The 115,343-nt window shown below is 43.2% G+C and carries 101 protein-coding genes, 20 tRNA genes and 3 rRNA genes (2 of these 124 only partly in view); 16 read left to right on the forward strand and 108 right to left on the reverse strand.

The window, feature by feature from the left end; translation table 11 throughout:
• From R4Z09_RS29360 to R4Z09_RS29495, 28 genes are all read right to left on the reverse strand, one after another.
• Positions 1-33: the start of an MmcQ/YjbR family DNA-binding protein gene (locus R4Z09_RS29360; RefSeq protein WP_338450166.1), read on the reverse strand. 303 nt of this gene lie to the left of the window's left edge; only the first 33 of its 336 coding nucleotides appear in the window; the start codon lies at positions 31-33; its stop codon lies beyond the left edge, outside the window.
• A gap of 236 nt (positions 34-269) precedes the next feature.
• Positions 270-1,679 carry an amino acid permease gene (locus R4Z09_RS29365; protein ID WP_338450167.1) on the reverse strand — a complete coding sequence of 470 codons (1,410 nt, stop codon included), beginning with the start codon at positions 1,677-1,679 and terminating at the stop codon, positions 270-272.
• A gap of 748 nt (positions 1,680-2,427) precedes the next feature.
• Positions 2,428-2,501, reverse strand: a tRNA-Arg gene (locus R4Z09_RS29370).
• Positions 2,502-2,585: 84 nt separating this feature from the next.
• Positions 2,586-2,660: transfer RNA gene (locus R4Z09_RS29375), tRNA-Asn, on the reverse strand.
• 142 nt (positions 2,661-2,802) lie between these two features.
• Positions 2,803-2,876 (reverse strand) — tRNA-Ile (locus R4Z09_RS29380).
• 8 nt (positions 2,877-2,884) lie between these two features.
• A tRNA-Gly gene (locus R4Z09_RS29385) sits at positions 2,885-2,958 on the reverse strand.
• A 7-nt stretch (positions 2,959-2,965) separates the two neighbouring features.
• Positions 2,966-3,037 (reverse strand) — tRNA-Gln (locus R4Z09_RS29390).
• 7 nt (positions 3,038-3,044) lie between these two features.
• Positions 3,045-3,120: transfer RNA gene (locus R4Z09_RS29395), tRNA-His, on the reverse strand.
• Positions 3,121-3,125: 5 nt separating this feature from the next.
• Positions 3,126-3,201: transfer RNA gene (locus R4Z09_RS29400), tRNA-Phe, on the reverse strand.
• Positions 3,202-3,215: 14 nt separating this feature from the next.
• Positions 3,216-3,292 (reverse strand) — tRNA-Asp (locus tag R4Z09_RS29405).
• A gap of 3 nt (positions 3,293-3,295) precedes the next feature.
• Positions 3,296-3,369, reverse strand: a tRNA-Met gene (locus tag R4Z09_RS29410).
• Between the two features lie 37 nt (positions 3,370-3,406).
• Positions 3,407-3,499 (reverse strand) — tRNA-Ser (locus R4Z09_RS29415).
• A 19-nt stretch (positions 3,500-3,518) separates the two neighbouring features.
• Positions 3,519-3,592, reverse strand: a tRNA-Met gene (locus R4Z09_RS29420).
• A 35-nt stretch (positions 3,593-3,627) separates the two neighbouring features.
• Positions 3,628-3,703, reverse strand: a tRNA-Ala gene (locus R4Z09_RS29425).
• 8 nt (positions 3,704-3,711) lie between these two features.
• Positions 3,712-3,788 (reverse strand) — tRNA-Pro (locus R4Z09_RS29430).
• A 27-nt stretch (positions 3,789-3,815) separates the two neighbouring features.
• Positions 3,816-3,892: transfer RNA gene (locus tag R4Z09_RS29435), tRNA-Arg, on the reverse strand.
• Between the two features lie 12 nt (positions 3,893-3,904).
• A tRNA-Gly gene (locus R4Z09_RS29440) sits at positions 3,905-3,979 on the reverse strand.
• Positions 3,980-4,108: 129 nt separating this feature from the next.
• Positions 4,109-4,190, reverse strand: a tRNA-Leu gene (locus R4Z09_RS29445).
• Positions 4,191-4,223: 33 nt separating this feature from the next.
• A tRNA-Lys gene (locus tag R4Z09_RS29450) sits at positions 4,224-4,299 on the reverse strand.
• A gap of 173 nt (positions 4,300-4,472) precedes the next feature.
• Positions 4,473-4,548 (reverse strand) — tRNA-Thr (locus R4Z09_RS29455).
• A gap of 37 nt (positions 4,549-4,585) precedes the next feature.
• Positions 4,586-4,661, reverse strand: a tRNA-Val gene (locus R4Z09_RS29460).
• 47 nt (positions 4,662-4,708) lie between these two features.
• A tRNA-Glu gene (locus tag R4Z09_RS29465) sits at positions 4,709-4,783 on the reverse strand.
• Positions 4,784-4,835: 52 nt separating this feature from the next.
• Positions 4,836-4,951 (reverse strand): 5S ribosomal RNA (rrf, locus tag R4Z09_RS29470).
• Positions 4,952-5,012: 61 nt separating this feature from the next.
• A 23S ribosomal RNA gene (locus R4Z09_RS29475) occupies positions 5,013-7,944 on the reverse strand.
• 281 nt (positions 7,945-8,225) lie between these two features.
• Positions 8,226-9,775: ribosomal RNA gene (locus R4Z09_RS29480) — 16S ribosomal RNA — on the reverse strand.
• Together the 16S, 23S and 5S rRNA genes with 20 tRNA genes alongside form the textbook arrangement of a ribosomal RNA operon.
• A gap of 555 nt (positions 9,776-10,330) precedes the next feature.
• Positions 10,331-11,140, reverse strand: a complete 810-nt coding sequence (locus R4Z09_RS29485) for a DUF4097 family beta strand repeat-containing protein (RefSeq protein WP_338450168.1) — start codon at positions 11,138-11,140, stop codon at positions 10,331-10,333.
• Positions 11,133-11,693, reverse strand: coding sequence for an HAAS signaling domain-containing protein (locus R4Z09_RS29490; protein ID WP_338450169.1), 561 nt, complete (start codon positions 11,691-11,693; stop codon positions 11,133-11,135). Before R4Z09_RS29490 ends, R4Z09_RS29485 begins: the two co-directional genes overlap by 8 nt.
• Positions 11,686-12,009 (reverse strand): PadR family transcriptional regulator, encoded by a 324-nt coding sequence (locus tag R4Z09_RS29495; protein ID WP_338450170.1) that lies wholly within the window; start codon positions 12,007-12,009, stop codon positions 11,686-11,688. Before R4Z09_RS29495 ends, R4Z09_RS29490 begins: the two co-directional genes overlap by 8 nt.
• Positions 12,010-12,456: 447 nt before the next feature.
• Between R4Z09_RS29495 and R4Z09_RS29500 the strand changes: the two genes are divergently transcribed.
• The 5 genes from R4Z09_RS29500 to R4Z09_RS29515 all read left to right on the forward strand — a co-directional run bounded on the left by R4Z09_RS29500 (position 12,457) and on the right by R4Z09_RS29515 (position 20,190).
• A complete protein-coding gene (locus tag R4Z09_RS29500; RefSeq protein ID WP_338450171.1) occupies positions 12,457-12,615 on the forward strand; it encodes a hypothetical protein in 159 nt (52 codons plus the stop codon).
• Positions 12,616-13,160: 545 nt separating this feature from the next.
• Complete coding sequence (locus R4Z09_RS31220; protein ID WP_422392231.1) at positions 13,161-13,667, forward strand: CBO0543 family protein; 507 nt, start codon at positions 13,161-13,163, stop codon at positions 13,665-13,667.
• A gap of 659 nt (positions 13,668-14,326) precedes the next feature.
• Positions 14,327-15,931 (forward strand): SWIM zinc finger family protein, encoded by a 1,605-nt coding sequence (locus tag R4Z09_RS29505; protein ID WP_338450172.1) that lies wholly within the window; start codon positions 14,327-14,329, stop codon positions 15,929-15,931.
• Positions 15,924-18,731 (forward strand): DEAD/DEAH box helicase, encoded by a 2,808-nt coding sequence (locus R4Z09_RS29510; protein ID WP_338450173.1) that lies wholly within the window; start codon positions 15,924-15,926, stop codon positions 18,729-18,731. The genes R4Z09_RS29505 and R4Z09_RS29510 overlap by 8 nt, the downstream gene beginning before the upstream one ends.
• Positions 18,732-19,179: 448 nt before the next feature.
• Positions 19,180-20,190 carry a DUF1646 family protein gene (locus tag R4Z09_RS29515; protein ID WP_338450174.1) on the forward strand — a complete coding sequence of 337 codons (1,011 nt, stop codon included), beginning with the start codon at positions 19,180-19,182 and terminating at the stop codon, positions 20,188-20,190.
• Between the two features lie 109 nt (positions 20,191-20,299).
• On the opposite strand, the gene R4Z09_RS29520 is transcribed toward R4Z09_RS29515, so the two are convergent.
• The 6 genes from R4Z09_RS29520 to R4Z09_RS29545 form a co-directional block, all read right to left on the reverse strand.
• Complete coding sequence (locus R4Z09_RS29520; RefSeq protein ID WP_338450175.1) at positions 20,300-21,862, reverse strand: long-chain-fatty-acid--CoA ligase; 1,563 nt, start codon at positions 21,860-21,862, stop codon at positions 20,300-20,302.
• Between the two features lie 212 nt (positions 21,863-22,074).
• On the reverse strand, positions 22,075-23,673 hold the full coding sequence (locus R4Z09_RS29525; RefSeq protein WP_338450176.1) for an acyl CoA:acetate/3-ketoacid CoA transferase: 1,599 nt from the start codon (positions 23,671-23,673) through the stop codon (positions 22,075-22,077).
• Between the two features lie 144 nt (positions 23,674-23,817).
• Positions 23,818-25,038, reverse strand: a complete 1,221-nt coding sequence (locus R4Z09_RS29530) for a thiolase family protein (protein ID WP_422392232.1) — start codon at positions 25,036-25,038, stop codon at positions 23,818-23,820.
• Positions 25,039-25,154: 116 nt separating this feature from the next.
• Complete coding sequence (locus R4Z09_RS29535) at positions 25,155-25,955, reverse strand: enoyl-CoA hydratase/isomerase family protein (protein WP_338450178.1); 801 nt, start codon at positions 25,953-25,955, stop codon at positions 25,155-25,157.
• 22 nt (positions 25,956-25,977) lie between these two features.
• Positions 25,978-26,832, reverse strand: a complete 855-nt coding sequence (locus tag R4Z09_RS29540) for a 3-hydroxybutyryl-CoA dehydrogenase (RefSeq protein WP_338450179.1) — start codon at positions 26,830-26,832, stop codon at positions 25,978-25,980.
• A gap of 278 nt (positions 26,833-27,110) precedes the next feature.
• The gene (locus R4Z09_RS29545; protein WP_338450180.1) at positions 27,111-29,306 is read right to left on the reverse strand and encodes a helix-turn-helix domain-containing protein; all 2,196 of its coding nucleotides are present in this window, start codon (positions 29,304-29,306) and stop codon (positions 27,111-27,113) included.
• A gap of 285 nt (positions 29,307-29,591) precedes the next feature.
• Between R4Z09_RS29545 and R4Z09_RS29550 the strand changes: the two genes are divergently transcribed.
• Positions 29,592-30,590 carry a LysM peptidoglycan-binding domain-containing protein gene (locus R4Z09_RS29550; RefSeq protein ID WP_338450181.1) on the forward strand — a complete coding sequence of 333 codons (999 nt, stop codon included), beginning with the start codon at positions 29,592-29,594 and terminating at the stop codon, positions 30,588-30,590.
• A 327-nt stretch (positions 30,591-30,917) separates the two neighbouring features.
• Here R4Z09_RS29550 and R4Z09_RS29555 read toward each other — a convergent pair whose 3' ends face one another.
• Entirely contained in the window at positions 30,918-31,112 is a 195-nt protein-coding gene (locus R4Z09_RS29555; protein WP_338450182.1) for a hypothetical protein, read from the reverse strand.
• Between the two features lie 133 nt (positions 31,113-31,245).
• Positions 31,246-31,632 (reverse strand): single-stranded DNA-binding protein, encoded by a 387-nt coding sequence (gene ssb / locus R4Z09_RS29560; protein WP_338450183.1) that lies wholly within the window; start codon positions 31,630-31,632, stop codon positions 31,246-31,248.
• 256 nt (positions 31,633-31,888) lie between these two features.
• Between ssb and R4Z09_RS29565 the strand changes: the two genes are divergently transcribed.
• Positions 31,889-32,317, forward strand: a complete 429-nt coding sequence (locus R4Z09_RS29565; RefSeq protein ID WP_338450184.1) for a YwpF family protein — start codon at positions 31,889-31,891, stop codon at positions 32,315-32,317.
• A gap of 116 nt (positions 32,318-32,433) precedes the next feature.
• Entirely contained in the window at positions 32,434-32,664 is a 231-nt protein-coding gene (locus R4Z09_RS29570; protein ID WP_338450185.1) for a hypothetical protein, read from the forward strand.
• A 182-nt stretch (positions 32,665-32,846) separates the two neighbouring features.
• On the opposite strand, the gene R4Z09_RS29575 is transcribed toward R4Z09_RS29570, so the two are convergent.
• The 8 genes from R4Z09_RS29575 to R4Z09_RS29610 form a co-directional block, all read right to left on the reverse strand.
• A complete protein-coding gene (locus tag R4Z09_RS29575) occupies positions 32,847-33,224 on the reverse strand; it encodes a hypothetical protein (protein ID WP_338450186.1) in 378 nt (125 codons plus the stop codon).
• A 364-nt stretch (positions 33,225-33,588) separates the two neighbouring features.
• Complete coding sequence (gene fabZ, locus R4Z09_RS29580; RefSeq protein WP_338453395.1) at positions 33,589-34,026, reverse strand: 3-hydroxyacyl-ACP dehydratase FabZ; 438 nt, start codon at positions 34,024-34,026, stop codon at positions 33,589-33,591.
• Between the two features lie 214 nt (positions 34,027-34,240).
• Positions 34,241-34,507: a DNA-directed RNA polymerase subunit beta gene (locus tag R4Z09_RS29585; RefSeq protein WP_338450187.1), complete on the reverse strand. Its 267-nt coding sequence runs from the start codon at positions 34,505-34,507 to the stop codon at positions 34,241-34,243.
• A gap of 13 nt (positions 34,508-34,520) precedes the next feature.
• Positions 34,521-35,348, reverse strand: coding sequence for a flagellar hook-basal body protein (locus R4Z09_RS29590; RefSeq protein WP_338450188.1), 828 nt, complete (start codon positions 35,346-35,348; stop codon positions 34,521-34,523).
• 46 nt (positions 35,349-35,394) lie between these two features.
• The gene (locus R4Z09_RS29595; protein ID WP_338453396.1) at positions 35,395-36,228 is read right to left on the reverse strand and encodes a flagellar hook-basal body protein; all 834 of its coding nucleotides are present in this window, start codon (positions 36,226-36,228) and stop codon (positions 35,395-35,397) included.
• A gap of 435 nt (positions 36,229-36,663) precedes the next feature.
• Positions 36,664-37,665, reverse strand: coding sequence for a rod shape-determining protein (locus tag R4Z09_RS29600; protein WP_338450189.1), 1,002 nt, complete (start codon positions 37,663-37,665; stop codon positions 36,664-36,666).
• Between the two features lie 875 nt (positions 37,666-38,540).
• On the reverse strand, positions 38,541-38,813 hold the full coding sequence (gene spoIIID / locus R4Z09_RS29605; RefSeq protein WP_338450190.1) for a sporulation transcriptional regulator SpoIIID: 273 nt from the start codon (positions 38,811-38,813) through the stop codon (positions 38,541-38,543).
• Between the two features lie 437 nt (positions 38,814-39,250).
• On the reverse strand, positions 39,251-40,261 hold the full coding sequence (locus tag R4Z09_RS29610) for a M23 family metallopeptidase (RefSeq protein ID WP_338450191.1): 1,011 nt from the start codon (positions 40,259-40,261) through the stop codon (positions 39,251-39,253).
• 405 nt (positions 40,262-40,666) lie between these two features.
• Here R4Z09_RS29610 and R4Z09_RS29615 point away from each other — a divergent pair, with 405 nt between their 5' ends.
• Positions 40,667-41,092: a VanZ family protein gene (locus R4Z09_RS29615; RefSeq protein WP_338450192.1), complete on the forward strand. Its 426-nt coding sequence runs from the start codon at positions 40,667-40,669 to the stop codon at positions 41,090-41,092.
• A gap of 145 nt (positions 41,093-41,237) precedes the next feature.
• Here R4Z09_RS29615 and spoIID read toward each other — a convergent pair whose 3' ends face one another.
• The 40 genes from spoIID to R4Z09_RS29815 all read right to left on the reverse strand — a co-directional run bounded on the left by spoIID (position 41,238) and on the right by R4Z09_RS29815 (position 80,259).
• Positions 41,238-42,275 carry a stage II sporulation protein D gene (spoIID, locus tag R4Z09_RS29620; protein ID WP_338450193.1) on the reverse strand — a complete coding sequence of 346 codons (1,038 nt, stop codon included), beginning with the start codon at positions 42,273-42,275 and terminating at the stop codon, positions 41,238-41,240.
• A 559-nt stretch (positions 42,276-42,834) separates the two neighbouring features.
• Positions 42,835-44,148, reverse strand: coding sequence for a UDP-N-acetylglucosamine 1-carboxyvinyltransferase (gene murA, locus R4Z09_RS29625; RefSeq protein WP_338450194.1), 1,314 nt, complete (start codon positions 44,146-44,148; stop codon positions 42,835-42,837).
• A gap of 31 nt (positions 44,149-44,179) precedes the next feature.
• On the reverse strand, positions 44,180-44,908 hold the full coding sequence (locus tag R4Z09_RS29630) for a YwmB family TATA-box binding protein (protein ID WP_338450195.1): 729 nt from the start codon (positions 44,906-44,908) through the stop codon (positions 44,180-44,182).
• Positions 44,909-45,119: 211 nt separating this feature from the next.
• Positions 45,120-45,362, reverse strand: a complete 243-nt coding sequence (locus R4Z09_RS29635) for a DUF1146 family protein (RefSeq protein ID WP_422392233.1) — start codon at positions 45,360-45,362, stop codon at positions 45,120-45,122.
• A gap of 639 nt (positions 45,363-46,001) precedes the next feature.
• Entirely contained in the window at positions 46,002-46,301 is a 300-nt protein-coding gene (locus R4Z09_RS29640; protein ID WP_338450196.1) for a hypothetical protein, read from the reverse strand.
• A 178-nt stretch (positions 46,302-46,479) separates the two neighbouring features.
• Positions 46,480-48,006 carry an NADH-quinone oxidoreductase subunit NuoN gene (nuoN, locus tag R4Z09_RS29645; RefSeq protein ID WP_338450197.1) on the reverse strand — a complete coding sequence of 509 codons (1,527 nt, stop codon included), beginning with the start codon at positions 48,004-48,006 and terminating at the stop codon, positions 46,480-46,482.
• Positions 48,007-48,012: 6 nt separating this feature from the next.
• Positions 48,013-49,521, reverse strand: a complete 1,509-nt coding sequence (locus R4Z09_RS29650) for an NADH-quinone oxidoreductase subunit M (RefSeq protein WP_338450198.1) — start codon at positions 49,519-49,521, stop codon at positions 48,013-48,015.
• Positions 49,518-51,389, reverse strand: a complete 1,872-nt coding sequence (gene nuoL / locus R4Z09_RS29655; protein ID WP_338450199.1) for an NADH-quinone oxidoreductase subunit L — start codon at positions 51,387-51,389, stop codon at positions 49,518-49,520. Before nuoL ends, R4Z09_RS29650 begins: the two co-directional genes overlap by 4 nt.
• Before the next feature lie 81 nt (positions 51,390-51,470).
• Positions 51,471-51,788 carry an NADH-quinone oxidoreductase subunit NuoK gene (nuoK, locus tag R4Z09_RS29660; RefSeq protein ID WP_338450200.1) on the reverse strand — a complete coding sequence of 106 codons (318 nt, stop codon included), beginning with the start codon at positions 51,786-51,788 and terminating at the stop codon, positions 51,471-51,473.
• A complete protein-coding gene (locus tag R4Z09_RS29665) occupies positions 51,785-52,297 on the reverse strand; it encodes an NADH-quinone oxidoreductase subunit J (protein WP_338450201.1) in 513 nt (170 codons plus the stop codon). Before R4Z09_RS29665 ends, nuoK begins: the two co-directional genes overlap by 4 nt.
• Positions 52,294-52,713, reverse strand: a complete 420-nt coding sequence (gene nuoI / locus R4Z09_RS29670; RefSeq protein WP_338450202.1) for an NADH-quinone oxidoreductase subunit NuoI — start codon at positions 52,711-52,713, stop codon at positions 52,294-52,296. Before nuoI ends, R4Z09_RS29665 begins: the two co-directional genes overlap by 4 nt.
• A gap of 157 nt (positions 52,714-52,870) precedes the next feature.
• Positions 52,871-53,878, reverse strand: coding sequence for an NADH-quinone oxidoreductase subunit NuoH (gene nuoH, locus R4Z09_RS29675; RefSeq protein ID WP_338453398.1), 1,008 nt, complete (start codon positions 53,876-53,878; stop codon positions 52,871-52,873).
• Positions 53,878-54,978, reverse strand: a complete 1,101-nt coding sequence (locus R4Z09_RS29680; RefSeq protein ID WP_338450203.1) for an NADH-quinone oxidoreductase subunit D — start codon at positions 54,976-54,978, stop codon at positions 53,878-53,880. The genes nuoH and R4Z09_RS29680 overlap by 1 nt, the downstream gene beginning before the upstream one ends.
• 3 nt (positions 54,979-54,981) lie before the next feature.
• Positions 54,982-56,016 (reverse strand): NADH-quinone oxidoreductase subunit C, encoded by a 1,035-nt coding sequence (locus R4Z09_RS29685; RefSeq protein WP_338450204.1) that lies wholly within the window; start codon positions 56,014-56,016, stop codon positions 54,982-54,984.
• Between the two features lie 3 nt (positions 56,017-56,019).
• Positions 56,020-56,496 carry a NuoB/complex I 20 kDa subunit family protein gene (locus tag R4Z09_RS29690; RefSeq protein ID WP_422392325.1) on the reverse strand — a complete coding sequence of 159 codons (477 nt, stop codon included), beginning with the start codon at positions 56,494-56,496 and terminating at the stop codon, positions 56,020-56,022.
• A gap of 26 nt (positions 56,497-56,522) precedes the next feature.
• On the reverse strand, positions 56,523-56,897 hold the full coding sequence (locus R4Z09_RS29695; RefSeq protein WP_338450206.1) for an NADH-quinone oxidoreductase subunit A: 375 nt from the start codon (positions 56,895-56,897) through the stop codon (positions 56,523-56,525).
• Between the two features lie 796 nt (positions 56,898-57,693).
• Positions 57,694-58,077, reverse strand: a complete 384-nt coding sequence (locus R4Z09_RS29700; protein WP_338450207.1) for a nuclease-related domain-containing protein — start codon at positions 58,075-58,077, stop codon at positions 57,694-57,696.
• A gap of 379 nt (positions 58,078-58,456) precedes the next feature.
• Positions 58,457-58,582, reverse strand: a complete 126-nt coding sequence (locus tag R4Z09_RS29705) for a hypothetical protein (RefSeq protein WP_338450208.1) — start codon at positions 58,580-58,582, stop codon at positions 58,457-58,459.
• A 68-nt stretch (positions 58,583-58,650) separates the two neighbouring features.
• Positions 58,651-59,058, reverse strand: a complete 408-nt coding sequence (locus tag R4Z09_RS29710) for a F0F1 ATP synthase subunit epsilon (protein WP_338450209.1) — start codon at positions 59,056-59,058, stop codon at positions 58,651-58,653.
• Between the two features lie 22 nt (positions 59,059-59,080).
• A complete protein-coding gene (gene atpD / locus R4Z09_RS29715; RefSeq protein ID WP_338450210.1) occupies positions 59,081-60,493 on the reverse strand; it encodes a F0F1 ATP synthase subunit beta in 1,413 nt (470 codons plus the stop codon).
• A 79-nt stretch (positions 60,494-60,572) separates the two neighbouring features.
• Positions 60,573-61,433 carry a F0F1 ATP synthase subunit gamma gene (locus R4Z09_RS29720; protein WP_338450211.1) on the reverse strand — a complete coding sequence of 287 codons (861 nt, stop codon included), beginning with the start codon at positions 61,431-61,433 and terminating at the stop codon, positions 60,573-60,575.
• 244 nt (positions 61,434-61,677) lie between these two features.
• On the reverse strand, positions 61,678-63,189 hold the full coding sequence (gene atpA, locus R4Z09_RS29725; protein WP_338450212.1) for a F0F1 ATP synthase subunit alpha: 1,512 nt from the start codon (positions 63,187-63,189) through the stop codon (positions 61,678-61,680).
• A gap of 23 nt (positions 63,190-63,212) precedes the next feature.
• Positions 63,213-63,749, reverse strand: a complete 537-nt coding sequence (locus R4Z09_RS29730; RefSeq protein ID WP_338450213.1) for a F0F1 ATP synthase subunit delta — start codon at positions 63,747-63,749, stop codon at positions 63,213-63,215.
• A complete protein-coding gene (locus R4Z09_RS29735; protein ID WP_338450214.1) occupies positions 63,746-64,270 on the reverse strand; it encodes a F0F1 ATP synthase subunit B in 525 nt (174 codons plus the stop codon). Before R4Z09_RS29735 ends, R4Z09_RS29730 begins: the two co-directional genes overlap by 4 nt.
• 184 nt (positions 64,271-64,454) lie before the next feature.
• Complete coding sequence (atpE, locus tag R4Z09_RS29740) at positions 64,455-64,667, reverse strand: F0F1 ATP synthase subunit C (RefSeq protein ID WP_071393288.1); 213 nt, start codon at positions 64,665-64,667, stop codon at positions 64,455-64,457.
• Positions 64,668-64,738: 71 nt separating this feature from the next.
• The gene (atpB, locus tag R4Z09_RS29745) at positions 64,739-65,449 is read right to left on the reverse strand and encodes a F0F1 ATP synthase subunit A (protein WP_338450215.1); all 711 of its coding nucleotides are present in this window, start codon (positions 65,447-65,449) and stop codon (positions 64,739-64,741) included.
• A gap of 24 nt (positions 65,450-65,473) precedes the next feature.
• Positions 65,474-65,848 (reverse strand): ATP synthase subunit I, encoded by a 375-nt coding sequence (locus tag R4Z09_RS29750; protein ID WP_338450216.1) that lies wholly within the window; start codon positions 65,846-65,848, stop codon positions 65,474-65,476.
• A complete protein-coding gene (locus tag R4Z09_RS29755; RefSeq protein WP_338450217.1) occupies positions 65,848-66,072 on the reverse strand; it encodes an AtpZ/AtpI family protein in 225 nt (74 codons plus the stop codon). Before R4Z09_RS29755 ends, R4Z09_RS29750 begins: the two co-directional genes overlap by 1 nt.
• A 347-nt stretch (positions 66,073-66,419) precedes the next feature.
• A complete protein-coding gene (locus R4Z09_RS29760; protein ID WP_338450218.1) occupies positions 66,420-68,684 on the reverse strand; it encodes a S8 family serine peptidase in 2,265 nt (754 codons plus the stop codon).
• A gap of 256 nt (positions 68,685-68,940) precedes the next feature.
• A complete protein-coding gene (locus R4Z09_RS29765) occupies positions 68,941-69,975 on the reverse strand; it encodes an ABC transporter substrate-binding protein (protein WP_338450219.1) in 1,035 nt (344 codons plus the stop codon).
• A gap of 50 nt (positions 69,976-70,025) precedes the next feature.
• Positions 70,026-70,850 (reverse strand): ABC transporter permease, encoded by an 825-nt coding sequence (locus tag R4Z09_RS29770; RefSeq protein ID WP_338450220.1) that lies wholly within the window; start codon positions 70,848-70,850, stop codon positions 70,026-70,028.
• Entirely contained in the window at positions 70,847-71,641 is a 795-nt protein-coding gene (locus R4Z09_RS29775; RefSeq protein WP_338450221.1) for an ABC transporter ATP-binding protein, read from the reverse strand. Before R4Z09_RS29775 ends, R4Z09_RS29770 begins: the two co-directional genes overlap by 4 nt.
• Positions 71,642-72,416: 775 nt before the next feature.
• Positions 72,417-73,559 carry a non-hydrolyzing UDP-N-acetylglucosamine 2-epimerase gene (wecB, locus tag R4Z09_RS29780; protein WP_338450222.1) on the reverse strand — a complete coding sequence of 381 codons (1,143 nt, stop codon included), beginning with the start codon at positions 73,557-73,559 and terminating at the stop codon, positions 72,417-72,419.
• A 250-nt stretch (positions 73,560-73,809) separates the two neighbouring features.
• Positions 73,810-74,439, reverse strand: a complete 630-nt coding sequence (gene upp, locus R4Z09_RS29785; RefSeq protein ID WP_338450223.1) for a uracil phosphoribosyltransferase — start codon at positions 74,437-74,439, stop codon at positions 73,810-73,812.
• A 300-nt stretch (positions 74,440-74,739) separates the two neighbouring features.
• Complete coding sequence (gene glyA, locus R4Z09_RS29790; RefSeq protein ID WP_338450224.1) at positions 74,740-75,981, reverse strand: serine hydroxymethyltransferase; 1,242 nt, start codon at positions 75,979-75,981, stop codon at positions 74,740-74,742.
• A gap of 299 nt (positions 75,982-76,280) precedes the next feature.
• Entirely contained in the window at positions 76,281-76,841 is a 561-nt protein-coding gene (locus R4Z09_RS29795) for a TIGR01440 family protein (RefSeq protein WP_338450225.1), read from the reverse strand.
• Positions 76,842-77,204: 363 nt separating this feature from the next.
• On the reverse strand, positions 77,205-77,648 hold the full coding sequence (rpiB, locus tag R4Z09_RS29800) for a ribose 5-phosphate isomerase B (RefSeq protein WP_338450226.1): 444 nt from the start codon (positions 77,646-77,648) through the stop codon (positions 77,205-77,207).
• Positions 77,649-77,745: 97 nt separating this feature from the next.
• Entirely contained in the window at positions 77,746-79,041 is a 1,296-nt protein-coding gene (locus R4Z09_RS29805; protein ID WP_338450227.1) for a methyl-accepting chemotaxis protein, read from the reverse strand.
• A gap of 55 nt (positions 79,042-79,096) precedes the next feature.
• Positions 79,097-79,549: a low molecular weight protein arginine phosphatase gene (locus R4Z09_RS29810; RefSeq protein ID WP_338450228.1), complete on the reverse strand. Its 453-nt coding sequence runs from the start codon at positions 79,547-79,549 to the stop codon at positions 79,097-79,099.
• Positions 79,550-79,704: 155 nt separating this feature from the next.
• Complete coding sequence (locus R4Z09_RS29815) at positions 79,705-80,259, reverse strand: manganese efflux pump MntP family protein (RefSeq protein WP_338450229.1); 555 nt, start codon at positions 80,257-80,259, stop codon at positions 79,705-79,707.
• A 622-nt stretch (positions 80,260-80,881) separates the two neighbouring features.
• Between R4Z09_RS29815 and R4Z09_RS29820 the strand changes: the two genes are divergently transcribed.
• The gene (locus R4Z09_RS29820; RefSeq protein ID WP_338450230.1) at positions 80,882-81,580 is read left to right on the forward strand and encodes a polysaccharide deacetylase family protein; all 699 of its coding nucleotides are present in this window, start codon (positions 80,882-80,884) and stop codon (positions 81,578-81,580) included.
• A 101-nt stretch (positions 81,581-81,681) separates the two neighbouring features.
• Here R4Z09_RS29820 and R4Z09_RS29825 read toward each other — a convergent pair whose 3' ends face one another.
• The 4 genes from R4Z09_RS29825 to R4Z09_RS29840 all read right to left on the reverse strand — a co-directional run bounded on the left by R4Z09_RS29825 (position 81,682) and on the right by R4Z09_RS29840 (position 84,206).
• Positions 81,682-81,894 (reverse strand): helix-turn-helix transcriptional regulator, encoded by a 213-nt coding sequence (locus tag R4Z09_RS29825; RefSeq protein WP_338450231.1) that lies wholly within the window; start codon positions 81,892-81,894, stop codon positions 81,682-81,684.
• A 10-nt stretch (positions 81,895-81,904) separates the two neighbouring features.
• Entirely contained in the window at positions 81,905-82,381 is a 477-nt protein-coding gene (locus R4Z09_RS29830; RefSeq protein WP_338450232.1) for a DUF2975 domain-containing protein, read from the reverse strand.
• A gap of 194 nt (positions 82,382-82,575) precedes the next feature.
• Positions 82,576-83,619 (reverse strand): L-threonylcarbamoyladenylate synthase, encoded by a 1,044-nt coding sequence (locus tag R4Z09_RS29835; RefSeq protein ID WP_338450233.1) that lies wholly within the window; start codon positions 83,617-83,619, stop codon positions 82,576-82,578.
• A 143-nt stretch (positions 83,620-83,762) separates the two neighbouring features.
• A complete protein-coding gene (locus tag R4Z09_RS29840; protein ID WP_338450234.1) occupies positions 83,763-84,206 on the reverse strand; it encodes a hypothetical protein in 444 nt (147 codons plus the stop codon).
• 485 nt (positions 84,207-84,691) lie between these two features.
• Here R4Z09_RS29840 and R4Z09_RS29845 point away from each other — a divergent pair, with 485 nt between their 5' ends.
• Positions 84,692-84,904: a hypothetical protein gene (locus tag R4Z09_RS29845; protein WP_338450235.1), complete on the forward strand. Its 213-nt coding sequence runs from the start codon at positions 84,692-84,694 to the stop codon at positions 84,902-84,904.
• A gap of 15 nt (positions 84,905-84,919) precedes the next feature.
• The gene (locus R4Z09_RS29850; RefSeq protein ID WP_338450236.1) at positions 84,920-85,885 is read left to right on the forward strand and encodes an MFS transporter; all 966 of its coding nucleotides are present in this window, start codon (positions 84,920-84,922) and stop codon (positions 85,883-85,885) included.
• Positions 85,886-86,025: 140 nt separating this feature from the next.
• Here R4Z09_RS29850 and spoIIR read toward each other — a convergent pair whose 3' ends face one another.
• The 10 genes from spoIIR to R4Z09_RS29900 form a co-directional block, all read right to left on the reverse strand.
• Positions 86,026-86,970 (reverse strand): stage II sporulation protein R, encoded by a 945-nt coding sequence (gene spoIIR / locus R4Z09_RS29855; protein ID WP_338450237.1) that lies wholly within the window; start codon positions 86,968-86,970, stop codon positions 86,026-86,028.
• 168 nt (positions 86,971-87,138) lie between these two features.
• Positions 87,139-88,002, reverse strand: coding sequence for a peptide chain release factor N(5)-glutamine methyltransferase (prmC, locus tag R4Z09_RS29860; RefSeq protein ID WP_338450238.1), 864 nt, complete (start codon positions 88,000-88,002; stop codon positions 87,139-87,141).
• A 3-nt stretch (positions 88,003-88,005) separates the two neighbouring features.
• Positions 88,006-89,076: a peptide chain release factor 1 gene (gene prfA / locus R4Z09_RS29865; protein WP_338450239.1), complete on the reverse strand. Its 1,071-nt coding sequence runs from the start codon at positions 89,074-89,076 to the stop codon at positions 88,006-88,008.
• Between the two features lie 275 nt (positions 89,077-89,351).
• Positions 89,352-89,552: a 50S ribosomal protein L31 gene (gene rpmE, locus R4Z09_RS29870; RefSeq protein WP_071393270.1), complete on the reverse strand. Its 201-nt coding sequence runs from the start codon at positions 89,550-89,552 to the stop codon at positions 89,352-89,354.
• A gap of 310 nt (positions 89,553-89,862) precedes the next feature.
• Positions 89,863-91,128 (reverse strand): transcription termination factor Rho, encoded by a 1,266-nt coding sequence (gene rho, locus R4Z09_RS29875; RefSeq protein ID WP_338453399.1) that lies wholly within the window; start codon positions 91,126-91,128, stop codon positions 89,863-89,865.
• A gap of 383 nt (positions 91,129-91,511) precedes the next feature.
• On the reverse strand, positions 91,512-92,474 hold the full coding sequence (gene glpX, locus R4Z09_RS29880; RefSeq protein WP_338450240.1) for a class II fructose-bisphosphatase: 963 nt from the start codon (positions 92,472-92,474) through the stop codon (positions 91,512-91,514).
• A 152-nt stretch (positions 92,475-92,626) separates the two neighbouring features.
• Positions 92,627-93,913, reverse strand: coding sequence for a UDP-N-acetylglucosamine 1-carboxyvinyltransferase (locus tag R4Z09_RS29885; protein WP_338450241.1), 1,287 nt, complete (start codon positions 93,911-93,913; stop codon positions 92,627-92,629).
• Positions 93,914-94,441: 528 nt separating this feature from the next.
• The gene (gene fsa / locus R4Z09_RS29890) at positions 94,442-95,086 is read right to left on the reverse strand and encodes a fructose-6-phosphate aldolase (RefSeq protein ID WP_338450242.1); all 645 of its coding nucleotides are present in this window, start codon (positions 95,084-95,086) and stop codon (positions 94,442-94,444) included.
• A gap of 154 nt (positions 95,087-95,240) precedes the next feature.
• On the reverse strand, positions 95,241-96,098 hold the full coding sequence (locus R4Z09_RS29895) for a class II fructose-bisphosphate aldolase (protein WP_338450243.1): 858 nt from the start codon (positions 96,096-96,098) through the stop codon (positions 95,241-95,243).
• Positions 96,099-96,377: 279 nt separating this feature from the next.
• On the reverse strand, positions 96,378-96,740 hold the full coding sequence (locus R4Z09_RS29900; RefSeq protein WP_338450244.1) for a response regulator: 363 nt from the start codon (positions 96,738-96,740) through the stop codon (positions 96,378-96,380).
• A gap of 395 nt (positions 96,741-97,135) precedes the next feature.
• On the opposite strand from R4Z09_RS29900, the gene R4Z09_RS29905 reads away from it, so the two are divergent.
• Together R4Z09_RS29905 and R4Z09_RS29910 are read left to right on the forward strand one after the other, a co-directional pair.
• Positions 97,136-97,660: a DUF2529 domain-containing protein gene (locus R4Z09_RS29905; protein ID WP_338450245.1), complete on the forward strand. Its 525-nt coding sequence runs from the start codon at positions 97,136-97,138 to the stop codon at positions 97,658-97,660.
• Positions 97,661-97,690: 30 nt separating this feature from the next.
• Positions 97,691-97,873 carry a hypothetical protein gene (locus tag R4Z09_RS29910; protein ID WP_338450246.1) on the forward strand — a complete coding sequence of 61 codons (183 nt, stop codon included), beginning with the start codon at positions 97,691-97,693 and terminating at the stop codon, positions 97,871-97,873.
• Between the two features lie 172 nt (positions 97,874-98,045).
• Here R4Z09_RS29910 and R4Z09_RS29915 read toward each other — a convergent pair whose 3' ends face one another.
• The 10 genes from R4Z09_RS29915 to R4Z09_RS29960 all read right to left on the reverse strand — a co-directional run bounded on the left by R4Z09_RS29915 (position 98,046) and on the right by R4Z09_RS29960 (position 113,012).
• Positions 98,046-99,653 carry a CTP synthase gene (locus R4Z09_RS29915; protein WP_338450247.1) on the reverse strand — a complete coding sequence of 536 codons (1,608 nt, stop codon included), beginning with the start codon at positions 99,651-99,653 and terminating at the stop codon, positions 98,046-98,048.
• Positions 99,654-100,001: 348 nt separating this feature from the next.
• On the reverse strand, positions 100,002-100,595 hold the full coding sequence (gene rpoE, locus R4Z09_RS29920; protein WP_338450248.1) for a DNA-directed RNA polymerase subunit delta: 594 nt from the start codon (positions 100,593-100,595) through the stop codon (positions 100,002-100,004).
• 220 nt (positions 100,596-100,815) lie between these two features.
• Complete coding sequence (locus tag R4Z09_RS29925; protein ID WP_338450249.1) at positions 100,816-101,028, reverse strand: hypothetical protein; 213 nt, start codon at positions 101,026-101,028, stop codon at positions 100,816-100,818.
• A gap of 472 nt (positions 101,029-101,500) precedes the next feature.
• Positions 101,501-104,752, reverse strand: a complete 3,252-nt coding sequence (gene icmF / locus R4Z09_RS29930) for a fused isobutyryl-CoA mutase/GTPase IcmF (protein WP_338453400.1) — start codon at positions 104,750-104,752, stop codon at positions 101,501-101,503.
• Positions 104,736-105,416: a TetR/AcrR family transcriptional regulator gene (locus tag R4Z09_RS29935; RefSeq protein WP_338450250.1), complete on the reverse strand. Its 681-nt coding sequence runs from the start codon at positions 105,414-105,416 to the stop codon at positions 104,736-104,738. The genes icmF and R4Z09_RS29935 overlap by 17 nt, the downstream gene beginning before the upstream one ends.
• Before the next feature lie 260 nt (positions 105,417-105,676).
• On the reverse strand, positions 105,677-106,810 hold the full coding sequence (locus R4Z09_RS29940; RefSeq protein ID WP_338450251.1) for an acyl-CoA dehydrogenase: 1,134 nt from the start codon (positions 106,808-106,810) through the stop codon (positions 105,677-105,679).
• A gap of 62 nt (positions 106,811-106,872) precedes the next feature.
• Complete coding sequence (locus tag R4Z09_RS29945) at positions 106,873-107,988, reverse strand: acyl-CoA dehydrogenase (protein ID WP_338450252.1); 1,116 nt, start codon at positions 107,986-107,988, stop codon at positions 106,873-106,875.
• 334 nt (positions 107,989-108,322) lie between these two features.
• A complete protein-coding gene (locus R4Z09_RS29950; protein WP_338450253.1) occupies positions 108,323-109,174 on the reverse strand; it encodes a 3-hydroxybutyryl-CoA dehydrogenase in 852 nt (283 codons plus the stop codon).
• Positions 109,175-109,364: 190 nt separating this feature from the next.
• Positions 109,365-110,555 carry an acetyl-CoA C-acetyltransferase gene (locus tag R4Z09_RS29955; protein ID WP_338450254.1) on the reverse strand — a complete coding sequence of 397 codons (1,191 nt, stop codon included), beginning with the start codon at positions 110,553-110,555 and terminating at the stop codon, positions 109,365-109,367.
• A gap of 351 nt (positions 110,556-110,906) precedes the next feature.
• Positions 110,907-113,012 (reverse strand): (Fe-S)-binding protein, encoded by a 2,106-nt coding sequence (locus R4Z09_RS29960; protein WP_338450255.1) that lies wholly within the window; start codon positions 113,010-113,012, stop codon positions 110,907-110,909.
• 138 nt (positions 113,013-113,150) lie between these two features.
• On the opposite strand from R4Z09_RS29960, the gene cls reads away from it, so the two are divergent.
• Complete coding sequence (gene cls, locus R4Z09_RS29965) at positions 113,151-114,353, forward strand: cardiolipin synthase (RefSeq protein ID WP_338450256.1); 1,203 nt, start codon at positions 113,151-113,153, stop codon at positions 114,351-114,353.
• 59 nt (positions 114,354-114,412) lie between these two features.
• Positions 114,413-115,343: the 5' portion of a UV DNA damage repair endonuclease UvsE gene (uvsE, locus tag R4Z09_RS29970; RefSeq protein ID WP_338450257.1), read on the forward strand. The gene runs 26 nt beyond the window's last position; only the first 931 of its 957 coding nucleotides appear in the window; it begins with the start codon at positions 114,413-114,415; the stop codon falls past the right edge of the window.

The following is a 115,343-nucleotide window of genomic DNA, read 5'->3' on the forward strand; positions in this document are numbered from 1 at the left end:
ACAGTAATTAATCGCTTCTTTTCTGCTTTTCACTGGTGCTTCTCCTCGAATTGATTATATGCTCAACATTTTTAACTGTATTTTGAAATATATTGTAAAGGATTGCCCTTTACGATTTAAAAACCATAATTTTTAATCTTACCATTAAAATAGACTGAAATATGAATAGAACACTATGAATCAGGCAAGAATGATATTGTATTCCCCAATTTGTTGAAAGAGCATCTACTTCTTAGCAGATGCTCTCTTTTTTTTGATAATAAGGTAAATCATTTTCCATTAGTTTCTCCCATCTCTGAAAGCTTACTCTTCCTTCTTCCATAGAAATAATAAAGAACCATTCCTATCAACATCCAAATGATAAATCGAATCCAGGTAATCGAAGGCAAACTGATGATGAGATAGATTGAAAAGCAAATCCCTATAATCGGGACAACAGGAACAAATGGAGTTCTAAATCTCCGCTCTAAATCGGGCCGTTTTTTCCGTAATACGATTATGGAGGAACAAATTAAGATAAAGGCAGAAAGGGTGCCGATATTCACTAGTTCTGCTACCTCATTAATCGGAGTTAATCCTGCGACAATAGCAGCAATCACACCGATTAATATGGTGGGGCGATATGGAGTTTTATAGGTTGAATGAACTTTTGCAAACCACTTTGGCAACAAACCATCGCGGCTCATGGAGAACCAGATGCGCGAACAGGCTAGCATAAAGGAAAATAGAACAGATAGGATTCCGGTAATGGCTGCTACTGAAATGATAACGGTGATCCAATTTAATCCGACATTGGCAAACGCCTTGGCTATCGGGGCGGCATTATTCAAGGTATCGTAATGAGCCATGCCCGTAATAACAAGGGACATGCCGACATACAGACAGAGGGCAATGGTTAACGACAATATAACTGCTTTCGGTAAATCACGCTGTGGATTTTTCGATTCCTCCGCTGCTGTTGTCAAAGTATCGTATCCAAAGACAGCAAAGAACACTAAAGCAGCACCACCCATCACACCATGAAAGCCAAACGGCATAAACGGGTTCCAGTTAGCTGGCTCAACAAAGAAACTTCCAATTGCAATGACAACTAGTACGATGGCTAATTTTATCAGAACCATTACATTATTAAATCTTGCTCCCCATTTAATGCCTGTTGTAAGGAGACCCGCGATCCCTAAACTGATGAACATCGAAATTAGGTCCATTTTATGGCCTTCCCCTGTTCCGGGAGCACCCTGTGCCCATACAGGGAGATGGATACCTATCTGTGCCAGAATCTCCTGCATATATCCTGACCAGCCAATCGCAACTACCGCAATAACTAAGGTGTACTCCATCAGTAGATCCCATCCAATCAGCCATGCCGCCCCTTCCCCTAAGACAGCATAACTGTAGGTATAGGCACTGCCTGCCACAGGGATTAACCCGGCAAACTCCGCATAGCATAAAGCGGCTGCTGCACTCGCAAGGCCTGCAATAATGAACGATAGAATCACAGCTGGTCCCGCATGCTCAGCTGCTGCCACCCCTGTTAGAACAAATATTCCTACACCAATAATACCACCTAAACCGATAGCGGTTAGCTGCCATAATCCCAGAACCCGTTGAAACTCCGATTTTCCAGTACCTTCTTCCTGCAATCGATCAATGGACTTTTTTCTAAAAAAACTATTCATTTGTTTTCCTCCTTTATCTCCCCAGTGGAAATTCAAAGAGGGGTTTTGGGTTTTTTAACAATTATGTTTTTTTAGACGAGGATATACAAAAATCCATCAACGATAACAGTACTGTAAAATTCATGTAAATTTTAAATTATATTTTTCTATTATGTAACACTTTTATCATAATGATTTTCATAATCATTGGATATTATCGCTTTCTAACAGGGAAGGACTTACATATGTTTATATATTCAGGAATGTTACAAACTGTCTTTTTATGTTTTTCCTAACATTCTTTATCTTTCGTATACATGATGAAGGACATTTTTATGTTCTGATTTGAACTTTGTCTTTTAAAACTTCCATAAGCCTTTGCCCCAACACCGTTCAGGAATTTTGTCCTTTAGAATTCTTTTATAAGACATTTTTTTGGAAAGACCTTTTTATTTGGGATTTTAGAACTCTTCTATGGGACTTTTTCTATGCTTGGCCTCTTCAGTTTGGCCTTGAAGAACTTTCTATGAGCCATTTCTACACCAAATCCAAACTCTCCATCGACAAGAATTCATCATGGAGACAAAATAAATCGGACGGACTTCATGGACGTTGTCCCTCATGGTAATCAAGTAATGACGATGGAATTTTGTCATGGATAAACACCTCTTTGATGGTTGATCCCCAGCTGTATTTATCGTAAAAACTAAACTTTATTGCATAAATATAAAAAAACTAACCCTATAGTAAGAGTTAGTTTTTCGTTTTACGCGCCTTAGAGGATTCGAACCTCTGACACACGGCTTAGAAGGCCGTTGCTCTATCCAGCTGAGCTAAAGGCGCATATATATTTTTATGTATATGAGTTTCGAAGATAAAATTTACTTATAACCAAGTGTTGATAGCTTATTTTTCACAAAAAAAAAATGGCTCCGCAGGTAGGATTCGAACCTACGACCGATCGGTTAACAGCCGATAGCTCTACCACTGAGCTACTGCGGAATCATGCTAATTCTGTCTAGCTTCGGCTCCTTGCTTTTCGACCGCTTCGATCCGCTCCCGCAAATCCAAAACCGGGATTTGCATGATCGGCTCTCCACCGTCTCTCAAAGCAGGGAAGTCACCTACGCATTTCATATAAAAGTGGGCCTAAATGGACTCGAACCATCGACCTCACGCTTATCAGGCGTGCGCTCTAACCAGCTGAGCTATAGGCCCATATTTTATGGAGCGGGTGATGGGAATCGAACCCACGACAACAGCTTGGAAGGCTGTAGTTTTACCACTAAACTACACCCGCAAAGGAACTGGGCTAGCTGGATTCGAACCAACGAATGACGGAGTCAAAGTCCGTTGCCTTACCGCTTGGCTATAGCCCAAAACAAATGGGGCGGCTGATGGGAATCGAACCCACGAATGTCGGAACCACAATCCGATGCGTTAACCACTTCGCCACAGCCGCCATTATGGTGGCTCAGGACGGAATCGAACCGCCGACACATGGATTTTCAGTCCATTGCTCTACCGACTGAGCTACTGAGCCTTATTAAAAATAACTGGCGGTCCGGACGGGACTCGAACCCGCGACCTCCTGCGTGACAGGCAGGCATTCTAACCAGCTGAACTACCGGACCAGATTGCGGGGACAGGATTTGAACCTGCGACCTTCGGGTTATGAGCCCGACGAGCTACCGGACTGCTCCACCCCGCGATAATAGAAAATATTGATTTGTACCATTTTTTTAAAATGGCGGAGGAAGAGGGATTCGAACCCCCGCGCGGTTTAACCCGCCTGTCGGTTTTCAAGACCGATCCCTTCAGCCGGACTTGGGTATTCCTCCATTGATCGCTTTATATTAGTAGCGGCAGAGGGGATCGAACCCCCGACCTTACGGGTATGAACCGTACGCTCTAGCCAGCTGAGCTACGCCGCCATCATATTAAGCGTTTACTTTTTTATTTAAAAAAATGGTGGAGCCTAGCGGGATCGAACCGCTGACCTCCTGCGTGCAAAGCAGGCGCTCTCCCAGCTGAGCTAAGGCCCCATTTTGAATGGTCGGGAAGACAGGATTCGAACCTGCGACCCCTTGGTCCCAAACCAAGTGCTCTACCAAGCTGAGCTACTTCCCGGTTTAGATTGATTAGCATTTGTAAAAATGGCGCGCCCGAAAGGAGTCGAACCCATAACCTTCTGATCCGTAGTCAGACGCTCTATCCAATTGAGCTACGGGCGCTTTTTATAAAATTGGAGCGGAAGACGGGATTCGAACCCGCGACCCCCACCTTGGCAAGGTGGTGTTCTACCACTGAACTACTTCCGCATTAGTATAATGCAAAGTGTTTTCATTATAGCTAGTGGTCTTGTGCTCCAAAAGCCTTTGACTTTTGTTGCAGATTGAGCCTCTTCGAGGCGGTCAATCTTCTACCACTGAACTACTTCCGCAAATTAATGCGGGTGAAGGGAGTCGAACCCCCACGCCTTGCGGCGCTAGATCCTAAGTCTAGTGCGTCTGCCAATTCCGCCACACCCGCATATGGAAAGTTATTTTGCTAAACAAAAAACTTTGGTGAGCCATGAAGGACTCGAACCTTCGACCCTCTGATTAAAAGTCAGATGCTCTACCGACTGAGCTAATGGCTCAAACATAATGTACTTTGCTATACTAGCTAGTGATCTTGTGCGCCAAAAGCCTTTGGCTTTTGTTGCAGTCGCAGTCTCTTCGAGACGGTGCGACGCTCTACCGACTGAGCTAATGGCTCGAATAAAACTCTAAATTTTGCTAGTAGATTGAGCCTCTTCGAAGCAGTCAATCGTGGTGCCGGCCAGAGGACTTGAACCCCCAACCTACTGATTACAAGTCAGTTGCTCTACCAATTGAGCTAGGCCGGCAAATATTGAAGATTATTTTCATTTCGTGAAAAAATCATGGTGGAGGATGACGGGCTCGAACCGCCGACCCTCTGCTTGTAAGGCAGATGCTCTCCCAGCTGAGCTAATCCTCCACATTTCTTCTATTATTATGGACTAAATCATCGCATAATATTAAAAATGGTGACCCCTACGGGATTCGAACCCGTGTTACCGCCGTGAAAGGGCGGTGTCTTAACCGCTTGACCAAGGGGCCAAAATTAGATTAGAGAATAATAATACCCCTAATAGATTCTAAAAGGGGTCTAGCCTGGCAACGTCCTACTCTCACAGGGGCAAGGCCCCAACTACCATCGGCGCTGAGAAGCTTAACTTCCGTGTTCGGGATGGGAACGGGTGTGACCTTCTCGCCATTGTTACCAGACTATTTTGTTGAAGGATTGTTCCCTCAAAACTAGATAATTGACAAGTTCATTCATTGAATTGTGGTTAAGTCCTCGACCGATTAGTATTTGTCAGCTCCACGTGTCACCACGCTTCCACCCCAAACCTATCAACCTGATCATCTTTCAGGGGTCTTACTAGCTTGACGCTATGGGAAATCTCATCTCGAGGGGGCTTCATGCTTAGATGCTTTCAGCACTTATCCCTTCCGCACATAGCTACCCAGCGATGCTCTTGGCAGAACAACTGGTACACCAGCGGTGCGTCCATCCCGGTCCTCTCGTACTAAGGACAGCTCCTCTCAAATTTCCTACGCCCACGACGGATAGGGACCGAACTGTCTCACGACGTTCTGAACCCAGCTCGCGTACCGCTTTAATGGGCGAACAGCCCAACCCTTGGGACCGACTACAGCCCCAGGATGCGATGAGCCGACATCGAGGTGCCAAACCTCCCCGTCGATGTGGACTCTTGGGGGAGATAAGCCTGTTATCCCCGGGGTAGCTTTTATCCGTTGAGCGATGGCCCTTCCATGCGGAACCACCGGATCACTAAGCCCGACTTTCGTCCCTGCTCGACTTGTAGGTCTCGCAGTCAAGCTCCCTTGTGCCTTTACACTCTACGAATGATTTCCAACCATTCTGAGGGAACCTTTGGGCGCCTCCGTTACTTTTTAGGAGGCGACCGCCCCAGTCAAACTGCCCACCTGACACTGTCTCCCACCCCGATCAGGGGTGCGGGTTAGAATGTCAATACAGCCAGGGTAGTATCCCACCGACGCCTCCACCGAAGCTGGCGCTCCGGCTTCTTAGGCTCCTACCTATCCTGTACAAGCTGTACCAAAATTCAATATCAGGCTACAGTAAAGCTCCACGGGGTCTTTCCGTCCTGTCGCGGGTAACCTGCATCTTCACAGGTACTATAATTTCACCGAGTCTCTCGTTGAGACAGTGCCCAGATCGTTACGCCTTTCGTGCGGGTCGGAACTTACCCGACAAGGAATTTCGCTACCTTAGGACCGTTATAGTTACGGCCGCCGTTTACTGGGGCTTCAATTCAAAGCTTCGCTTACGCTAACCTCTCCTCTTAACCTTCCAGCACCGGGCAGGCGTCAGCCCCTATACTTCGCCTTGCGGCTTCGCAGAGACCTGTGTTTTTGCTAAACAGTCGCCTGGGCCTATTCACTGCGGCTTTTCAGGGCTATTCACCCTAAAAAGCACCCCTTCTCCCGAAGTTACGGGGTCATTTTGCCGAGTTCCTTAACGAGAGTTCTCTCGCTCACCTTAGGATTCTCTCCTCGCCTACCTGTGTCGGTTTGCGGTACGGGCACCTAATCCTCACTAGAGGCTTTTCTTGGCAGTGTGGAATCAGGAACTTCGGTACTATATTTCCCTCGCCATCACAGCTCAGCCTTCACGCCAACGGGATTTTCCTCGCTGGCAGCCTAACTGCTTGGACGCGCTAATCCAGCAGCGCGCTTACCCTATCCTCCTGCGTCCCCCCATCGTTCAAACGGATTTTGGTGGTACAGGAATATCAACCTGTTGTCCATCGCCTACGCTTTTCAGCCTCGGCTTAGGTCCCGACTAACCCTGAGCGGACGAGCCTTCCTCAGGAAACCTTAGGCATTCGGTGGATGGGATTCTCACCCATCTTTCGCTACTCATACCGGCATTCTCACTTCTAAGCGCTCCACCAGTCCTTCCGATCTGGCTTCAACGCCCTTAGAACGCTCTCCTACCGCGGACATCGTAAGATGTCCACCCACAGCTTCGGTGATACGTTTAGCCCCGGTACATTTTCGGCGCGGAGTCACTCGACCAGTGAGCTATTACGCACTCTTTAAATGGTGGCTGCTTCTAAGCCAACATCCTGGTTGTCTAAGCAACTCCACATCCTTTTCCACTTAACGTATACTTTGGGACCTTAGCTGGTGGTCTGGGCTGTTTCCCTTTTGACTACGGATCTTATCACTCGCAGTCTGACTCCCATGGATAAATCTTTGGCATTCGGAGTTTGTCTGAATTCGGTAACCCGATGGGGGCCCCTAGTCCAAACAGTGCTCTACCTCCAAGATTCTTACAACATGAGGCTAGCCCTAAAGCTATTTCGGAGAGAACCAGCTATCTCCAAGTTCGATTGGAATTTCTCCGCTACCCACACCTCATCCCCGCACTTTTCAACGTGCGTGGGTTCGGTCCTCCATCCAGTGTTACCTGGACTTCAACCTGGACATGGGTAGATCACCTGGTTTCGGGTCTACGACCACATACTAAACGCCCTATTCAGACTCGCTTTCGCTGCGGCTCCGTCTATTCAACTTAACCTTGCATGTAATCGTAACTCGCCGGTTCATTCTACAAAAGGCACGCCATTACCCGTAAAAGGGCTTTGACTACTTGTAGGCACACGGTTTCAGGATCTCTTTCACTCCCCTTCCGGGGTGCTTTTCACCTTTCCCTCACGGTACTGGTTCACTATCGGTCACTAGGGAGTATTTAGCCTTGGGAGATGGTCCTCCCTGCTTCCGACGGGATTTCACGTGTCCCGCCGTACTCAGGATCCACTCAGGAGGGAACGAAGTTTCAACTACAGGGTTTTTACCTTCTATGACCGGCCTTTCCAGACCTGTTCGTCTACCCCGTTCCTTTGTAACTCCATGTAGAGTGTCCTACAACCCCAAGAGGCAAGCCTCTTGGTTTGGGCTGTTCCCGTTTCGCTCGCCGCTACTCAGGGAATCGCGTTTGCTTTCTCTTCCTCCGGGTACTTAGATGTTTCAGTTCCCCGGGTCTGCCTTCAATATCCTATGTATTCAGATAAAGATAACATCCCATTACGGATGCTGGGTTTCCCCATTCGGAAATCTCCGGATCAAAGCTTACTTACAGCTCCCCGAAGCATATCGGTGTTAGTCCCGTCCTTCATCGGCTCCTAGTGCCAAGGCATTCACCGTGCGCCCTTTCTAACTTAACCTAAGTTAAAAATTAAATTTAAAAAGAACTTTATTTCAATGATGTCTTGTCATTATATTATCTAGTTTTCAAGGAACAAGGCTACTTACTTCATTCACATCATGAATGACTTTGTAGCGTTACTTCATGCTGCCTTGCGACGAGCTGAGGAGTTACTTCTCCGAAATACTGCGGCGCAGGAGCAATGCTTTTTTTGAGAGATTATTCTCTCAAAACTAAACAAAGTCAGAATACGTCAACTTATTTTAGAATCCCATACGGGATTTTCCGTTATATCCTTAGAAAGGAGGTGATCCAGCCGCACCTTCCGATACGGCTACCTTGTTACGACTTCACCCCAATCATCTGTCCCACCTTAGGCGGCTGGCTCCTTACGGTTACCCCACCGACTTCGGGTGTTACAAACTCTCGTGGTGTGACGGGCGGTGTGTACAAGACCCGGGAACGTATTCACCGCGGCATGCTGATCCGCGATTACTAGCGATTCCAGCTTCATGCAGGCGAGTTGCAGCCTGCAATCCGAACTGAGAATGGTTTTATGGGATTCGCTCGACTTCACAGTTTTGCAGCCCTTTGTACCATCCATTGTAGCACGTGTGTAGCCCAGGTCATAAGGGGCATGATGATTTGACGTCATCCCCACCTTCCTCCGGTTTGTCACCGGCAGTCACCTTAGAGTGCCCAACTGAATGCTGGCAACTAAGATCAAGGGTTGCGCTCGTTGCGGGACTTAACCCAACATCTCACGACACGAGCTGACGACAACCATGCACCACCTGTCACTCTGTCCCCCGAAGGGGAACGTCCTATCTCTAGGATTGTCAGAGGATGTCAAGACCTGGTAAGGTTCTTCGCGTTGCTTCGAATTAAACCACATGCTCCACCGCTTGTGCGGGTCCCCGTCAATTCCTTTGAGTTTCAGCCTTGCGGCCGTACTCCCCAGGCGGAGTGCTTAATGCGTTTGCTGCAGCACTAAAGGGCGGAAACCCTCTAACACTTAGCACTCATCGTTTACGGCGTGGACTACCAGGGTATCTAATCCTGTTTGCTCCCCACGCTTTCGCGCCTCAGCGTCAGTTACAGACCAAAGAGTCGCCTTCGCCACTGGTGTTCCTCCACATCTCTACGCATTTCACCGCTACACGTGGAATTCCACTCTTCTCTTCTGCACTCAAGTTCCCCAGTTTCCAATGACCCTCCACGGTTGAGCCGTGGGCTTTCACATCAGACTTAAGGAACCGCCTGCGCGCGCTTTACGCCCAATAATTCCGGACAACGCTTGCCACCTACGTATTACCGCGGCTGCTGGCACGTAGTTAGCCGTGGCTTTCTGGTTAGGTACCGTCAAGGTACGAGCAGTTACTCTCGTACTTGTTCTTCCCTAACAACAGAGTTTTACGATCCGAAAACCTTCATCACTCACGCGGCGTTGCTCCGTCAGACTTTCGTCCATTGCGGAAGATTCCCTACTGCTGCCTCCCGTAGGAGTCTGGGCCGTGTCTCAGTCCCAGTGTGGCCGATCACCCTCTCAGGTCGGCTACGCATCGTCGCCTTGGTGAGCCGTTACCTCACCAACTAGCTAATGCGCCGCGGGCCCATCTGTTAGTGACAGCCGAAGCCGCCTTTCAGCTTTCCTACATGAGTAGGAAAGAATTATCCGGTATTAGCTCCGGTTTCCCGAAGTTATCCCAGTCTTACAGGCAGGTTGCCCACGTGTTACTCACCCGTCCGCCGCTAACTTTTGGGAGCAAGCTCCCAAAAGTTCGCTCGACTTGCATGTATTAGGCACGCCGCCAGCGTTCGTCCTGAGCCAGGATCAAACTCTCCAATAAAGTGTTTGAATAGCTCATAAGTTTTGTTGCCATAAGGCAACTAGAATTAACGTTGACGTTTCTGCTTTGTTTAGTTTTCAAAGAACAATCAGTTATCATCGCCTCATTAGCGACAAAAAATAATATAACATTTCACTATGTCAAAGTCAACAACTTTTTCGTTTTTTGTGAAAGTCGTTGTTTCAGCGACGTTTATTAATATAACAACTCCAACGAAGGAAGTCAACTTCCTTTTAAAAGTTTTTTATTTCCTACACATTCTCATTAATTCGAGAATGTTGTTCTTCACACTCTTTTTAATAGAACTAATAGAAGTGACGAAAACACATAGTATCATGATATGTTTTTTGAATCAACTTCCTTTTTCTTTTTATAAAAAAGCACTAATGTATAACTTTGATAACTCAAGGCAAAAAAACACCCTATTAATACAGAAGGGTGTTTGATGAATTACTAAACTTAACTTATATTTAATTTAAGATACTCCGAATAAACGAAGATTAAAGGATAAGACTCGAAAATACAATTGTTTTTTATCAGTTTCCCCCATGATATTTAATCGACTTTCGATACAGTAATTTTCCCATTAAGCGTAGTTAGCGTTATCTGGTTTTCGCCTTTTCCAAACACCGATGCACTTTTTAAATCATCAAAAATATCAACAGCTCCATGAGTAGCATCCGCATTAATGATGGCATTTGTCGGCTCTTTTTCGGTTACAATATCAATCGCGCCATTCTTACTTTCCAAATCAATGTTACGATCTAAATGATTGGTCTTAAGAGTGATTAATCCATTCATAACCTCCCCTGAAATATCACCCTCTATATCTTCAAGGAATATTTCCCCGTTATCTGATTCAACTATAACCTTAGATGTTTCTAAACGATTTAAATCAACGGTTCCATTGATTGTATTTACCGCTGCCTCTTTAATCTCTAATCCTTCTGCATATACATTTCCATTGGCAAGTTCAACCTGCAAATTGTCGTATAATTTTTCAGGAACATATACTTTTATACTAAGTGCAGAATTAGAGAAATCAAAGTTATAATATTTAAGCTGTTTTTCATTTAAACTCACATATAGTGTCTTCCCCTGTACATCTGCCTCAAAGTCATATTCTTTATTTTTTTGAGATCCCCCTGTCAGTGTCACTCTTGTTTGCGAATGGTTAACAGGGATCATTTCTACTTCTGCATTGTCCGCCTTTATATTAAATCCTGTAATACTTTCATTGTTAAAAACTCTTTCTTCTTTAATAGATGCATTTTGATTTTTTGTATGAAAGGTTAAAAGACTCCCGGTAATGCCAACCAATAAAAGAAATAAGGCAACAATCGATATTTTTTTCATATTAGGCATGTTTTAAGCCACCTTTCACAAGTCTTACATTATACTTTAAATAACGGACAAATCCATTTGTAAGAGAGCGGGTAGCGAAGAACATCCCGATTGCAATAAATAAACCAAGACCAGCAAGGGCGATAGAAAAGAACAAATCAAAAAATTCAAAAATCTGCGGATATACAGCCACATTGATTAATACCAATAACGGAGCGGCGACAAATGTAATTCCAATAATCCAACCAGCAATGATGATTCCTGCTAAAGCAACAAAAGGTCCCAGCACGATGATCAGGTTAAAAAAGCCTAAGCCAATGACAGCCCATACCGCTCGAAATATATTTCCCGTTGTTACCTTGTCCTCGACCATTTCGACACGATAGTTGGCCACTAGCTCTTTTGCAATTTGCTGAGGAGAACCAAGAGAAGCAGAGATTTCTTCTTCGGTCTTCCCTTCCTCTAATCCAATATCAAAGTGCTCTTGAAAATCTTGTAAAATATCCTGTCTTTCATCTGATGGAATTTTCTTCAAAGATGCCTTTAATTCTGCTAAAAATTCATTTTTAGTCATTATTTACACCTTCTTTTATTAATTGATTGACTCCGTTTGTGAACTCTCTCCATTCCTGAAGCAAGTCGTTAAGATAAGTCCTTCCGCTGTCCGTCAACCGATAATACTTCCTTGGCGGTCCTTCGGTCGATTCCTTTAAATAGGTTGCAAAGTATCCTTCTTTTGTCAGTCGTCTTAGCAGCGGATAAACTGATCCTTCAGATATATCAATCTGTTCGGATATCTTTTGAACCAGTTCATACCCATAACGTTCCTGCTTATCCAATAGAACGAGAACACATAATTCCAATACACCCTTTTTAAATTGTACGTTCACTCGAGCTACACCCCATTTCTGAACAACTACTACTGTTTAATATACAGTACTGGATTTTATAAGTATCTGTGATGAATATATCAAACGGTACTGTTTAATGCAAGGTACTAAACGATATTCTTTACAATTATTTTACATTCAGGAACTTTCACTAAAAGTAATAATCTTGCTTGTTTAAAGGATTGTATCCGGGGTTTGAATTAAACGCATATATATTTTAAAGAGTACAAGGGATGTAAAAGAACAGGTCCCCTGCCTTTACCATGTATTTTGGGGCTATTGAAGGATTATGTTCATAGCTATATAGTTCTATGTCTCGATATCCATTACTATTTGAATATAGTACTTAAGATTCGTTATTCTTCATCTGTGATGTATGTTACTGTTAATTTCACGAATACCCTTAAAATTTAAATTAGGACAAATATTTCGAAGGGTGTGGATATAATGCAAAAAAGAGTTGTCTTTAATGATGAAATTTATACTATTATTTATGATTATGGAAATGGATGTATAGAGATCAGAAAGGAAAGTTCAAAGTACTCTTATCGCTATGTTGAGTTAGTAAAAAAAGAACAGGTGCGTTTATTAACACAAGATATTTAACGTTATCCAGGCATTACAACACCATAAATACATTTCATCTTATCTTAGATGCGCTGTTCCTTGTACTACAAGTCTTTTCCCACAATGTTTACAAGACAGAAGAGCAGTTATCTCAATAGTTATCTATATCTCTAAGTCCAAGGAACAGACTTATTATTCATCTTTTTGCTTTACTTTACGAATGACACTTTAACTAGAAACGATTCATGTACATTAGATACTTTTATTTGTTCACTTCGCTTAATTCCCCGTTAACATGTACAGTAATAACTTCGTTAGACGAGCCCCCTTTCAGACATAGACCACCTAAAACACGACATTTCTTTTTACCGCTACAACATACATTTCTTCTATAAAACCCGATATTAAGGAATCTCCATTACAAGTCGGAAGCACAAGAACCGTCCCCTTGCTTCCTTTTACAAAAGCTCCTGAGTAATTATAGCTGGTATTTATCTAAAAGTTGGATAAAAAACATCCTTAATAAGGAATATAATTATTTACTTGTTGCAAAATATTGGTTAATACCTTAGAGGAATGGTGTTATGTATATTTTAATAAATACTCTATATTTGATAGTAGGTTATATATGGGGAGATTGGCGGAACTGGAAAAGGTATTATTCAACCATTCTTTTCTTTACCATTGGAGATTTTTTATATAACTTTTTGCTTTATAAAAAGTCAATGTGGGTATTTCATGACTTAATCCTCCCTAACCACACAATGATTACAATTTTAGCAATGGTTGTTTCATACTCGGCAACAGCATTAATATACTTAGGGAGGTTTCCTCAAGGTTGGATTAAACGTACCTTTTGGTTTTTGCTATGGACAGTAATCTATCTATCGTTCGAGTACATAAACAGCCGATTTGGTTTTATCACCTATCACAACGGTTGGAATTTCGGGTGGTCAGTTTTATTTACGTGCATGATTTTCTTCATTCTACCTGTTCACCAAAAATGGCCTCTATTCGCTTGGTTAATATCTATTGCTTTTATTATCACTTTATTAAATATTTTTGATGTGAAAATTAGTGATATGAAATAGAGGATTGTTTCGAAGTGCTCATTTATTTTTTAAAAGAACTGCTACGAATAAGAATAATTACTTCTATAAGTGATTTACTATTTATAAATTGATTAGGATGGATCCTTTTTAGGCAGCAGATTAGGAAGCACGAGAACCGTCCCTCCTCTTTCTTTTTCCAGAAAAAGTAAAAATACGGATTAGAAGCGCGGATATGTGTTTTAAAACCGCGGATTTATGCTTGAAAAACACGGATATGATGCAAAAAACCGCGGAAATAATTTTACACCAGTATTGAAGAGGCTTGAGACCTTACTTCTATGAAACGAAATCCCGCTTGATCCGTCGCTTTTGATTAATTACTCTTTCTGGTGGCAACTGCCTGGTTAGATTTTTCGATTCCCACTAGAAAATCCCTTTATCTACCTACAACCTCAACTTATTTACCACTTAACCTCCACTGATGTTGAGCTTTTCCAAAAAGTAAGCACGAGAACGTCCCTCTGCTTCTGCATGAGAACCACCCAGCTGCTTCCGCAAGAGTACGGGCCATTTGCTTCCACATAAGAAACCAACCTCTCTGCTACCGGAAAAGAACGAGCCCCTTGTTTCTTCGGGAATTTACTATGGCTGTGAAAGAAAGGTATAATAGAAGATATGTTTTGATTCGGGGGGATTTTGTGAGTCAGATTCCAGAGAGTTTTATTGAGCCGTTGCAGTGGTTTTCGGATGAATTGAAGGGCTCGCTGAATACGGAGTCGTCTGTTGATGAGGCGGTTGTGCATAAGGGCTTTATTTTGTTCCGCCAGAATAGTGTGTCGCAGTTGAAGCTGGAGCAGGATGCGGTGCTTGGGACAGTGCAGGATGTGATACCGGCGAAGGTGCGGCTGGATTTGAACCTCCCCACATTGAGTGAGTGTTCGTGTCCCACTGAAGGGTTTTGCCGTCATCAGATGGCGGTGTTTTTTAAGATATTATCACATGGCGGCGGGAGTGTATCGACTTGGGTCGATGAATGGCGGAAGCCGCTGCGCGAGAAGAAGGAAGCGAAGACGTTTGGACTTGACCGGGCCAAGGATTTGCTTAAGACAGCCGGTTATATGAAGCCGGATTACAATACTTGGACGAATGCGTTTCGTGAAAGCTTTGATCAGATCGTTGGGAGCGGGAATCCGAAGCCGTACCTCGTGAATGAGCTGTTCGGTGTCTATACCCGCCGCTTGAAAGCGGGAGCTCCGTTTAAGCAGGAGTGGAAAAATCTCTATATGCTGATTGGCTCGGTGATTTCGTTTGAAAAATTGCTCGAGCTCAGCATTAACCTTGAACATGATGAGGCTGCGGTGGACCGGTATTACCGTCATCTTTTTCAAAATATCCTTGATGATATTGAGGATTTATCCAATCGACTTTCCGTACAGTCGATGCCGTTTGCGTTTGATGAGTTTATTGAACAGCTGAAGGATGATACGCTGCCCCTCCTCTTGACCGATTTTCCGATTGAATTTGACCGTGTTCATTTGTTCCGCCTGCTGTGGAGTGATCTTTTTAAGAAGAAGGAATGGCGCGAGGATGTGAAGGCACAGCTTGCGGCCGTAAAGGATAAGAGTCTGCCGGTGAGGGCCGGGCTCGCCCATTTGCATATTCTCCGGCGAGAGGATGATGAGGCGCTTGCGCTCATCCATCCATTAGACGAGGAAATTACGCCATATCTCTTTTACTGGCTGGAGCAGTTGGAGACAAAGCGGATGGAGCCGTTTGTTGTCGAATTTGTCGGCCGTATAAAGGATTATTTGAGCTGGCAGAATGATTATTATGCCTGCCGCCAATTTATGAGGATGGCGTCCCAGACAATAACGCCGTATTGTGTCGAGGCCAATCGTCTCGATCTCTACGAGAAGGCGTTAGTGCAGATGCTGCCGTACAGCTTCCACGACTATGAGCATTATCTTTTTGAAAAAAAAGAGTACGAAAAATGGATGGAGCTGCAGACATATGTCGGGTTTAATTTCGAGAATGTGTCAAAGGAGCGGATTAAGACACTGACAGCTGAGAGTGCGCCGATTCTGCTCCCGCTCTATCATCAGGCGATTCAGGCGGATATTGATGGGAAAAATCGGGATGCGTACAAGGCTGCGGTGCGAAAGCTGAAAAAGCTGCGCACGATTTATAAAAAAATGAAGCGCATTGACGACTGGAACTTGTATTTAGAACTGCTGCTTGTCCGCACAAAACGGCTGCGTGCGTTCCAGGAAGAATGTAAAAGGGGAAAGTTGATCGATGCTTAAATCTAGATATATCAAGATCTTTGTAGAGGATTTGGATGAGGACCGTTATTTTATTTATGCGACGGACGGGAATGAGCAGTTTTACTCCCCTTCTGTGTGGCAGTATCTGCTGTTTAACTACCATCAGGAGTCGTTTTTCGGGACGATGCTCGAAACGGAAACGTTTGATGGGATTGAAGGATTTGTGTTGAACGGCTGGCAGCTGGCGACCCTGTTTGCGAGCGAGCAGTTTAACCGCATGATTGAGTGGGATTGGGATGAGACTGCCGAGTTGTGCCTTTCCACTGCCCATACGGTGAAGGAAGCGATTTTGGAAAAGGAATGGCTTCCGGACTTTGCTGCCTGGGAGCGCGATGAGTTCTCATGGGTCCTGCCCGACCGGGTGTGGGATGAGTTTTTGCCTGCTTTTTGGGAGCGGGAGAATGTGCGAGCTTTTATGCGAAAATGGTTTAACCATTCCTTGAACGATTATATGAATCAAAATAAGGAGCTAAAACATGCGTTTGGCGATAAGCTGAAGGCGCTTCGCGAAGGATCGATTGCACCACGCCAGCTGGCAGCCTTTTTTGACGAACAAAGCTTCCGAGAGTGGATGGGCATTATCGAAAGTCCTGTTCCGTTTACGCTCGGATTGAAGCTCGAGGAGCCGGCGGATGTGGACAGCTTCTGGACGTTAGAGCTTTTTTTACGTGATAAAAGAAATCCCGATTTGGCGGTCGACTTTGGGAATGAGTCGGAATACCCGAAGCGGTGGCAGCCGTTTTTGGATCGGATTGAGACGGAGCAAGAGCGCTGGGTCCGGCTATTTCCATGGTTGAATGGAGATAAGGGTCTGACGGATAAGCTGACCGAAGAGGAAGCGTGGTTATTTTTAACAGATGCGAGCGAAACGCTGCTCGTACTCGGCGTGGATATCCTGCTGCCGTCATGGTGGCAGGCAATGAAAAATGCGAGCTTGAAGGTGAAGGCCAAGGTAAAAGGCAATTCGAGCCACCGTCCGTCGTTTGTCGGCCTCCAGGCGATGCTGGATTATGACTGGCGCTTTTCGATGAACGGCGTGGATTTGTCTGAGGAGGAATTCAGCCAGCTTGTGGAAGAAAAGCGGCGTTTGGTGTATATCCGCGGGCGCTGGATTAAGCTCGATCCGGCGTTTATCCATCAGATTCAGGAGCTGATGAAAAAGGCGGAAAAGGAAGGCCTGCATGTCCGCGATATCATTGAGCAGGAGTTATTTGCCGAGGATGGCTTGGAGGAAGACGAGCTGGAGAATCCGAAGGCGTTTGCGAAAATCCAGATTGAGCTGAACCGAAATTGGAAGCAGATGGTCAAGGGTCTGCGTGATTTGAAGTCGCTGCCGCTTGAGACAGTGCCTGATGGGTTTCACGGTGAGCTTCGGCCCTATCAGCAGCTTGGGATGAGCTGGATGCTGTTCTTACGAAAATATGGCTTTGGCGGGTGTCTGGCCGATGATATGGGTCTGGGTAAGACGGTGCAGTTGATTTCATATCTGCTGCGTGTGCGTGAGCGGGAGCCTGAGGCCGGGCCGGCGTTGATTATTTGTCCGACGTCTGTTTTGGGGAACTGGCAAAAGGAGCTTGAGCGGTTTGCCCCTGATTTGAATGTGCATTTGCATTATGGATCTGGCAGGTTGAAGGCGGAAGAGTTTACTGCTGCTGCCGGTGAGGCGGATGTGGTGTTGACGTCTTATGGATTGACGCCGCTGGATGCTGAGGAGCTGGAGTCGGTGACATGGAGTTCAATTGCGATTGATGAGGCGCAGAATATTAAAAATGCCGGTACGAAACAGTCGCGTGCGGTCCGGAAGCTAAAGGGTCGTCATCATATTGCGTTGACGGGAACACCGATGGAAAATCGTTTGACCGAGTTATGGTCGATTTTTGATTTTATTAATCATGGATATTTAGGTTCGAGCGGCCAGTTCCAGAAGCGGTACGTGCTGCCGATTGAGCGTGATGATGAGAAAGCGAAGATTCAACAGCTGCAGGCGTTGATTCGGCCGTTTTTATTACGGAGAACGAAGAAGGACGAGGATGTGGCATTGAATCTGCCGGATAAGCTGGAGCAGAAGGAATACTGTCCGTTGACGGCTGAGCAGGCTTCCTTGTATGAGCAGCTTGTGAAGGATACGCTGGCGGAGATTGATAAGTTATCTAGCTTTGAGCGCAAGGGATTGATTTTGCAGTTGCTGAGCCGGTTGAAGCAGCTGTGTAACCATCCGGCGTTGTATTTGAAGGAAGAGCGGCCTAAGGGGCTGTTGGAGCGATCGGCAAAGCTTGAGAAGCTGCAGGAGTTAGTCGGATCGGTGGTCGAGCAGGAGGAAAGCTGCTTGATCTTTACGCAGTATATTGAGATGGGTCATATGATTCAGAGAATGATTAAGGAAGAGTTTGGCTATGATGTACCGTTCTTGAACGGCAGCGTGCCAAAGCATCAGCGTGACGTCATGATTGCCCGCTTCCAGGAGCGCGAGTTTCCAATCTTCCTCCTGTCGCTGAAAGCCGGAGGAACGGGGCTGAATTTAACCGCTGCTAACCATGTCATCCACTACGACCGCTGGTGGAACCCAGCCGTGGAAAACCAAGCAACCGACCGTGCCTACCGAATTGGACAAAAACGGTTTGTCCACGTGCATAAGATGATCTGCACTGGGACGCTGGAAGAGAAAATCGACTTAATGCTTGATAAGAAACAAGCGTTGAACGATGAAGTCATCCAAAGCGACAGTTGGATCACTGAGCTCTCAACAGACGAATTAAAGGACTTAGTGAATCTGCGGTAACGCGGTATTGCGGTGAAGGCTTGGGGGACAGTCCCCCGGCGGTTTAACGCATTAAAGATAATAAGTGCAGAACACATGGTTTTACTGCATTAACGTGCCGGGGGACTGTCCCCCATCTCGTTAATGCGGTAAACTACTTTAGTATAGCTCGTTTTGTTATTTTGCTATAGTACATAGTCTAGGGTATTATTTTGTATCTTTGACTTTTCCCGTGTCTAGTGATGTATATCACTTAATTAATTTTTCAAATAATGTTATTATTCTTTTATATCTTTTTTTGCTCTTTTTTGTTATTATTTGCACTAAGGTTATTCTTTTGTTATCCCTTGGTCGTACCAAAGCCTATTTGACAGAATATTTAAACATTATTATTTTTATTATTATTGTAATAATGTTATAATTTCTTATACTATCTCAAAATATAAAACATAGAAAAGGATCTGGGAATATGATTGGATTATTTATTATACTAATCTTGGTATTATTTTTACCTTTTTCAGTTAAAAAGGTTGAGCACAATCTAGAGGCTTTCCTCTTTGTGATGGGGATTGCGGCGGCTACGGTCAGCGGCATGATGAATCTCCACTTGATTGAAAAGGCACTTGTTGACCCGATTAATATTACATTAGCGGTCTTAATTGCCGGTTTGATTACAAAATGGGCGCAAAGGCCATTAGAAACGGCCATTTTAGCGACTAGCAAGGCGATGACACCACGGATTTTCCTTGCTTTAATGGTTATCGTTTTAGGACTAGCCTCCTCAATCATAACGGCCATTATTGCTGCTATCATTCTCGTTATTATTGTTAATGTACTGCCGCTTGAACGTCAGTCAGAGGTCCGTTTTACCGTATTAGCTTGTTTTTCAATTGGTCTAGGTGCAACGTTAACACCAATCGGTGAGCCGCTATCAACAATCGTTGTCAGCAAATTAGGTGAGGATTTTGGTTATTTAATGGAACTAGTCGGACCTGAGGTTATTCCTGCCGTTATCGTATTAGGCGTCATCTCTATGTTTTTTGTTAAAACAAAAGAAAGCTCCAATACATTAGGCTCCGAGCAGCCGGCAGAAACATATAAGGAAATTATCATTCGCGCTGCAAAAATCTATTTATTCGTTATGGGCTTAACGTTCCTCGGTCATGGATTCGAGCCGTTAATTGAAAAATATATTCTCGGCCTCAGCCCTGAATTACTGTATTGGATTAACATGATTTCTGCTATCTTGGATAACGCCACCCTTGCTGCCGCTGAAGTCAGCCCGGCCATGGACGAAGAAACAATCCGTGCTATCCTGCTCGGTCTTCTGATTGCAGGCGGAATGCTGATTCCAGGAAACATCCCGAACATCATTGCAGCGGGTAAACTTAACATCACAAGTAAAGAATGGGCCGTGTTCGGCTTACCAGTTGGTCTTGTGATCATGGCCATTTACTTTGTTATTTTGTTTGTATTTTAATAGAAGATGTTTAACGCAAAAAAGCTAGTCTACAATTAAAGGCTAGCTTTTTTCTATTCTCTTATTTTTCCATTACTCTTCCCGCAAAATACACATTTGCCAAAATTGCCTACACGACTTTTTCCACTGATCCTCTACGTTCCATCCCCATGGCAACCAGATCCTTTTTTATCACCTTACCCGTGGCATTTTTCGGCAGCTCATCTAAAAATTCAATTCTATCAGGAACTTTAAATTTCGCTAAACTTTTTTTACAAAAGTCAATTAACGTTTCTTCTGTCACCACACCGTTCACAGCAACAAAGCCCATCGTGACTTCTCCTTTTTCCTCATGAGGGACCCCGACTACAGCTGCTTCTACCACTTGAGGATGCTCATTGAGCACTTCTTCAACTTCCCTCGGAAACACATTATATCCACCGACAATAATGACATCTTTTATCCGGTCCATAATGTAATAATAACCATTCTCATCCATTCGGACCAAATCCCCTGTATGCAGCCAGCCATCCTGTAATGCTTTGGCTGTTTCCTCAGGCAGCTGATAATAGCCCTTCATCACAGCAGGCCCTTTTACAATCAGCTCTCCTACTTCTCCCGTCATCACTTCTTTACCGGCAGGATCCACCACTTTACACTCTATTTGTGGAACACTTTTTCCGATAGAACCGGGTTTTGGAGGACAATCGACTGGATTATAAGCAACTGGAGCGACTTCGGACAATCCGTAGCCTTCTGTTATCGTTACGTGAAATGTGCTCTCAAACTCATTTAATATCGCAAGAGGGATCGCTGCGCCTCCGGAAAGACATAAACGAATTCTGGAAAAGTTATCCTGATAAGCCGGATGTTTTTTTGCCGTTTGCAGCAAATAATTGTACATCGTCGGCACACCAGCAAATATCGTGGCTTGATGCTCTTTTGCGATGTGAAACACTTCTGTTGGCGAGAACTTGTCCATGATTAAAAGCGTCGCACCTTTTAACAATGGTCCACAGAAAGAGGCTCCGATTGAAAACACATGAACCATAGGCAGGACACTTATGACGCGGTCATATCGATTAAAGGCTAAATAGTCCGCTGTACTCCTGGCATTGACATATAAATTTTGATAAGACAGCATCGTGCCTTTTGGTTTGCCTGTTGTTCCAGATGTGTATAAAATGAGGGACGTATCCTCTTCATCCAAGTATGTTGCTTCAAATTCTAAGCTGCCTTCTTCAATTACTTGTGAAAATAATTTCACTTTAGACGAAAGATGGTCATCCACAAGCGGAATATCTGTACCCGAGATAATATAATGATTGACAGCCAGAAGCTGCTCAGCGATTTCCGCAAAACTTCCCAGTATTTCATTCGCGGTAATAACCGCTTTGACGTTTCCGTCCTTCAGGATATACTTGATTTCATTTGCTGTTAAGATCGGTTTCACAGGGATAATCACAGCCCCCATGCGAAGTAAACCATAGAACGCAACCACATATAACGGACTATTCCAAGAAATGAGAGCAATGTGATCCCCTTTTTGATAGCCTAACTTTTTTAATCCTGAGGCAAACCTTTCGACCTGGCTTTCAAATTCACGATAGCTTGTCTCTTCATTGTGATAGATAAATGCCGCCTTATCCGGATATTCTTTGGCTATCCTTGATAATTCTTCATTTAATTTCACCGTCCGTCTCCCCCTTTGATCGAAAGCCTTTTTTCTCCTCATCCCCATGAAGATTTAGTAAAAATAAAGTTAATTCTGAACTTTGTTTCCGCTTTGAATTTTAAAATATAAATATACTTTTATCTATAAAAAGATGAATATGATCGTGCTTAGGCATTTGTGCTAAGCACGATATCATGATTTGTATGGATTTCCCCCAAAATACCACACATTTACATCACAGACTCCAACACTTTATCATTTCTCTTCTCATAAATGATTTCCTTTAGTCCGCCCCATTGTTCTTGGAAAATGCTTGGATCCATTGTTTTTAGATCTTCAGCTATTACTGGTCTAAAGTCCATCCACGCCAGAATATCCTTTTCAAGATCCAATCCTGGAGCCATTTCAATCAATCTCAATCTTCCGTCAACGACATCAAAGACGGCTCTTTCCGTCACGTAGACAACCGGGATACCTGCTTTGGATGCATACTCTCCACTGAATGTAATTTGCTCTACATCGTTGATGATTTTCTTGCCTCTTCCATGATCAAGGATCACCAATTGATTATTCTCAAATATTTCTTTTGATCCAACCGTAAACTGACCCACGAACACAACCTTTTTCGAAGATTGGCTGATGTTAATAAATCCGCCAGGTCCCGTCACTTTAGGTCCAAATTGACTGACATTGACATTTCCATATTGATCAAGCTGTGCTAGTCCAAGGAATGTCACATCAAGGCCGCCCCCATCGTAAAAATCGAACATCGCATCATGATCAATAATGGCCTCCGCATTATATGAGGCACCGAAATCAAATCCGCTTGCCGGTACTCCACCAAAAACGCCGAATTCAACAGTTAATGTCATTTCATCTGCCATTCCCTCTTCAGCCGCCACACTTGAAACTAATGCAGGCATTCCAACCCCTAAGTTGACAACAGAATTTGGAACTAACTCCATTGCTGCACGTCTGGCAATTACCTTTTTCGCATTTAATACAGCCGGTTTAATGGAGGTAAGCGGTACTTTTATTTCATTTGACAAGGCTGGATCATACTGGGTAGCCATGGTTTGAAAATGAAACTGAGGCAGTTCGGATTTAACAATGTAATCGACCATCACACCTGGTACTCGGACTTTTTTCGGATCAAGTGAGCCTGCCTCCGCAATTTTCTCCACCTGTGCAATGACAATCCCGCCATTATTTCGAACAGCAGTCGCAAGTGCTAAAATTTCAAAGTTAGCCACTTCATGTTCCGTTGTGATATTTCCATTTTCATCTGCCGTCGTGCCGCGAATCAGAGCAACATTAGCCGATATGTTTTGATAATGCAGCCACTCCTCACCATTTAATTGAATCACATCAATTAAATCCTCTGTCGTGATAGAATTTGCTTTTGCCCCTTGTATTCTTGGATCGACATACGTGCCTAGTCCAACCTTTGTGATGACCCCTGGCTTTTTACCTGCCAAAGAGCGCCAAAGCTGCACGATGACCCCTTGCGGAAAAAGATAGGCCTCCACTTTTTCTTCTGTAATAAATCTTACCATTTGATGAGAAAAGCCTGGATGACCAGAGATAATGCGTTTGACCAATCCTTCATATGCGAGATGGTCCAACCCTCTTCCCTCTGAATTAAGTCCAATGCCAGATCCATTTACGAACGTAATATTTTTCGGACTGCCTTCTTCTTTATACCTCTCACCAATGCGAAAGATCAGCTCTTCTGGCAGACCCGCCAAGCCCGATGAAGCCGTGGTTGCAACGATATCTTGATCACGTATGAGTTTTGCTGCATCAGCACTTGAGATTATTTTACTCATTGAGTTCACCCTCTCTTTAGGCCCGTGAATGAGAATTCATTCTGAAAGAAGTAAAAGAATACTTTTACTTCTTCCATAACGATCCATATATATTAATGTAACCATTTTCGTTTATGCTTTTATCCACTTAACCATTCGAGTTATTTAAGCATTAGGATTTTTAATTAACAACGCGATTCCCATTCCGCCGCCGATACACGCACTGGCAATACCGTATTTAGCATTTCTTTCGATTAGTTCATACATTAAGGAAATTGTGATTCTTGTACCGCTCATTCCTAGTGGATGTCCAAGAGCAACAGCGCCGCCGTTTACATTGATTCGATCATATAATGGGCTGTCCATATACATGTCTAATTCCTTCAAGCAGCCAAGCATTTGTCCTGCGAACGCTTCGTTGATTTCATATAGGTCGATATCTTCTTTTGCCATGCCTGTCTTTTCAAGAAGCTTGCGTATCGCAAATACTGGTCCAAGTCCCATTACAGATGGATCCAATCCTGCAACAGCGAAATCCACGATTTCTGCCATTGTTGTGAGACCTAATTCGTTTGCTCTCTCTTCTGACATCACGACAACAGCTGCACCGCCGTCATTTAGTCCAGAAGCATTTCCTGCCGTAACCGTACCATCTTTTTCAAAAGCTGGTCTTAGCTTGGAAAGAGCTTCTAATGTTGTATGTGGTTTTGGATGCTCATCCTTATCGATAATCGTAACAGCCCCTTTTCTGCCTTTGATTTCAACTGGAACGATTTCTCTTTCAAATCTGCCGCTTTCGATCGCTGCTTTTGCTCTCATTTGGCTGTTGTAAGCGAAAAGATCTTGGTCTTCTCGTGAAATTTCACATTTTCTTACCACGTTTTCAGCTGTGTTTCCCATATGCATAATTGGATATTGCGGATATGGCTGACAATTGTGATGATACTTTGTATTGGCATCGCGTAATTCCTGGTTCCCCATTTTGAACCCGTCGTAACGAACTTCTAATGGAAGATAGTACGGTGCTCTTGATAAACTTTCCGCTCCGCCTGCTACGACAATTTCAGAGTTCCCTGTTAAAATATCTTGTGCAGCATTGACGATGGATTGAATTCCTGAACCGCAAATTCGGTTTAGTGTATAACCTGGTACATGATCCAAACCGGCAAGCATGGCTGCATTTCGTCCTAAGTTCGGCGCATCGCCTGATGATTCCACATGGCCTAACACCACATCATTGACTAATGTTGGATCCAGATTATTTGAACGCATTAATGCTTCTTTAATCGCTGTTGCCGCTAATTCTTCAACTGGAACGGTTTTTAATCCTCCAAGAAAAGCTCCGACTGCCGTTCTCGCGCCGCTCGTGATTACTACTTTCCCCATGATCATTTCCTCCGCTTCTCTACAATTCTATATATTTCGAAAAATTTATATCTCAGAAAAAAACGGGTGGTTCACACCCGATTTTTTCTGAGCTCCTGTCTATCAAGTGCTACTCTTTACTTACCTTTATAATTCGGCTTTCTTTTTTCAGTAAAAGCGACTAAACCTTCTTTACCGTCTTCTGTTGCAAAAGCTGTATTGAAACTGTTGCTTTCAATGATTAATCCTGATTCAATATCTGTGTTGCTGCCGGTATTCACCGCAAGTTTCACCATTTGCAGGGCAACTGGTGGCTGCTTTGCCAACTTGTCAGCTAATTCCTTTGCAGCAGATAGCGCTTCACCCGCTGGAACTACGTTGTTTACGATATGCCAGTTGTGTGCTTGCTCTGCTGAAAACATCGTGCCAGTGAATAGAAGTTCTTTCGCAATTCCTTGTCCAACAATCTTCTGCAGGCGCTGTGTACCTCCGCCTCCAGGGATGATTCCAAGACCTACTTCAGGGAATGCAAACTTCGCATTTTCAGAAGCAATGCGCAGGTCACAAGCTAGAGCAATTTCAAGGCCGCCGCCTAGTGCAAGGCCGTTAAGAGCCGCGATCACAGGCTTTGTTGAATTCTCTACCTTTTTGAACATATTGCGGGCAACTTTATTATTTTTCACTACAGTGACAAGATCTGCGCCTGCCATTTCATTAATATCTGCGCCGGCAACAAACGCTTTTTCGCCTGCTCCTGTTAAAATAATCACATTTACATCATCATTTGCGTCTATTTCATCAATTACACGTGATAATTCTTGATAGACTTGTGAATTTAACGCATTAACTGGTGCACGGTTAATCGTAACCGTTGCGACTTTATTTTCTATATCAACTAATAAGTATTCGTATTTTACTGCTGTTTGTTCGATGCTCATTTTTTGATATCCCCTTTTTTAATTATTCGTAATCGTAGTATCCTTTGCCAACCTTCTTACCGTAACGGCCAGCTCTCATCATGTTTTTCAATAATAGTGGCGGAGCCCAGCGGTTATCAGCAAATTCTTTTTGGAAGTATTCCATGACATGGTAGCCGATATCAACACCAGCATAGTCTTGAAGTTCGAATGCACCCATTGGATGGTTTAATCCATAACGCATCGCTTTATCGATATCCTCTTTTGATGCGATTCCTTCTTCTAGTACTTTAATTGCTTCAATGAATTGAGGAATCATAATCCGGTTAACGATAAATCCTGGAACGTCTTTTTTCACTTCAACGACTTCTTTTTTCAACACTTCAGAAACCTGTTTCAATGTGTCTACTGTTTCGTCACTCGTGCTATAGCCGCGTACGACTTCGACAAGCTTCATGACTTGAGCTGGGTTAAAGAAGTGCAACCCTGCCACTCGGTCTGGACGCTTTGTTGCAGCAGCAATTTCAGTAATCGATAGGGATGATGTATTGGTTGCTAAAATAACATCTTCTCTTACAATTTCATCTAGTTGTGAAAAAACAGATTGTTTTAATTCCATATCTTCTAATACCGCTTCAACGACTAAATCAACATCCTTCAAATCTTGTAAGTCAGTTGTTAAGGTAATGCGGGAAAGAACTTCTTGTTTTGCCTCTTCTGTCATTTTTCCTTTTTGAACTGATTTGCTCATAAATTTATCGATGCGGTCGTAACCGCCTTTTACAAAACGATCTTCAATATCACGTAGCACGACATTATATCCATTTAATGCAAATACGTTTGCAATTCCCGATCCCATTGAACCTGCGCCAATTACTCCAACTGTTTGAATAGCCATGTGTATCTCCTCTTTCATTTGAATTTATTTGTTGTTGTTTATAGGTTTATTGTAAGTGCTTACAGATAAAATTGTAATCTACACGATGTATGAAAAACGTCAAATTTTTCATACAATTTATAGGAATAAGCGGAGCGGGCTTTTTTGACTTCAGATTCTCTTACATACTGTATTCGTGCTTTCATTGCCTGCGGCTATGGTTTCTCATCCTGTAAAAAGATTCGCCAATCAATGCAATAAGAAAAGACTATCCCTTTAAGAGATAGCCTTCCAACTAGTTATTTATTTGTCCCATTGATACCGCTAGACAAATCATCTAGCTTATAAGCAAGCATCAAATTAAACCTAAGTTCCGCATTATTTAAACTAGTTCCTAAAATTTCTTCTATTTTTTCTAATCGATATAACAAAGTACTTCTATGGATAAAAAGTTCTTCTGCTGTATTTTTCGCATTTCCATTTTGCTCTAAGTACACTCTTAATGTATGAAGTAAATCATTACTCTTGCCCTCTGAATAATGACGCAGCTTTTCTAAATAGTTGTCGATGTACAAAGAGGTTTCCGATATCTCTTTTAAGTGATGGAGCAGTGTATAAGACCCAAGCTCCTCATAAAATGCATACCCAATCTGATCATAACGATTACTGATGACATTCAGTGTTTCTCTTGCTTTTCGATAGCAATGATAATAGTCTTCAATTGAATTGGCCTCTCCGCCTACCCCAATATGAATCTGACAGGATACTCGATCGGATTTCATCCATTTTTTCATCTGTTTATAAAGATCTTCCCAATGCCACTTTCGGCGGTTTTCATCCTTCGCTGGTACAATTAAAATCAGTTCCTCTTTGACAACAGCCGCGACGGAATCTCGAACATACATAGAAATTCTTGTTTTCAAATTATCCAAGATAAATGACTTTCTTTCTTTTTGTACAAGAATATCTTTGCTGTCCTGTTCATCTAACCGCACCGATACGACCGCGACGCGATGCGGCTTAAAGAGATCCCACTGAAATAAACTCGCATATTCAATAATATCATCCTTCTCTTCTACATGAGGAACTAGTAATTTATTAATGAAACTATCTTTAACCTGCTCTTTTGCATTCAAGACTAGCTTTTGTTTAATAAATTGAATGGCCATGATATTACGGACTAAATTAATCGTTAGTTGTCGTAGGTTATCTATCTCTTCAAGCGGAAGTGCGATGGCTAAATAGCCCAGCAAATCCCCTCCGCCATTAACAGGCCATATGGTGATCTCCCGTTCCTTGTCACCTTTCAGCGAAAAAGTAATATTTTTATGCTTTCGTTTATTCACTTCTTCAAGAGCCATTTTTGCCACGCTGTCAGGTTCGAGATCATCTTCTAAAAATAACTTATATGAAAGGGGCCGCATAAAGCGATCAAACATCATGACTGCCTTTGAGAATATATCGCCCACAATCGAAGTGATCCCATCGAAATTTTCTTGCTCAACCGTCGCTGTCACAAGTGCCTGTTGATAATCCAGTAATAAACGAAGCCGTTGATTTTGCTCTTTTTCATGATCATTGTGGAGGACGTTTTTTAACATGGTGCTAACATGGTTTGAAAATAGATTAAGTATTTCCAAATCCTCTTCGTTAAAAAGACCATCTTCTTTGTTTTCCACATGAAGTACACCGATCATTTTTAAATCGATAAATAACGGCACCGTCAGTTGACTGCCCCCTGTTTTTTCGATAAAGGGGAAATAGTGTTTTAATATATAATCTTCTCCGATGATGATTTTCTTTGGCATGGTTGAATGCCCATAAGCAGGCGGCTGCAGGGCAAAATAACCATTCTCTTCATTATAGAGATAAATACTGGCGAATGTAGCATTCGTTTGTTTTCCGGCCATATCTACAATCTTTCCTACAAGGCGTTCAAGGGACTCATCATAGGAAAGGTTTTTCCTGATCCATTCCACGCCCGCCATCTTTTTTCTTTCCATTTCTTTTCTTTTTGTCAGGGACAAGGCAAACGCGACATCTTTTCCAAATTCATTAAAGGTTTCATACATTTCAAATAGCGGGATATGCTCTAAATAACTGATCACACAAAATCCGTAGCTTTCTTTGTCATCTTTGATTGGCATCGTAAACCAGGTAACTGATTCTTTATTAAGCAATTCAAAAAAAGCACAAGCTTCCCCCGCTTCTTCATCCAAACTCGTTATACTTTTTTGAAAGAGCTTCACGGAGCATTGATCGAGTTTCAGCGGCAACGCTTCCCTTATCGATTGCGAATGACCGCTCCACGCTTTTGATACGAGCTCGCTGCCCTTTTTAAAAATAACCCCGACAAAATCACAATTTAATTCAGATTGAAAGGAATCCGTTAAATATTGTAAGACTTCTTCTGTCGTATCGAACTTCAACAGCTGCCTTGCCGTAGACCGCAAATGATTTTCTAATTTTTTCATTAACTTTTCTGATTTATACATAATAACCAGCAGCCTCCTTACTGCCCATTATAACAATATTTTAAGTTAACAAAAGAGAGCAAAAAAACGCAGGGGATTGATGAATTTAACACATTAAAGCGTTGGGGGACAGACCCCCACTGCTTTAAAGCAGCGGGGGTCTGTCCCCCGGCGCTTTAACGTACTAAAACCAAAGATTGGGAATTTCCATAAATTTTTTAGCATAGGTTCATTCTTTTTTCTAAACAATATTAGTGGAATGAATTGGTGTATTGCTCTTTATTTTCTAAGGAAAGGGTTTTTATTATGAGGAAGAATGCTATTATTTTTATCTTTATTTTTAATTTACTTCTTTTGAATAGCCCCGATGTTCCTGTTCATGCTGCAAAAAGGATTTTTAGCAATCATTATGTAGTAAAGGCTGGGGATATTTTGCCTGTGATTGCGAATAAATACGGTACAACCGTTGATGAGCTAAAGTTGACGAATGGATTGACTTCAGATTCGTTAAAGGTCGGACAGCAGTTGTTTGTTCCGATGATGTATGAGGTGGTTGCCGGTGATACTTTGGAAAAGATCGCTTCCGCCTATCATTCTACCGTCGAACTGATTAAAACAACCAACAGCCTTGCCTCGACAGAGCTTGAAATTGGGCAAATTTTAAAGATTCCTCCGAAAAGGCTGACGATGCAGGGTCAGTATATCCTGATGACCCGTGAGGAATTTCGCGACTGGATCTTCCATCAGGTTTTCACAAGAAAAATAAGCCTCATTCAACAGCATCACACATGGCTGCCGTCCTATAAGCATTTTTACGGTAACAACCATTTTACGATGCTAAAGGGGATGGAAACCTTTCATATGAGGCAAATGGGGTGGCAGAATATCGCGCAAAACATTACCACCTTTCCAGACGGAAAAATTGCAGTTTGCCGCCCATTTGATGTGGCTCCCGACGGTACCATCGGCCCGGCCGCAAACGCTGTTGGCATTGCAATCGAAAACATCGGCAATTTTGACATCGGTCAAGACGTCATGACTGCCGAGCAAAAGGAAACGATCGTGTATGTCACGGCCCTTCTTTGCATGAAATTCGGACTGGCTCCTTCTATCGAGAGTATCACCTACCATCATTGGTGGAGCTTGAAAACAAAGCAAAGGGTGCTTGATAACGGACCTGCTTATGATGTAAAAACCTGCCCCGGCACTGGATTTTTCGGCGGAAACACAACGCAAAGTGCGGTGAATTTTTTTTATCCGCTGGTAGCTCAGAAGATGCGAGAGATTCGGGCGAGTATGAGATAGGTTTGGAGGAGGAGCAGGAGATTATTTGGGTTTAGGCGGGTTATGGGGCATTCTTGCTGCTGAGGCTCTTTGGTTAGTTTTTTAAATCCTCTTTAAGGGACATTTCTTTCGTCTGAGCAACAAACTTTTGTCTTTTAGCCAAACATTGTTGGCTAAACAGTCCAGCATAAATAAATAATTGTCCTTCATTTCATCTGAAGCCTATATCCTCACCTAGACAAAAAAACCGCCGGCTTTTGATTCCGGCGGTTTCTATATTCGAGGAAATAAATCGGGGTGGTCATTGTTTTTCTCTAAGCGTGGGTTCCTTGAAAGGACTTCCAATGTTTATGAATCAATTGACATTTCTAAGCCTAAGGCATTTTTACTATAAAAATAAGACTCAGAAAGTCGCTGATCATCTTGTTTGAGAATGTATTCCACTTGATTGATCCGGCAGTTGAGGGTGTCGACCTTTTCAATCAATTTGGCTTGCATGCGTATCATATGCTCTAATAGGAGTTCGAAGTTTTGTTCCGTCATGGGACACCCCTGATACATGGAATATTGGGTTAATCTATCATATTTAGCTAACTTCATTCGTTCGTTGCATTGCTTTGTACATCATTTCATTTTTCTAAAAACTAATTTCTAATTAAAATCTCCCTGGCTCCCCTCACTCCTGACTGATTGAAACAGGTACAGGTATTTCTTTTTCGAGATGGTGGATGGAGTCTTCAGAGCGCTTCGTGCCGATGAATTTTACCGTGTCCGCGACAACTTCTGTGATATAAATTCTGCGTCCTTCTTGATTATCATAGTGACGAGTCTGGATCCGGCCCGTTATGCCGATGAGCGAACCTTTACTGCAATAATTCACGGTGTTTTCAGCCGTCTTCTTCCAAATCGTGCATTGGACGAAATCAGCATCGTATTCACCCTGCTGGTTACGAAATTGCCGATTGAGCGCTAACGTTACGCTCGTAACCGCAATTCCTTCCGGGGTAATCCGCAATTCAGGGTCTTTTGTCAGTCTGCCTACAAGTGTGACTTGATTTATCATAAGTTCCTCTCCTCTCCCTGTTGATGCCCCCATCATACCGTAAGGGCCCCATGCTCGTAAAATCACGAAAATTCATTTTTTAAAAGGAAAATCCAATGAAAATTCATTTATTAAGGTATTTTTTCATCACAAGTGAAATTTTTAACAAAGCTTTATGAATTTTTGCATATTCTGCAATTTTTTTTGAAGCGTGATTTCTACTATGACTGTGTTATAATTTTTAGAAAAGTATGAATTAATAACGGGAGGATGATGAATGAAGACATTTAAGCTCATCACGCTTCAGGTAGTTGAAGAATGCGGTCTCATTGATATTAAGCTGAAAGAGGGCCTCGTTATTAACAAAGAAGATAAAGGGCGTACCTGGTTATTGGAAGCCTATGTTTCTGCCACGTATGAACCCTATTTTCGGGCACTACTTGATGCCGGACAAAACATTTCCTTGCAGGTGGTTATTACAAGAGCGGAAAACGATCCTGCCTATTTCCAAGCAAAGTCCTTACGTATTAAAAAATTAACGGATGGTCATTTAAGCGTGCTCTTCAAGGGTACGATTAATCAGGCGAACACATATCCAGAGCTTTTGTTAACGGCTTTGATTGAAAAAGGCCTATGCGGTCAGGAGCTGTTAGATGAGTTTAAAGAAAAAATGATCACAAAACCAAAAATAACACCGAAAAACTAGGGAAGCCGGATTGGTTTCTTTTTTTTGTCTATTAGCCCTTCTATTGAAAAATGCATGGATTTTTTCCTTTATATGGGAAAAGCTAAGCAAAGAATTGATTGATAGGAGGTATGTTGATGAAGAAAAAGTGGCTTTTCATGCTTGCCAGTGTACTGCTGGCTGCCGGAATGGCGGCTGGATGTAATGATGACGAGGATCCGGCACCGCCGCCGGAGGATCCGAAGGAAGAGGAACCATCTGTTGAAGATCCAAATGAGAAGGCGGAGGATCTTGAGGATGAAGATGGAAAGAGGGACAGCTTTAGGCAGGAAATGGAAGAGGAGCTTGAGGGTGAAGATGAGAAATGACTTAGGCTGGCCTATTTGTGTCGGTTGTTTCATGATTGATTGTGGTGACGAATAGGAAAATGAGCATCTGTTCGTAAGTCAATGAATTCAGGCAGGATGTGCCGCTGATTGTTGAGTGAAATAATAAAAAGGATAGATAAAGCCTTCATCATCTATCCTTTTTACTTTTTGCTCAAAGTGAATTATTCGTCTTTGTTATTTTTGTCTTTCATATCAATTTTGTCTTCTACAATATCTTCTTGCGGTGTATTCTCATCAGTCGCCGGATCAAGATCATTGTCAGTATTGATATCATTAGTGTTATCATCACCTAGGTCATTATTGTCGTTATCAAGTACGTCATTGTCATTGTCGTTATCAAGTACGTCATTGCCATTGTCGTTATTATCGTTGTTGTTGTTGTTGTCGTTATTATCGTTATTGTTGTTGTCGTTATTTTCCTCAACGTTTACATCATCTTCTGGAGGCGGATTATTATCATTATCATTGTCACCACAACCCCCTAATAGCATGACAGATAACACAGAGCCGCCAATTAACGTTAAAAGCTTCTTGTTCATTCGTAATACCCCTCTCAACAAAAATTTAAACTAGACCCTCTCTTGGTCTTTTGTTAGGATACCCAAAGAAAACTCAATCTTGCATTGTACGGTTATGTTAGAATTTGTTAGTGCGGGTTTTTATTGGTGAATGCAATTGGTGATGGGGAAGCCGAACGTGACTTAATGCTTGAATTCAGACAGCGCTGCACTCCTTAGTCCTCAATAATAAAAAAGAGCCCGATCCGCTGGAATCGAGGCCCTAAAAAGTTTATTGATGGTATATATAGTTTAGCGCTCTAAAGCGCTGGGGGACAGTCCCCCAATGCTTTAAAGCATTGAGGGACTGTCCCCTCGCTTATTACCGTATTAAAGTATTTTACCCTTAGTTTTCTTTGGCATTGCCAAGAGCAAACATGATTTCCGCTTCACAGGCAAGTTCTCCGTCAACGGTAGCAATGGCTTTTCCTTTGCCAAAGGTACCACGAAGACGTGTCATTTCAACTTCTAGTCTTAATTGATCACCAGGGCGAACTTGACGCTTAAAGCGACAGCCATCAATTCCTGCAAAAAAGGCAAGGCGTCCTCGGTTTTCTTCCTTCATCAGCATTGCAACGGCACCAACCTGAGCCAATGCTTCGATAATTAACACACCCGGCATAACAGGGAATTCCGGAAAATGACCATTGAAAAACTCTTCATTCGCAGTGACATTTTTAATTCCGATTGCCCTTTTCCCTTCTTCCACTTCCAAAATCCGATCCACTAACAAAAACGGATAACGATGCGGGATAATTTCTTTAATTTGGTCTATATCTAACATAGTCATAATATGTATTCCTCCTGTTTTAGGAATAATTTTACATAAATTCATAAACAAATACAATGGATAAGCATGAATCATTGTTTAGTGCCTTACCAAGATGGGGGACTATCCCCCGTTGGTTTAACGCTTTACTATAGCGGGGGACTGTCCCCCACCGGTTTAACGCTTTACCTCAACGGGGGACTGTCCCCCACTGCTTTAATGCACTGCACTATTTCTTCTGAACTAGGTCGATGATGTAGGTCCAGGTGGATGGTTTGAAGACGTCGAGTGCGTTTCCGTTGCCTATGATGCCGTATCCTACCATGGCGCCGATAGAGGTGCTCAAAATGATAAGCAGCAAAACAATGATCACGCGCATCCAAATGGGTATTAGGCGGATGCGGATCCATTTGCTTTTCTTTTCGGATTGCTCTTTTTCTTTATTTTGTTTTTTCTCAGCCATAATGGCTTCACGGCTACCTTCGTTTACAGCCATTCTGTTTTCCCCTTTAACGAATTCCATTTATTAACCCCATCATTTGATCAGCCAGACTGATTGAACGCGTTTGAAATTGATACGAGCGCTGCGCGGTCAACAGGTCTGTCATTTCTTTTGATAAATCTACATTGGATAATTCGAGCGCACCGGATTGAACTGAAATCTGATTCCGTAAGTTTCCATTGAGATCAGTGAATACACCCTCTGCGTCAATCCCAGCCGGAAGCCCAAGCAGGTTGCCGCCTTTTTGCTCCAAAAACTGCAGATTATTCACCAGCGACACACCCAAATTAATGGTTTGCTGACTGCCGTCTTCCTTATTAACCACCAGCGTGCCAGTTTCACTAATCGTGTAGTCCGCCGCTTGCCCCGTAATAATCACCGGTTCATTATTCTCATCCAATACCGGATTACCGCTACTTGTCACCAGTATCGTCTCATTGTCCGACAGCGGCGATAAATAAAACGCTCCATCTCTCGTGTACTGCGTTTCATACCCCGCCTTTGTTTGAACCTGAATGCGGTAAAACAAGCCTTCTTTTGTAAATGCGGTATCAAGCGCACGGTCCGTTGTTTTAATCGTTCCCTGTGTCATAATCATTTGAATCTGTCCCAGCTTGGCACCTGTCCCTTGGCGAATGCCCTCAGGCGTTAACCGCCCGACTTCCTCAGCTGCATCAGGCTGGTTATCCATCTGTTGTACCAGCAAGTCCGTAAACGTTGCTTCCCGACGCTTAAAACCGGTTGTTTCCACATTTGCTATATTGTCACCGATCACATCCATTTGCTTTTGCAGCTGGCCTAATGTGTTCGTTGCAGTAATCATTGTTCTATTCATTGCTGCCCCCCGCTTTGGAATGCCTTTTTTTTAAAAAAAGCTTCCATTAACCGATTCTCCCGACTTCATTGACTGTTTTTTGCAAGCTTGTATCATAAGCCTGCAACACTTTCTGATTGGCCTCAAAAGCGCGGTAAGCGGTCATCATTTCTGTCATCGTCTGAGCGGAATCCACATTGGACTGCTCGAGGAATCCCTGCTGCATTTTGAAACTAACATTTGCGGCCGTATACGCATCTGCCAGCTCCCCATCAGCCCGGAATAAGCCGTCGCCTTCCTTCACCATTGCCATCGGATCGTCGCTATACCCAACTCCAAGCCGCGCCGTCTCGCCGTTTTTACCCGTAATATAGCCATCTTCACTGATCGTGAACTCATCGCTGGAAAGCTGAACACGATTGCCCTGCTGATCTAACACATACAGCCCGCTTCCCGTTGTCAAATATCCCTCACTGTCCAGCGTGAAGTTTCCATTCCTTGTATAGCGCGTTTCCCCGTTCGCGTTCATTACGGTAAAAAAGACCGAGCCTGCCTGCCCTGTATCCGGATTGATCGGAAGGTTGATATCCAAAAGGGCTACATCCGTATTCAATGTCGTTTCCTTTAGATCACCTTGACGAAACAACGGCATCGTCTCCTGCAGATACACGCCTGTATTCAGAGCCCCGATTGAAGTATAGGACGCCGCCGCCTTTCCATTTTGCGAAGGAAACGGCCGCTCCTCCATCTGTTGAAGTAGCATTTCCGGAAAAGCCCTTAGTGATGTTTGATCCGTCTTAAAACCAGGTGTATTCACATTGGCCAAATTATTCGCTAACGTTTCCGTCTTCCGCTGCTGCGCCAACATCCCCGACGCTGCTGTATAAAAACCTCTTAACAAGCCCTGCACCTTCTTTCCACAGTACACTGTTGTAGTCACACTAGATGATTTATCGTGAAACTCGAAAAATGTCGTACATTCATACCTATTCACTATTATAAGAAAAAAACCAGAAATAATCAGCACGTTTTTAGAGAAACTGGTGCAAACTCTGAAAAAACGTTTAAATATCTGAAAAAACAGAGATATTTTCAAATATCTTCCCCTAGTGGGATTAATTACATAAAACAAACCTTTATGAACTAAGGTTTAGATCTCCGCTTTAACACAGTAAACCACTGGGGGTCAGTCCCCCGGCACTTTAACGCAGCACTCCACCGGGGGTCTGTCCCCCAACACTTTAACGCAGCACTCCACCGGGGGTCTGTCCCCCAACACTTTAACGCAAAAAAGCCTGTTGGAGAGTTTACTCTTCCAACTGGCTTTTATATTAGATTATCCGATTTTTCTTCTTGGCAGTTTGTCGATGTTGTCCAGCATGATTCCTGTCCCAATTGCGACGCAGTCCATTGGGTTTTCTGCTACTAGTACCGGAACCTTTAACTCTTCTGCCAGCAGCATGTCGATGCCGTGCAGCAATGCACCTCCGCCGGTTAAGATCACCCCGCGATCGATGATGTCCGCAGAAAGCTCAGGCGGTGTGCGCTCCAGCACTGATTTAGCCGCTTGAACAATCACTGTCACGGACTCACGAAGCGCCTTTTCGATTTCATCTGATCTTACCGAAATCGTACGCGGAAGTCCAGATACCATGTCACGGCCTCTGATTTCCATTTCCTCATTTCTGGAGTCAGGGAAAACTGTCCCAATCGTAATTTTGATATTTTCAGCCGTTCTTTCACCAATTAACAGCTTATATTGTTTCTTAATATAATGCAGGATCTCAGAATCGAACTTATCCCCCGCCATTTTAATCGAAGAAGAGGTTACAATATCCCCCATTGATAAAACTGCGACGTCCGTTGTTCCACCGCCGATGTCAACCACCATGTTTCCGCTTGGCTGGAAAATTTCCATGCCCGCACCAATTGCCGCAACCTTTGGCTCTTCCTCTAAATAAATCTTCTTTCCGCCGCTTTTTTCCGCCGCTTCTTTAATAGCTTTTTGCTCAACGCTTGTAATATTCGTCGGGCAGCAAATGAGAATGCGGGGCTTGGAAAGAAATCCTTTTACGTTAAGTTTGTTAATAAAATGCTTTAGCATTGCCTCTGTGACATCAAAGTCAGCAATAACCCCATCCTTTAATGGGCGGATGGCAACAATATTTCCCGGTGTCCGTCCGACCATGCGGCGAGCTTCTTCCCCAACGGCCAATACACGGTTTGTATTTTTATCTATTGCCACAACTGAAGGTTCATTCAACACGATCCCACGGCCTTTAACATGAATTAATACGTTTGCCGTTCCTAAGTCAATTCCAATATCCCTTGCGAACATTTTCAGCTTTCCTCCTTGTATAATGGCCGGATGCTTCTATTTATTATCGTCACATGCATGACTTTCGATCTGACGTGATATACTCCCTATGCATCTACAACGATCCATGAGCACCGGTGTTCCGATTTTTTTGGACTCCTGATGCTATCTGACGGCTCCGTTAACTCGATTTTGGTCGACTTTTAAAATGAGCAACAGGCCTGACAAATTCTATGCTTTAATCTCAACCATGTCCTTATCCTAATTGCTGATTATACCATATTTTTCTTAGCAAGTAACAGTTTGTTTAAAAACTTGTAGTTTTTTGCAGTTATTTGTCAAAAATAATTCATATTTGGTCTCTATATGTCTCATTATACCTATTTACGTAATATACTATGAATTTTCAATAACAGAAACTTTGGAGATCAAATGGCTTATTTTATAAAAAAAACCGGAAAAAACAAGGATTCCTGAGCACCTTTCCCATTGCTCAAAGATAAATCTGACACTCTAATGCCTTTTTCTAAAAAAGAATACGTGAATAGGCACCAGTTTCACATTCTATTGACCGTATTCCAAATTAGAATACGGCATCGGGCACTAGTTGGCTCTTCTATTGACCTTTTTCCAAAAGGGACTGCGGCTTTGGGCACTAGTTTTCGATTCTGTTGACCTTTTCCACAATAAAATGTGTGGATCGGGCGCCAGTTGGCTCTTCTATTGACCTTTTCCTAAAAAAGTACGCGGGATCGGCCATCAGTTTGCCTTCCTTTTAACTTTTCTCTGAAAAAATGAATTCTCGCGCCTTTCCCAACCTCCAGTTATGTAAAAGACCCCCAAACCATCTGGGGGCCAAGGCCTTTCTTTTATCTATGCTCAATAGAAAAACCGGTTTACTTCACCGGTTCTTCTTCAAACTCTTCTTTCTTGTATTTTAGTTTTGTTGCTTCGCCCCCGCGCAGGTGGCGGATGGATTTATGATAATCTAAGATTTCTTTTACTTCATTTGCTAGATCGGGATTGATTTCAGGAAGTCTTTCCGTCAGGTCTTTATGGACTGTACTTTTGGACACGCCAAACTCCTTCGCAATCACGCGAACTGTTTTTCTCGTCTCCACGATATACTTTCCAATCTTGATAGTTCTCTCTTTGATGTAATCGTGCACACACTCGCCCTCCCCAATTTGGATGTGAGAAGTGTGAAATGAGACTCGCTTCTTTAGTCCGTGAATTATTGGATTCCCGCATGAGCCCCCCATCTCTTTCATACGGCCCGAAAGCAGTGCTTTCTGAACTTACAATGTATAATCAGATCCAGAGCTATATCTAACTTCATCTTAAACGACTCCTCACCTCAAACACTCTCTTTGTAAGGTTTGTAACAGTTTATTAGCATGGTGGCGGGAATATGCACAATTTCAGCAATCTGAACAAAAATTAGAGAATTTTTTTACGATATGGGTTTAATTCAATATTTAAGACAGGATGGACCGTAAATAATTAGATGTACCGCTTTCAATTTTACGTTTCATTGTTTTGAAAAAGTAAAAAAGGTGTCGGGAACATAATATTCGTTACCGACACCTTTTTTATTATGCAAAAATTATGCATCTTGATTAGTTTTGTTCATAGATTCTTTATTTGGCTTTTGGTCAGCGTTTTTTTCATCTGCAGGTTTTTCAGTATCTGTTGATTCCTTTTTATCATCTGCAGGCTTTTCTTCCGTTGACTTGTCTGTATCAGCCGGCTTTTCAGTAGACTCTTCTTGACCTTCAGTCGCATTTGAACTGTCTTGATCGGCTGCAGGATCTTTCTTCATCTCGTCTTGGCCTTCTTCATTCATTAGCTCTTCTTCTTCGCTAACACCGTTGTCACCAGTTGTTTGCTCATCAGTGGCAGGCTCTTCTGTTACAGTGGATTCTTGTAACTCACTAACCGGTTTGTTTAGAAACTTTTCAGGATTGACAGGTACACCATTTTTACGGATTTCAAAATGTACGTGTGTGCCTGCTTCTTCGTTGAACAAGCTTTGTCCAGCTGTCGCAAGAGCTTGTCCTTGCTCGATTTCATCTCCAACTTCAACCTTCATATTTTTTACAGATGAATATTGAACAACGATATCGTCGCTATGTTGGATTTCAATCACGTTTCCTAGAAGCGCATCCTCTTCCACTCTTGTAACCGTTCCGCTTAAAGATGCAATTACATCAAACGCCTCGCCGTCTTTTACCGTAATATCAATTCCTGTGTTTGGATGGTATTGATTTTGGTAAACAACAAGCGCTGCTTCCTGCTCTTCAGCCTTTGCGTTGTCTTCATAGAATTTCTTCTGAATCTTAACGCTGCTGCTGTCCTTTGCAGTAAGCGGAAGTTTCACGTTTTCCATCGCACGCGCAACTTCAACGGCTTGATCCTTTGCATTTTGACCAGGAGCCTCTTGGCCATTTAGACTAAACTTATCTGAATCAATTGCATTGTCCGTGCTGCTGTTTTGATACCATAAAACACCGGTTAGAATAAGGGCTGCACTCGCAATATAAACAGCTGGAAATACCCAACGCTTTTTGAAATAGCGTTTAAAACCTTGAGAAGTATTTTTTTCTTCCTCTCTCATTTATCATCACCTCAGCAATCATTCTGAACAAATTACTAACTTTATATACCTTCCCAGAAAAAAATTTTTACTCCTTATTTTTCGACAAAACGTTTATAATTATTCATGATTGTCACAAAAATCACTTTAGCGCAGTGAGGGTCATTCCCTCGGCGCGGTAAAGCATTAACGCAGCGGGGGTCAGTCCCCCACTTGGATAATGCGTTAAAGCAGCGATATGCTCTTTTTATGCCTCTGGTCGTCTTCTAGTTATTTCCAGATGTTAACAGGGTTATGGTCTGGAGTGGGATACCTATTTGTTGGATTTAGTAGAGGTATTTAGGTGATAGAGATAGAAGAGAAATGGAAATGGCATTGGAAGATTAGGAATCATATATTTTCAGATAGGTGGTTATTGGTATTTTTATGTTAAAAATACTTTTTAGATTATTTCCTTTCATTTATATAGTGGCTGTATGGGTGATGTCGAGTATGCCGGATGATGCAGTGGTCGAGCTTCCAGATTCAAACTGGGACGCCGGGATTAAAGAATCGCTTCATTTAATCGAATTTGGCATACTATATGTTTTGTTCGTATTGGCTCTCTTAACGTTCAAAGGATTGACCAGAAAGTGGAACATTGTCCTCATGATCATAGCTTCTCTATACGGCATCACAGATGAGATTCATCAATCCTTTGTCCCGTCCCGCTCCTCAAGCATGATAGACGTCGTCAAGGACATCACAGGCGTCCTAGTGGCCTCATGGATTATGTATGGAGCCTACCATAAGAAAAGATTCCTAAAGCTTGGGAAACTATTGAGGAAAATAGAGGATGCATCAACGCGGTAGCTTATTGGGGGACAGTCCCCCAGCACGTTAATGCAGTAATACAAAGAGGGACTGTCCCCCGCCGCTTTAAAGCAGCGGGGAGACAGTCCCTCTTTATTTGTGTACTATGCTCTTTTTAATTTTTGCATGGCTCGGCAATATCCCATTATTTTTTCGCTGTAATTGTGGTTATAAACGGTTCAGAATCGGCGATCTGGATTCCTTTATAGTAGTATTGGACGATGTCTGTGTATTTTTTGCCTTCCTTGGCCATTCCGTTAGCGCCGTATTGGCTCATACCGACCCCGTGACCGTATCCTTTTGTATTAATCACAATATCGTCGCCCCTGCGCTCCCACGTAAAGTCTGTGGACATCAGGCCCAGTTTATCGCGAATATCCTTCCCGCTCACTTCTTTTCCATTAATATTTACTTTTGCTACCCGCTTGCCTGCTGTTCGTTCGGTTACCTCGCCGATGGTTTTATTATTCTTTAGCTTAACACCCAACTTTGTTTCAAATTCCTTGACTGGAATAATCCTTTGACCACTGAATTTAGGAGATTGTTTATCCCATGGACTTTCTACACTTTGTAAATACGGTAATGAGTTGGCCCAAATAGCTTCAGAGTTTTCTGTGTAGCCGTTGCTCGTGGAAAAGAATGTAGCATCAATCGGATTGCCGTCATACGTGAGAATCTGCCCTTGAGTCTCCTTGACAGCCTCATTGATTTTCTCCATCTTCCAGCTAAAATCAGAAGGTCCCCAAACCTTCTTCAATTCTTCTGGGCTTTTATACACCTGGAAAAACTCTGTATCAGCGACGTTAGCATCCTTTGGCAGATCCACACTCTGATCACTCATCAGTTGCTTTACAATATACGTACGGGCTGTTAACGCTTGAGCCTTTAGGGCTTCCTTTTCAAAATCTGCCGGCATTTCCGATGCGACAACCCCTGCCACATATTCTTCAAGGGGAATGCTCTCTACATCTTGCTTGGCGGTCCGATAGACGGCCACATCGATCGAAGGAGCTGTTGAAGCAACCTCCGTCTCCGGTTTGGCCGCTGCTTCTTCTTGTACATCCTCTCCAAGCTTACCAATAATCTTTTCTTCACCAAATGGCAGTACAACAATCGTCGGAATCATCAGGGTAACAGTGAATAGTAGTGCTGCTAGTAGAACGACCGGTTTGAATTTCTTCATGATTATCCTCCATAATGAATAAAATGTTCACAAAAAGTGAACAGCGGAGCACCCCCCGTAGTGGGGACAGTCCCCCGCTGCGGTGACGCTTTAACGCCTTGGGGGACTGTCCCCCACCACGGTATTGCTTTAAAGCACCGAGGGTCTGTCCCCCATCTTGGTAACGCACGAAAGCCTTTCACATGATCAAACGTTCAGAAAATATCTTTCACATTTCATTCATATGGAGTAGGACAAGTATTTATGACTAATTTTGATCTATGCATATTTTTCATTTTTTTGGGTAATAATAATATATGGAGAGTAATGGATGGGGATAATCGTAGGATTTGAGAGTCCCACTAAATCAAACCTTGTGAGATATTCTGACGAAAAAATGGATGGGTTCTATTTCTATTGTTAAAATAAAGAATCCATTACCCTAAAAGTTACGAGCTGCTTCCCCCATTCCCTAAAAGGAATTTTGGAAGCAAGAGAACCGTCCCCATGCTTCCAAACAAGCACAGCAAAAAAACCGCACATGTTTTTTATGCGGTTTTTCTAAGAGTTATTGTTGTATTTATGCATTGAGATCTGAGATGTATTTTTTATCATAGTTGATTTCTTCGACGACTTCTTCTTTGACTCTTTCGATGTCTGCGCCAAGAGAAGCTAATTTTTCATGGAAGTTCACGTATCCACGGTCCAGGTGTTTGAGTTCTGTTACGCGTGTTACGCCGTCAGCTACAAGTCCGGACACGATTAACGCAGCTGCTGCGCGCAGATCGGTTGCAGCCACTTCTGCTCCTTGCAGGTTTGCCGGTCCATTGATAACAACTGAACGTCCTTCAATTTTCAAATCCGCATTCATTCTACGGAATTCTTCTACGTGCATGAAGCGATTTTCAAAAACCGTTTCCGTAATCATAGAAGTTCCTTTTGCCTGAAGCAATAACGCCATCATTTGCGACTGCATATCTGTTGGGAAGCCAGGGTGCGGCATTGTTTTAATGTCAACCGCCTTCAGGTTGTCAGTTCCAATGATACGAAGTCCTTCCGGCTCTTCGATAATTTTCACGCCCATCTCTTCCATTTTTGCGATAAGAGACGTTAAATGCTCTGGAACTGCACCTTTCACCAACACATTGCCGCCAGTAATAGCTGCAGCGACCATAAATGTTCCAGCTTCAATACGGTCAGGAATGATATTGTGCTCAGCGCCAAACAGCACGTTTACACCTTCAATCTTGATTGTACCCGTACCTGCGCCTTTTACCTTAGCACCCATTTTATTAAGGAAGTTTGCAAGATCAACGATTTCCGGCTCTTTCGCTACATTATCGATGATCGTTGTTCCTTCAGCAAGAACAGCTGCCATCATAATGTTTTCCGTTGCTCCTACACTTGGGAAATCCAAATAAATTTTTGCGCCGTGCAGGCGGCCTTCTACTTCTGCTTCAATAAAGCCATTTCCAACCTTAACCGTTGCACCCATTGCTTCAAAGCCCTTTAAGTGCTGGTCAATTGGACGAGAGCCAATCGCACAGCCCCCTGGCAACGCTACTCTAGCGCGGCCATTTCTAGCTAAAAGAGACCCCATCACTAAAACGGAAGCTCTCATTTTTCGTACATATTCAAACGGTGCTTCTACCTTTAACTCATTTGATGCATCCACGATCACAGTGTTATCCTTAAATGCCACTTCGGCACCAAGAAAACGCAAAACCTCATTGATGGTATATACATCGGAGAGTGTAGGCACATCCCGAATAACGCTTTTTCCATCACTTGCTAATAGTGTTGCAGCGATAACAGGTAAAACGGCGTTTTTTGCTCCCTCAACTTTGACGGTACCGTTTAACCTTTTTCCGCCACGGACGATGATTTTTTCCAAAGTATTCCCCTCCGCGTCCATTATCTCTATATTAATATTCAACCGTAATGATTGGTGTGCCAACTACGAGGGTAGTCTTGCCGCCCAATCCTTGATTTCTTACCCCAAGTTGTAGATTCATCTCATCTGAATGTCCTTTAATCGATTCTGAAAAAACCTTCGAATAAGCTGTTGTCGATATAAAGGAGTCCTCTTCAAGTGTTTCAATTTCTTTCGCATCAAATGCCTGTAACAGGTCGTTGACATGGCTAGGCAAAGACTTATTCATCTTATCACCGAACTCGCTATATATACAAGAGAAAATAATGGCTTTTTCGTGAAAAATGTCGCTAATTTTTTCGACAACCGCTCCTTTAAGAAAATCCTTTGTTTCCTTTTGCCAGCCTTCACCCGTAACCTCATAAATCAAATAACTTTGCATATGGTCACCTTCGCCGGTAGAAAGAATCCGAAGCGTTTCCTTCAAGCCATTGTCCACTGTCATAACAGCTTTCGCTTCCCATTTTTCATCCTCTTCAGAAATCTCCCATTTCATATCGGGATACTCCTTGCTTAACTCATCCATTTTCTTCTGTGCTTGGACATTTGCCAAATTCTGTCTTGCTTGTAACGACCAATTATTGATGGTAATATTCTCGCCTTCCAAAACACTTGCCATTTTAAAGAGATCCAGTTCTCCGTTTCCCTTTGCATTGGCCATGTTAAAAACAATCATTCCAACCGCTGACAAAGTGACTAAAACATAGATTATTTTTTTCATCGTACCGTACTCCTCTCCTTACTACCATTGTTACCAAGAGAGGAAGTTACATACCCATGAAAAACCGTCACTTTTTGACAACGACTTTGTAAAAAAGTGCACAAAATGATGTCTATGTATTGTGGGCAAAATTTACAACACACCAAAATGAATTGTACTCAAAAATCTTCAAAATGGAAACGTGTATGAAGACCTATCTTTTTTCCAATTTCTATTCCAATAAAAGTGGAAGCTGCTGTGACCACGCTAGATAGTCGAGGAAAAAGTTACTAACGATTGAACCAATCGCAATCGATAATAATATATAGAGCAGTCTCGCTTGAAATACTCGGTTGGCACGCAAAAACTTTTCAAAGTTAATTGCCATCAGCGCCCACCATGTTAACGCGATAAAGACAAGATGCGAGATAATGCTCAAAATCGCCTGAGGTCCATACTCCGTTAACACCATCATCTCCCCCTTTTTTTTACAACCCAATCACTATTTTACCACACTCTTCCATCATCCTCACATAAAAACTCTTATGTAGCTAGTGGAATTTTATACATAGGTGTAAATAACACCTGTACTCAATATTAAACGAATGAACCCCTCAAAAGGTTTCAATTATTTCAAAAATATTTCTGAAATATTTCAAAAACCCCAAAAAAATTCTCCCGACTATAATATTCGTATGTAAATATTGATTTATGGGGGTAGAATGAAAAAAATATAGGAAGCAGGGGGACGGTTCTATTGCTTCCATATGAATCTATAGTAAATACCTATACAGAGCTTTAACAACCGAAAACCTTATTTTTGAAAAATTAGCGTTGAGCTGCACCTTTTTTGAAGATTTAAACGTGGTTCCCGCGGATGTCATACTAGAAAGAGGTATTTTATAAGTAATTGGAGGTCTAACTGGCATTTTTACTTCGTATCAAGTATTTTTCCATTATCCGTACCTTTTACAAATCCGAAGTTTCCTTCGCCTCCTGAAAGAAGCAAGAGAACCATCCCCTTGCTTCTAGAAATGGAAAAGGCGCCGAAATAGGCGCCTTAAGGTATTTCCTATTGTTCTTTAACCTTAGCTGAAAGCCTACTCAGCAGCTGTTACAGTTTCCATTTTGGAAAGTCTTGGTCTTTTTGTTTTTCATATTCTTGCATTCTCGAAAAGGCATTTCCTAAGTTGCTTACAATATATCCTTGAGGACCTTGGGTTTCTATACTCCCTTTTAACTCCTCCATTTTAATATTAGCAAACATTTTTGCAATTGAGGCTAAACTAGCGACCGTATCCATTAACTCAGGATTGTCATTGTTGTACTTCTTAGAAATGGAGTAAATATAATCAAGTCTATTTCTAATATGCATAAGTGTTTCATTCTCAAACGGTTCCTGTCCATTTTTCATAATACTTCACTCCTCATACTTAAGCATATGATTAGAAAATGGATTGTGAACCAAAAATGAAAATAAAGCAGAGGGACGGTTCTTCTGCTTCCGACTCCCACACCTTCCACTGCAGCAGCCTTATCTTTTATAACAAAGAAAGAAGGAGCCCTAACGCTCCTTCTTTCTCTCATCTATCTTATCGTAAAAAGTCTTCAAACTCATAGAACTGGGTTTGCAGGAAGTCGAAGGCCAGGTTCGGCAAGATACCGAATACGACGCTAGCGACGACACAGATGGCGATGACGATTCCCACTCCGACTGGAATCTTAATCTTCGGCAGGTTATCGCTTCTCTCAGGTGCCGGTTTAAAGAAGATCTGCGCTAAGATTCTAAAATAGTACACATAAGACACAACAGTTGTGGCAATCATAATTCCGACTAATACATAGTTCGCCTCCTCGCGAACAAGTGCACCTGTGATGATGTTTAGCTTCCCGATAAAACCGGCCGTACCGGGTATTCCAGCCAACGATAGTACCAGCACGCCCATTGCAACAGCAAGCCACGGTGCCCGCTTATACAGACCGGCAAAGAGATTCAAATCCTCGGAATCCGATTTTTCCGTTATCAATTGGATAATCGCAAAGGCTCCCATGCTCATGAACAGGTAGGCCACTAAATAAAACCATAATGAATCAAACATAAACATCGATAACGCGGCGACGGCCACCAGTAGATAACCGGCATGCGCAACGCTGGAGTACGCAAACAAACGCTTGATGTTCGTCTGACGCAATGCCACCACGTTACCGATAATCATCGTTGCAGCGGCAATAACTGCAATGTAGTATTCCATATCAATCAGAACGGGCGTTGAGCCTGGACCATTTACTGCTACGCTCGCAAAGATCGAAAGAATCAGGCGGACGATCAGCGCGAAGCCGGCAGCCTTTGATACGACGCTTAAAAAGGCAGTTACAGGTGTTGGTGCACCTTGGTATACATCCGGCGCCCACATATGATATGGAGCAGCAGCAATTTTAAACGATAAGCCGACAAAAATCATTAAGAAGGCAATCACTAACAAATACACCTGCTGCGAATCATTAATCGCCATCAGTACATCCCGCATATCAGATAAATTCGTTGTGCCTGTTAACCCGAACACATAACTCATACCAAACAACGTAATCGCGGACGATAAGCTTCCGTTCACGACATATTTCATCGCGGACTCATTGGACTTTAGATTATTTTTACGAATACCTGCTAATATATAGGAGGAAATGGATAATAGTTCAAGTCCTACATATAACGTAATCAAGTCTCCGCTTGATGTCATAATCATTCCGCCCAGCAAAGCAGCTAAGAACAGATAGAAAAATTCTCCTCGATATTCCTTCATGCCTTCCTTTGGTTCATAGCTGATGGCCAGCAGCATCACAAACCCTCCACCGCATAGCAGAATCAGCTTAAACGCTTTTGCAAAAGAATCGAGTCTGAATGTGTCATATAAAATCGTTGTCACATCTTTATCCAGCAGCCCAGCCAAGGAAACAATCGCAGCCAAAATCCCAACAAAGCTAATCCAGCCAAGGATTTTGCGGTTCTGTGTCCGCGGCATAAACAAATCAAGAAGGGTAATGATGGTCAAAACCCCAAGGATGATGAACTCAGGCATCATGATACCCCATTCAAATGATAACAATGTTTCGAGATCCATCCTTCATCACCCTCCGATCCTAAGCATAATAAATTCTAATGTTGACTGCAGCGGCTCGCTCAGTATATTTGGGTACACACCGATTAATAAAATCAAGGCAAGCAACACAATGGCCGGGACAAACTCGACCGTGCGGAGATCTTTTGCTCCGTACCATTGCCAGTTCGCCGTTCCATACGTAATTCCAAGCACTGCGCGAAGCAGATACACAGCGGTCATAATGATACCAAGTGCACCGACTGCTGCAAGCACCGGCATTTCTTTAAACAATCCTAAGAACGCCATGAATTCGCTGACGAAGCCGGACATTCCCGGTAAGCCGAGTGATGCCATCCCGCCGGCCAGTAAAAATCCAGCTGTTAATGGCATAGCCTTTGCCATCCCGCCGAGCTTTTCGAACTCTGTTGTTTGCGTTCTTTCGTAAAAAACACCGACTAAGAAGAAGAGCAATGCGGAAATTAAACCGTGTGATACGACTTGAAAAACCGCTCCCTGTATCCCTGCTTCATTTAAGGCACCTAACCCGATTAATACAATCCCCATATGGGAAATGGATGAATAAGCCAGCACCATTTTGAAATCTTTTTGTACGAAAGCCAGGAATGCACCGTACAGTAGATTAATTACCCCAAGAACCGCAAGTAACACCGCTAACGATGTGAACTGCTCTGGAAAAATCCCCAGTCCAAAGCGGATCAGACCGTAGGCACCAATTTTTAATAAAATACCTGAGTGAATCATAACGATAGATGGCGGTGCTTGAACGTGCACGCGCACCATCCAGCTATGCAATGGAAAAATCGGCAGCTTGATACCGAAAGCCACAAGCAGGGCAATGAACAAGCCAAGCTTCAAATCCTCAGATATACTGCCCAAAAGCTGCGGATCATCTGACGTCATAATTGCCTGCAATGCCTCGATATTCGTTGTACCCGTCCGGGCAAACAGTGCAATGATAACAATCAAGAGAATCGCTGAACCAAGTCCGTTATAAATCAAAAAGCTATACGCTGCTTTTTCTTTTTCCTGATATCCCCATTTTCCGATTAAGAAGAAGGTTGGAATCAAGGTCATTTCGAAGAATAGGAAAAATAAAACCAAGTTCTCAGCGGCAAAAACGCCGAGCATCCCTGTTTCCAGCAAGAGGAACAGCATGAAGTAGCCTTTCCATTCTTCTTTGATATGAACAGAAGCAATCGCAGCAAGCATGGCAACAACTGCCGTTAACACAAGCAGTACAAGCTGAAAGCCGTCGACGCCAAGTTCATATTTAATCGTAAATAATTCCCCGTATTGAATCGCATTTTTAAACGCAATCCAATCGAGCTTTTCACTTAAGGTGGATAAATCCAGCCCTGAGCGGTATTGGAAAAATAAATTTAACGAAACGACAAACGCTGGAATCGTGGCTAAAAAGCCAATCAGCTTCAGCAGATTTTCCTGCTTTTTAGGTATAAATAACAGCACTAACACTCCAATAAGAGGGGAGAAAATCAAGAACGATAATAGACTCATTTAAAATACCCCCCTGTTACGGCAAAGATGACAACCAAGACGGCCAAGCCAACGAAAGCAACAGCCCCATACATCTGAATCTGCCCGTTCTGCACCTTTGAACCAAAGGCCGCCAAGCTGGAAATAATACCTTGTACGAGTTTGACCACCCCTTCAACAATGAACCATTCAATGTATTGAAGGAATAAGCTGAACACCTTTGCAATATTGACAAATGTGTATTGATACAGCTTATCGATAAACCATTTGTTATACGAAATACTGTAAGCAAGCGGGAATCTTCTTGATAACCAGTCACGGTAAATCGATTTTTTCCCGTAAATTAACCATGCCAGGTAAATTCCAAGCAATGAAACGACTGTTGCCACAAGCATAATCCAAATTGGCGCTTCTTCATGACCATGATGGCCAAGTAATTCATTTCCTTCTGTTAACCAATCACCTAAAAATGTACCGAACCATGGCGTGTTGATGTAGCCGGCAATAACTGCTAAGAAACCAAGGATCATCATTGGCATCGTCATCGATGACGGTGACTCGTGGACATTGTCCACCTTTTCCCTTGCTTCGCCGGAGAAGACCATAAAGAATAAACGGAACATATAAAAGGCTGTTAAGAATGCTGTAATAACGGCTAATGTGAACAAGACCGGATGGCCTGCGTTCCAAGTTGCCACGAGAATTTCATCTTTACTAAAGAAACCTGACAATAACGGCACACCGCTGATCGCCATCGTTCCGATTAAAAACAACATGCTTGTTTTCGGAATCTTTTTCCAAAGACCGCCCATTTTTTCAATATCCTGCGTATGCACGGCGTGAATCACGCTACCTGCGGCAAGGAATAATAACGCTTTGAAGAATGCGTGCGTTGTTAAATGGAATACACCTGCAACATAACCGGCAGATCCAAGAGCAAGCATCATGTAGCCTAGCTGGCTGACGGTTGAGTAGGCTAGTACTCTCTTAATATCTTTTTGCGTCAGAGCAATTGTCGCGGCAAAAATCGCCGTAATGCCCCCAATCACTGCAACGGTCATCAACGCGGTTTCGCTCGCCATAAATAACGGGAACAAGGATGCCACTAAGTACACACCGGCAGCAACCATTGTTGCGGCGTGGATGAGTGCGGAAACCGGCGTCGGACCTTCCATTGCGTCCGGAAGCCATGTGTGGAGCGGGAATTGACCAGATTTTCCGACTGCTCCGATAAAAATAAGGATGGCTGTTAACGTGATCACTTCATTTGAAATTTGATTGGACGTAATGGCTTCAAAAATAGCATCATATTCAAAGCTGCCAACCTGCCAGAATAAGAGAATCATCCCGATCAATAGACCAACGTCACCGATACGGGTCATAATGAAGGCTTTTTTTGCAGCTGCCTTCGCTTCTTCTTTGTAAAAATAAAATCCGATTAACAGGAATGAACCTAAACCGACTAATTCCCAGAAAATATAGGTTTGCAGTAAGTTTGGAGAAAGGACAAGTCCGAGCATTGAAAATGTAAACAAACCTAAATAGGAATAGAAGACAGAAAATCGGTCGTCACCTTTCATATACCCTGCTGAATATGTATGTACAAGAAAGCTGACAAGTGAGACGATGACTAACATTAATGCATTTAATTGATTGACTTCAAATCCCACTGTAAGCTCTAATTCCCCGATTTTCAGCCAAACGCCTTCTGATTTAAAGGTTGGGGCCGCAAAGCGATCAAAAAGCACCAACACCGAATAAATAAATGAGGCAAATGCCAGTAGTATGGCAATATAAGAACTTGCCTCTTTCAGCCGCTTGCCGAAAAGGACGAGAAGTAGAAACGATAATAGCGGGAAAAGCGGTATGATCCATGCGCTTTCCATCAAATTCAGATCCCCCTTTTTGAGGCGGAAAAAGTAATCCTTCCTTCCGTTCTCCTCATAAACTCTGAAGCTTTTTGTTTGGTTTTAGTGCTTCATAGTATCCATTTCATCAATATTAACGGTTTTTCTGTTACGATAAAGGGCCATCAAAATTGCTAAGCCAACAGCCGCTTCTGCAGCCGCTACGGCCATGCTGAATAAGGCGAAAATCTGCCCGTTAATTGAAGGAGCGACACCCAGCTTGCTAAAAGCAACTAAATTGATATTGACGGCATTTAACATTAGCTCAATTGAGATGAGGACAATAACGGTATTTCGCTTTGTCAGCGCCCCGTAAAGGCCAATGCAGAAAAGGATTAAGGCCAATGCTAGAAAAGCTGAAATCGGTACGGATGAACTCATGATTCATCGGCCTCCTTTTTATCTCTTTTTGCTAACATAATTGCCCCGATAAGAGCCACTAACAGGACAATCGACGTTAATTCAAATGGAATGATATATTTTGTGTAAAGGGCAACCCCGATTTGTTCTGTATTATTAACATGGAGTTCTTGATCGAAAACTGGGAAATCCAAATTATAGATTCCAAAATAGACAACGGCTGCAAAACCTGCGACGCCAAGGAAGAGGGCAATTTTCTTGCCCCAGTCTCCCTTTGGCTCCTCCTTGTCATTATGACTGGTCAGCATAATACCGAACAGCATGATAATCGTGATTGCTCCCGAGTAAATCAGAACCTGAACGACCGCTAGAAACTCGGCAGACAGGAGGATGTATATACCAGCGATGCTAAGAAAAGTGGCAACTAAGGCCAGCACCATGTGAACAACCTTGGTTAGATTCAACAGCAGGACGCCACCTGAAACGGCAATAAATGCGAGTATGATAAAAGCGAGAAATTCTCCACTCATGGTTTGTTCACCTGCCGAATATTCTCATCGTTTTCATCAAGCCATTCTAAGTTTTTAAACAATTCGTCACGGCTGTATGCTGACAGTTCAAAGTTGTTCGTCATAATGATTGCTTCCGTTGGACAAACCTCTGTACATAAATCACATAGAATACAAATTTCAAAGTTTATATCATATGTGTCGATTACTTTCCCTTTTTTCGTCGGATCTGGATGTTTCTTTCCCGTTAAGTTAATACAGTCGGTCGGACAAATATTGGCGCATTGGTTACAGACAATGCATTTTTCCGGATAAAACTTCTGTATGCCGCGAAAACGGTCAGGCATTGGGATCGACTCATTCGGATAATCATACGTCATCTTCTCACGTGATAAATTCTTCAGCGTATACGCCAAACCTTTCATTAATCCAATCATGTGATCACCTCTTTTGTATCGGGGCCAGCCTTCAACCACAGGCCCCCTTCGCTTTTTCACGTTAAACCATTGGGGGACAGTCCCCCGCTACTTTAACGCGGTACCGTTATGGGGGACTGACCCCCGGTGCTTTAACGTGGTAACGTATAGCTCCTAATTAGAATAGATTGATAATTTCTTTTATAACGGCTGTTAGGAAGATATTGGCCAAGGAAATTGGCAGTAATATTTTCCAAGCAAATTCCATTAGTTGGTCTGGACGGACACGCGGGAACGTTGAGCGCAGCCATAGCAGCACGAACGTAACTACACTGAACTTCAATGCGAACCAGACGGCCCCTGGGATAAAACCAAGGAATGGAAGCGGCAGCCAGCCCCCTAAGAATAAAACAACAATTAAGGCAGACATTGCGAACATATACGTATATTCCGTTAACATGAAGAAGGCAAATCGGAAACCGGAATAATCAACGTGATACCCTGATACAAGCTCAGATTCTGATTCCGGAAGGTCAAACGGGATCCGGTTTAGTTCGGCAACAGCAGCAATGAAGAATAAGATAAACCCAATCGGCTGTACAATGACAAACCATCCGTTTTGCTGTGCCGTCACAATATCGGTTAGATTTAAACTGCCTGATAATAAAATGACACCTAAGACAGACATAACGAGCGGAATCTCATAGGAAATCATTTGCGCTGCGCCACGCATTGCCCCAAGCAAGGCATATTTATTATTGGAAGCCCATCCGGCGGTTACCATTCCAAGCACGGTAATACCGGAAATCGCAATATAGTAAAGCAGCCCAACGCCAATATCGGCAAAATAGAATTTGTCCGTAAACGGAATAACTGCAATAACCATGAACGAAGGTGCAAAGGCAATGACCGGCGCCAATATATACAACGGGCGGTCAGCAAGCTTTGGAATAATATCTTCTTTTAAAAGAAGCTTCAAAACATCCGCTGCTGTCTGCAACAGTCCCCATTTACCCCCGAGCTGGTTGGGTCCAATCCGGAGCTGCATAAAACCCATTACCTTCCGCTCGGCCAAGATGACATAGGTTACATAACCGAGAACAACAAATAAGAATAACGTTGCCATTAAAAAGAAAATCCCAAAATTGACGAGACTTGGACTCGAGTTTAAGAGATTGGCCATCATCATCCATCAACCTCCCCAAGGATAATATCAGTAGCCCCTAGAATGACGATTAAGTTTGATATATTTTCCCCTACAAGCAGTTTTGGGAGAATTTGAAGGTTATAGAATGATGGTCGTCTAAATTTCAGGCGGTAAGGTTCCTTTTTCCCGTCACTGGAAATGTAGCAGCCGATTTCTCCCCGTGGAGACTCGATTCTGACATACGTTTCCCCAACTGGCGCCTTAATGATCTTCGGCACTTTTGCCAAAACCGCGCCATCCTTCGGAAATTGCTCAACGGCTTGTTCAAGGATTTTCAGTGATTCTGCGATTTCTGCTAAACGAACCTGATAGCGTGCCCAGCAATCACCGGTCGTTTGAACGGGAACATCAAAATCAAAGCGGTCATAAATGGAATACGGTTCATCTTTACGTAAATCCCACTTAATCCCTGTGCTTCGGAGATTCGAACCGCTTAATGAATACTGAAGTGCCTCTTCAGGTGTAATAACTCCGACGCCTTTTACACGGTTTAGAAAAATTTCATTTCCTGTCACAAGCTGATGGTAGCCTTCCAATTGTTCCTTCATATAAGGAATAAATTCTCTTACTTTATCAATCCAGCCATCCGGAGCATCCCATTTCACACCGCCGACACGCATATAGTTAAACGTCATTCGGCCGCCGGAAAGCTCATTCAACAGATTCAGGATCATTTCCCGGTCCCGGAAGGCAAAAATAAATGGACTGGTTGCTCCGATATCAAGCAAATAGGTGCCCCACCAGACAAGGTGGCTGGCGACACGATTCAATTCCATCGCAATAACCCTTAGATATTCAGCCCGTTCCGGTATTTCAAGCCCCATCATCGTTTCCACCGCATGACAGAGAACATAATTGTTTGTCATCGCAGCTACGTAGTCCATTCTGTCTGTATAAGGAATGATTTGCGTATACTGCAGGTTTTCGGCCAATTTTTCCGTGCCGCGATGCAGGTATCCGATCACCGGCTTTGCTTCTTTAATGATTTCACCATCTATTTTTAAAACAATTCGGAAAACTCCGTGAGTACTGGGGTGTTGAGGTCCGACATTTAACAACATTTCTTCTGTTCGTAACATTGCTTATACCTCCACATCATATGGCTCATAATCTTTACGGAGAGGGTGTCCCACCCATTCCTCTCCCAGCATAATGCGATGGAGATCAGGGTGTCCCAAGAATTTTATCCCCAATAAATCATATGCTTCACATTCAGGCCAGTTTGCGCCGGCCCACAGAGGTACAAGTGACCCGATTTCAGGCTGATCTCGATCCAGTTTCACCTTAATGGCAATCGGTTGAGAGTTTTTATAAGAATACAAGCTTACGTAAACCTCCATATGTGTTTGAAAATCAGTCCCATGCAGCTCTGATACATAATCAAAGCTAAGCTGTTCGTTATATTTGAGATATTCAGCTACTTTAAAATAGTCCTCTTTGCGAAGAATCAATGTCGGTATATCTTTGGCAAGCTTATTAATATAGCTTTCTTCAATCGCCTCTTTGCCGATATGTTCTTCAATAACCTTGACATATTTGTCCAAATAATGCTGGTTTGGCGATGGCTTTGCCTCTTCAACGGCTTCAGCTGGCTCTGCTTTCCCAGCACCTTTTGCCTTCGCTGCGGCTGCGGCTTTTGCTTTTGCGGCAGCAATAGCTTTGGCTTTTTCATCACCGGCATCTCCACCAGCAGCAGCTTTTGCTTTGGCCTTAGCTGCTGCAGCTGCCTTTGCTTTTGCGACAGCGGCGGCTTTTGCCTTCGCATCGTCATCATCTGCAGCTCCAGACACTCCTGCCTGCTGTTTTGCTTTGGCCTTCGCTAGTGCAGCGGCTTTTTGTTTTGCTAAATCATCAGTTGGTGCAGAGTCTCCTCCTGAGGCTTCTGCCTGCTGTTTTGCTTTGGCTTTCGCTAATGCTGCTGCTTTTGCCTTTGCAGCTGCGGCAGCTTTTTGCTTCGCTAAATCATCAGCAGGTGCGGCGTCTCCTCCTGAGGCTTCTGCCTGCTCCTTCGCCTGCATCTTTGCCTCCGCCGCAGCCTTTGCTTTGGCGGCCGCGGCGGCTTTGGCTTTCGCAGCTGCTTCCTTTTTTAATTGTTCTATGTCTTTTTCTCCACTCATTTGTTACATCACCCTCTTCCCGGTTTTTGCCTCATAGCGGATTTTCTCCTTCAATTTATTAACTCCGTAAATGAGTGCGGCCGGGTTTGGCGGGCAACCTGGTATGTATACATCAACAGGGACAATTTGATCGACCCCTTTGACAACAGAATAAGACTTTACATATGGTCCGCCTGCAATTGCACATGCTCCCATTGCGATTACCCATTTCGGCTCCGGCATTTGATCGTATAGTCGTTTAAGAATCGGTGCCATTTTTTTCGTAACGGTTCCAGCAACAATCATCACATCTGCATGACGAGGGGATGCCCGGAAGATGACCCCAAAACGGTCAAAATCATAATGCGCTCCGCCTGTTCCCATCATTTCGATTGCACAACAAGCAAGACCAAATGATAACGGCCACATGGAGCTGCTGCGTGCCCAACCCTTTACTTGATCAAGCGTTGATAAAAATACATTTCTCTTAATCTCTTCCATTTCATCTGACGTGAAACCATCATATTTTAATTCCACTTTAACACCTTCTTTTTCCATGCGTATATAAGCCCGATGACTAACATGACAACAAAAATGAGCATTTCAATTAAGGCAAAAAAGCCAAGTTTTTCATAGGCAACCGCCCATGGATACAGGAATACTGTCTCAACATCAAAAATCACAAACATGAGAGCGAAAATATAATACGCTATATTGAACTGAACTCGTGAATCACCAAACGGATCAACTCCACTTTCATAGGTGGTATACTTAGCTTCCTCAGGTTTATTCGGTCTTAATAACTTTCCAAAAAATAACGCTACGATCGGCAAGATTATACCTAGAATCAGAAATATGAAAACTATTAAATAATTATTTTGGTAAACATTCAATAAATCCATGCCTCAACTCCCCCTTTTTGTTATCTGAAAAGTTAAAATTGTAACCGATACCATTATAACACTGTTACAATTTGGTGTCGACAGAACAGTTTTGGTGGATATTTTTGTATATTTTTCTTGTAAAAAATGGAATGTAATTCAATTACTATTTATCTACTTAACCTACAAAACCCCTTCTAAACCTAACTTATTCAACAAACAAGCTTTCATTCTTGTTTTAATTCGAAATAGTATTTTTGTCCCTTGTTATTTCCAGTGAAAGGCAAATTCAGTTGTTGGATAAAACGGTAAGCGGTGTTCGGTGAGGATAGATTAATGAAATCTTTACATTGCCTATTTGTCATTGAATAATTCAATAAAAGGTATTCTTAAATTGTTTTAATGTGTGCTGTTTTGGAGATTTCTTTGCAGTTTGGGCAGTGCCATGAATAAGAGATCCACTTCATTCCAAACAGCAGACAGTTGGGCATTGTACTCCACTGATTATTTCTGTATTTGAAATACCATATAGCTCAAGTATATGAGTCAGCACGGGTTGGTTATGTTTAATTAGGAGCTTTTTCAATTTGCGGATTTTCTTTTCATTTAATGGAGGTTTGTTGTTGTGCAGTCTTTCGAAGGATTCAATTTTCCGGAGGATATTATCGGCAAAAACAATTCTTTGGAACAATCTCTTATCCATTAACTCGGTTTTAAAAAAAGAGTTTCCTTCATGAAAAGCGGCAATAAATTCAACGGTCATTGGCTCAAAATATTTCTGCAGCCAATCCTGCAAAAGCTTTCGTTGGCGTTCCAACTACGAAATGGGATTTGAATATCCCTGCTCGTTCTCGCCTATCGTGCATCTGAGTTGTTCCGTATGACGGTCGATGTGAAATGTGCCAGAAACATTATTGGCATCTATGATAAGAGGGTATTTGGGGGAAATAGGCAGCGTATCCATTTGAAAAGTAACTTCCTCTGTCTCTATCATGATATCCCTTATAATTGAATAATTCTTTTCCTTTGGTAAAAATGTAAGGTGATAGTCCACATGCTTTTCACCGCGAAATCCTTTCCTTCGTTTCGGGATTTCCTTTTCTAATTCCGGAACCTTTCGATGATTCCTCAGCAATCTATTTAACAGTGCCTCAGCCTGTCTTAGCCGCAGCGGAACCTTTCTTTCATTTATGAAGTTCAAGCTGATCAACTCCTTTAAATGGATACCATTTCATTCGCGGTTGGAAGTTACATTTCCTTCTTTTTTATTTTTGTAAAGTAGTAAAATTATTATTTCCCAAGAAATTAATAGGTTTTGTAGGTTTACTAACTATTTATCTATAGATTTATGTCTCTTCCATAAGAATAGAAATTTAATAGATGAAAATGGAGGTAGAATAGAGGAAATTTGCTTGGATATTTCTCCGTAGGCTTTGCTTAATTTAAAAAATGCAGGAAATTAGCTCCTGAAATAGGTCTTTTTATTACCCCTATGTATGAATCCACATATATTAATAGATGGAACCCCCAGTAAAAAACCCCCATTTGATGTTCCAGAATTATATCCGCGGTTTTAGCCCTCATATCCGTAATTTTACTTTTCCTTCCAATTTCGGAAGCAAAAGAACCGTCCCCCCGCTTCCACCGTCATTGCACCGGCCACCGCTTACACTGCCGCCCCTTGTACTAGCCCTTTGCCTCTGCACTATCCCCCTCCTCTACCACAAAACAAAAAAACCCCACTCCGCAATGCGAAGTGGGTATCCATCATCTATTATACATCTCTTCTAGAAACGTTAATCCGGTTGATCGCACGCTTCAGCGCGAGTTCGGCACGCTTGAAGTCGACGTTGGATTGTTTTACTTCGTGTAGACGATGCTCTGCACGTTCTTTGGCTTTCAGTGCACGGTCTAAATCGATATGTTCTGCTGTTTCGGCAGCTTGGGCTAGAATCGTTACTTGGTCTGGACGAACTTCTAACAATCCGCCAGTTACTGCTACGAATTCTGTATTACCCCCATTTTTCAGACGAACGGATCCGATTTGTAATGGGGCTACCATTGGGATATGGCCAGGTAAAATTCCCAGCTCTCCACTTTGAGCTTTTGTACTAATCATCTCTACATCTGACTCATACACCGGGCCGTCGGGAGTAACAACACTGACTTTGATCGTCTTCATTTTTTACCCTCCTGGTCCGAAATTATACCTCTACACCCATTTGTTTTGCTTTTTCCACAACTTCTTCAATACGGCCTACTAGACGGAATGCATCCTCTGGAAGGTGATCGTATTTACCTTCAAGGATTTCCTTGAAGCCACTAACTGTTTCCTTTACAGGAACGTAAGAACCTGGTTGTCCTGTAAATTGCTCAGCAACGTGGAAGTTTTGAGATAAGAAGTTTTGGATACGACGCGCACGTGCTACGACAAGCTTATCTTCATCAGAAAGCTCATCCATACCTAACATCGCGATGATATCCTGTAATTCTCTATATTTTTGCAGCGTAGATTGCACTCTACGAGCTATATCATAGTGTTCTTCGCCAACAATTTCAGGTGACAATGCACGAGAAGTTGATGCTAATGGGTCCACCGCAGGGTAGATACCCATCTCAGAAAGTTTACGCTCAAGGTTTGTTGTTGCATCTAAGTGAGCGAATGTTGTAGCCGGTGCCGGGTCAGTATAGTCATCGGCAGGTACATAAATCGCTTGGATAGATGTAACAGAACCTTTGTTAGTTGAAGTGATACGTTCTTGTAAACGTCCCATTTCAGTAGCAAGTGTTGGTTGATAACCAACGGCAGATGGCATACGGCCAAGTAACGCGGAAACCTCAGAACCTGCTTGTGTGAAACGGAAGATGTTATCAATGAACAATAACACGTCTTGTCCTTGCTCATCACGGAAATATTCAGCCATTGTCAAACCAGTCAAGGCAACACGCATACGTGCACCAGGAGGCTCGTTCATTTGTCCGAATACCATCGCTGTTTGCTTGATAACGCCTGAGTCAGTCATTTCCCAGAAAAGGTCATTTCCTTCACGAGTACGCTCACCAACACCAGCGAATACGGAAATACCACTGTGCTCTTGTGCGATGTTATTGATTAATTCCTGGATAAGTACGGTTTTACCAACACCCGCACCACCGAATAGACCGATTTTTCCCCCTTTGATATATGGAGCTAGAAGGTCTACTACTTTAATACCTGTTTCAAGAATTTCAACTTCAGTTGATAACTCTTCGAATTTAGGTGCTTCTCTATGAATAGAGTCGCGGCGAACATCCGCAGGAACTGGATCGCCTAAGTCGATCGCATCTCCTAAAACGTTAAATACACGACCAAGTGTTACGTTACCTACAGGAACAGAAATCGGTGCACCTGTATCAACAGCCTCAACGCCGCGGGTTAGTCCATCTGTTGAAGACATCGCAATCGTACGAACTGTGTCATCGCCTAAGTGAAGGGCAACTTCAAGAGTAAGGCTGATTTCAACATCTTCATTACGAGTTGCGATTCTCAATGCGTTATTGAGTTCTGGAAGCTGACCGCTTTGGAACTTTACGTCAACAACCGGACCCATAACTTGAACAACGCGTCCTTTGTTCATCATTTTCCCTCCTATTGTTCTATGAAACAAACTTTAGGGGGTAGAGCACAGATAAGTCTCTACAACCCCATTCTATTCTTTATTCGAGGGCGGCGGCTCCGCCTACGATTTCTGTAATTTCTTGTGTGATCGCAGCCTGACGTGCACGGTTGTAACTCAAACTCAAGTTATGAATAATATCATTTGCGTTGTCCGTAGCACTCTTCATTGCTGTCATACGAGCTGCATGCTCACTTGCTTTACTGTCTAAAACAGCACCGTAAATCAAGCTTTCCGCATACTGTGGCAGCAAGACTTCCAGGATTTCCTCTGCAGACGGTTCAAACTCATAGGATGTTAACTTTCCAGAATTTGAAGCCAAGTCTCCGAATGGAAGTAATTTCTTCTCCGTCACATCATATTTGATGGCATTGACATAGTGGCTGTAGAATAAGTACAACTCATCAAATGTGCCATCAGAAAACATGCTGACTGCTTTATTCGTAAAGTCCTTTATATCGGCAAAAGCAGGCTGATCATGAAGACCAATAATATCGAGGATGACATTCATGCCTCTTTTTGTAAAAAAGTCCCGTCCTACACGGCCAAGTGCAATGATTGCAAATTCATCATTTGACTTGTGACGGCTTTTTACTGTTTGGTGTACTTGGCGCAAAATATTACTGTTATACGATCCGGCTAGTCCACGGTCGGCTGTAATGACAATATAACCTGTCTTTTTCACCGGACGTGATTTTAGCATTGGATGGTTAGAGTCCTTTGCTCCAAGTGCCACAGAGGTTGTGACCTCCTGAATCTTTTCCATATATGGAACAAAAGATCGAGCATTTTGTTCTGCACGGTTCATCTTCGCCGCAGAAACCATCTGCATCGCTTTTGTAATTTGACTCATCTTTTTAGTCGATGTAATACGTGACTTTATGTCGCGTAAAGATGCCATAGGTTCTCACCACCCTTGATCAACCAATACGGTTGGCATTTCTTAATCAAATTCGCTCGTCGAATTTGCGCCCGGATTTTTATCGAGCTCGCTCAATAAATTACCTTTAAAAAATCCGAGGCATCCGCCGGAGGCTTAACTTCATTCAGCCGGGGTTTAACCCATTCTTAATCAGAAGGCCTTTTTTCTCACATCACTACTTTTTAGAAGTGGAAGACTTCTGCAGAATGAAGTTAACGATCTATTACTCAGAAACTGCAAATGTCTTTTTGAAGTCATTGATTGCAGCTTTCATATCATCATCAGAAGGCAGTTCTTTCGTTGTTGCAATATGATCTAAGATGACTTCTTTACGGTTTTGATCTAACCATGCCAAGAATTCAGCTTCAAAGCGGCGGATATCGCCAACTGGAATATCATCTAAGAAACCGCGAGTAAGTGCATAAAGAATTGCAACCTGCTTTTCAACTTTTAACGGCTTGTTCAAATCTTGCTTAAGTACTTCTACAGTACGAGCACCACGCTCAAGCTTTGCTTTTGTTGCCGCATCAAGGTCTGATCCGAACTGCGCGAACGCTTCAAGTTCACGGTATGAAGCAAGGTCAAGACGAAGTGTACCGGCAACCTTCTTCATCGCTTTAATCTGGGCAGATCCACCAACACGGGATACGGATAAACCGGCATTGATCGCTGGACGTACACCAGAGAAGAACAAGTCAGATTGTAAGAAGATTTGTCCGTCTGTAATAGAGATAACGTTTGTTGGGATATAAGCAGAAACGTCCCCTGCTTGTGTTTCAATGAATGGAAGTGCTGTGATTGAACCAGCGCCTTTTGCATCACTTAATTTAGCCGCACGCTCTAGTAAGCGTGAGTGCAGATAGAATACATCCCCTGGATACGCTTCACGACCTGGAGGACGACGAAGTAATAATGATAATTCACGGTAAGCAGATGCTTGCTTTGTTAAATCATCATATACGATAAGAACGTGCTTACCGTTTAACATGAATTCTTCACCCATAGCAACGCCTGCATATGGTGCAAGATATAGTAATGGAGCTGGTTGTGACGCAGATGCTGTTACAACGATTGTATAATCTAATGCACCGTTTTTACGTAATGTTTCAACAACCCCGCGGACTGTTGATTCTTTTTGTCCAATCGCAACATAGATACAGATCATGTTTTGATCAGCTTGGTTTAAAATTGTATCAATTGCAACAGATGTTTTACCTGTTTGACGGTCACCGATGATTAACTCACGTTGTCCGCGTCCGATTGGAACAAGAGCGTCGATCGCTTTAATACCAGTTTGTAATGGCTCATGAACGGATTTACGATCCATAACTCCTGGTGCTAAATATTCGATCGGACGAGTTTTTGTTGTATTAATAGGACCTAAACCATCTACTGGTTGTCCGATTGGATTCACGACACGTCCAATTAGTTCTTCACCAACTGGAACCTCCATGATACGACCTGTACGGCGAACTTCATCGCCTTCACGGATATCATTGTATGGTCCTAGGATAACGATACCGACGTTATTTTCTTCAAGGTTTTGCGCTAAACCCATAACGCCGTTTGAAAATTCAAGAAGCTCTCCAGCCATGACATTGTCGAGGCCATGAGCACGGGCGATACCGTCACCAATTTGGATAACCGTACCTACATCACTCACTTGAATTTCAGACTGATAATTTTCAATTTGCTTTTTTATCAGCGCGCTAATTTCTTCAGCTTTGATGCTCATGAGTTTCACCCCTATCTACTAACTTAGCGTAACAATTGACGTTCCAAACGCTCAAGCTTGCCTTGAAGGCTGCCATCAAAAATACGGTTTCCGATGCGGACTTTTACGCCGCCGAGCAAATTGGAATCGACTTTATTTTCAATACGTAGAGATTTCTTTCCTACTTTAGCTGCAAATGTAGAAGAAAGGGCTTTGCTTTCCTCTTCTGTTAAAAGACGAGTAGAAACAACAGTTGCTTCTGCAATTCCTTTTTCTTCATTTGCCAATGTAATAAATTGATCTGCCACTTGAGCAATATGATCTTCTCGATGGCGGTCAATGAGAATTAATAAGGTATTTAGTACATACGGATTCACAGCTGAAAAAGCCTTGCGGATCAACTGTTCTTTTTCCTGCTTTGAAACCTTAGGTGACTTCAAAACCGTATTTAATCCCGTATTTCCACTTACTACTTCTCTCACTACACGAAGTTCTTCTTCCATTGGTTCAAGAAGTTGTTTTTCTTTTGCAAGTTGGAAAAGAGCATACGCATAGCGATTTGCTACTGCTGCATCACTCATCGCTCTTCTCCTATCTGCTTAATGTAATCATTAATTAATTTCTCTTGATCTTTCTCATTTAATTGCTTTTCGATTACTTTAGAAGCAATTAATACGGATAAAGAAGCCACTTGTTCGCGGATTGCCGCAACTGCCTGCTCCTTCTGCTGATTGATCTCAAGTTTTGCACTTTCTTTCAAGCGGTTTGCTTCAGCACGTGCAGCTGTGATAATTTCTTCACGCTGGACATCGCCTTGCTTTTTCGCATTCTCTACTAATTCTTGAGCTTCCGAACGCGCTTGCTTTAATAGTTCACGCTGTTCTTCTAATAGTTTCTTGGACTCAACACGACTTTGTTCAGCCGCACTGATTTCACCAGCGATATGGTCTTCACGCTGCTTCATGATGCCCATTAACGGACCCCAAGCGAATTTCTTCAATAAAGCCATCAATATGATAAACATAACAAGTTGGAATATAATATCCCCGCTGTTAAAGCCTGCATGTGCAGTGGCACCTAATACTAGACCGTTTGTTAACACCCTCGATTCACTCCCTTCAAGAGTTTAGCACTTCAATACTTTCATCTATAGAAATTTGAATCATTTCCAAAGTGAAATAACACAATTTTACAATTTACATGCATTTTTGCAAAAAAAAGATGATAAAGGAAAGGCGAAGGTTCTGTAAGATATCTTCGCCATTTTACACATCGATATGACTGGATTAGCCACCGATAACCATGAATGCAATAACAACCGCGATGATAGGAATCGCCTCAACTAACGCAACCCCGATGAACATTGTAGTTTGTAACATACCTTTTGCTTCTGGCTGACGTGCCATACCTTCAACTGTACGAGATACGATAAGACCGTTACCGATACCGGCACCAAGTGCTGCTAAACCAATTGCTATTGCTGCTGCTAAAAGACCCATTATAATATTTCCTCCTTAAATTTATGAAAATTATATTCTTTTTGTCCATAGTATGAACAGTGTATCTATTTTTAATGGTCTGAGCTCACTTTATGTGATAAATAAACCATTGTTAACATAGTGAAAATGAATGACTGGATTGCGCCGACAAAGACTGAGAATCCTTGCCATGCGAGCGTTGGGATAATGGCTGCGATTGTGCCGCCTACTCCTGTTGCCAGACCTCCGGCTAGAAGTCCAAGCAGGATTTCCCCCGCGTAGATATTACCGTAAAGACGAAGACCTAACGTTAATGTGTTAGCGAACTCCTCGATAATCTTAATTGGGAACATGAACCAAAACGGTTTGAAAAATTCCTTTCCGTAGGCCCCGAACCCCCTTAATTTAACACCATAATAATGTGACAAACCAATAATCATGGCAGCTAAAGTCAGTGTAACAGCAGGGTCAGCTGTAGGTGATTTCCACCACAGTACTCCGTCATATGTGACTGAAAACGGCAACCCAAGCATGTTTGAAACAAAGATATACATGATAATGGTGATCCCTAGTACATGGAATCTCCCGCCATCTTTCCAATCCATACTACTATTAATAATACCTTTGACAAAATCCATGACCCACTCCATGAAGTTTTGCATGCCAGTTGGCTTCATGGCAAGTCGTCTGGTAGAAAGAACTGCAATGATAAATACAATGACACTTGCAACTGTAATCATCAATACATTGGCTAAATTGAAACTTAAGCCTAAAAACTCTATTATAGGAGCTTCATGATTCATCTGTTATTCACCTCTCTTCCCCTACTATTTTTGCGATTGAAAAAGCTGTAGAAAACTATCTATCATAATGACAAGATAAGCTGTCATTAATCCAAAAACCACAGAAACAGGATGGATATACTCAGGATATTCCGCCGCCAGTAACACAGCGAAAATAGCTGCTGCCATCCGTGACATCATTCCGAGTGAGCGCATCTTCCCGCCCTTCTCCATCACTTTACCAAATTGGTCAATCTTTTTTACTAAAAGCCACAAATTAAAAAGGCTCAGGCTTGTACCAAGTATGAGTCCTAAAAATATTGCTTGATAGGACGTAAAGCCCCACCCAAGTACGTAAACAGCCAACAAGTAAACTATGTATTTGCGCTCTCTTGTGAACATCGTTTTAAATTGCAGCATTATTCATCGTTCTCCCGGTAGAAATGTTGTATCGTGCGGAAAATTGCGAAGATTCCCGTTGCTAATCCAGCGAGCAAACCAAGTATTAAGAACAATGGTGCCGTGCCGATTAGACCATCCAACCATCTTCCCAGGAAAATGCCAACTAAAATGGTGCCGACAAGCTGCGACAAAATGGCTGACATTAAGGCAATGGCTTTGAAAGGGCGACGATTTTGACTCATGAACTCAGTCTCCTTCAAACCATCCAAAATTTCGACAAAGTCCATTTCAAAAAAATACCCACAAAACCATCCTTTTTATTATAAGGTGTGTTTAGAAAAAAACCAATAAAGATTTTAAAATAATAAAAGGTAATATTTTGTGAATTTTATGTGCCAGCAATGATGTTGTCGAAAATTAGACACAAATTTTACGTGAAAACCTTCTCATTCTACCCTTGTAAGCATACAATAGCCACATTTCGCTTGTCAATTGGTTTGTAGTGAAAAGTCTGAAAATGTCATAATGACGCGGTTTGTGTTCACATTTTCTTCACATTTTCAACATTTCCACTATTGATAACTTGAAATCATTGTTGTACATCTATAGTTTTGGATATTTGAATATACATCTCGATCCAGTCCTCCTTCCCCGCTTTTCTGGCAAAGATTTTCGACATATATAAGCCGTCCGGCGGTAGTTTTTCGACAGGGATGTCCTGCTGGATTAGACCTTTACCCGTATTGCGTTTCCAATCCAGGTACTGCACAAATTGGTACGTATCCGGATCAAACAACGCTATTCCAAACTCTTCCGCTCCGCCCGGCAGATAAACTTCATAACGGTACTTGCCTTCACCGTCTCCGGCTCCAAAGTCAAACCCCATCACACGTGGGTAATTTGGCTCTTCCAAGACAAATAAATATGGGATGCTGATGTCTTTTCCATCCATATGAAGCGAGAGCTGTCCATCCTGGATTTTCTTCGTAAAAAAATTCGGATCTGCCGCCATCTCAATCGTTACCTCTTTTTTTTCGCCCCCTTCCAAATAAACAGGCAGAGGCATATGCCAAGTCAGTCCCGGTTCCTTTTTCGGAACCTCAAAAGTGACCTTTTGCGGCCTTTGCGACGTATTTTCAAGCGTAATAACTGCTTGGTGCTCATGGGGCTTATCAGACAGTTGAAACTTGCCAAACTGCAATGATGCAGGATAGATTAACACCTCTGCTTCAACCGCCTCCTTCAGCTGAATACGGCCTGCCCCTTGCTCATAAGTCTTGTAAAATTCACCGCTCCCTTTCCGCAGCGGCTTAGCATAATTCATGAGTGCCGCTTTGATTTGCTCCGGCCGCCAATCAGGATGGACCTGCTTAATCAAGGCACATGCACCGGCCACATGTGGAGCAGCCATGCTGGTACCCTGCAGGCTGAGATAGCCGCCCGGAATTGTACTAAGAATCGCCACCCCCGGGGCAAGTAAATCCGGTTTTATTTCCCAGGAAGTAGTGACCGGCCCCCTTGAACTAAATTCTGCAATAGTATCTTTTTCTTCTATTATATTAGTCCTCACTAGCACATATCCTTCTTCAATTTTTTGCGTCAACTCTTTTCCATCACTTTTTGAAATGCCCATAACTGGAATCTCGCTGGTTCGGTCAAGATTTCCGAAGAAGGGTCCCTTTGTATTATTATAGATAATAACAGCCCTCGCACCCGCTTTTTCTGCGTTCATTACTTTTTCAGAAAAGGTAATCTCTCCGCGCTCGATAAGGGCAATTCTCCCTTCAGCATGCTTTAATTGATTCGGTTTCCCCATGCCTCCGTCCACGAGTTCATAGGTACGGTCTAAATCCCACATAACAGATCCGAGCAGCGGCTCCAATCTTATCTGTTTGCCGTCAATTTCAATATAAGGGATTTTCATTGTCGGTGTTGAGGCCCCAACTGATATGGCTTTTGCCGCCGTACCAGGTGATCCGACTGACCAAACATTTGGACCTGAATTTCCCGATGACGTGACGGCGGTGATGCCGTGATCGACTGCATTGTTCAGCGCTTCACTTAATGGCAGGTCAGGACCGTTCACATTATTCCCAAGTGATAAGTTCAAAATATCGACCTTGTCCTTAATCGCCTGCTCAATGGCTGCAATCACCTGTTCAGTCGTCCCCATGCCGCCAGGGCCTAATGCACGGTAAGCGTAAATCACTGCTTCCGGGGCAACTCCTTTGATTCTTCCATTTGCTGCAATAATTCCAGCTACATGTGTTCCATGCAGGGTCGCCGCGCCGTCGATGCCCGTCGTCTCCATCGGGTCCCCGTCGCCGTCCACAACATCATGCCCGCCGCCATAGCTGTTCCTTAAATCCTCATGAAGGTAATCAATCCCGGTATCGATCACTCCTACTTTTACTCCTTTTCCAGTCAGCCGTCTGTGATCATCATCAAACATCCCTCTCACTTGGTCAGCGCCAATCATCTCGAGGTTATCACCTTGGTTCGGCAGTGCTTTGATATCAGTAGCATTATAGTGATTAACCACGGAAGACTGAGCAATTTCCGGATCCTTCGCCAGCTGCTCAAGCTGCTCTTTTGGTCCTTTAGCTGAAAAACCCTTTAAGGCATATTTAAAGGAATTTCTTACTGTAATGTTTGGATAACGTTTGAGTAGCTGATTAAGCTCATTGTCCTGAAGCTCATTTTTTGTGAGAAAAATCGCAACCTGCTCCATTTTCCCATCCTCTTTCGGAAGCGGAGGCACATTTAACACCCGGCTCTCCGCAACAGGAACCTGCTGCACTGGAATAATCGATATTAAAATAAATAATACCAATAAGCTACTGAGTTTTTTCATAAAGCGCCCTCCTTTTCCTTATGATTTTCTTATACGAGGGAATGTATGCAGAAGTAGAGGGCCGGTTCTTTTGCTTCGAATATATTCGCGGTTTTGCCGCACTTATCCACGGTTTCTTTGACTATATATCCGCGGTTTTCGACCATTTATCCGCGCTTTTTCACTGCATATCCGCACTTTTACTTTCTATGGAAAAATACACCATCCAAAAGGGAGAGCCAAGCCAAGCTCTCCCCCAATCTATATCAATTATCCCTTAAAAATCATTTGCCTTCTCAAGCAGGCTGGAGTCTAAATACTCATCTAAATTAATTTTATTTTTTACGACAGGATCGTCCCCATCGCTAAATTGCTCCACGAGCTTTTTCCAGGAATCTTTATAGATGTAGCCGTAGCCTTTTTCCGGATCGGTTGGGGTCGACAAGCCAATGAACGTGTCGAGGAATAATCTTCCCATTTCCTCATCGGTATATTGCTCCGGAACCGCCTTTTTCATCAACTCATAGGCTGCATCTGGATCATTTATTGCAAAATCCGTTGCCTTTGCCACCGCACGGGTTATTTTCTCCACTATCTCCGGATTCTCCTCCATGATTTTTCCATTTGCAATAATTCCTGTTGACGGGATTGATTTATATTCTTTCGGTACCAATGATCTCGATTTAAATCCTTTACCGTAAAGCGAAATCAAATCATGCGCACCGCCGCTGAAGGCATCGATTTCCCCTTTTTCAAACGCGGTTAAAATTGACGTTCCATCCGCCCCTATCGCCCGTATCGTCACATCTTGGTCAGGGTTTAAACCTGCGCTGGTTAAAATCGAGCGCACCATCGGAACCTCACCGCTGCCCAAATCAGTTACACCGATCACCTTCCCTTTCAGCTGTTTGATATCGGTCACCTTTGAATCCTCCGGGACCATAAAATCAAACAGATTGGTCGTATTCACTTGATAGACCATTTTGATATCAATCCCTTTATCCCATGCCGGCAGCACGGAGTTCACTGCAATAATTCCCATATCAATCGTTTCCGCCCCAACCTGCTGGACGACATACGATCCGCCTTTCCCTGGAAGCAGCTCAACTTCAATGCCTTCATCTTCAAAAAAGCCTTTATCCCGCGCAATATAAGCATAGTACATAGCAGTCCCCTCTGCTGCCAGTAATAGCGGAACCTTTTCACTACTTTTCCCATTTGAAGACCCCGCTACTTCCTTTGTTTCCGAATTTCCGCAGGCTGACAGCAGCAGTAATGCCAACAGCACAATGATCGACGTTAGCTTTTTCATCAGTATTCCCCCTCGTTATATAAGACTTATATATATAAACTCCGAAAAGATTAAATGATTTTATCGTGGTCACCCCAGAAAATGAGCTTGCGGTCAAGCCACTCAATGATCAGATACAGCAGTAACCCCACAATAGATAAAATTACAATCAAGGCATATACCTTGGCCATTTCTAATTGAAAATTGAACGTATCTAGGAGCAAGCCCATCCCTTCATTTGCGCCGACAAACTCACCGACAATCGCCCCGATTAAGGCAAAGGTTAAGGATGATTTCAGCCCGGCAAAAATATTGGGCAAGGCGGTTGGCAAGGATAGCTTGAAAAAAACATCCCTTTTCTTCGCCACCATCGATTGGAACAGCAGCCGGCTTTCTTCATCCACCGATTTCAAGCCCACCACTGTATTAACGAAGGTCGGAAAAAAACAAATCGTAATCGCCATCACAACCTTTGCCGACGGTCCAAACCCAAACCACGTTACAAAAATAGGTGCAAGGGCGATTTTCGGAACCGCCTGGAATACGACGATAAATGGATTTAATACCTTATAGATCATTACATTGGACGAAACGGTGATGCCCAGAATGATGGCCAAAAGTGAGCCAATTAAAAATCCGGCAATTGTTTCGTACATCGTGACACCGAAATGCAAATAAAAAAAGGATGACGTTAATAATTCCCAGGTTGCCATCGCAACCAACGATGGAGCCGGCAGTATCAGTTCATGGAAAACGCCGGTTCGGCTAAGGAGTTCCCACAGTCCCAACAGCACCACTAACAGGGTGATTGAGATGACGGTTTCTTTTTTCAAAAAAGGTCTAATCGTCTTTTTCTCTTTATTAATAATGACTTGGTTTTCTGTTGTGGCCTTCATGATCTCCCCACCCCCAATAGACTGCGAATATGTAAGACATGCTCCGAATACTGTGTCATGGCCATGGCTTGGTCGGTTCGCGGCTTTGGAATCCCAATCTTCAGATCCTCCAGAATATGCCCCGGATTGATGCCCATAACGATCACTCGATCAGACATGAGCACTGCTTCGTTAATATTATGAGTAACCAAAATGACCGTTTTTCCACTTTTCTCGGCAATATCCATAAGGGAAAAGTTCAAATTTTCCCGTGTAAATTCATCTAAAGCACCAAATGGCTCGTCCAATAGTAAAATATCAGGATCATTAATGAGGGTGCGGGCCAGGGAAATTCGCTGCTGCATCCCGCCTGAAAGCTCCTTCGTATAATAACTCTCATAGCCTTTTAGGCCGACCAGTTCAAGCAGCTCATGTATTCTGCTTTTAGCCGCTGCGATATTCCCGCCGGCAATCTCAACCGGTAACAGCAAGTTTTGTTCAACCGTTCTCCACGGCAGCAAAACGGCCTTTTGAAACATGAAGCCGATTTCTTTTCGCGGCCCTTTCATGACGTCATTCCCCACCATTAACTGACCACTTGTTGATTCAAGCAATCCGCCGATCATTTTTAATAAAGTAGACTTTCCACATCCACTTGGCCCAAGCAAGGAGATAAACTCTCCCTTTTTGATTTCAAGATTAATATCTCTAAGGACTTGATTTTGCCTATTTCCCTTTGGAAATGACTTGTACACGCCCTCCATCCTCACCTGTACCTTTGACTCATTGATTTGCTCAACAGTCGTACTCATGTTTGACCTCCTTTTTCCGGTAATAACATTTGATGATCTTTACATTTGATGATCTTTTAAGTTTCTTGCCTTGTGTTTATAAGAACGCATTTTTATGCGGAGTTCACCGTGCTGGACTTTATGTAACTTTCAGAATTGATTCTCGGGATTAAATATTCCACAACCTGAAACAAACCCCTTTAAAACCATTACCAACAAATACCAACACAATTAGTATCTTTTCACCGATTAAATTGACCTTTTTTCAGAGCACCTGAATGATACCGACAGTTCTTGGAGAGATTCCCCTGAATTTATGAGGGAATAACGGCAGTCTCTGGCGGATTTATTCGACCGATTTCAGACATCGGAAGCAGAGGGACGGTTCTATTGCTTCCCTTTTTCCTGGAGAAGAACAAAATTAACTGGTTTTAGTTCAGAAATTGGCCATTTTGCAAAAATGATTCCGTTTGCGGTTTTCTTGCAAGATTCGAAGAGGGAACGGGGTTTAAGTCATCAGAAAAAGGTTCTTTTTATAAAATCGGCGTCTAAATAATCATTAAAGAGACCTTTTTTCGGAGGGCCTGGAATATATCCGCGATTTTGGAGGTCTTATCCGCGGTTTTTGACCAGATATCCGCGGTTTTTGGGGACTTATCCGCGGTTTTTGACCAGATATCCGCGGTTTTTGGGGACTTATCCGCGGTTTTCCGCCACTTATCCGTACTTTTACTATTTTTAGAAAAAATACTCCACAAAAAAAACTGACCCCCTAACCGAGAGTCAGTTTTCCACCTTACTTATATTCTTCAGGCCGTACATCTAATTTTTTAAAATAAAAACGAATCGCCTCACAAATACGGCGGGAGGCTTGACCGTCACCGTACGGATTGGCGGCTTTGGCCATTTTTTCATACTCAGCCGGATTGGTCAGCAGTTCCTTTGCCATCCGATAAATTGTCTCTTCCTCTGTCCCCGCCAACTTCAACGTACCCGCTTCGATTCCTTCCGGGCGCTCGGTCGTATCGCGCAGCACTAGAACCGGCACGCCAAGGGATGGAGCTTCCTCTTGGACACCACCTGAATCTGTTAAAATCAGATAGGCCCGGGAGGCAAAGTTATGAAAATCAATCACATCAAGGGGTTCGATTAATTGAATCCGCGGGTCATTCCCAAGGATTTCATCGGCCACTTCAAGGACAGCCGGATTCATATGGACAGGATACACCACTTTGACATCCTCATGCTCTTCGACAAGCCGTTTGATGGCGCGGAACATGTTCCGCATCGGCTGCCCTAAATTTTCGCGGCGGTGGGCAGTTACTAAAATGAGACGGTCGTCCCCGACACCAAGCAAAATCTCATGGCTATAATCATCCTTAACCGTCGTTTTCAAGGCATCAATTGCCGTATTTCCGGTAATGAAAATCCGATCCTCCGGTTTATTCTCCTGCAGTAAATTCCCTGCTGACTTCGATGTCGGTGCAAAATGCAGATCGGCGATAACCCCTGTCATCTGGCGGTTCATCTCCTCCGGGAACGGTGAATATTTATTCCATGTCCTTAAACCCGCTTCCACATGCCCGACTGTTATTTGATTATAGTACGCGGCAAGACTCGCGACAAAGGTCGTCGTGGTATCCCCATGGACAAGCACAATATCAGGCTGAACTTCTTTCATGATGCGATCAAGTCCCTCAAGCCCGCGTGTAGTCACATCCACTAGCGTCTGGCGCTCCTTCATAATATTCAAATCATAATCAGGAACAATCTCAAAAATACTCAATACTTGATCAAGCATTTGCCTGTGCTGAGCGGTCACCGTTACAATCGATTCGAAGTGCTCCGGCTGTTTTTTCAGCTCCAGTACAAGCGGTGCCATTTTGATTGCCTCCGGTCTTGTTCCAAAAATCGTCATCACTTTAATGGGGCGATTCATACCTATCACCCTTTCTCTATAATAAAGTATTTCATTTTAATAAAAGAGAAGGTCAAATTCAACCTTCTCTTTCATTTGTTTATATTCAAGTATAAATTTAAAACAACAAGGTGCTTCCGCATTAGTTGTCCAGCTTCGACGCCTAGCCGCTCGAGTCAAAGCCAAGCCGGGGATGAGGTTAAAGAGCGAACCTCACCCCCGCCTCGACTTATGCTGGTCGCGGCGGGGTAAGGCGTCTCCGCATTTCGTTTTACTTCGTACCAAACAATCTGTCCCCGGCGTCTCCTAATCCAGGAACAATATAGCCGTGGTCATTTAATTTTTCATCTAGTGCCGCGATATAGATATCAACGTCAGGATGCGCTTCTTTTAACGCTTCTAAGCCTTCTGGTGCCGCAATCAAACACATGAACTTGATGTGTTTGCCGCCGCGCTTTTTCAATGAGTTGATCGCTTCGATCGCAGATCCGCCTGTTGCCAGCATTGGATCCACAACGATGAAGTCTCTTTCCTCCACATCGCTAGGAAGTTTTACGTAGTATTCAACCGGCTTTAATGTTTCCGGATCGCGGTATAGACCAATATGTCCAACCTTTGCAGCCGGGATTAATTTCAGAACGCCGTCCACCATTCCAATTCCGGCACGAAGGATTGGAACTAGACCAATTTTTTTACCTGTCAACACCTTTGATTGTGTTTTTTGAACCGGTGTTTCAATTTCGATTTCTTCTAAAGGCATGTCGCGCGTAATTTCAAAGGCCATCAATGTTGCCACTTCATCAACAAGCTCTCTGAATTCCTTTGTTCCTGTATCCTTTTGTCGAATGTATGTTAGTTTATGCTGGATAAGTGGATGGTCAAAAACATATACTTTTGCCACAAGAATCGCTCCTTTAGTACCTGTCTAATTTTGTAAAATCAGAGTCTGTTTTCACTTCGTTTTATTTTACAGAAAAAAGACCCTGAGGGCAACACGTAACAAAAAGTGTAAAAAAACAGACAACTTATCCCTAAGTGTAACAACTAACCAAAAGTTTAGCAAAAGCGCGCGTTGCGGTCGGCCTCACCTGCCCTGAACCCGTATACCGATGTCAGCCTCACTTTAACCTCACTTGCCCTAAAATTCACCAATACCCGCCTACAAAAAAACCGACCCCTCACAGAGGCCGGCTTTACTCTATTAATATTCAGGATATAGCACAAACTTGCCTGTTAATGCTTCAATACGTTGTCTTGCTTCATCTAATTTTGATTCGTCTTCATGGTTTTTCAATACTAAACCGATGATTGACGCAATTTCGTCCATATCTTCAAGACCGAAGCCGCGTGATGTTACAGCAGCTGTACCAATACGGATACCGCTTGTTACGAATGGCTTTTCAGGATCGTATGGGATCGCATTTTTATTTACTGTAATGCCGACCTCATCAAGTACATGCTCAGCCACTTTACCAGTTAGACCAAGTGAACGTAAATCAACAAGTAATAAGTGGTTGTCGGTACCGCCGGAAACAAGGCCTAAACCTTCTTTTTGTAATCCTTCAGCTAAACGCTTAGCATTGTCGATGACATTTTGCGCATAGTCATTGAAGCTGTCTTGAAGCACTTCACCAAGGGCAACTGCTTTTGCCGCGATTACGTGCATTAACGGACCACCTTGGATACCAGGGAAGATGGATTTATCAATTGCTTTTGCAAATTCTTCTTTACATAAAATCATACCGCCGCGTGGTCCGCGTAGTGTTTTATGTGTTGTTGTTGTCACAAAGTGAGCATGTGGCACTGGGCTTGGATGCTTTCCAGCTGCTACAAGACCGGCGATATGGGCCATATCTACCATTAGATAGGCGCCTACTTCGTCAGCAATCTCACGGAACTTTTTAAAGTCAATTTCACGTGGATACGCACTTGCACCAGCAACAATTAACTTTGGCTTATGCTGACGCGCTTTTTCTGCTACATCGTTATAATCAATGTATTGTGTTTCTTTGTCTACGCCATACTCAACAAAGTTATACTGAACGCCGCTGAAGTTAACCGGACTTCCGTGTGTTAAGTGACCGCCGTGAGCAAGGTTCATTCCAAGAACGGTGTCGCCTGTCTCAAGGATTGTAAAGTAAACAGCCATGTTTGCTTGTGCACCAGAGTGAGGCTGTACGTTCACATGCTCAGCACCGAAGATTTCCTTCGCACGATCGCGGGCAATATCTTCGACGATATCGACATATTCACAACCGCCGTAATAGCGTTTTGCTGGATATCCTTCTGCATATTTGTTTGTTAAAACAGATCCTTGTGCTTCCATTACTGCTTCACTTACAAAGTTTTCCGATGCAATTAATTCAATCTTTGAACGTTGACGGCCAAGTTCAAGTTGTATCGCTTTAAAAACTTTTTCATCTTGCTGTGCTACATGTTTCATCATTTGTCCCCCTTATCCTATATCCTGAATGAAATAATCTACGTAGTTTGAAAATTAACTTTTTATATCTTAACACGTTTTTCCGAATAATTGAATAGAATTTTTTCCAAAATATAAGGATTTTCTCCTTTTTTCGACTTTTCTACCTACTACAAAGCCCTCGCTTGTAAAACAAGGGCTTTGTAGTAGGTTTTAGTAGGAGTAATGACCTTGTTGGGCAATTTATTCCAATTCCCATATGCTCTAAAACCGAACATTCAGCTTTTCCTACAGATCATTTGATTAAACAGCCGATCAGATCACTGGCAAGACTTATTATCCTTTGTACTCTTATACACAGCCCGCTCTCCGCCAATGAGCTTTGGTCTAGTTTTGGCCAGGGTCACATGGGCATCTCCGATCGTATTGATGGATGCACGAATCGGAACGGCAACATGCTTTAAGTGCATGCCGATAAAGGTATCGCCAATATCGATACCGGCGTCAGCGCGAATGAATTCGACAACCACTGGATCGTTCATATGTTCATAGGCATAAGTTGCCATGGAGCCGCCTGCTTTACGGACAGGTACAACGGATACAATTTCAAATCCATGCCTTTCAGCTGTGGCCCGTTCCACCACAAGTGCCCGGTTTAAATGCTCGCAGCACTGAAAGGCAAGCTCAACCCCAGTGCTTTCCTGGAACTTTTTAAATTCATTAAATAGGATTTCCGCCGTTTCAATTGTCCCTGATGTTCCGATTCTCGCTCCGTTCACTTCGCTGGTACTGCAGCCAATTACAAATATCTGCCCTTGCCGCAGCTCAACTAGACTACGGAAGTCAGCTAGAATCTTTTGGGTTTGTTCTTGTATAGTCATTATGTGAAAGCTCATCCCTTTCCTTTATGTCAATTCATAATTGACTGGAAGTTCTTGTTGATTTTGGGCACCACTGCATCTCATTGGATACCGAATTAGCTTTTTTTCATTGTGTTCGGGCACCAATACACCCCATTGCGACCCATTTGGATTTTTCTCATTGATTTCAGGCACCAATAGGTCTTATTGGTTACCGATTTCCCTTTTTCTCGTTGCTTTTGGGTTCCAATAGGTCTTATTGGTGACCCTTTTTTCTCATTTACCTTCATTTCGGTCTCCAATAAGCCTCATTAGCGACCGTTTTTAACTTTTTACATAATTTTCGGGCTCCACTACACACCTCAGGACGCGCCTCACCCCATATTAATGCTGATTCTCATACTCCGTAATCTTCCCAACCCGGTTCGCATGACGCCCGCCTTCGAACTCAGCGGTTAACCATGTCTTCGCGATTTCCTGTGCTAAGCCAGGCCCGATTACGCGCTCACCCATGGCGAGAATATTGCTGTCATTATGCTCGCGGGTTACTCTCGCCGTAAACACATCATGCACTAACGCACAGCGGATTCCTTTTACCTTGTTTGCTGCAATACTCATGCCGATGCCTGTCCCACAGATAAGGATTCCTCTGTCAAATTCACCGCTAGCCACCTTTTCCGCTACCGGCAGCGCATAGTCTGGGTAATCCACTGACGTACCGCATTCACAGCCGAAATCCTGGTATTCAATACCAAGCTCGTCCATTAATTTTTTGATTTCCTCACGAATATTTACGCCACCGTGATCTGATGCGATTGCTACTTTCATTTTCGTTTTCCTCCTCGTTTTCGGTTAATTTCTCTCTCATATTAGTTTGTCATATTCACTCAAAAATAAATAGCACATTTATTCCAGTATTTTCCCCTTATACTTTAAACCTGGTTATCGTACTTTTCAATTTTTCCGCTTGCTCTTTTAACTCAGCCGTCAGCTGCTCGACGCTGGCCATAACGGCGGTCTGTTGTTGTATCGCAGCCATAACTTCCTGCGTGCCGGCGGACGTTTCCTCAGCAATCCCGGCAACTGCCTCAGACTGGTTCGACAACGCTTTGATACCAGCCATTTGGTTATTCACAAGCTGCTTAATTTCAGAGGTTGCGGCAGCCATTTGATTAATGCTGCTTGTCATTTCCTCCAGCGCTGTATTCGTTTCCGTACCTTTTTTTACCTCAAGGGCAGCATTTTCTACCTGTTTTGTGATTTGATGAACAACATTCTGCACGCCTTGCTGAATCGTTTTTACCTGACTGGTAATTTCCTTAACAGCCCGTGCGCTTTCATCAGCGAGCCCGCGCACTTCATCTGCGACAACGGCAAACCCTCTTCCATGCTCACCAGCCCGTGCTGCCTCAATTGATGCATTTAACGCCAGCAAATTCGTTTGCGCCGCGATTTCCCCAACAAGCCCAATCACACGCTCCACCTGACCGGCATTTTCCTCTAATTGCTTGACCGTTTGTAGTGAATACTGATGATCGTTTGCAAGGCTTTCGATTCCAGAAATCAGGGATTGGATTACCTGCTTGGAATGATGTAAATCCTTCACCATCTCAACTGACAGCGTTTCAGAGGTTACAGCCTTATCCTCCACCTGCGCGGCGATGCGGCTAACCTCCTCCATAGCTTCAGCCGTCTCTTGAATGGACACTGCTGAATGATCAGCCCCGGCGGCAATTTCGGTAATCGTAGAGGCAATGGCATTTGCCTGCTGCGATGCTGCTGCCGATTCTGCAGAAATCTCCATCACTTTTTGATTCGTTTCGTTAAAATTACATTCAATATTCTGAACCATGCCCCGTAGACTTTCCAGCATTTGGTTAAAAGCAATCCCCAGCGAACGAACTTCATTGTCTGATTTTGCCACATCAATATCCCGGCTGATTTCACCGGCTGCTGCCTGCAGCGCACCCTTTTCCAGTACCTTCAGCGGACTAATGATAAAGCCGGCAGCAATAAAGGCCAGAATCCCCGACCAAATGATCCCTAGTAATAACGTGATAATCGTAAACGTGATTTCGCCAAAATCAATAAAGTCTTTGACAAACGGGTACACAAAATAAATAATAAATGCACTGGTTGTATAGGTAATAATCGCTAACGTTGTTGTGAACACAACAAGCTGCTTTCTCAGTCCCCATTTATATTGTCGTCTCTCCTGCACTCTTTTGCTGCCTCCCTGTTAAGAATTCTTTTGTTGTAATATTGCTTCTGTTTTCTTATTGCGAATGATCTTGCTGTAAAAATTCTGCTGCCTTTTCAATCGTTTCCTTGATTTCCTGAAAGGCTTCTCTATAGATGTCAACGGGGCCGCCAAACGGGTCAGCAATATCAGGATGCCCGTCTAATTTGGCGAATTCCTTTAAGGTAAATGTTTTTGATCGAGCGTTTGGATATCTGACCAGAATGTTGTCTTTGTGTCCGGTTGTCATCGTTAAAATAAAATCAGCCCACTCCACCAGCGAATCATCGAGCATCGATGCCGAATGGTCGTGCGGAATTTCCTGTTCATCTAATACCCTTTTTGCATTTGTCGAAGCGGCACTCCCCTTTTGCGCAAAAATTCCCGCTGACCGCACTTCAATCCCCGGAATCGCCATGTTTCTGAGAATCGATTCGGCCATTGGACTTCTGCACGTATTTCCCGTACAAACAAATAACACACAAGTCATGTCACCATCTCCTTTATATAAGATTATAAAATAATTCTATCTAGTTCCATAGACATATGATGAACTTTTTCTAGTTATTAACAGATTGAGGTTAATTATATTTTACTTTTAAAAAATAACAGCGTAAGAAAAATACACCCATCAACGGGTGTATTTTACAGAGGAAACAGCAGCTTGATTCCGAAGAAAAGCAGGATTGCGCCTCCCAGCACTTCACTATATTTCCCAAGCCAATCTTGAACGCGGCGACCGATTAGTAAACCGAACCACGATAAAAGCGTGGCACCTGCACCGAAGCAGGCCAGAACGACCACCGTTTGCGCCCCGTATATGCCCAAGGAAAGCCCCACCGAAAAACTATCGAGGCTGACGCTGAGCGCAAACAAAATTAAACCGAAACCGACAGGCGTGATTAGTCTTGCATCATCATTCCCCAGGCTTGACCAGATCATCTGCACTCCTAAAATCATAAGCAGCGCACCGCCAATATAAACGGCAACAGTCCCGAACTGATCTGATAAAAAGCGGCCGGCCACCATTCCAAACAACGGCATAAAGATATGAAAAATACCAATCGTCATTCCAATGTAAAAAACCTGCCGCATCCTCAGCTTATACATCCCCATCCCCAAGCTGATTGAAAAAGCATCCATGCCCAGTGCAAAAGCCATAATGATGATCGTAATGAATTCCCCAATAATTGGCGGCATCCCAATTCCCCCTCGGACGTGCTATTTCAACATATGCAAGTCCGAGTAGAATTAGAAGCGGGAGATTTTTTGCCCGGTGGAGTGATGTTTAGATTGAGTAATAGCGGCTATCCACAGTCTATAATTTTACAGTAAATGTAAAAGTGTGGATATGTGGTTAATAACCTCGGATATATCGTTAATATCCGAGGATAAGTAGTCGAATTCCGCGGATAAACCCTCAAAAACGGCGGATTCCATTCAGACTGCAGGTTATCCACAGATTTTTTTCGGAAAAACAAATAAAGAATAATTATATTTGTGGATATCGCCATAAAAAGTTTGCTTTTTTGTTAGAAAATACAACTTTCCACTTCAAATTGCACTTAATCTGTGGATGATTTGTTGATAACGAAGCAGCGGCATGGAAATCTGGCGGCTTTTTTACCCGCTAATAGTTGAATATGTGGATACTCTGTTGAAAAGTACCTTTTTCCGGCTCAGAACGAACCACTCCTCTGAATATGTGTACAACCTGTTGAAAACCACTTCCCATGACTGAATAAATTATCATCTACTTTGTTTATTCCAGAGTTGCTATAATAGGTTGGCATACATTCTTATAGAAAGCTAGGTACTTTCCATGAAGAAAAAGTTACTTTTTACTGGGGCAGGAATTTTGGTCTTTCTCCTACTGTTTTACGGTACGTATCAATTAGCGACATCACGCGACTTTCAGCTTTTTGGCGGTCTCACCTCACAGGTGGAAACGAACAAAAAAGTGGTTGCTTTGACCTTCGACGATGGACCAACTGAAAACGTTAATGGAATTTTACCCTTATTGGACAAATACAATGTGAAAGCGACGTTTTTTCTCATTGGCCAGGATATCGAGAAATATCCAGAAGGTACTGAGCAAATTGCTGCGGCAGGCCACCAAATTGGAAATCACACCTATTCACATAACCGCATGGTGTTCAAAACGCCTTCTTTTATAAAAGAAGAACTTGAAAAAACGGATCAATTGATTCGAGAGGCTGGCTATGAAGGCGACATCGACTTTCGTCCGCCATACGGAAAAAAGCTCGTCGGTTTGCCTTATTATCTAAAAAAACATAACAAAGAATCGATCACTTGGAATCTCGAACCCGACAGCTATTACAGTGCTGCATCGGACAAGGTAAAATATGTTGAGGAAAATGTAAAACCGGGGTCGATTATTCTCGTCCATCCGATGTATGGAGACTTGGTGCAAGCACTGCAAACCATCGAGGGGATCATTCAATCCTTGCAGGAAAAAGGCTATACATTTGTAACCGTCGATGAATTGCAGAAATTATAAAAAACATATGATCGAGTTACGTTTCGCCAGTGCGAACAAAAATTACCATCACATAAGAAAACGCTGATGCTTCTGCCTGCATCAGCGTTTATTTTATGCTATTAACCTTCATCGTTTCTGTATTCTAAAATATCTCCCGGCTGACAGTCTAAAGCCTTACAAATCGCCTCTAAAGTGGTAAATCGGATCGCTTTTGCCTTTCCATTTTTTAATATCGAAAGGTTTGCCATGGTGATTCCTACCCGCTCCGAAAGTTCTGTTACGCTCATTTTCCTTTTTGCCAGCATCACATCAATATTAATTACTATTGCCATTGTTTTCACCTCAAACGATTAATTCATTTTCCGATTTGATATCAATCGCTTCTTGTAACAGTCTGTGAAGAACAGCAGCAAAGACAGCAATCACCATTGAAGCAAAAACAGGAACCATTCCGATGATGATGAGACCGGGTGCATCATCCAGCTCTGCAACGAGATAAACAAACGGCAAAATGACCACATACAAACCACTGATGATCATAGCACATATTTTGATCTTCTTGAGAGCTTTAACCGACAATTCAGAGAAAGCTTCGTTCTTGTCAATATAGCTCAAAAGTTTTAAAGCCTGATACAAGGCAGCGAAAAACGGGACCACCGATACATACATCCCGATTACGATGGGATAGAGGATTTGGGCATAATCTGGAATTGCCGGATTTTTCGCTAAATAAAACATCCCAAATATACTCAACGCAAGAACTGGAGTTCCAATAAGAAAAATAGCTATTTTTAAAAAGAGTGTTGATACTTGTTTCATAAAAAGCACCTCACCAATTTATTGTCTATTTGAATTTACCATGTGGCTTATCGTTTATCAATAAATTTTTATTGATAAGATTAACTTACTCCACTATTTTCAGACTTATTCACAGCTTCTTCCCTTTATCCACAACAACAAAAAAAGGCATCCAAAATTGAGCCAACCACTGGCCCAATTTCAGATACCTTTTTTTACCCTTTAATCACTCGCTGCCCTGCCGCCTTCATGAGCCGGTTCATAATAGCATTTCCGACACCTTCATTCGGAAACATCTCGCTGTAAATCAGGTCGATGTTCTGCTTATTGAAGCTGCGCAAAGCTTCATAAATCGAATGGGCAACCGTTTCTAAACGTCCTCGTTCGCCACAGGCAAAAATAAAGTCCGCATCATAAAAGGTTTCGTTCTCCTTTGTCGTGAGAACGCCCACCTTTTTGCCTTCTCCCCGCTGTTCATTGATCCTTTTTTGAATTTCTTCCCTTGTTCCATCGACAAGATAAAGCGGCGCATCCGGTGCGTAGTGGCGATATTTCATTCCCGGAGCTTTCGGCGCTTCCTTTTCATCGCTCAAAGCAGGATCGACATGTACTTCCCCGACCACCGCTTCCAGCTGTTCCTTCGTGACACCGCCCGGACGAAGAATGACCGGGATTTCCGTCGTACAATCAATGACCGTTGATTCTACGCCAACACCTGTTGGACCGCCGTCCACAATGCCCGCGATCCTTCCGTCCAGATCCTCTTTTACATGCAAAGCCGTTGTCGGACTCGGCTTTCCTGACCGATTCGCACTTGGAGCAGCAATCGGCAATCCCGATGCCTTCAGAACTGCCAATGCCACGGGATGATCCGGCATTCTAACTCCAACCGTCTCCAATCCAGCTGTTGCCTTTTTGGAAATAAATCCCTTTTTCAACGGAAAAATAATCGTCAACGGACCCGGCCAAAAGCGGTCCATCAAGAGCTGTGACTTCGCTGAAATCTCTGTCACAAAGTCAGTTAACTGGCTTTGCTCAGCAATATGAATTATTAACGGATTATCACTCGGACGTCCTTTTGCCGCAAAAATCTTTTCGACTGCTAAATCCTCTTTCGCATTTCCGCCCAGCCCATAAACGGTTTCAGTTGGAAACGCAACTACTTCATTTTTTGCTAAAAAATCAGCGGCCTGTTGAATCTGTGGATAATTTTCCAGATTATCCACAAACTTATCCACTGACCAATAATTTGTATTCATTATTATCCACCTTCAAAAATACCAAAATTTACGCTAATTTCCTTTGAAAGTATAAAAGAAGATGGTGTACAACTCAAGCCTTATCCACAAATTGTGGATAAAAACCTTAATTTTGTGGATAATTTTGTGGATATTAACAACTTTTAGAGCGATATCTTTAAAAATACCGAGTTATCCACAGTTAGAATGTGTTGAACGTGTCCTGCTTCGGATAGAGAAAGAGGCAGCTCCGACTTCTTAATCTGTTGAAAACCAAGGAGCTCAACCAGCTTGATCGCACCAAGCTTATTGGTGGCCATGAAGATTTCAGACATGCCCTTTTCCGTAGCTCGGAGGAAAATTTGCTCAAATAAAATATACACATCATTTTTCATCGTTTGCGATGTCATGACCAGCGAGCGCAGCAGGCCAACCTCGCCAAACTGCTCAATGCCAATTGTTGCCTGAATATCACCCATTTCATCCTCCATGATGAGAAATGAATCAATGGTTCCCACCACCCCTTCTGTACTCAGACCGGCCCGCTCTAGAAATGTCACCAAGTTATCCACATCATCTGTGAGTGCACACCGTATTACAGCGCTCATACAACTCCCTCCTAATTTCATATCGATAAACTATTAATATGAAAAAATAGAGAAAGTAGAACCTTTATTTTAGCTAAAAGCATAAAAGCACAAAATTATAGGAGAACAATGGTTTGTTCAAGTATTACTCATTATATATAAGCAGCAGCACGTTTTTCAAGAAATGCTAAATACCTTCTTTTTCCTCCATGCTGTTTGCTCTGACAGCTAATTTTGCATTTAGTTGTTTTACCAAGATTATTTAATCATTTAGTTGTGTCCAATTATTGACTATTTCACAAGAAGAAGTATAGTAATTATCATTAAAGTTACCTAGGGTAACTATTTAAAAGGAGATCATGCCATGCAAAGTTTTTTCCATGTTTTATACCAGCCCTTAATGTTAAAAAACTTCCATTACTAGAACTGTTCAGCAATTGGAAAGGGTATTACCAAGGGATTACAGGAAAAAATAAAATAAAAAACTTTTAGGGTGGGGAGAAAATATGAATAAGGTTAAATTGTGGACAAAAGATTTCTTGATTGTTTCAATAGCAAACTTTTTTCTTTACTTTACCTTTTATTTATTAATGGTCGCTTTAACAACATTTGCTACGGAAAAATTTCTAGCAACACCAAGCGAGGCTGGTCTTGCGTCCGGGATATTTGTCATCGGAACACTGATTGCCCGCCTTTTTTCCGGAAAATCGATTGACTAGGTTGGCTGGAAGAAAATGCTTTATATTGGCTTTATTTTTTTCCTGATTACGACCTGTTTATATTTTATCGTAACCAATTTTTCATTCTTGCTAATTAATCGATTTTTAAATGGAGCAGCGCTAGGAATGGCGTCTACTGCAACAGGAACCATTGTTGCCAAAATTATTCCAAATGAACGCCGTGGAGAAGGAACTGGCTATTATGCCTTAAGTGTTGTCCTTGCGGCGGCTTTTGGTCCTTTTTTAGGAATGATGCTTACCCATCAGATAGGGCTGATGAGTAATTTCATTTTATGTTCAATTGTGTTAGTCATTAGTTTTATAACCATCTTCTTTTTAAAGGTCCCACAAGTAACATCTACAAAGAAAAAGGTGGAAAAACAGGGTGGATTCTCACTTCAGCATTTCTTTGAGGTAAAAGCCATTCCAATTGCCATTATTGCCTTTTTTGTTGCTTTTGGGTATTCAAGTATTTTAACTTTTCTCACTGCCTATACACAGGAAATTCACTTAGCTAACATCGGCAGTTTCTTCTTTGTTGTCTATGCCTTATTCACTGTCGCTTCCAGACCGTTCACAGGACGGCTGTTTGATGAAAGAGGCGAAAATTGGGTCATGTATCCGTCATTCATTTCCTTTGCGATTGGTTTGCTTATCCTAGGTGAAGCACATCAAGGCATTGCACTTTTAATAGCCGGAGGGCTTGTTGGTCTTGGCTATGGGACGTTTTCAGCCAGTGCCCAGGCGATTTCAATTAAAGTGTCACCAAAGGAACACATGGGATTAGCTACCTCCACCTACTTTATCTTTTTAGATGCAGGAATCGGTATCGGTCCTTTCGTCCTTGGCATGCTCGTGCCATCCATTGGCTACCGCGGAATGTATGTAAGTATGGCCGTCGTATTATTTATCTGCTTCTTCTTATATTATTTCTTACACGGACGAAGCACTAATACTTTAAAACTTAAACGGACGGTATAAGAATGGCTCATTTGGAGGAGCAAGCTTGGCAAAGGCCTCCTTAGAGATGCTGCTTATTTTAGGCAAACCGACCTTCATGATTGATCGAACCGTAATTAGAGCGCACCAAAAAGGAAAGAAGATCATCTTCTTTCCTTTTTTTAACCAAATAAACTATCCCAAATTTCCTTCACAAAAAATTTCACTTCAACTGGTTGTTCATCTTCACTTGTGTAAACAGGAGCCTGTTTTTTATTGTCTTTTGCTTTTGTTTCAACATCTTCTTTTGCAGAAGCAGGCTTGTCTTGTTTATCTTCTGTTTTCACAGTAGACTCGGCTTCTTTTTCAACTGATGGTTTTGGGGTTTCTTTGCTTTCAGGTGATTGATTTTGAGTTTCTTTTTTATCTACTGGCTGATCTTTTTCCTCAACTGCTACTTCACTGACTGCTGCTGTTTCGGTAACTTCTTCTGCTATAGCCTTTTCTTGGGCATCCTCTTGTACAGTAGATTCTACAGCACCATCTTCTTTATCAGTGGACTTTTGCTTATCAGACTTCTTTTCAGCAGACCGCTCTTCTTCTTCATCAAACCCTTCACTAACAGCTACTCCGCTTGAAAAATCAAGAAAGCATAACGGCGGGAATAGCACACACCACCAGTTAGCGCCTGTGCCCTCGCCTAGCGTGATCAGAATCGCTTCATACTGCCCTGCAGGATATAAGAATTGTCCATAAAGCTTAGTTGGGAAATCTACTTTGCCAAACTCGACCTTTACCGTTTGGTTCACATTTTCTTCAGCCAAAACCTCTTCGGCGATCTTCTGAATTTCCGGAATACCAGATTTAATAACTTTCCTTGCTTCCTCTTTGGAAGTGAGGTCAGATACCCATTTTGTTATTTCTTTATTGACCTCGTCTCTGACCAATCTTTTAACAGCCTGGTCCTCGCTACTGTCGCTGTTAGCGAGAATGCGAAGACGAATTGCATCATTGGGAATAACTACGGCATCGTTCGCCGTTACTTCATTTTTCGGAATATATAAACTTAAAACTGTACCAATTGATAAAATAAATAAATAAATGATTGCTAGATTTTTACGTTTCATATATGGCACCGTCCCTTCACTAACCCATTGTGGACAGGATGCCGGATTTTTAAACTAGCAAATAAGTAAAATTTTTAATAGATTTGCGGGTGGTGTCCATTTACGGTGTCAGGCACCGCAAGTGGACATTTTTAGTCATTTTGTCCTTTTGCGGTGCCTGATACCGTGTCAATCAACGCCGATTTCCATAAACACCATTCTGTCTTTCCCGTTAATGTCATAGACCGTTTCTATATGAGCCTCTGGGAATGCCTTCTGCAGCAGCCCGGAGACGGCTTTGCTTTGTCCGGCGCCTACTTCAAAGCCAACCATTGCTTTTTCTTTTAGCACAATAGGAAGCTCTTCGGCAAATTGGCGGTATAAATCAAGGCCGTCTTCACCGGCAAACAGGGCAGTATGTGGTTCATGCGCTGTGACGACAACGGACATATCCACCTTATCTCCAAGTGGAATATACGGCGGATTAGAAATCACCACATCAAACTTCCGCCCTGCCTCGATAAACGGCTGCAGCAGGTCTCCTTTTACAAATTCAACATCAGCACCTAGCCGTTCCGCATTTCCATGAGCAACAGCCAAAGCTCCCTCCGAAATATCGCTCGCAGTCACCGAAAGTTCGGGGCGCTCCAATTTTAGCGAAATGGCAATCGCCCCGCTGCCTGTTCCGATATCAACCACATCCATAGATTGATCCCCGCCAAACCGCTGGGACACCCGCGTAAGTGCCCCAAGCACAAGTTCCTCTGTCTCAGGCCTTGGGATTAACACACACTCATTCACACGGAAGGTACGGCCGTAAAACTCCTCATGGCCGATTATGTACTGAACCGGTGTCCCCTCACCATGAAGCTCCACGGCCCCGTGGAAACGGTTTTCCACCTCAATATCCAGTTCCTCACGCAGATTCGCCAGCATCTTTGTACGATCCATTTGTAAGAAAAAACGCAGCAATAATTCACCGGCATTTTCGTCACGTTCTTTTTCTTTTAAAAAAGAAGAAGCCCATTGAAGAGCTTCATATATTTTCGTCATATCTTAATCCTCTGCACTTTCCAATTTGCTTGATTGTTCTTCTAAAATAAGGGCATCAACGATATCGTCAATTTTCCCTTGCAGGATTTGGTCAAGCTTTTGAATGGTCAGTCCAATTCGGTGGTCTGTAACGCGGTTTTGCGGGAAGTTATAAGTACGGATACGCTCAGAGCGGTCACCTGTACCGACAGCTGATTTACGCTGCTGGTCATACTCAGCCTGCGCTTCACGCTGGAATTTATCGTACACGCGGGCACGAAGAACCTTCATCGCCTTTTCTTTGTTCTTGATTTGCGATTTTTCATCCTGACAGGAAACAACGGTCCCTGTTGGCAAGTGTGTTAAACGAACGGCTGACATCGTGGTGTTAACACTTTGTCCGCCAGGTCCGCTGGAAGCAAATGTGTCGACACGGATATCCTTATCATGAATCTCTACTTCCACTTCCTCTGTCTCAGGAAGAACCGCAACTGTTGCAGTTGATGTATGGATTCGACCGCCTGATTCTGTTTCAGGAACACGCTGTACGCGGTGTGCTCCATTTTCAAACTTCAGCTTAGAATAAGCGCCTTTTCCGTTAATCATGAAAATAATCTCTTTATAACCGCCGACACCTGTTGTACTTGCTTCGATGACATCCGTTTTCCAGCCCTGCACTTCGGCAAACTTGCTGTACATACGGTATAAGTCACCAGCGAACAATGCAGCCTCGTCACCGCCAGCAGCACCGCGGATTTCCATGATAACGTTTTTGTCATCATTAGGATCCTTCGGGATTAACAGAATTCTAAGCCTTGCTTCTAGCTCTTCCATGCGGTCTTCTAATTCAGAAAGCTCTTCTTTCACCATTTCCCGCATTTCCGGGTCAAGCTTATCATCGAGCATTTCCTTTGCATCATTTAATTGCTCTTTCACTTCTTTATATTCACGATAAGCCATAACAGTTTCTTGTATATCGGACTGCTCTTTTGAATAGTCACGTAGTTTATTTGTATCACTAACAATGGCTGGATCACTTAACAGCTCGTTCAGCTTTTCATAGCGATCCTCCACAGCTTGAAGACGATCAAACATGGTCATTCACCTCATTTAATAAAAATAAAACATATAAGTATTTTAAGCGTAAAAAGTCGGTGCTGATTGGATTCCCGGCACCTTACGCAATTCGTTCTAATGTATAGCATTCTAATTATAGTATAGGCATTTTTCTTCGTCAAAACCCTATTTTGGAAGCAAAAGAACCGTCCCTCTGCTTTTTGAAGCAGGGGGACGGTTCTCCTGCTTCCAAATCTCTGAACATCAAAAAACAGGCAAGACTGAAACTTGCCTGTTTTTGTTTTAGCTTTTTATTACTTAAGACCGTATTTTTTGTTGAAACGATCAACACGACCGCCGGCTTCAGCGAATTTTTGACGTCCTGTGTAGAATGGGTGACATTCAGAACATGTCTCAACACGGATTGATTCTTTAACTGAGCCAGTTTCGAATTCGTTACCACAAGCACATTTCACTGTAGCTTTTTTGTAATTAGGATGAATTCCTGCTTTCATTCCTTTTCAGCTCCTTCCGCCCTGAATCTTTCGAAACAGAGTTATATGTTACAGCGTTACGATTGTACGCTATTTTTTACTGAAAAACACTCTTCATATTATAGCAAGGACTATTTTGAAATGCAACTTCTGTTTTATTCCTATTTTGAACTCTGTTAAACAGGGTTGTTGATTTCCGTTCCAGGCACTTCGCTTTCCGGCGGGAGTCTGCGTGCCTTCCGCTGCAATCAACAAGTGCATAAAAATCAAATTGTTCTTAACAAAGTAATTTTTTTAAAATAGTATCGGCTAAAGTGGCAAATCCAATTACTTACGAACGTTTCGCCTTCATCTCATCATTCAACGTAGCAAAGAAATCCTCATTTGATTTTGTCTGCTTTAGCTTACGAAGGAATTTCTCGGCAAAGTCTGGTGCGTCTGACATTGATTTACGGATGGCCCATAATAGGTCAAGACGGTCTTTTGGAATCAGAAGCTCTTCCTTACGTGTACCTGAACGGCGAATGTCGATAGCCGGGAAGATTCTTCTTTCTGCCAACGAGCGGTCCAGATGAAGCTCCATATTACCAGTTCCTTTGAATTCCTCATAGATGACGTCGTCCATCCGGGAGCCTGTGTCAACAAGCGCTGTTGCCAAAATCGTTAAACTGCCGCCTTCTTCAATATTACGGGCAGCCCCGAAGAAGCGCTTCGGCCGATGGAACGCTGCCGGGTCAATCCCCCCTGACAGTGTACGTCCGCTTGGCGGAATCACAAGGTTGTAGGCACGCGCCAATCTTGTAATACTATCCATTAAAATAACAACATCGCGTTTGTGCTCAACTAAGCGCATCGCACGTTCCAGCACAAGCTCTGCTACTTTAATGTGGTTTTCCGGTACTTCGTCAAAGGTTGAGCTGACAACATCGCCGGCAACAGAGCGTTCAATGTCTGTTACCTCTTCCGGGCGTTCATCAATTAGAAGTACGATTAATTCTGCTTCCGGATGGTTCGTTGTTACGCTGTTGGCGATTTCTTTAATCAGCATCGTTTTCCCTGCTTTTGGCGGTGCGACAATCAGACCGCGCTGGCCGAAACCGACCGGTGCCACGACATCCATGATGCGCGTTGAAATATTTTTGTGTGTTGTTTCAAGCTTCATTTGTCGGTTTGGATATAAAGGTGTTAAGGCTGGAAAATGAACACGTTCCTTCGATGTTTCAGGGTCATCACCATTTACTGCTTCAACCTGCAGTAAGCCGAAATACCGTTCATTTTCTTTTGGCGGACGGACTTTACCCGATACCTTATCCCCGTTTCTGAGATCAAAGCGGCGGATCTGAGAGGCAGAAATATAAATATCCTCTGAACTTGGAGAGTAATTAATTGGTCTTAAGAATCCGAAGCCCTCTGATTGAATGATTTCGAGGACACCTTCCATGAAAAAGTACCCTTCCTGCTCGGCACGTGCTTTTAAAATGGCGAAAATTAATTCCTTTTTTGTAAGCTTGCTGTAATACGATACCTTATATTCTCGAGCTAATTCGTATAGCTCTTTTAACTTCATATTCTCTAAACTTGATATATTTAATCCCATGATTCCACCACTCTTTTGAATTTTCAATCATTCCCTCCACGAGCAGAACATTCAGGCAGTAGTTTATGAAAGGCAAAAGGAAGATTTTATTAGTTGCTTGAGGTTCTTACTTTTGAAGAATGTCTTATACGTGAGTTTGAATATTTGAAGACAAAAATAATGTTTATTTTACCCTCTCCTGCGAAACTAAACAATATTTATTTTTTAAAATAGGGAATGAAATGATCTTGATCTATATGAAAGTGCAGCAGCTTTTCAGAAAGTAGCTGCTAGCTGCTGCTTTTACTCTTCTGAAAGGAAAGTATAGATTTATCTATACACGGAAGGCTATTGCGAGCACCTGCCCTGATGCCCGGGAAGGTGCTCTTTTTATTTATTAAAAATTAACCAATAACCAAGTTTGGTTTTTTCTTTAAGCTGTGTCTGCCTTCAATGAAACGGACTGTTCCTGATTTTGCACGCATAACGACTGAATGTGTAGTTGCATGTGAGCCTTTGAATTGAACTCCACGCAGTAATTCACCGTCTGTGATACCTGTTGCGGCAAAAATAGCATCGTCACCCTTGACTAAATCATCCATCAAAAGGACTTTGCTTGGATCTACACCCATCTTTAAGCAGCGTTGTAATTGCGCATCGTCTTCCGGAAGTAATTTTCCTTGAAGTTCTCCGCCAAGGCATTTTAAAGCAACAGCAGCAAGGACACCCTCAGGCGCTCCGCCGGCTCCAAATAAAATGTCAACGCCGGTAAAATCAAATGCCGTATTAATGGCTCCAGCCACGTCACCGTTTTCGATTAACTTGATCCGGGCACCGGCTTCTCTTATCTGCTGAATGATGTGAGCATGGCGTTCGCGATTTAAAATCGTTGCCACGACATCTTCTATATTCTTATTTTTTGCTTTTGCTACTGCTTTCAGATTATCGATAACAGGTGCATTGATATCGATACAGCCGACACATTCTGGTCCAACCGCAATTTTATCCATATACATATCAGGAGCGTGCAGCAGGTTTCCTTTATCCGCAATTGCAAGAACAGCAAGTGCGTTCCAGCCACCGGCAGCAAGAATTTCTGTACCTTCTACCGGGTCAACAGCTACGTCAACTTCAGGTCCCATACCCGTTCCAAGCTTCTCCCCGATATAAAGCATCGGCGCTTCATCCATTTCCCCTTCACCGATAACAACTGTACCCTTCATGTCAACCGTATTAAAAATATCGCGCATTGCGGTTGTTGCAGCATCATCTGCTTCATCCTTTTTTCCGCGGCCCATCCAACGCGCAGATGCCTGCGCTGCACCCTCTGTCACACGAACCAATTCCATTGTTAAACTTCTTTCCACTTTCATTTCCCCCTTAGTATTTCCCTTTGTAACCACCATAGATGTCATTTTCTCTATAATAGAGTTTCCGCTTTATTATTTTCAAGCGCCGCCGTAAAAGCTATCAAGTACCGGCACCTGAAGAAAACACTGCATATCCAGCAAACAAGCACCTAAGCATTTTTCGTCTCTTCAATTTCATCCTTGGATAAGTTTTCACGCCAAACGGTGGCACCAAGACCGTTTAGTTTTTCTACCATGTGACTGTATCCGCGGTCAATATGTTCAAGTCCCGTTACTTCTGTCACTCCATCAGCCATTAAACCGGCAATCACAAGTGCAGCGCCTGCCCGCAGGTCACTCGCCTTCACTTTTGCCCCTTCAAGCTGAATTGTTCCATTAATAACGGCAGAGCGTCCCTCTACTTTAATCGTTGCATTCATTCTCCTTAGCTCATCAATATGTTTAAAGCGAGCACCATAAATTGTATCGGTGACAATGCTTGTCCCCTCTGCCCTTGTTAATAGAGAAGTAAGCGGCTGCTGCAGGTCCGTTGGAAAACCTGGATACACAAGCGTTTTGATGTCGACTGCTTTCATTTTTTCTACCGAGCGGACAAAGACTTGGTCATCATTCACTTCAATATGGACGCCCATTTCCCGAAGCTTTGCAAGCAATGATTCTAAATGCTGTGGAATCACATTATCCACCAGCACTCCTTTACCGACAGCTGCGCCGAGAATAATATACGTTCCTGCTTCAATCCGGTCTGGAATGATCGTGTGACGGCAGCCGTGAAGCGTGTCTACCCCATCAATCCGAATTACATCGGTACCGGCACCTTTAATTTTTGCTCCCATATTGGTCAGCAATGTGGCCACATCAATGATTTCTGGTTCCTTTGCTGCGTTTTCAATAATCGTACGTCCTTTCGCACGAACGGCCGCAAGCATAATGTTAATTGTTGCCCCGACACTAACAACATCCAGGTAAATCCGAGCCCCCTTCAGTTCGTCAGCACGAAGATAAATTGCACCCTGTTCATTGCTTACGGAAGCTCCAAGTGCTTCAAACCCTTTAATATGCTGATCGATTGGGCGCGGGCCAAGATGACATCCGCCAGGCAATCCAATAACAGCTTTTTTGAAACGGCCAAGCATTGCCCCCATTAGATAATAGGAAGCGCGAAGCATTTTGACTTTTCCGTTCGGCAAGGGCATGGAAATCATTGTTGAAGGGTCAACCGTCATATCATTGTCGGTGAAATCCACTTTCCCGCCAATTTCTTCAAGTAATCCTTTTAAAATCTGGACATCAGAGATATCAGGCAGCCCTTCAATCGTTACAGGAGAATCAGCGAGAATAGTGGCTGGAATTAATGCGACCGCACTATTTTTAGCACCGCTGATCCGAACTGTCCCTTTTAACGGATAGCCGCCTGCAATCATTAATTTTTCCATTTTGAACTCCCTTCAAAGTCATGTTGTACTTATATTTATTCTTCTTACACATATCAGAAGATCATGCTTGTTTTTTTCGAAGGCTTAATTGTTATTATTTATCTTTCACACACCTATTCTTTATTTTACACAAAAAATAAGCTACTTCTATCAAATTGGAAAAATTTTTCCCTATTTTACTAAAATTTTTCTGAAAATACTATGCTGGAAAAGTAATTCTTAAGGTTTACTTGGGGAAAGGGCTGACTTGGCATCAGTCATCCTCGAGTTTTGGCTGTGCTGGTTAGGAAATCAGCTGCTTTGAAGATGTTGGCTGCGGCACTAATTGAGTGGAAGCGCCAAGTCCTATTGGAACATGGCGCGTCCGGGTTTACAGTGAGGCAAGACGCCTCCGCTTTTCATCGATCCAGCTGCGGTGGCTAGACCCTCGGGGTCATAAGCCAATCCGTCAAGAAGGTTAAAGAACAACCTTCATGCCGGCTCGTCTTATGCCTGTCGGGTCTGGGCAAGCCACCTCCGCTTTTCAGTCTATTCTCTACCCTTCCAATCAGCCAAGAATGCGTCGATTCCTTTGTCTGTTAAAGGATGCTTAAATAGCTGCTGAATAACTTTGAATGGAACAGTTGAGATATGTGCACCTCTTAATGCAGCATCCGTTACGTGTTGTGGGTGTCTGATAGAAGCGGCGATAATTTCTGTTTCAATTCCATGGATGGCAAAGATTTCAGCGATCGTTGAAATTAAATCCAGTCCGTTATGGCCGATATCATCAAGTCTGCCTAGGAATGGTGATACGTATGTAGCACCTGCTCTAGCAGCCAACAACGCTTGGTTGGCACTGAAAATAAGCGTTACGTTTGTTTTGATTCCTTCTTTTGACAAAACGGAAACAGCTTTCATTCCATCTGGAGTCATTGGAATTTTTACTGTAATATTTGGTGCAATAGCAGCCAATTCTTTCCCTTCTCTAATCATGCCTTCAGCATCTAATGCGATTACTTCTCCACTTACTGAGCCAGGAACAAGAGTTGCAATTTCACGCAGGCGGTCATGAAAAGAAATATTTTTTTCTTTTGCTACAAGGGAAGGGTTTGTCGTAACACCGGAAATAATCCCTAGTTCATGCGCCTCTTTGATTTCTTCCATATTTGCAGTATCGATAAAAAACTTCATCAGTATACCCCTTTCGGATTAAAAATTTTAATAAGTAATGCCATTTTATTGTTTGCAAAAGGTTTGTAAATAAACCAAGCATCACATCATGATATGTATTAATGCATTGAAACCGCCTTATGATAAGGCGGTTTCCTATAAAAAAACATTACGATTATGCTTTACCAGCAGAACCAAATTCGCGGATCTTGCCAATAACCGTAGTTTTAATTACTTCACGTGCTGGTCCTAAATATTTACGTGGATCATACACTTCTTTATCCGTATCTAAAATTTCACGGATACGAGCTGTTGAAGCAATTTGGTTTTCCGTATTCACATTAATTTTTGCTGTACCTAATGAAATAGCTTTTTGGATATCCTTTGTTGGAATTCCAGTTCCGCCGTGAAGTACAAGTGGTACACCTGTAGCAACTTTAACTTCTTCCATTTCTTTAAAGCCTAAGTTTGGCTCACCTTTGTATGGACCATGAACAGATCCAAGTGCAGGTGCTAAGCAGTCGATACCTGTACGTTTTACAAGCTCTTCACACTCTTTTGGATCGGCATAGATAACGCCGTCAGCTACTACGTCATCTTCCTGTCCGCCAACTGTTCCAAGCTCAGCCTCAACAGAAACACCTTTTGAGTGAGCATACTCAACAACCTTTGAAGTGGTTTCAACGTTTTCATCAAATGGGTGATGTGATGCATCTATCATAACAGATGTAAAGCCAGCATCGATTGCCTCTTTACACTTTTCAAAACTAGAACCATGATCTAAATGAATCGCAACTGGAACAGTGATTTTTAGATCTTCAAATAAACCTTCAACCATTTTGACAACGGTTTTGAATCCACTCATGTATCGGCCTGCACCTTCAGAAACTCCTAGAATTACCGGTGATTTTTCTTCTTCTGCAGCCTGAAGAATCGCTTGAGCGTACTCAAGGTTATTTACGTTAAATTGGCCTACTGCATAGCCTTCTGATTGTGCTTTTTTCAGCATATCAGTCATTGAAACTAAAGGCATATGTGTTCCTCCCTTTTCTTAAGTGTTCATTCCATATAATGCATATGATTTCAGTTTTCCATCTAAAGCTGAAAGTATGTACTTAAGTTTATATAGAACGAAGGAATAAAAATCCATTGCAAATTCCAATACGTATCATATCAAAATAAGCATGGAATTGCTAATATTCCAGAGAAGTTTTATAAACTATTTTCACTCAGAAAAAAGGGTAAACGTTTCCAAGTCAATAAGGAATACCTTTGCGTAAAAATGACTAATTTTTGTCGAAAAAAGTTCGAATCATTCGGCCAAATATTTAGCAACGGCAACACGAATATCTTCAATATCAAATGGCTTCGCAAAATGCGTAATGGCACCTAAATCCATTGCTTCCTGAATCATATCCAGTTCCCCATACGCGGTCATGAGAACGACTTTAATATCCGGCACCATTTCCTTCATTCTTTTTAAAATTTCAATTCCATCCATGCCAGGGATTTTCATATCAAGAAGAACCAAATCTGGTACATTATCCTTTACGATTTCTAACGCCTGCAGACCATTTGCGGCCTGGTACGTATCATAACCTTCCTTTTGCAGGACTTCATTTAGTAATATACGGATCCCGAATTGATCATCTACAATAAGTATTTTCTTTTCCATTGCGACACCTCTTCCTCTGCATTGTAATTCAGAATGTTGACTCATTTATTTTTCAGATTTCACAATTTTGAACAGACTTACTCTTATATTCATATTACATTCTACTTCCCCTTTTGAAAATCCTTCCTGATCTCAATGATTATAAAGAACTATTCTATAACACATTTTACCTTTTCCTAGGAATTATTTATAATGATACATTAAAGATACATTTTCCTATGTAAAAATGTAGGTGTACTAGTGTTTACAGACTATTCTGTTACTTAACTCAGGTGTACTAGTATAGGTGATTCTTTTAGCCTGGATTTTTGTGTGCTACTCTAAGTAGGGCTTGTGTATTATACGTTTATTCCTGACTGATTTTCTATATGAAAGTAATATTTGGAGGAGATTTTGTGTTAAAAATTTTTGCTACTCAATTAAATGGCTTATTTACCAAAATTCGCGATGAGCAAATGGAGGAAATAGAAGATAGTGCCCGCCTGCTGGCCCAAGCCGTTATTGCTGACGGAAAAATTTATGTATATGGCGCTGCTGAAATGGAATCCGTAGCTAGTGAAGCCGTAAATGGTGCTGAGCCTCTCACTCATGCTGCAGCAATGACTACTGCTGATATTGACAGCATCAACAGCGTTGACCGCGTCCTGCTCGTGACCCGCTATTCGACTGACAAAGAAGCATTAGAGATGGCGAAAAAGCTTGCGGATCATGGCATTTCCTTTGTCACGCTATCTACTCACCAGGAATCTGATGAGGAATCGATTACCGACTTGGCTGATGTCTCAATTGATTTGTCTTTACATAAAGGGCTTGTCCCGGCCGACGACGGCAGCAGAATCGGCTATCCCTTTTCAATGGCCGCATTGTACGCTTACTATGGACTGAAGTTTACGATTGATGAGATTTTAGCTGATTACTAAGAGGGTTAGGGTGGCTCCAAGGGGGCTTACTTGACCGGATTTGTTTTTACAGATTGGATCGGGCAAGAATGGACTCTTTTCTTGACCGTTTTCTTTGTTTGCAGACCGGATCGGGAACGAATACCTTGGTTTCTTTACCGTTTCCTTTATTTTCAGACCGAATCGGGAACGAATGCCTTGCTTTCTTTACCGTTTCCTTTGTTTTCAGACTGAATCGGGGACGAATCGGCTTCTTTCTTTACCGTTTTCTTTGTTTACAGTTCGGATCAGGAACGAATCGGCTTCTTTCTTTACCGATTGCATTACTTCCAAACCAAATCGGGCACGAATCCCGTTGTCTCACTATATAAAACAAAAAGCCTTGCATCAAACAAGGCTTTTCCTCTTACTTCTCTTCTCTATATTTCAAAGACGCTCCGATAAAGTCACGGAATAATGGCTGCGGACGGTTTGGTCTTGAGATAAACTCCGGATGGAATTGAGATGCTACGAACCATGGGTGGTCTTTAAGCTCCACGATTTCCACTAAACGTCCGTCAGGGCTTGTCCCCGAGAACACAAAGCCTGCCTTTTCCATTTGCGGGCGGTAATGGTTGTTAAACTCATAGCGGTGGCGGTGGCGCTCGTATACCACTTCATCGTGGTATGCTTCATACGCTTTTGTACCTTCAACAAGCTTACAAGGGTATAATCCAAGGCGAAGTGTTCCGCCAAGATCTTCAATATCCTTTTGCTCCGGCAGCAGGTCAATGATCGCATGCGGTGTTTCAGGATAAATTTCAGAAGAATGCGCTCCTTCTAAATGAAGAACGTTGCGGGCATACTCGATAGATGCCAGCTGCATGCCAAGGCAGATTCCAAAGAATGGACGCTTTTGCTCACGGGCATAACGGATCGCAGAAATTTTCCCCTCGATGCCGCGATCGCCGAATCCACCTGGAACAAGGATTCCGTCCACATGATCTAAAAGCTCTGCTACATTCTCATCATTAACATCTTCTGAGTTAATCCATTTAATATCAATTTTTGAATCAAATGCATAACCAGCGTGCTTCAATGCTTCTACTACAGATAGGTAAGCATCCTGAAGTTCTACATACTTTCCGACAAGACCAATTGTTGTCTTCTTAGAAAGATTACGTACTTTTTCAAGCAGAGCTGTCCACTCTGTCATATCCGCATCACGGCATTCTAATTTCAGATGATTGCAGACGATAGAATCCATTTTTTGCGCCTGAAGAGCTAATGGAATCGATAATAGGTGATCTGCATCCTCACATTCGATAACTGCATTTTTATCAATATCACAGAAAAGAGCAATCTTGTCCTTCATATCCTGTGTCATTGGCATTTCGGTACGAACAACAATGATATTCGGTTGAATACCAAGGCTGCGTAATTCTTTTACGCTGTGCTGTGTTGGCTTTGTCTTCATTTCGCCGGCCGCTTTGATGTATGGCACAAGTGTACAGTGAATGTACATTACATTATCAGAGCCGACATCACTTTTCACCTGACGAATAGCTTCTAAGAAAGGCAGTGACTCGATGTCACCGACTGTACCGCCGATTTCCGTAATTACAACATCTGCATTGGTTTCACGGCCGGAGCGGAACAAGCGCTCTTTGATTTCGTTTGTGATATGAGGAATAACCTGTACGGTTCCTCCTAAATAATCACCGCGGCGCTCTTTCTTTAAGACAGCAGAGTATACTTTCCCTGTTGTGACATTGCTGTATTTGTTTAAATTAATATCGATAAAACGTTCATAATGCCCTAAGTCCAAGTCCGTTTCGGCACCATCATCTGTAACAAACACTTCACCGTGCTGGTATGGACTCATCGTTCCAGGGTCCACGTTAATGTATGGGTCAAATTTTTGAATCGTTACATTGACTCCACGGTTTTTTAATAATCGACCCAATGATGCAGCTGTAATTCCCTTTCCCAGTGACGAAACCACGCCACCTGTAACAAAAATATATTTTGTCATGATTAAAATTCCCCCTCCATAACAGTTTGTACAAATTGTCATCTATTTAAAGACAGTAAATAAGTGAAATATGTTGAATTTCCAGTTAGACTGGCCATTCATAAAAAAAACATACCTATCTTAAACAATAGGCTGCATAAAAAAATATAGCCCGAATACACGGTAAGACAGACTTCCACATCGATACAGGAAGCCTTCGATCATTTATCGGGGGACTGATAAAAAACAAAAACGCTCCTCTTACTTCTTACAAAGTAAGGGAGCGCTACTCTCAAAAAATTATCCGTTCCTCATTGAGGAGCCCAAAAAGTATTCTACAAGTGTACATACAAAAAGTCAATATGAAAATTATTTATCAAGGTCTTCATCGAGATCCTCGTCTAAATCTTCGTCATCCTCATCTAAATCAAAATCATCATCAAGTTCTTCATCTAACTCCAGATCTTCTTCATCCTCATCTAGATCTAAATCATCATCAAGATCATCATCGTCATCATCTAAGTCTAGATCGTCATCATCTTCGTCATCCAAATCATCGTCATCATCTAATAGATCTTCGTCATCATCCAGTTCATCGAAGACATCTTCATCAAATTCATCTAATTCTAGATCGTCCTCATCGACAACCTTCTTAGCCTTTTTCTTCTTCTTCGCCTTTACAGGGTTGACGATTTCTTCCACCACTTGATCCACTGGGTACCATATACGAAGACCCCATTGATTATCTCCAATCGCTAAAAAGCGGCCGTCTATATTTAAATCCGTGTAAAATTGAGCAATTCTCTTTTTCAATTCCTCTTCAGAAAGGCCTGCAATGTTCGCCATCTCTTCCGTTAATTCTTTAAAAGAAATTGCCGCTTTTCGTTCCACCATAATTTCGTACGCAATCTCTATTAAAGACATTTCCATTATTTCTTCTTTTGAGTATTGAGCTAAACTCAAGATCCGCACTTCCTTTCTATCTAATCCCATTCACTGTTGCCATACGTAAAGCCCGTCCATCAGGAAAAATTACCGGACTGGCTACTTTTGAGTTTTATGTAATCGGCTATTTCACAATGAATCGTGCTAGGTTAACGCTAAAATACATATTCTTCATTATAAACAAAATACTGGTGTTTATGCTAGGTCTAGCTGATGATTCTAGCATATTTTTCGCAACTTATTTCTTTGAGGATTGTAATTTTTCCTTAAGCGGCCTCTTCTTAGCAACAGTCTCTGTTTTTGGGCGGTCCCGAAATGCCTTTCGCCCCAATAGAAAGAAATAGATGGAGAATAAAAAGAATGGAATGGCCCCGAGCTGTTGTTTGTATAGATAATACGTACCGGTCAACGCCCCAGCCCAACCAATAATCATAATTATAAACCGCTTCAAGCCGTTCACATCCTGATATCAAATTCGCCCGTCGAATTTGAGTCCGGATTTTTATCGAGCTTGCTCGATAAATTACCCTTAAAAAATCCGAGACATCCGCCGGAGGCTTAACTTCATTCAGCCGGGTTTGAATCCCTACTGAATCGAAGAGCAATTTGCATTCTTTTACCACTTAGAGAAGTGAAGGACTTCTGTACCTGTGCAAGCTTTCGGTACAAAAAACATTTGCTGAATGAAGTTAAAATAGAGTATCCTACATCCTTCCCAATCCAAGGAAATCTCATAAGACTATACTATCATCAATATGTAAAAATGTTGTCAAAACCCGTATTTTTCTCTATTATTCCATAAAAATTCATATAAACGTTAACAACCCGGCACAAAATTTAACACATTAAAGCGCTGGGGGTCAGACCCCCGGCACGCTAATACGGTAAAGCATTGGGGGACTGTCCCCCAATGCTTTAAAGCACTACATGTTTCTGCGGTATTGGCCGCCTACTTCGTAGAGGGCGCGGGTGATTTGGCCGAGGCTGGCGACTTTGACGGTTTCCATTAGTTCGTTGAAGATGTTGCCTCCGCTGACGGCTGTTTCTTTCAGCCTCTCTAGCGCGGTATCGACTGCTTCTTTATTCTGCTCCTGGAAACTCCTTAAGTTTCGAATCTGCAGTTCCTTTTCTTCCCTCGATGCACGTGCCAGCTGCATATGATCCAATTCTTCCTCCGCAGGCAGGTTCGGATTCAAGTACGTATTCACACCGATAATCGGCAGTGCCCCGGTTGACTTTAACGTTTCATAATACATCGACTGCTCTTGGATCTGCCCGCGCTGGTACTGCGTTTCCATCGCGCCGAGCACGCCGCCCCTGTCATCAATCCGCTCAAACTCCCTCAGAACCGCTTCCTCAACAAGCTCCGTCAGCTCTTCTATCACAAACGAGCCCTGCAGTGGATTTTCGTTTTTCGTTAGGCCATACTCCTTTGTAATGATCATTTGAATCGCCATCGCCCTGCGTACCGATTCCTCCGTCGGCGTTGTAATCGCCTCGTCATAGGCATTCGTATGCAGCGAATTGCAGTTATCCTGTAAAGCCATCAACGCCTGCAGCGTCGTGCGAATATCATTAAAATCAATTTCCTGCGCATGCAGGGACCGCCCCGAGGTCTGAATATGATATTTCAACTTTTGACTTCGCTCGTTTGCCCCGTACTTATCACGCATCACGATCGCCCAAATCCTTCGTGCAACGCGGCCGATTACACAGTATTCCGGATCTAACCCGTTTGAAAAAAAGAACGATAAGTTTGGCGCAAAGTCATCAATCTTCATCCCTCTGCTCAAATAATACTCAACATACGTAAACCCATTCGCCAATGTAAAAGCCAGCTGCGAAATCGGGTTCGCTCCTGCTTCGGCAATATGATAACCCGAAATTGACACCGAATAATAATTGCGGACCTGATGATCAATGAAATACTGCTGAATATCGCCCATCATCCTTAAAGCAAACTCCGTCGAGAAAATACACGTATTCTGCCCCTGGTCCTCTTTTAAAATGTCCGCTTGCACCGTCCCGCGTACCATCTTTAGTGCCGCCGCATTAACCTCGGCATACTCCGCTTCCGTTAACGCCCGGCCAAGCTCCACTTCCTTCCTTTCCACCTGCTGCGCAATCGCTGTGTTCATGAACATCGCCAGGATAATCGGCGCCGGCCCGTTAATGGTCATCGAAACAGAAGTCGCTGGATCACATAAATCAAAGTCGGCATACAGCTTTTTCATGTCATCGAGCGTACAAACGCTGACCCCGCTCTCACCGACCTTGCCAAAAATATCAGGGCGCTCATCAGGGTCCTCTCCGTACAAGGTCACAGAATCGAACGCCGTGCTGAGGCGCTTCGCCTTATCATCCTTTGACAAATAATGAAAACGGCGGTTCGTCCGCTCCGGCGTTCCCTCACCGGCAAACTGTCGCTTCGGGTCCTCTCCTTCCCGTTTAAACGGAAACACGCCTGCCGTATATGGAAACCGACCAGGCACATTTTCACGGTACACCCAGGAAATAATTTCTCCATAATCCCTGTATTTCGGAAGCGCCACCTTCGGAATCAACAAGCCTGACAAGCTCCTCGACTTTAGAACAGTCACGATTTCTTTATCGCGAACCCTTGTCGTGAATTGCTCCCCGTCATACAGCTCCTGTGTATTTTCCCACTGCTCCAGAATCCGCCTCGACTCAAGCGTCAGCCGCTCCAGCACTGACTCCTTAATCCTCTCAAGCTCAGAAACCACTTCATCCTGAGGGCTGCTCTGCTCCTGCACCGCCTGAATCGCACCCTCTAGCTGGAACAGCTTTCGTGCCAAATCAGCCTGCTCTTCGGCCTTCCGTTTATACGACCGCACTGCAGTGGCCGCCTCACGCAAATAGGAGCGCTGCTCATTTGGAATAATCACATACTGCTTCACAACCTTTTCTTTTTTTGAAAAAGAAGTGCGCCAATCCAGGCCCATTTTTTCATTCAAATGCTGAACCAATGCTGCCCACAGCGCATTCGTCCCCGCATCGTTAAACTGACTGGCAATCGTACCGTACACCGGCATCTCCTCAAGGCTCTTTTCAAACAGCATATGGCTGCGCTGATACTGCTTTTGCACCTGAGTTTTGGCATCCTCAGAGCCTTTACGCTCAAATTTATTAATTACGATAAGATCGGCATAATCAATCATATCGATCTTTTCCAGCTGTGAAGGCGCACCGAACTCGCTTGTCATGACATACATCGAGACATCACAAATATCCGTGATGGCTGCATCCCCCTGCCCGATGCCGCTCGTCTCAACGACGATCAGATCATAGCCGGCTGCCTGCACAACCCGGATCGCATCTTGAATCGCCGCTGATAATTCGGATTTTGACTGACGTGTTGCCATGCTTCGCATATAGACCCGCGGTGAAAAAATTGCATTCATCCGGATTCGGTCGCCAAGGAGCGCTCCCCCTGTTTTTTGCTTCGTTGGATCGACGGATAAAACGGCTGCCCTTTTTTCCGGAAAGTCCTGTAAAAAGCGGCGGATCAGCTCATCGGTCAACGTACTTTTTCCCGCGCCGCCTGTTCCTGTAATCCCTAGGACAGGGACATCCTTCGCCAGCGTTTTTATTTTTTCAAAAACCACCTCATCAAGATCCCGCCTGCTGTCAACCCTCTGTTCAGCAAGTGAAATCAACCTCGCAATCGTATTCACCTCACCTGCGGAGATTTTTTCAACTGAAACCTCTGATCCTGCCGAAGACGGTACAACCGGATAATCGCATTCTCTCAGCATTGTATTGATCATGCCCTGCAGCCCATCTCGCCGCCCGTCCTCAGGAGAAAAAATCCGTGCGACGCCGTACGCATGAAGCTCATTTATTTCCCGTGGAATGATCACGCCTCCGCCCCCGCCATAAACCCGAATATGGGAAGCATTTTTTTCCTTTAAAAGATCCACCATGTATTTGAAGTATTCTATATGTCCCCCCTGGTAGGAAGAAACAGCGATCCCTTGGACATCCTCCTGGATCGCTGCATTCACCACTTCCTCAACCGACCGGTTATGCCCTAGATGAACCACCTCTGCTCCGCTCGCCTGGAGAATTCTCCGCATGATATTAATCGAGGCATCATGCCCATCATACAAGCTTGAAGCGGTCACAAACCGAATCTTATTAGTTGGCAGATACATTTCTGGTTTCACAATAAATGCACTCCTTTGTCTTCTCCTTAACCCCTTTGGCCCCCTCTACTAAAAACTCCATCTGCAGCTCAATATACTCTTCAAGTGTGAATAATTTCCGCAGCTCCCAGCGCCTGAACGCCCACATTTGTCCCTGCACGTAAATATTATGGGAATGCATCTTAATTTGATTTTCTGATAAACTGAGCTCGCCGTTTTCCACACAGCGTTCAATCATTTGTTTAAACACATCCACCATTTCCAATTCCTTATGGAGTACATATGGAAGGGCATCCTTTGGCAGCGATTTGACCTCCTGATACATAACAAGTACCTCATCCTGCATCTCATCGACGACCCGGAAGAAGTTCGCAATGGCCTGCTTGAGCTCTTCAAGGGTCGTCTGCGGTTTTGTGTCAAGGATCTCGTACAGTCTCTCCCGTACTTGATCATAAATCCGGTCACAGACAAGATAGAGGACATCCTCTTTTGTCCGAATATACTCATATAAGGTCCCGATGCTAAAACCGGCAGACCTCGCAATTTCCCTAGTCGTTGTCCGGTGAAAGCCTTTTTCGATAAAAAGCTTTACCGCTCCATTAATCATTTGGTCTCTCCGTTTTTGGATAAGACGCTCATCTTTTACTGATGCATGCACCTCTCGTTTTTTCATTGATACCTACCCGCCTGTCTATATAATAGGAAATAAATAGTCTAAAAATTAGAAAAATTAATGAGCCATGCCTCCAAAGATGAACGTGAGTACATAGCTATTTTACGGCTTATAACCTTTCCTGCTTCCTTTTCCTGTACTAAAGAACTGCGCTTTTACTTAGAACATTTTCGATCTTCTCTGTATCTTCTCATTATACAACAAATTGCGTCAGAACATTAAAAACTTTCCGTATTATTCATATTGAAAATTAAATATTTTCATAGCATCCGGGAGATAACGAGACGCTGGATTTCCTGCGTTCCTTCATAAATCTGCGTAATTTTAGCATCCCGCATAAACCGCTCTACCGGATAATCCTTTGTATAGCCATAACCGCCAAATACCTGCACCGCCTCTGTTGTCACCTTCATCGCCGTATCCCCAGCAAACAGCTTTGACATCGCTGACTCCTTTCCGTAGGTTAGACCCTCCGATTCCCGCCACGCTGCCTGATAGGTTAACAGCCGCGCTGCTTCAATGCTTGTTGCCATATCCGCCAGTTTAAAGGAGATTCCTTGCTGGGCTGCGATCGGCTTCCCAAATTGATGGCGCTGCTTTGCATAAGCAACAGCCGCATCCAATGCACCCTGGGCGATTCCTACAGCCTGCGCCGCGATGCCGTTCCGCCCGCCGTCTAAGGTCATCATGGCTATTTTAAAGCCTTCTCCCACCTTACCGAGCACGTTTTCCTTTGGAATTTGACAATCTTGAAAAATAATTTCCGTTGTCGGCGAGGATCGAATGCCAAGCTTCTTTTCCTTTTTTCCAATGGAAAATCCCGGCGCCTCCTTTTCCACAATAAAGGCAGTCGTCCCCTTCTGCTTCGCTGCAGGATCGGTCAAAGCAAATACAACATAAATGTCAGCAATTCCGCCATTGGTGATAAAAATTTTCGAGCCGTTTAAGACATAATGATCGCCCTCAAGCTTTGCTGTCGTCTTCATTGCGCCTGCATCAGATCCGCTTCCAGGTTCAGTTAATCCGTAAGCACCGATTTTTTCACCTAATGCCATCGGCTTGAGGTATTTTTGCTTCTGCGATTCGGTGCCGAATTTATATAGCGGCCACCCAGCAAGGGATGTATGGGCTGATAAGGTAACAGCTGTCGAGGCGCAGACACGGGCTAACTCCTCGACAGCTATACAGTAAGCCAAATAATCGCTGCCGATGCCGCCGTATTCCTCCGGCCATGGGATCCCCATTAAGCCGAGCTCCGCCATTTTATCGATTATGTCACGGTCAAAGCGCTCCTCCTCATCCCGCTCGGCAGCCGTAGGGGCCACCTCGTTCTGAGCAAAATCCCTGACCATCTTTCGAATCATTTCATGCTCTTCAGATAATGTAAAATTCATATTTATACCCCTTTGTTCGTATATACTATAAAGTCCTTTTTTAGAAATACATAGTCTCCAGTTTATAAATGCTTACTGATAACCATCCGCTGAATTTCACTTGTTCCTTCATAGATTTCGGTAATTTTCGCATCGCGGAAATAGCGTTCAACCGGGTACACATCTGTATATCCGTGTTCACCAAGCACTTGAATCGCCTCTGTTGTGACGTAAACGGCGGTTTTCGAAGCAAATAATTTCGCAATCGAGGCTTCTTTTCCGCATGGAAGTCCCTTTTGCTTCAAATCGGCAGCCCGATAGACTAATAGTTTGGCAGCTTCGAGATTGGCGGCCATATCAGCAAGTTTAAACGCAATCCCCTGCCCTTTTTGTGTTTGGTTATTTTTTGAAAAAGTAACAGCTGTCTCAAAGGCAGCTTCGGCTATTCCGAGCGCCTGTGCAGCGATACCGATACGGCCGAATTCTAGATTAGCCAGGGCAATCCGGAAGCCCTCACCATCATTGCCAAGCCGGTTTGCAGCTGGTATTTTCATATTTTCAAAGTGCAGCTGCCTTGTTCGTGAGCCATGAAGTCCCATTTTCTGTTCGTCCTTACCGAAAATCAAACCGGGTGTGTTTTTTTCAACGATAAATGCCGTAATGCCCCTGCTTCTTTGCGCCGGGTCTGTTACAGCAAAGAGGATATAAATATCGGCCTCCCCTCCATTTGTAATAAAAAGCTTGGAGCCATTGATCACATAGTGGTCTCCCGTTTTAACGGCTTTCGTTTTAAGATTCGCTGCATCCGACCCTGCGCCCGCCTCAGTCAGGCAAAAGGCTCCTAAATACTGCCCTGCGGCCAGCTTTGGGACGTAAGCTTGCTTCTGCTCCTCCGTTCCGAAAAGAAGGATCGGATTCGTCCCGACCGAGGTATGGACAGAGAGGATAACCCCAACCGTTGCGCTGACCTTTGAAAGCTCATGAATCGTTACAATATAAGAAGTAAAGTCCCTTTCTTGACCGCCGTATTTCTGCGGAACAGGGATCCCCATGAAGCCGAGCTTCCCCATTTTTTCGAGGATCTCTCGGGGGAACTCCCCCTGCTCCATCCGGGGGATAAAGGGATTTATTTCCTTTTCAGCAAAATCAATGACCTGTTTCCTTATCAGCTTCTGATTTTTTGTAAAAGCCAGGTCCATATGATCCCCACTTTCTGCTGCTTTGTTGACGTTATATTGTTCTCAAGAAGGGTATTTCTTAGTTAAAATGGAATAAAAGGTTAAACTACGGATAAGTGCCCAAAAACCGCGGAAATTTTTTTGAGGGCTGCAGATTGATAGAACCAGTTACTGATTTCCTCCCATTTATAGCGCGGTTAACTATAGAATCTATTCATTTTCCTTTGTTTTAGTTGCTAACCTCCGGGACTTCAGCTAATTTCCTTTCACATCCCCCCAAATCAGCTAATTTTCCTTTAAAAATTACTGCCCCACCTGCCCAAAAACCAAGCCAATCCGCAATAATCCCTGCCCCCTATTTATATTCATAAAACCCTCGGCCTGCTTTTCTGCCAAGCCAGCCTGCTTTTACATATTTTCGCAGCAAGGGGCACGGACGATATTTATCTTCGCCAAGGCCTTCATGGAGGGTCTCCATGATATAGAGGCATGTATCTAGCCCGATGAAATCAGCAAGTGTTAACGGTCCCATTGGGTAATTCATACCAAGCTTCATGACCTCATCAATTGCCTCCCTCGATGCGACACCTTCGTATAAAGCAAACACAGCTTCATTGATCATCGGCATCAGAACTCGGTTTGACACAAAGCCGGGAAAATCATTCACTTCCACCGGTACCTTTTCCAATGTTTTCGTAATGGTCTCAATCGTTTCATATACTTCATCAGCGGTAGCGAGACCGCGGATAATTTCAACTAGCTTCATCACTGGGACAGGATTCATAAAATGCATGCCAATGACCTTTTCCGGACGGTTTGTGGCCGCCGCTATTTCGGTGATTGGGAGCGAGGATGTATTGCTCGCCAGAATCGTATGCTCCGGTGTGATCCTATCAAGCTCGCGGAAGATTTGCGTTTTAATGTTCATATTTTCAACCGCGGCTTCGATGACGAAGTCCACATCCCTCGCATCCTCAAGATTGGTAGACAAGGAAATGAGTGACAGGATTGCTTCCATCTCTTCCGTCTTCATGAGGTTTTTATTTACCTGCCGCAAAAGGTTGATGCGGATGGTGTTCTTTCCTTGTTCTGTCAATTGGAGATTCAGGTCATTCAAAATCACATCATAGCCTGCCTGTGCACACACTTGAGCGATTCCGGAACCCATCTGACCGGCACCAACGACCATTATTTTTTCAACCTTCATTTGACACCTCCATTTTGTAACCTGCTTTAACTTGCAGTTAGACACCATTCAAAATCTTTTATATATAAAAACCTGTTACGGCCGGTATGGCCCGAAAAGAGGGTCAATACCGGCAATGACACAGGCCTATCGCACTTTCCAGCTATCATCACAAAACTGTTTTCAAAGATCGCCATTTAGAGAGCAGCTCCTACTCCCACCCCGGCACCTCAATCATAATCGCATCCCCCTGCCCGCCTCCTGAGCAAATGGCGGCAATGCCAATCCCGCCGCCGCGGCGTTTTAATTCATGCATAAGTGTCACAATGATTCTTGCCCCGCTCGCACCAATCGGGTGGCCGAGGGCGACCGCACCGCCATTGACATTGACTTTTTCCGGATCAAGCCCGGCAATTTTTACAGTAATTAATGACACAGCGGCAAAGGCTTCATTGATTTCAAATAAATCGATATCAGCAGCTGTCTTACCTGTTTTCCTTAGCAATTCATTTATGACCAGTCCCGGGGTTTCCGGGAAAGCCCTTGCTTCAACAGCAATTGCCGCATGGCCTAGAATGACTGCCTCAGGCTGGAGTTTTTCCTTTGCGGCACGTTCCGCACTCATCAAAACAAGTGCAGCAGCTCCATCATTGACGCCTGGTGCATTGCCGGCCGTGATCGTTCCATCCTTGCCAAAAGCAGGCCGGAGCGCAGCCAGTCTTTCGAGTGATGTATCCCGGCGTGGTCCTTCATCCTGAGCAACAACAATCGGATTCCCTTTTTTCTGTGGAATCTCAACTGGAATCATTTCCTGAGCAATAATTCCAGCGTCCATCGCTTTTAATGCCCGCTGATGACTTCGTAAGGCCCACTCATCCTGTTCTTTGCGGCTGATGTCCCAGGAGGTTGCACTTTGATTTCCATACATCCCCATTGGAACGCCGGTAAAACTGCAGGTTAAACCGTCATATGTCATTAAGTCGGTAACCGCTGAATTCCCCATCTTCATCCCAAAACGGGCATCCTGAAGAATATAAGGCGCCTGGCTCATCGACTCCATACCGCCGGCAACAATCACACTTTCATCCCCAGCGCGGATTAATTGATCTGCTAACGTCACACTACGCATACCTGATGCACAAACCTTGTTGATTGTTTCGGTTTTGACATTCCACGGCAAGCCTGCTTTTCTCGCTGCCTGCCGTGACGGGATTTGCCCCTGCCCGCCCTGAAGCACGTTGCCGATGATGACCTCTTCAACCACTAAGGCGGAGAGATTTGCTCTTTTTAACGCTTCCTTTATCGCAATGGAACCTAGATCGGATGCCGACAGACTGCTCAAACTGCCCCCTAATTTGCCAATAGGTGTTCGAACCCCGCTTAAGATCACCGTTTTGTTCATCGCAAACGTCACTCCTTTTTTATAGGAAAACCATAGCATCGTGCCCCAATTGAAATGTCTAAGGAGACTCACACTTTATTTATTAAGTTAAAAATTAATGCTGCCTACACCTTTACTAAATTTTAAAAAGATGGAATGCCTATCATACCAAGATTTAACTGCCTCAACTCCTTATTTTTCAATAACACAAATTCCCTTTTACAACATGTAAGCGTTTTACTTTTATTTTACTATAAAATTAATTGAATAAAAAGAATATTCTAAATTATAAAAGGAGAAGCAACCGCCATCCCTTCCTGTCAATTGCTTCCCAAGAAACTCTATCTAAATGTAGCCTCCCTATATATATTTTTAAGATGCCGCTTCCTGCTTATCGCCAAGAACGGCCCTTTCCAGCAGCTCGGCAACATCATAAGTCTTTACATTATCTTCCACTTCCTTCGCCTTTGTTCCGTCGGTCAACATCGTTAAGCAATAGGGACAGCCGGAGCTGATAATGGAAGGTTTGACCTCCAGCGCCTGCTCGGTCCGAGCGACATTAATGCGCTGGCCAGTTTCCTCTTCCATCCACATCAAGCCGCCGCCCGCGCCGCAGCACATACCGTTTTCTCGGTTCCGCTCCATCTCCACAAGCGTAACACCCGGGATCGCCTTCAGAATTTCCCGCGGTGGATCAAACACTTCGTTATAGCGGCCTAAATAACAGGAATCATGGAACGTGATTTTTTCATTCACCGCATGCTGCGGCTTCAAGCGCCCTTCCTTGACGAGCATGGCCAGCAGTTCCGTATGATGGACGACCTCAGCATTCAAGCCGAAATCTGGATATTCATTTTTAAAAATATTATAGGCATGCGGGTCAATCGTAACGATCTTTTCCACACCGGCCTGTTCAAACTCAGCAATATTACCCGTTGCAAGCTCCTGGAATAAAAATTCATTCCCAATCCGGCGCGGGGTGTCGCCTGAATTTTTTTCCTTATTGCCGAGAATCGCAAACTTCACACCTGCTTCGTTTAACAGCCTTGCAAATGCCAAAGCAATCTTTTGGCTGCGGTTATCGAAGGAACCCATTGAGCCGACCCAGAAAAGATATTCAAATGTTTCACCCGCCTTGGCTAGCTCCTTAACCGTTGGAATCCGAACATCCTCCATTAAACTGCGCCAGTTTTCCTTTTCCCTGCGGTTAAGACCCCAAGGATTTCCCTGGCGCTCAATATTAATCAGCGCACGCTGGGCATCCGAATCCAATTTCCCTTCCGTTAATACTAAATAACGGCGGAGATCAATTATTTTTTCGACATGCTCGTTCATCACCGGACATTGGTCTTCACAATTCCGGCACGTGGTACAAGCCCAGATCTCCTCCTCGGTAATAATCTCGCCGATCAGGCTCGGATGATAAACAGCCGCTGCCCCGTCCGCCCCTCCCTTTGCAGCATCGAGGGCGATTTGATTACCTTGTGTATGACTAAACGCAAATGCCGGCACCCACGGCTTGAGCCTTGTAACCGCAGCCCCATGATTGGTCAGGTGGTCGCGCATTTTCACAATCAAATCCATTGGGGAAAGCATTTTCCCAGTTCCGGTTGCCGGACACATATTCGTACAGCGTCCGCATTCAACACAAGCATATAAATCAATCAATTGATGCTGTGTGAACTCTTCAATTTTCCCAACGCCAAAGGTTTCCTGCGTTTCATCTTCAAAGAGGATCGGGGCTAATTTCCCTGGCTTTTCTAAACGGTTAAAGTAAACATTGGCCGGACCGGCAATTAAATGAGCGTGCTTTGACTGAGGGACATAGACAAGGAATGTGAGCAGGATGAGTAAATGAGCCCACCAGGCAATGTAAAACACAGCAATCGCAGCATTCCCGCCAATTCCGGCTAAAATGGAGGAGATCAAGGACGCAATGGGCTCTGTCCAGGCTGGATCATGCTGCTGCCAGATCATATTCATGCCATTTCCAAGCAGGACGGACAGCATTAATCCAGCTATAAAAATAAGCACTAGACTTGCTTTAAAATTTCTTTTTAAACGAGCCAGTTTTTCAATATAGCGCCGGTAAAAGGCCATTAAAACAGCTACGAGGATCAAGAGCGTGACGATTTCCTGAAAAAAAGTAAAGGCTGGAAAAAGAGGACCTAACGGCAGATGGGCACCGGGCTTAATTCCTTTGATGATAAAATCAATTGCGCCAAATTGAACGAGGATAAAGCCGTAGAAAAAAAGGACGTGCATGATGCCGCTCTTCTTATCCTTTAACAGCTTCTTCTGTCCAAACACATGGACCCATATTTTATTGAGCCGTTCTTTTACATTACGGTCGAACTCTACTTGCCTCCCTAACTTTATATAGTCAATTCTCGTTTTAATTAAATAAACAAACAGGCTGACGGCGTAGGCGGTTACGGCAAGAAAGGCAATCAGATTGACCCATAAAATACCACTCACTTTTTGACCTCCCCCTCTAAAAATTGACACTCTTCTAAATCCGCGAGTGAAAATTCCTTTCTTACTTAAATCATATGAGAAGTCATTCCCGTACATACTAACAAAACAGCAGCTATAAGGCTTGAGGAGGAATGGTATTTGGATATATTTTTAATGATCATTGGAATTCTTTATCTTGTCGCCCTGTTTTTCTTCATTGACTTCTCGTTTGGAAGGAAAATCCATTTAGAGAAGTTAAAGCTGCAGTACTTTCCTGATCGACATAGCGATATCCAAATGTTTACCTCTGGTCCGGAATTATTTGCCGACCTTTTTGCCGAAATAAAAGAAGCACAAAAGCACATCCATATTCTTTTTTATATTGTAAAAAAAGATCGAATCTCCTCCGATTTCCTGTCGTTGTTAAAAAAGAAGGCAGATGATGGTGTCGAAGTCCGCCTTCTGCTTGACTGGGTTGGCAGCTGGAAGGCAAAGCGCAGTATTTCCCGGGAACTGCAGGGATCAAAGGTACAGCTTGTTTTTTGCAAGCCACCCAGACCTCCGTTTTTCTTTTATACCTTCCAGGTACGCAATCATCGTAAAATCACAGTCATCGACGGGAAAATCGGTTATCTTGGCGGCTTTAATATCGGCAAGGAGTATATCAATCTTGATACCAAGCTCAGCCCATGGCGTGATTACCATTTGAAAATCGGCGGGGAGGGAGTTCAGGACCTTCAGCATATGTTCTTAAGGGACTGGGGAGAAGCGGCAAGAGTCCGGCTGACGCAAAACAAGGCCTATTTTCCACGCTTAGAGAAGGGCAAATACCGCCATAAAGTGATTCCATCCGAGGGCTTTTATCTGGAGGATACCTTTTCTGACCTGATTAACAGCGCCAAGCAATGTATTATGATCGGGACTCCTTATTTTATCCCGGGCCGAAAACTCTTTCGCGATCTCCAGTCTGCGGTGAAAAGAGGCGTCAAACTTGAAATCCTCGTTCCTTCCAACCCGGACCATGCGCTGGTGAAGGAGGCTTCTTACCGGTACTTGCGTAAGCTTTTGGCCCTTGGTGCGTCCGTATATCAATATCAAAACGGCTTTTATCATTCGAAAATTCTCATCATCGACAACAAGGTCTGTGACGTCGGGACCGCCAACTTCGATAAACGCAGCTTTTATTTGAATCATGAAATGAACTGCTACATGTATGATACGCACTTTATTGAAGAAATTCGGGGGGTTCTGAAGCAGGATCAGTCGGAAGCCAAGCTGATTTCAAAAAGTGATATCTCCATGCTGAACCCATGGACGTTCTGCAAGGAAATGGTCGCAAGATCGGTTTCGTTTTTTTTGTAGCGAAGTCCCAGCATCAAAAAGCGGGCCGGAGGGACAGGCCCTATTAAGGAGTTATGATTATGAAAATTCGCTTTGGTTATGTGTCCCAATCGATGAGTTTATGGGATGCATCCCCTTCCAAAACAGTCACCTATACGCGCTTTTCACAGCTGCCTGCTGACGATCGTATGGAGAAGCTTTTAACCGTAACGGAAGCGAATCTAACTAATACGGAGAGAATGCTTCACTATAATATCGGCCACCAAATCGGGCTGTACCGATTCTCCAGCTCGATTGTCCCGCTTGCCACCCACCCTGAGGTCCGTTGGGACTTTGTTTCACCATTTCGTGACCGCTGGCGTGGGATCGGTGAACTGGTGAAGGAGCACCGCCTTCGTGTCAGCTTCCATCCCAACCAATTTACGCTGTTCACCTCCCCGCGTGATGATGTGACAAAGAATGCGGTCATAGATATGGAATACCATTATCGGATGCTTGAAGCGATGGGGATTGAAAAAGAAGGCCTCATTAACATTCACATTGGCGGGGCCTATGGCAATAAAGAAGAATCCCTCAAACGATTCCGGGTTAACTTAAAAAGTCTGCCCCTTGATATTAAGAAAATTATGACGCTGGAAAATGACGACAAAACCTATACAACCGATGAAACGTTAAACATATGCCAGCTCGAAGGCGTTGCGAATATATTTGATTATCATCATCATATGGCAAACCAGGGAGAGGCCGCGCTAGAGCAGCTATTGCCGGAGGTATTTTCGACCTGGGAGCAGCGGAATCTCATCCCGAAAATTCATATCTCATCGCCTAAGTCGCCCTCTGCCTTTCGTTCTCATGCCGATTATGTCGATGTGGAATTCCTTCAGCCTTTATTGGAGATTCTTCATTCTATGAAGCAGGATGTTGATTTTATGATCGAAGCAAAAATGAAGGATCTAGCGATGCTGAAGCTTGTCGAGGATATCAGCAAAATTCGCGGGGTTAAACGGATCA

The sequence above is a fragment of the Niallia oryzisoli genome (assembly GCF_036670025.1).
In the GTDB taxonomy this organism is placed as follows: Bacteria; Bacillota; Bacilli; order Bacillales; family Cytobacillaceae; genus Bacillus_BD; species Bacillus_BD oryzisoli.

Bases quoted from the DNA above. Each gene is read 5' to 3' on its own strand.
- R4Z09_RS29900 (WP_338450244.1), bottom strand. From the start codon at position 96,740: ATGGAAAAGAAAATACTTATTGTAGATGATCAATTCGGGATCCGTATA.
- R4Z09_RS29760 (WP_338450218.1), bottom strand. From the start codon at position 68,684: ATGAAAAAACTCAGTAGCTTATTGGTATTATTTATTTTAATATCGATT.
- spoIID (WP_338450193.1), bottom strand. From the start codon at position 42,275: ATGAAGAAATTCAAACCGGTCGTTCTACTAGCAGCACTACTATTCACT.
- R4Z09_RS29815 (WP_338450229.1), bottom strand. From the start codon at position 80,259: ATGCCGCCAATTATTGGGGAATTCATTACGATCATCATTATGGCTTTT.
- R4Z09_RS29690 (WP_422392325.1), bottom strand. From the start codon at position 56,496: ATGGAAGAGATTAAGAGAAATGTATTTTTATCAACGCTTGATCAAGTA.
- fsa (WP_338450242.1), bottom strand. From the start codon at position 95,086: ATGAAGTTTTTTATCGATACTGCAAATATGGAAGAAATCAAAGAGGCG.
- R4Z09_RS29615 (WP_338450192.1), top strand. From the start codon at position 40,667: ATGTTAAAAATACTTTTTAGATTATTTCCTTTCATTTATATAGTGGCT.
- ssb (WP_338450183.1), bottom strand. From the start codon at position 31,632: ATGATAAATCAAGTCACACTTGTAGGCAGACTGACAAAAGACCCTGAA.
- R4Z09_RS29840 (WP_338450234.1), bottom strand. From the start codon at position 84,206: ATGAGCGCTGTAATACGGTGTGCACTCACAGATGATGTGGATAACTTG.
- R4Z09_RS29885 (WP_338450241.1), bottom strand. From the start codon at position 93,913: ATGGAAAAATTAATGATTGCAGGCGGCTATCCGTTAAAAGGGACAGTT.
- R4Z09_RS29765 (WP_338450219.1), bottom strand. From the start codon at position 69,975: ATGAAAAAGCTAACGTCGATCATTGTGCTGTTGGCATTACTGCTGCTG.
- R4Z09_RS29610 (WP_338450191.1), bottom strand. From the start codon at position 40,261: ATGAGAGAGGAAGAAAAAAATACTTCTCAAGGTTTTAAACGCTATTTC.
- fabZ (WP_338453395.1), bottom strand. From the start codon at position 34,026: ATGTTAGATATAGACCAAATTAAAGAAATTATCCCGCATCGTTATCCG.
- R4Z09_RS29485 (WP_338450168.1), bottom strand. From the start codon at position 11,140: ATGCCTAATATGAAAAAAATATCGATTGTTGCCTTATTTCTTTTATTG.
- R4Z09_RS29590 (WP_338450188.1), bottom strand. From the start codon at position 35,348: ATGAATAGAACAATGATTACTGCAACGAACACATTAGGCCAGCTGCAA.
- R4Z09_RS29555 (WP_338450182.1), bottom strand. From the start codon at position 31,112: ATGACGGAACAAAACTTCGAACTCCTATTAGAGCATATGATACGCATG.
- R4Z09_RS29540 (WP_338450179.1), bottom strand. From the start codon at position 26,832: ATGGCTATTCAAACAGTTGGAGTAATTGGCGCAGGTTCAATGGGATCG.
- R4Z09_RS29535 (WP_338450178.1), bottom strand. From the start codon at position 25,955: ATGAGCATCGAACAAACAGCAGTAAAATACGAATACTTATTAGTTGAT.
- R4Z09_RS29915 (WP_338450247.1), bottom strand. From the start codon at position 99,653: ATGACAAAATATATTTTTGTTACAGGTGGCGTGGTTTCGTCACTGGGA.
- prmC (WP_338450238.1), bottom strand. From the start codon at position 88,002: ATGACGAAAATATATGAAGCTCTTCAATGGGCTTCTTCTTTTTTAAAA.
- R4Z09_RS29770 (WP_338450220.1), bottom strand. From the start codon at position 70,850: ATGAAGGCCACAACAGAAAACCAAGTCATTATTAATAAAGAGAAAAAG.
- R4Z09_RS29835 (WP_338450233.1), bottom strand. From the start codon at position 83,619: ATGAATACAAATTATTGGTCAGTGGATAAGTTTGTGGATAATCTGGAA.
- R4Z09_RS29830 (WP_338450232.1), bottom strand. From the start codon at position 82,381: ATGAAACAAGTATCAACACTCTTTTTAAAAATAGCTATTTTTCTTATT.
- R4Z09_RS29730 (WP_338450213.1), bottom strand. From the start codon at position 63,749: ATGAGTGATGCAGCAGTAGCAAATCGCTATGCGTATGCTCTTTTCCAA.
- R4Z09_RS29525 (WP_338450176.1), bottom strand. From the start codon at position 23,673: ATGAGTAAAATAATCTCAAGTGCTGATGCAGCAAAACTCATACGTGAT.
- R4Z09_RS31220 (WP_422392231.1), top strand. From the start codon at position 13,161: ATGTATATTTTAATAAATACTCTATATTTGATAGTAGGTTATATATGG.
- R4Z09_RS29795 (WP_338450225.1), bottom strand. From the start codon at position 76,841: ATGACTATACAAGAACAAACCCAAAAGATTCTAGCTGACTTCCGTAGT.
- nuoK (WP_338450200.1), bottom strand. From the start codon at position 51,788: ATGAGTTCATCCGTACCGATTTCAGCTTTTCTAGCATTGGCCTTAATC.
- R4Z09_RS29750 (WP_338450216.1), bottom strand. From the start codon at position 65,848: ATGCTGCAATTTAAAACGATGTTCACAAGAGAGCGCAAATACATAGTT.
- glyA (WP_338450224.1), bottom strand. From the start codon at position 75,981: ATGAAACATGTAGCACAGCAAGATGAAAAAGTTTTTAAAGCGATACAA.
- R4Z09_RS29550 (WP_338450181.1), top strand. From the start codon at position 29,592: ATGAGGAAGAATGCTATTATTTTTATCTTTATTTTTAATTTACTTCTT.
- R4Z09_RS29710 (WP_338450209.1), bottom strand. From the start codon at position 59,058: ATGAAGACGATCAAAGTCAGTGTTGTTACTCCCGACGGCCCGGTGTAT.
- R4Z09_RS29895 (WP_338450243.1), bottom strand. From the start codon at position 96,098: ATGCCTTTAGTTTCAATGACTGATATGCTGAAAAAAGCACAATCAGAA.
- atpA (WP_338450212.1), bottom strand. From the start codon at position 63,189: ATGAGCATCAAAGCTGAAGAAATTAGCGCGCTGATAAAAAAGCAAATT.
- atpD (WP_338450210.1), bottom strand. From the start codon at position 60,493: ATGAACAAAGGACGCGTTGTTCAAGTTATGGGTCCGGTTGTTGACGTA.
- R4Z09_RS29955 (WP_338450254.1), bottom strand. From the start codon at position 110,555: ATGAACAAAACGGTGATCTTAAGCGGGGTTCGAACACCTATTGGCAAA.
- R4Z09_RS29490 (WP_338450169.1), bottom strand. From the start codon at position 11,693: ATGACTAAAAATGAATTTTTAGCAGAATTAAAGGCATCTTTGAAGAAA.
- nuoN (WP_338450197.1), bottom strand. From the start codon at position 48,006: ATGGATCTCGAAACATTGTTATCATTTGAATGGGGTATCATGATGCCT.
- nuoH (WP_338453398.1), bottom strand. From the start codon at position 53,878: ATGATGGCCAATCTCTTAAACTCGAGTCCAAGTCTCGTCAATTTTGGG.
- R4Z09_RS29775 (WP_338450221.1), bottom strand. From the start codon at position 71,641: ATGAGTACGACTGTTGAGCAAATCAATGAGTCAAAGGTACAGGTGAGG.
- R4Z09_RS29575 (WP_338450186.1), bottom strand. From the start codon at position 33,224: ATGAACAAGAAGCTTTTAACGTTAATTGGCGGCTCTGTGTTATCTGTC.
- R4Z09_RS29510 (WP_338450173.1), top strand. From the start codon at position 15,924: ATGCTTAAATCTAGATATATCAAGATCTTTGTAGAGGATTTGGATGAG.
- R4Z09_RS29950 (WP_338450253.1), bottom strand. From the start codon at position 109,174: ATGAAGGTTGAAAAAATAATGGTCGTTGGTGCCGGTCAGATGGGTTCC.
- rho (WP_338453399.1), bottom strand. From the start codon at position 91,128: ATGGGATTAAATATATCAAGTTTAGAGAATATGAAGTTAAAAGAGCTA.
- rpmE (WP_071393270.1), bottom strand. From the start codon at position 89,552: ATGAAAGCAGGAATTCATCCTAATTACAAAAAAGCTACAGTGAAATGT.
- R4Z09_RS29530 (WP_422392232.1), bottom strand. From the start codon at position 25,038: ATGGGGAAAGTAGTAATCACGAGCGGCGCGAGAACGGCAGTCGGAGCT.
- nuoI (WP_338450202.1), bottom strand. From the start codon at position 52,713: ATGATTGGATTAATGAAAGGTTTGGCGTATACGCTGAAGAATTTATCA.
- atpE (WP_071393288.1), bottom strand. From the start codon at position 64,667: ATGGGTCTTTTAGCAGCAGCAATAGCAATTGGTTTAGCAGCACTTGGT.
- R4Z09_RS29570 (WP_338450185.1), top strand. From the start codon at position 32,434: ATGAAGAAAAAGTGGCTTTTCATGCTTGCCAGTGTACTGCTGGCTGCC.
- icmF (WP_338453400.1), bottom strand. From the start codon at position 104,752: ATGTATCTGCCAACTAATAAGATTCGGTTTGTGACCGCTTCAAGCTTG.
- R4Z09_RS29940 (WP_338450251.1), bottom strand. From the start codon at position 106,810: ATGAATTTTACATTATCTGAAGAGCATGAAATGATTCGAAAGATGGTC.
- R4Z09_RS29635 (WP_422392233.1), bottom strand. From the start codon at position 45,362: ATGATGGTGTTAACGGAGTATGGACCTCAGGCGATTTTGAGCATTATC.
- R4Z09_RS29680 (WP_338450203.1), bottom strand. From the start codon at position 54,978: ATGTTACGAACAGAAGAAATGTTGTTAAATGTCGGACCTCAACACCCC.
- R4Z09_RS29600 (WP_338450189.1), bottom strand. From the start codon at position 37,665: ATGTTCGCAAGGGATATTGGAATTGACTTAGGAACGGCAAACGTATTA.
- R4Z09_RS29695 (WP_338450206.1), bottom strand. From the start codon at position 56,897: ATGGATTTATTGAATGTTTACCAAAATAATTATTTAATAGTTTTCATA.
- R4Z09_RS29820 (WP_338450230.1), top strand. From the start codon at position 80,882: ATGAAGAAAAAGTTACTTTTTACTGGGGCAGGAATTTTGGTCTTTCTC.
- R4Z09_RS29945 (WP_338450252.1), bottom strand. From the start codon at position 107,988: ATGGACCTGGCTTTTACAAAAAATCAGAAGCTGATAAGGAAACAGGTC.
- R4Z09_RS29845 (WP_338450235.1), top strand. From the start codon at position 84,692: ATGAATAAGGTTAAATTGTGGACAAAAGATTTCTTGATTGTTTCAATA.
- R4Z09_RS29545 (WP_338450180.1), bottom strand. From the start codon at position 29,306: ATGTATAAATCAGAAAAGTTAATGAAAAAATTAGAAAATCATTTGCGG.
- wecB (WP_338450222.1), bottom strand. From the start codon at position 73,559: ATGAATCGCCCCATTAAAGTGATGACGATTTTTGGAACAAGACCGGAG.
- prfA (WP_338450239.1), bottom strand. From the start codon at position 89,076: ATGTTTGATCGTCTTCAAGCTGTGGAGGATCGCTATGAAAAGCTGAAC.
- R4Z09_RS29500 (WP_338450171.1), top strand. From the start codon at position 12,457: ATGCAAAAAAGAGTTGTCTTTAATGATGAAATTTATACTATTATTTAT.
- spoIIR (WP_338450237.1), bottom strand. From the start codon at position 86,970: ATGAAACGTAAAAATCTAGCAATCATTTATTTATTTATTTTATCAATT.
- R4Z09_RS29810 (WP_338450228.1), bottom strand. From the start codon at position 79,549: ATGACTTGTGTGTTATTTGTTTGTACGGGAAATACGTGCAGAAGTCCA.
- atpB (WP_338450215.1), bottom strand. From the start codon at position 65,449: ATGAATCATGAAGCTCCTATAATAGAGTTTTTAGGCTTAAGTTTCAAT.
- R4Z09_RS29935 (WP_338450250.1), bottom strand. From the start codon at position 105,416: ATGAAAAAACGAGAGGTGCATGCATCAGTAAAAGATGAGCGTCTTATC.
- R4Z09_RS29850 (WP_338450236.1), top strand. From the start codon at position 84,920: ATGCTTTATATTGGCTTTATTTTTTTCCTGATTACGACCTGTTTATAT.
- R4Z09_RS29755 (WP_338450217.1), bottom strand. From the start codon at position 66,072: ATGAGTCAAAATCGTCGCCCTTTCAAAGCCATTGCCTTAATGTCAGCC.
- R4Z09_RS29515 (WP_338450174.1), top strand. From the start codon at position 19,180: ATGATTGGATTATTTATTATACTAATCTTGGTATTATTTTTACCTTTT.
- R4Z09_RS29365 (WP_338450167.1), bottom strand. From the start codon at position 1,679: ATGAATAGTTTTTTTAGAAAAAAGTCCATTGATCGATTGCAGGAAGAA.
- R4Z09_RS29585 (WP_338450187.1), bottom strand. From the start codon at position 34,507: ATGGCTGTAAACGAAGGTAGCCGTGAAGCCATTATGGCTGAGAAAAAA.
- R4Z09_RS29630 (WP_338450195.1), bottom strand. From the start codon at position 44,908: ATGAAAAAAATAATCTATGTTTTAGTCACTTTGTCAGCGGTTGGAATG.
- R4Z09_RS29640 (WP_338450196.1), bottom strand. From the start codon at position 46,301: ATGAAAAATGGACAGGAACCGTTTGAGAATGAAACACTTATGCATATT.
- R4Z09_RS29685 (WP_338450204.1), bottom strand. From the start codon at position 56,016: ATGAGTGGAGAAAAAGACATAGAACAATTAAAAAAGGAAGCAGCTGCG.
- R4Z09_RS29720 (WP_338450211.1), bottom strand. From the start codon at position 61,433: ATGGCATCTTTACGCGACATAAAGTCACGTATTACATCGACTAAAAAG.
- rpiB (WP_338450226.1), bottom strand. From the start codon at position 77,648: ATGAAAGTAGCAATCGCATCAGATCACGGTGGCGTAAATATTCGTGAG.
- R4Z09_RS29650 (WP_338450198.1), bottom strand. From the start codon at position 49,521: ATGAGTCTATTATCGTTCTTGATTTTCTCCCCTCTTATTGGAGTGTTA.
- R4Z09_RS29565 (WP_338450184.1), top strand. From the start codon at position 31,889: ATGAAGACATTTAAGCTCATCACGCTTCAGGTAGTTGAAGAATGCGGT.
- R4Z09_RS29665 (WP_338450201.1), bottom strand. From the start codon at position 52,297: ATGAGTGGAGAATTTCTCGCTTTTATCATACTCGCATTTATTGCCGTT.
- R4Z09_RS29825 (WP_338450231.1), bottom strand. From the start codon at position 81,894: ATGGCAATAGTAATTAATATTGATGTGATGCTGGCAAAAAGGAAAATG.